This window comes from Mesorhizobium sp. M0522, from assembly GCF_040321085.1.
GTDB lineage: Bacteria > Pseudomonadota > Alphaproteobacteria > Rhizobiales > Rhizobiaceae > Mesorhizobium.
In genome coordinates this window covers 57,672-150,303 of record NZ_JAMYQW010000013.1, presented here as the reverse complement: position 1 = coordinate 150,303, position 92,632 = coordinate 57,672, and the positions used below count along the sequence as shown (strand labels likewise).

The 92,632-nt window shown below is 62.2% G+C and carries 76 protein-coding genes, 1 tRNA gene and 1 pseudogene (1 of these 78 running past the window's edge); 31 read left to right on the top strand and 47 right to left on the bottom strand.

The features are described from left to right. Positions 1-191 precede the first annotated feature (191 nt). A complete protein-coding gene (locus NKI58_RS16750; protein ID WP_352454298.1) occupies positions 192-1,724 on the bottom strand; it encodes a helicase HerA-like C-terminal domain-containing protein in 1,533 nt (510 codons plus the stop codon). Between the two features lie 275 nt (positions 1,725-1,999). On the opposite strand from NKI58_RS16750, the gene NKI58_RS16745 reads away from it, so the two are divergent. The 4 genes from NKI58_RS16745 (at position 2,000) to NKI58_RS16730 (ending at position 6,243) form a co-directional block, all read left to right on the top strand. Then, positions 2,000-3,442 (top strand): methylmalonyl-CoA mutase subunit beta, encoded by a 1,443-nt coding sequence (locus NKI58_RS16745; protein WP_352454297.1) that lies wholly within the window; start codon positions 2,000-2,002, stop codon positions 3,440-3,442. Further along, on the top strand, positions 3,439-5,562 hold the full coding sequence (gene scpA, locus NKI58_RS16740) for a methylmalonyl-CoA mutase (RefSeq protein ID WP_352454296.1): 2,124 nt from the start codon (positions 3,439-3,441) through the stop codon (positions 5,560-5,562). The genes NKI58_RS16745 and scpA overlap by 4 nt, the downstream gene beginning before the upstream one ends. A 73-nt stretch (positions 5,563-5,635) precedes the next feature. Continuing rightward, a complete protein-coding gene (locus NKI58_RS16735; RefSeq protein WP_352782374.1) occupies positions 5,636-5,857 on the top strand; it encodes an AbrB/MazE/SpoVT family DNA-binding domain-containing protein in 222 nt (73 codons plus the stop codon). Continuing rightward, complete coding sequence (locus tag NKI58_RS16730) at positions 5,854-6,243, top strand: type II toxin-antitoxin system death-on-curing family toxin (protein WP_352826677.1); 390 nt, start codon at positions 5,854-5,856, stop codon at positions 6,241-6,243. Before NKI58_RS16735 ends, NKI58_RS16730 begins: the two co-directional genes overlap by 4 nt. Here NKI58_RS16730 and NKI58_RS16725 read toward each other — a convergent pair. Both NKI58_RS16725 and NKI58_RS16720 read right to left on the bottom strand, forming a co-directional pair. Further along, on the bottom strand, positions 6,240-6,713 hold the full coding sequence (locus NKI58_RS16725; protein WP_352449075.1) for a GreA/GreB family elongation factor: 474 nt from the start codon (positions 6,711-6,713) through the stop codon (positions 6,240-6,242). The genes NKI58_RS16730 and NKI58_RS16725 overlap by 4 nt on opposite strands. Positions 6,714-6,787: 74 nt before the next feature. Next, complete coding sequence (locus tag NKI58_RS16720) at positions 6,788-7,666, bottom strand: class I SAM-dependent methyltransferase (protein WP_352826679.1); 879 nt, start codon at positions 7,664-7,666, stop codon at positions 6,788-6,790. On the opposite strand from NKI58_RS16720, the gene NKI58_RS16715 reads away from it, so the two are divergent. Both NKI58_RS16715 and NKI58_RS16710 read left to right on the top strand, forming a co-directional pair. Next, the gene (locus NKI58_RS16715) at positions 7,628-8,413 is read left to right on the top strand and encodes a TetR/AcrR family transcriptional regulator (protein ID WP_352826681.1); all 786 of its coding nucleotides are present in this window, start codon (positions 7,628-7,630) and stop codon (positions 8,411-8,413) included. The two genes, NKI58_RS16720 and NKI58_RS16715, sit on opposite strands and share 39 nt — an antisense overlap. A gap of 92 nt (positions 8,414-8,505) precedes the next feature. Continuing rightward, positions 8,506-9,882 (top strand): annotated as a pseudogene (locus tag NKI58_RS16710) (TIGR03808 family TAT-translocated repetitive protein). On the opposite strand, the gene NKI58_RS16705 reads toward NKI58_RS16710, so the two are convergent. Together NKI58_RS16705 and NKI58_RS16700 are read right to left on the bottom strand one after the other, a co-directional pair. Further along, positions 9,875-10,879 (bottom strand): asparaginase, encoded by a 1,005-nt coding sequence (locus NKI58_RS16705; protein WP_352826683.1) that lies wholly within the window; start codon positions 10,877-10,879, stop codon positions 9,875-9,877. The pseudogene NKI58_RS16710 and the gene NKI58_RS16705 overlap by 8 nt on opposite strands. A gap of 25 nt (positions 10,880-10,904) precedes the next feature. Further along, positions 10,905-12,071 (bottom strand): acetyl-CoA acetyltransferase, encoded by a 1,167-nt coding sequence (locus NKI58_RS16700; protein WP_352826685.1) that lies wholly within the window; start codon positions 12,069-12,071, stop codon positions 10,905-10,907. A 224-nt stretch (positions 12,072-12,295) separates the two neighbouring features. Between NKI58_RS16700 and betI the strand changes: the two genes are divergently transcribed. From betI to betB, 5 genes are read left to right on the top strand one after another with little or no spacing between them, the layout of a single operon-like run. Continuing rightward, positions 12,296-12,886 carry a choline-binding transcriptional repressor BetI gene (betI, locus tag NKI58_RS16695; protein ID WP_352449081.1) on the top strand — a complete coding sequence of 197 codons (591 nt, stop codon included), beginning with the start codon at positions 12,296-12,298 and terminating at the stop codon, positions 12,884-12,886. Next, positions 12,883-14,412, top strand: coding sequence for a choline-sulfatase (betC, locus tag NKI58_RS16690; RefSeq protein ID WP_352786235.1), 1,530 nt, complete (start codon positions 12,883-12,885; stop codon positions 14,410-14,412). The genes betI and betC overlap by 4 nt, the downstream gene beginning before the upstream one ends. Then, a complete protein-coding gene (locus NKI58_RS16685) occupies positions 14,412-15,419 on the top strand; it encodes a threonine/serine dehydratase family protein (protein WP_502896959.1) in 1,008 nt (335 codons plus the stop codon). Before betC ends, NKI58_RS16685 begins: the two co-directional genes overlap by 1 nt. Positions 15,420-15,422: 3 nt before the next feature. Next, the gene (betA, locus tag NKI58_RS16680; RefSeq protein ID WP_352679685.1) at positions 15,423-17,075 is read left to right on the top strand and encodes a choline dehydrogenase; all 1,653 of its coding nucleotides are present in this window, start codon (positions 15,423-15,425) and stop codon (positions 17,073-17,075) included. A gap of 59 nt (positions 17,076-17,134) precedes the next feature. After that, complete coding sequence (gene betB, locus NKI58_RS16675) at positions 17,135-18,598, top strand: betaine-aldehyde dehydrogenase (RefSeq protein WP_352786232.1); 1,464 nt, start codon at positions 17,135-17,137, stop codon at positions 18,596-18,598. On the opposite strand, the gene NKI58_RS16670 is transcribed toward betB, so the two are convergent. After that, complete coding sequence (locus tag NKI58_RS16670) at positions 18,562-20,832, bottom strand: AGE family epimerase/isomerase (RefSeq protein ID WP_352783059.1); 2,271 nt, start codon at positions 20,830-20,832, stop codon at positions 18,562-18,564. The two genes, betB and NKI58_RS16670, sit on opposite strands and share 37 nt — an antisense overlap. Positions 20,833-20,849: 17 nt before the next feature. Beyond that, positions 20,850-22,364: a phosphomannomutase/phosphoglucomutase gene (locus NKI58_RS16665; protein ID WP_502896958.1), complete on the bottom strand. Its 1,515-nt coding sequence runs from the start codon at positions 22,362-22,364 to the stop codon at positions 20,850-20,852. A 205-nt stretch (positions 22,365-22,569) separates the two neighbouring features. Here NKI58_RS16665 and NKI58_RS16660 point away from each other — a divergent pair. Together NKI58_RS16660 and NKI58_RS16655 are read left to right on the top strand one after the other, a co-directional pair. Next, positions 22,570-22,646 (top strand) — tRNA-Pro (locus NKI58_RS16660). A gap of 706 nt (positions 22,647-23,352) precedes the next feature. Then, positions 23,353-24,171, top strand: a complete 819-nt coding sequence (locus tag NKI58_RS16655; protein ID WP_352826689.1) for a site-specific integrase — start codon at positions 23,353-23,355, stop codon at positions 24,169-24,171. Here NKI58_RS16655 and NKI58_RS16650 read toward each other — a convergent pair. From NKI58_RS16650 to NKI58_RS16635, 4 genes are all read right to left on the bottom strand, one after another. Then, positions 24,146-25,765: an ABC transporter ATP-binding protein gene (locus tag NKI58_RS16650; RefSeq protein ID WP_352591562.1), complete on the bottom strand. Its 1,620-nt coding sequence runs from the start codon at positions 25,763-25,765 to the stop codon at positions 24,146-24,148. The two genes, NKI58_RS16655 and NKI58_RS16650, sit on opposite strands and share 26 nt — an antisense overlap. Position 25,766: 1 nt before the next feature. Then, complete coding sequence (locus NKI58_RS16645; protein ID WP_352591559.1) at positions 25,767-26,885, bottom strand: ABC transporter permease; 1,119 nt, start codon at positions 26,883-26,885, stop codon at positions 25,767-25,769. Continuing rightward, positions 26,878-27,801 (bottom strand): ABC transporter permease subunit, encoded by a 924-nt coding sequence (locus NKI58_RS16640; protein WP_352591556.1) that lies wholly within the window; start codon positions 27,799-27,801, stop codon positions 26,878-26,880. The genes NKI58_RS16645 and NKI58_RS16640 overlap by 8 nt, the downstream gene beginning before the upstream one ends. 166 nt (positions 27,802-27,967) lie before the next feature. Then, a complete protein-coding gene (locus tag NKI58_RS16635) occupies positions 27,968-29,560 on the bottom strand; it encodes a peptide ABC transporter substrate-binding protein (protein WP_352591553.1) in 1,593 nt (530 codons plus the stop codon). 425 nt (positions 29,561-29,985) lie between these two features. Between NKI58_RS16635 and NKI58_RS16630 the strand changes: the two genes are divergently transcribed. Then, entirely contained in the window at positions 29,986-30,420 is a 435-nt protein-coding gene (locus tag NKI58_RS16630; RefSeq protein WP_352591659.1) for a TadE/TadG family type IV pilus assembly protein, read from the top strand. A gap of 1 nt (position 30,421) precedes the next feature. After that, positions 30,422-32,206, top strand: a complete 1,785-nt coding sequence (locus NKI58_RS16625) for a pilus assembly protein TadG-related protein (protein WP_352826691.1) — start codon at positions 30,422-30,424, stop codon at positions 32,204-32,206. Between the two features lie 16 nt (positions 32,207-32,222). Here the strand turns inward: NKI58_RS16625 and bglA are convergent, their stop codons facing one another. The 10 genes from bglA to NKI58_RS16575 form a co-directional block, all read right to left on the bottom strand. Beyond that, the gene (gene bglA, locus NKI58_RS16620; RefSeq protein ID WP_352624584.1) at positions 32,223-33,848 is read right to left on the bottom strand and encodes a beta-galactosidase BglA; all 1,626 of its coding nucleotides are present in this window, start codon (positions 33,846-33,848) and stop codon (positions 32,223-32,225) included. After that, complete coding sequence (glgX, locus tag NKI58_RS16615) at positions 33,841-35,874, bottom strand: glycogen debranching protein GlgX (protein ID WP_352591544.1); 2,034 nt, start codon at positions 35,872-35,874, stop codon at positions 33,841-33,843. Before glgX ends, bglA begins: the two co-directional genes overlap by 8 nt. Then, positions 35,874-37,502: an alpha-D-glucose phosphate-specific phosphoglucomutase gene (locus NKI58_RS16610; protein WP_352591541.1), complete on the bottom strand. Its 1,629-nt coding sequence runs from the start codon at positions 37,500-37,502 to the stop codon at positions 35,874-35,876. The genes glgX and NKI58_RS16610 overlap by 1 nt, the downstream gene beginning before the upstream one ends. Before the next feature lie 3 nt (positions 37,503-37,505). Further along, the gene (gene glgA, locus NKI58_RS16605; RefSeq protein WP_352591538.1) at positions 37,506-38,951 is read right to left on the bottom strand and encodes a glycogen synthase GlgA; all 1,446 of its coding nucleotides are present in this window, start codon (positions 38,949-38,951) and stop codon (positions 37,506-37,508) included. Positions 38,952-38,954: 3 nt separating this feature from the next. Then, positions 38,955-40,220 carry a glucose-1-phosphate adenylyltransferase gene (gene glgC, locus NKI58_RS16600; protein WP_352490794.1) on the bottom strand — a complete coding sequence of 422 codons (1,266 nt, stop codon included), beginning with the start codon at positions 40,218-40,220 and terminating at the stop codon, positions 38,955-38,957. Between the two features lie 35 nt (positions 40,221-40,255). After that, entirely contained in the window at positions 40,256-42,469 is a 2,214-nt protein-coding gene (gene glgB / locus NKI58_RS16595; protein WP_352591535.1) for a 1,4-alpha-glucan branching protein GlgB, read from the bottom strand. A gap of 146 nt (positions 42,470-42,615) precedes the next feature. After that, the gene (locus tag NKI58_RS16590) at positions 42,616-45,084 is read right to left on the bottom strand and encodes a glycogen/starch/alpha-glucan phosphorylase (RefSeq protein WP_352591532.1); all 2,469 of its coding nucleotides are present in this window, start codon (positions 45,082-45,084) and stop codon (positions 42,616-42,618) included. A 174-nt stretch (positions 45,085-45,258) separates the two neighbouring features. Continuing rightward, positions 45,259-46,041, bottom strand: coding sequence for an ATP-binding cassette domain-containing protein (locus tag NKI58_RS16585; RefSeq protein ID WP_352470952.1), 783 nt, complete (start codon positions 46,039-46,041; stop codon positions 45,259-45,261). Between the two features lie 2 nt (positions 46,042-46,043). Next, positions 46,044-47,105 (bottom strand): ABC transporter permease, encoded by a 1,062-nt coding sequence (locus NKI58_RS16580; protein WP_292653631.1) that lies wholly within the window; start codon positions 47,103-47,105, stop codon positions 46,044-46,046. Between the two features lie 154 nt (positions 47,106-47,259). Beyond that, positions 47,260-48,237, bottom strand: a complete 978-nt coding sequence (locus NKI58_RS16575; protein ID WP_502896960.1) for a sugar ABC transporter substrate-binding protein — start codon at positions 48,235-48,237, stop codon at positions 47,260-47,262. A 267-nt stretch (positions 48,238-48,504) separates the two neighbouring features. On the opposite strand from NKI58_RS16575, the gene NKI58_RS16570 reads away from it, so the two are divergent. The 6 genes from NKI58_RS16570 (at position 48,505) to NKI58_RS16545 (ending at position 53,898) form a co-directional block, all read left to right on the top strand. Next, entirely contained in the window at positions 48,505-49,734 is a 1,230-nt protein-coding gene (locus NKI58_RS16570) for an ROK family transcriptional regulator (protein WP_352591528.1), read from the top strand. Positions 49,735-49,736: 2 nt separating this feature from the next. Continuing rightward, positions 49,737-50,183 (top strand): RbsD/FucU family protein, encoded by a 447-nt coding sequence (locus tag NKI58_RS16565; protein ID WP_352591525.1) that lies wholly within the window; start codon positions 49,737-49,739, stop codon positions 50,181-50,183. Beyond that, entirely contained in the window at positions 50,180-51,103 is a 924-nt protein-coding gene (locus tag NKI58_RS16560; protein ID WP_352591522.1) for a carbohydrate kinase family protein, read from the top strand. The genes NKI58_RS16565 and NKI58_RS16560 overlap by 4 nt, the downstream gene beginning before the upstream one ends. Positions 51,104-51,356: 253 nt before the next feature. Further along, on the top strand, positions 51,357-52,499 hold the full coding sequence (locus NKI58_RS16555) for a DegT/DnrJ/EryC1/StrS family aminotransferase (RefSeq protein WP_352826693.1): 1,143 nt from the start codon (positions 51,357-51,359) through the stop codon (positions 52,497-52,499). A gap of 18 nt (positions 52,500-52,517) precedes the next feature. Beyond that, positions 52,518-52,724, top strand: coding sequence for a hypothetical protein (locus NKI58_RS16550; protein WP_352591516.1), 207 nt, complete (start codon positions 52,518-52,520; stop codon positions 52,722-52,724). Positions 52,725-52,878: 154 nt separating this feature from the next. Continuing rightward, positions 52,879-53,898 carry an LLM class flavin-dependent oxidoreductase gene (locus NKI58_RS16545; protein WP_352591513.1) on the top strand — a complete coding sequence of 340 codons (1,020 nt, stop codon included), beginning with the start codon at positions 52,879-52,881 and terminating at the stop codon, positions 53,896-53,898. Positions 53,899-53,957: 59 nt separating this feature from the next. Here NKI58_RS16545 and NKI58_RS16540 read toward each other — a convergent pair whose 3' ends face one another. Continuing rightward, on the bottom strand, positions 53,958-54,584 hold the full coding sequence (locus NKI58_RS16540) for a CDP-alcohol phosphatidyltransferase family protein (protein WP_352591510.1): 627 nt from the start codon (positions 54,582-54,584) through the stop codon (positions 53,958-53,960). 273 nt (positions 54,585-54,857) lie between these two features. On the opposite strand from NKI58_RS16540, the gene NKI58_RS16535 reads away from it, so the two are divergent. Continuing rightward, positions 54,858-55,331 (top strand): phosphatidylglycerophosphatase A family protein, encoded by a 474-nt coding sequence (locus NKI58_RS16535; RefSeq protein WP_352591507.1) that lies wholly within the window; start codon positions 54,858-54,860, stop codon positions 55,329-55,331. A gap of 232 nt (positions 55,332-55,563) precedes the next feature. Here NKI58_RS16535 and NKI58_RS16530 read toward each other — a convergent pair whose 3' ends face one another. Then, the gene (locus NKI58_RS16530; RefSeq protein ID WP_352591504.1) at positions 55,564-57,165 is read right to left on the bottom strand and encodes an FAD-dependent monooxygenase; all 1,602 of its coding nucleotides are present in this window, start codon (positions 57,163-57,165) and stop codon (positions 55,564-55,566) included. A 97-nt stretch (positions 57,166-57,262) separates the two neighbouring features. Here NKI58_RS16530 and NKI58_RS16525 point away from each other — a divergent pair, with 97 nt between their 5' ends. Then, positions 57,263-57,706 (top strand): MarR family winged helix-turn-helix transcriptional regulator, encoded by a 444-nt coding sequence (locus NKI58_RS16525; RefSeq protein ID WP_352591501.1) that lies wholly within the window; start codon positions 57,263-57,265, stop codon positions 57,704-57,706. 287 nt (positions 57,707-57,993) lie between these two features. Here NKI58_RS16525 and NKI58_RS16520 read toward each other — a convergent pair whose 3' ends face one another. From NKI58_RS16520 to NKI58_RS16495, 6 genes are all read right to left on the bottom strand, one after another. After that, entirely contained in the window at positions 57,994-59,301 is a 1,308-nt protein-coding gene (locus NKI58_RS16520) for a type II toxin-antitoxin system HipA family toxin (protein WP_352591498.1), read from the bottom strand. Next, positions 59,301-59,453: a helix-turn-helix domain-containing protein gene (locus tag NKI58_RS35565; RefSeq protein ID WP_502896956.1), complete on the bottom strand. Its 153-nt coding sequence runs from the start codon at positions 59,451-59,453 to the stop codon at positions 59,301-59,303. The genes NKI58_RS16520 and NKI58_RS35565 overlap by 1 nt, the downstream gene beginning before the upstream one ends. Positions 59,454-59,821: 368 nt before the next feature. Further along, positions 59,822-61,000, bottom strand: coding sequence for a hypothetical protein (locus tag NKI58_RS16510; RefSeq protein ID WP_352826697.1), 1,179 nt, complete (start codon positions 60,998-61,000; stop codon positions 59,822-59,824). A gap of 55 nt (positions 61,001-61,055) precedes the next feature. Then, positions 61,056-62,063: a succinylglutamate desuccinylase/aspartoacylase family protein gene (locus tag NKI58_RS16505; RefSeq protein WP_352576835.1), complete on the bottom strand. Its 1,008-nt coding sequence runs from the start codon at positions 62,061-62,063 to the stop codon at positions 61,056-61,058. A gap of 9 nt (positions 62,064-62,072) precedes the next feature. Continuing rightward, entirely contained in the window at positions 62,073-62,417 is a 345-nt protein-coding gene (locus tag NKI58_RS16500) for a RidA family protein (protein WP_352591491.1), read from the bottom strand. A gap of 49 nt (positions 62,418-62,466) precedes the next feature. Then, on the bottom strand, positions 62,467-63,786 hold the full coding sequence (locus NKI58_RS16495; RefSeq protein ID WP_352826699.1) for an alanine racemase: 1,320 nt from the start codon (positions 63,784-63,786) through the stop codon (positions 62,467-62,469). A gap of 77 nt (positions 63,787-63,863) precedes the next feature. Between NKI58_RS16495 and NKI58_RS16490 the strand changes: the two genes are divergently transcribed. Continuing rightward, a complete protein-coding gene (locus NKI58_RS16490; RefSeq protein ID WP_352591485.1) occupies positions 63,864-64,805 on the top strand; it encodes an amidohydrolase family protein in 942 nt (313 codons plus the stop codon). Here NKI58_RS16490 and NKI58_RS16485 read toward each other — a convergent pair. Genes NKI58_RS16485 through NKI58_RS16470 form a run of 4 tightly spaced genes read right to left on the bottom strand, consistent with a single transcriptional unit; the run spans position 64,779 to position 69,288 of the window. Continuing rightward, the gene (locus NKI58_RS16485) at positions 64,779-65,750 is read right to left on the bottom strand and encodes an ABC transporter permease (protein ID WP_352449116.1); all 972 of its coding nucleotides are present in this window, start codon (positions 65,748-65,750) and stop codon (positions 64,779-64,781) included. The two genes, NKI58_RS16490 and NKI58_RS16485, sit on opposite strands and share 27 nt — an antisense overlap. After that, positions 65,747-66,712 (bottom strand): ABC transporter permease, encoded by a 966-nt coding sequence (locus NKI58_RS16480; RefSeq protein ID WP_352591481.1) that lies wholly within the window; start codon positions 66,710-66,712, stop codon positions 65,747-65,749. The genes NKI58_RS16485 and NKI58_RS16480 overlap by 4 nt, the downstream gene beginning before the upstream one ends. Continuing rightward, the gene (locus NKI58_RS16475) at positions 66,709-68,217 is read right to left on the bottom strand and encodes a sugar ABC transporter ATP-binding protein (protein WP_352591478.1); all 1,509 of its coding nucleotides are present in this window, start codon (positions 68,215-68,217) and stop codon (positions 66,709-66,711) included. The genes NKI58_RS16480 and NKI58_RS16475 overlap by 4 nt, the downstream gene beginning before the upstream one ends. A gap of 18 nt (positions 68,218-68,235) precedes the next feature. Continuing rightward, positions 68,236-69,288: an ABC transporter substrate-binding protein gene (locus NKI58_RS16470; protein ID WP_352470927.1), complete on the bottom strand. Its 1,053-nt coding sequence runs from the start codon at positions 69,286-69,288 to the stop codon at positions 68,236-68,238. 239 nt (positions 69,289-69,527) lie between these two features. Between NKI58_RS16470 and NKI58_RS16465 the strand changes: the two genes are divergently transcribed. Next, positions 69,528-70,328, top strand: coding sequence for an IclR family transcriptional regulator (locus tag NKI58_RS16465; protein ID WP_352591475.1), 801 nt, complete (start codon positions 69,528-69,530; stop codon positions 70,326-70,328). A 300-nt stretch (positions 70,329-70,628) separates the two neighbouring features. Here NKI58_RS16465 and NKI58_RS16460 read toward each other — a convergent pair whose 3' ends face one another. The 12 genes from NKI58_RS16460 to NKI58_RS16405 form a co-directional block, all read right to left on the bottom strand. After that, complete coding sequence (locus tag NKI58_RS16460; RefSeq protein WP_352591472.1) at positions 70,629-71,471, bottom strand: D-glutamate cyclase family protein; 843 nt, start codon at positions 71,469-71,471, stop codon at positions 70,629-70,631. 161 nt (positions 71,472-71,632) lie between these two features. Next, a complete protein-coding gene (sctT, locus tag NKI58_RS16455; protein ID WP_352591469.1) occupies positions 71,633-72,448 on the bottom strand; it encodes a type III secretion system export apparatus subunit SctT in 816 nt (271 codons plus the stop codon). Between the two features lie 9 nt (positions 72,449-72,457). Continuing rightward, complete coding sequence (locus NKI58_RS16450; protein WP_352454247.1) at positions 72,458-72,727, bottom strand: EscS/YscS/HrcS family type III secretion system export apparatus protein; 270 nt, start codon at positions 72,725-72,727, stop codon at positions 72,458-72,460. A 17-nt stretch (positions 72,728-72,744) separates the two neighbouring features. Then, positions 72,745-73,398 carry a type III secretion system export apparatus subunit SctR gene (sctR, locus tag NKI58_RS16445; RefSeq protein ID WP_352454246.1) on the bottom strand — a complete coding sequence of 218 codons (654 nt, stop codon included), beginning with the start codon at positions 73,396-73,398 and terminating at the stop codon, positions 72,745-72,747. Next, positions 73,391-74,512, bottom strand: a complete 1,122-nt coding sequence (gene sctQ / locus NKI58_RS16440) for a type III secretion system cytoplasmic ring protein SctQ (RefSeq protein WP_352591466.1) — start codon at positions 74,510-74,512, stop codon at positions 73,391-73,393. The genes sctR and sctQ overlap by 8 nt, the downstream gene beginning before the upstream one ends. Positions 74,513-74,532: 20 nt before the next feature. After that, positions 74,533-75,015, bottom strand: a complete 483-nt coding sequence (locus NKI58_RS16435) for a hypothetical protein (RefSeq protein ID WP_352591463.1) — start codon at positions 75,013-75,015, stop codon at positions 74,533-74,535. Next, positions 75,002-76,360 carry a FliI/YscN family ATPase gene (locus tag NKI58_RS16430; RefSeq protein ID WP_352591460.1) on the bottom strand — a complete coding sequence of 453 codons (1,359 nt, stop codon included), beginning with the start codon at positions 76,358-76,360 and terminating at the stop codon, positions 75,002-75,004. Before NKI58_RS16430 ends, NKI58_RS16435 begins: the two co-directional genes overlap by 14 nt. Beyond that, complete coding sequence (sctL, locus tag NKI58_RS16425; protein WP_352591457.1) at positions 76,357-76,971, bottom strand: type III secretion system stator protein SctL; 615 nt, start codon at positions 76,969-76,971, stop codon at positions 76,357-76,359. The genes NKI58_RS16430 and sctL overlap by 4 nt, the downstream gene beginning before the upstream one ends. A gap of 5 nt (positions 76,972-76,976) precedes the next feature. Continuing rightward, positions 76,977-77,597, bottom strand: coding sequence for a SctK family type III secretion system sorting platform protein (locus NKI58_RS16420; protein ID WP_352591455.1), 621 nt, complete (start codon positions 77,595-77,597; stop codon positions 76,977-76,979). After that, positions 77,594-78,421, bottom strand: coding sequence for a type III secretion system inner membrane ring lipoprotein SctJ (gene sctJ / locus NKI58_RS16415; protein WP_352853561.1), 828 nt, complete (start codon positions 78,419-78,421; stop codon positions 77,594-77,596). The genes NKI58_RS16420 and sctJ overlap by 4 nt, the downstream gene beginning before the upstream one ends. Before the next feature lie 22 nt (positions 78,422-78,443). Then, positions 78,444-79,073 (bottom strand): hypothetical protein, encoded by a 630-nt coding sequence (locus NKI58_RS16410; RefSeq protein ID WP_352591450.1) that lies wholly within the window; start codon positions 79,071-79,073, stop codon positions 78,444-78,446. Between the two features lie 18 nt (positions 79,074-79,091). Beyond that, positions 79,092-79,568, bottom strand: coding sequence for a type III secretion protein (locus NKI58_RS16405; RefSeq protein ID WP_352591447.1), 477 nt, complete (start codon positions 79,566-79,568; stop codon positions 79,092-79,094). A 399-nt stretch (positions 79,569-79,967) separates the two neighbouring features. Between NKI58_RS16405 and NKI58_RS16400 the strand changes: the two genes are divergently transcribed. Then, the gene (locus tag NKI58_RS16400) at positions 79,968-80,690 is read left to right on the top strand and encodes a L,D-transpeptidase (RefSeq protein WP_352591444.1); all 723 of its coding nucleotides are present in this window, start codon (positions 79,968-79,970) and stop codon (positions 80,688-80,690) included. Positions 80,691-80,693: 3 nt separating this feature from the next. Beyond that, positions 80,694-81,659, top strand: a complete 966-nt coding sequence (locus NKI58_RS16395; RefSeq protein ID WP_352591441.1) for a LysR family transcriptional regulator — start codon at positions 80,694-80,696, stop codon at positions 81,657-81,659. Here the strand turns inward: NKI58_RS16395 and NKI58_RS16390 are convergent. Beyond that, positions 81,643-89,559 (bottom strand): LysM peptidoglycan-binding domain-containing protein, encoded by a 7,917-nt coding sequence (locus NKI58_RS16390; protein WP_352826702.1) that lies wholly within the window; start codon positions 89,557-89,559, stop codon positions 81,643-81,645. The two genes, NKI58_RS16395 and NKI58_RS16390, sit on opposite strands and share 17 nt — an antisense overlap. A 76-nt stretch (positions 89,560-89,635) precedes the next feature. Then, complete coding sequence (locus NKI58_RS16385) at positions 89,636-90,526, bottom strand: MurR/RpiR family transcriptional regulator (RefSeq protein ID WP_352826704.1); 891 nt, start codon at positions 90,524-90,526, stop codon at positions 89,636-89,638. Between the two features lie 184 nt (positions 90,527-90,710). Here NKI58_RS16385 and NKI58_RS16380 point away from each other — a divergent pair, with 184 nt between their 5' ends. The 4 genes from NKI58_RS16380 to NKI58_RS16365 form a co-directional block, all read left to right on the top strand. Beyond that, positions 90,711-90,893, top strand: coding sequence for a hypothetical protein (locus NKI58_RS16380; protein WP_126092905.1), 183 nt, complete (start codon positions 90,711-90,713; stop codon positions 90,891-90,893). Positions 90,894-91,016: 123 nt separating this feature from the next. Further along, entirely contained in the window at positions 91,017-92,021 is a 1,005-nt protein-coding gene (locus NKI58_RS16375; protein ID WP_352591432.1) for a SctD/MshK family protein, read from the top strand. Further along, positions 92,018-92,449: a hypothetical protein gene (locus tag NKI58_RS16370; RefSeq protein WP_352591429.1), complete on the top strand. Its 432-nt coding sequence runs from the start codon at positions 92,018-92,020 to the stop codon at positions 92,447-92,449. Before NKI58_RS16375 ends, NKI58_RS16370 begins: the two co-directional genes overlap by 4 nt. Beyond that, a protein-coding gene (locus NKI58_RS16365) for a tetratricopeptide repeat protein (RefSeq protein ID WP_352591426.1) crosses the window boundary here: on the top strand, positions 92,400-92,632 show its 5' portion. 154 nt of this gene lie beyond the right edge of the window; only the first 233 of its 387 coding nucleotides appear in the window; its start codon is at positions 92,400-92,402; its stop codon lies off the right edge, out of view. The genes NKI58_RS16370 and NKI58_RS16365 overlap by 50 nt, the downstream gene beginning before the upstream one ends.

Below are 92,632 nucleotides of genomic sequence, written 5' to 3'. Positions count from 1 at the left end.
ACCCCTGATCGATTAAAGCCTCACCGACGCTGCCAACGAAGCTCACGCCTCAAACCCCGCGCCCCTCCCGCGAGCGGGTTCGTTCCCTGGCGCATAGCCGCCGTCCGCTGTCCTCCAGATCTGGCTACTGGCGCTTGATGTGTAAGACAGAATTACCAACACCGACGCCCGCCTTCGGGTCCGATGCCCCCTCACCTGCCCCTGGACAAGCTCCCCAAAATCCCGCGGACGATCGCCCGTCCGACCGACGACCCGACCGAGCGCACGACTGATTTGATCGCCGCCTCCGCCACCGTCTGGCGGTTGGAGGGGCGCGGCGCGCGGCGGCCGCCGGTCGGCTGGGGATCGTCATTGCCGAAGCCGGGAATAGTCCAGCGCGAACGGCCTGCGTCCTGTTGCTGCGCCTGTGCCTCCTGGGCGTCCTTAGCCTTTTTCTGCAGGATCTCGAAAGCCGATTCGCGATCGACGGTCTGGTCGTACTGTCCCGCAACCGGGCTCTCATTGATCAGCTTGCGGCGCTCTTCGGGCGTGATCGGGCCAAGCCGCGAGGACGGCGGGCGGATCAGCGTTCGCTGCACCATGGAGGGCACGCCCTTGGCTTCCAGCGTCGAGACCAGCGCCTCGCCGGTGCCGAGCTGCGTGATCACGGTCGCGCAGTCGAAATCGGGATTGGGCCTGAACGTCTCGGCCGCCGTCCTGACGGCCTTCTGTTCGCGCGGCGTATAGGCACGGAGTGCGTGCTGCACCCGGTTGCCGAGCTGGGCCAGCACCGTTTCAGGTATATCCAGCGGATTTTGCGTGACGAAATAAACGCCGACGCCCTTCGAACGGATCAGCCGGACCACCTGTTCGACGCGGTCGACCAGCACCTTCGGGGCGTCGTCGAACAGAAGGTGTGCCTCGTCGAAGAAAAAGACCAGCTTCGGCTTGTCCGGGTCGCCGACTTCCGGCAGTTCCTCGAACAGTTCCGACATCAGCCACAGAAGGAACGTCGCATAGAGCCTGGGATTCATCATCAGCTTGTCGGCGGCGAGCACGCTGATGGCGCCGCGTCCATCGCGCGTGGTGCGCATGATGTCGGATATCCGCAATGCCGGCTCGCCGAAGAAATTGGCAGCGCCCTGCTGCTCCAGGACCAGCAGCGTGCGCTGGATCGCGCCGACCGAAGGCTTCGTCACATTGCCGTAGCGGGCGCCGATCTCTTCGGCGCGGTCGGCGATATTGGCCAGCAGTGACTGCAGGTCCTTCAAATCGAGCAGCAGAAGGCCTTCCTCGTCGGCGATGCGGAAGGCGATGTTCATGATGCCTTCCTGTGCCTCGGAAAGGTTCATCAGCCGCGACAGAAGCAGCGGCCCCATCTCCGAGATGGTGGCGCGGATCGGGTGGCCCTGCTCGCCGAACAGATCCCAGAAGATGACCGGGAATTCCTGGAATTCATAGGGATCGAGCTTGACCTGCTCGGCCCGCTTGACCAGGAAATCCTGCGCTGTGCCCATCATGGCGATACCCGACAGGTCGCCCTTGATGTCGGCGCAGAAAGCCGGCACGCCGGCATTGGAGAAACCCTCGGCCAATATCTGCAGGGTCACCGTCTTGCCGGTGCCGGTCGCGCCGGTGACCAGGCCGTGACGATTGCCATACTGCAGCAAAAGCTGTTCGGGCCGCTGATAGCTGTCGTCCGGCTTGCGGCTGGCCCCTATGAAGATACTGGTATCGTCGGCCATGTGTCCGGTCTCCGCAAACCTATAGGGTTGAATGCCCTGATCCCTTGAAGAAAAGGGAGCCCCGCCGCAGGTATAGTGAGGCCATTGCGCAGCGACAATGGGCGTTGTCGAAAATGGCTTTTGGAGCTTGCGGAACCTGCCCATGTTTGGCAATCGGTTGACGGTCACCATCACGGAAGGCGTGTTGCACGGCATGTGTGCTGCATTGTGATATCGGGCCGGGGACCGTAGACTGACATAGTCGGCCGCTGCGGCCGCTAGAACGAGGAGAACCGATGGGCGCCGGTGCCTTGACCCAGGATGCCGAACTTCCGAACGTCGACCGGCAACGATGGCTGGCGCTGGCGGAGAAGGCGCTGGCCGGCGGGTCCTTCGAGGAAAAGCTCGTCTCGCATACGGACGACGCCATCCGCATCGAGCCGCTCTACGAGCGTTCGGTAACCGCCGAGCCTGTCGTGCGCGCCAACCCGGGATCACCGTGGATCGTCAGCCAGCGCATCGACGATCCGGACATAGGCCGCGCCAGTGCGCAGGCGCTGGAAGACGTCGCGCAGGGTGCCACCGGACTGTCGCTTGTCTTCGAGGGTGCGCCGAACGCCTTCGGCTATGGCTTGCCGAGGACGGCGGAGGCGCTGGAGACCGTTCTCGACGGCGTGCCGCTCAACCGCATCCAGATCCGCATCGACGCCCATCCCTGGAGCCGCGCCGTGGCCGATTGGCTGGTGGCGTTTTTGACCAAGCGCCGTTCCGACCCGGCAAAGCTCAACCTCTCCTTCGGCATCGATCCGGCGGCGATCTTTGCCGGGACCGGCAGGCTGCGCATGTCGATCGAGGCTTTGCAGGCTTCGATGCCGCAGTCGCTGGCGCATTTCTTTTCGATGGGTGTGCCCGGCGTGCTGCTGGAGGCCGACGGGCGGGTATTCCACAATGCCGGCGCCAGCGAGGCGCAGGAGCTTGGCACCATGCTCGCCTCGGCCGTCTCCTATCTGAGGCTGTTCGAGAAGGCGCGCCAGCCGCTCGTCTACGCGGCGCCGCATATCGGTTTTGCGCTGAGCGTCGACCAGGACCAGTTCGTTTCGACGGCCAAGGTCAGGGCGTTGCGCAGGCTGTGGGCGCGTGTCCAGGAGGCCTGCTCGATACCGCCCTCCACCGCCAGCATCCATGCCGAAACATCCTTCCGGATGATGACGGCGGCCGATCCGGAAACCAACATCCTGCGCACCACCATTGCCGCTTTTGCCGCTGCCGCCGGCGGCGCGGATTCGATCGCCATCCTGCCGCACACGATCGCGCACGGCCTGCCCGCGGGCTTTGCCCGCCGCGTTGCCCGCAACGCGCAGCTGATCATGGCCAATGAAAGCCATATCGACCACGTCGCCGATCCGGTTTGCGGTTCGGGCGCCGTCGAAGCGCTGACTGCGGAGCTCTGCGCCGCGGCCTGGCAAGAGTTCCAGCAGATCGAGGCGGAAGGCGGCGTGCTGACCAGCCTTGAGCAAGGCCACATCCAGAGGCGCGTCCAAGCAGCTTCCGCCCGCCGCAACGCAGCCTACCAGGCGGGCGAACGCGCGATCGTCGGCACGACGCTGCACCCGTCGAAGACCGAGCGTCCGGTCGAGACGCTGGCGGCGGAGCGGCGGCCTGCCTTCACCGAAGGCGTTGCAGTATGCGAGCCGCTATTTCCGATCCGCATCGATCAGTCGATCGGAGCCGTGCCATGATCCCGGATTTCAGCCAGATCGCCTGGTCGCCGCCCCGGCGGGCGCCGGTCGAGATCAAAGGCCAGCGGATGACGCCGGAAGGCATCGCCGTCAAGCATCTCTACAACCAGGGCGATCTCAAGGGCTTGCCACATCTCGATACCTATCCAGGCCTCACGCCTTTCGTGCGCGGCCCCTATCCGACGATGTATGTCCAGCAACCCTGGACGATCCGGCAATATGCCGGCTTCTCGACGGCCGAAGAGTCCAACGCCTTCTACCGTCGCAACCTTGCCGCCGGCCAGAAGGGCCTGTCGGTCGCCTTCGATCTCGCCACGCACCGCGGCTACGACAGCGACCATCCGCGCGTCGCCGGCGATGTCGGCATGGCCGGCGTCGCCATCGATTCCATTCTCGACATGCGCCAGCTGTTCGACGGCATCCCGCTTAACGAGATGACGGTATCGATGACGATGAACGGCGCGGTGCTGCCGATCATGGCGCTCTATATCGTCGCGGCGGAGGAACAGGGCGTCGCGCAGAAGGACCTCACCGGGACCATTCAGAACGACATCCTGAAAGAGTTCATGGTGCGCAACACCTACATCTATCCGCCAAAACCTTCGATGCGGATCGTGTCGGACATTTTTTCCTACACGTCGAAGCACATGCCGAAGTTCAATTCGATCTCGATCTCCGGCTATCACATGCAGGAGGCGGGAGCGACGGCGGATCTCGAGCTCGCCTACACGATTGCAGACGGCATCGAATATGCCCGCGCCGGCGTCGCGGCCGGCCTCGACATCGACCGTTTCGCGCCGCGCCTTTCCTTCTTCTGGGCGATCGGCATGAATTTCTTCATGGAAGTCGCCAAGCTGAGAGCAGCGCGCCTTTTGTGGGCCAGCCTGATGCTGAAGAACTTTTCGCCGAAGGACGAGCGCTCGCTGTCGCTGCGCACCCATTGCCAGACTTCGGGCTGGTCGCTGACGGCGCAGGATCCCTACAACAACATCATCCGCACCATGATCGAGGCGATGGCCGCCACTCAAGGCCATACGCAGTCGCTGCACACCAATTCCTTCGACGAGGCAATGGCGCTGCCGACCGACCATTCGGCCCGCATCGCCCGCAACACACAGCTCATCCTGCAGAAGGAATCCGGCACGACGCGCATCATCGACCCGTGGGGCGGCTCCGCCTATGTCGAACGGCTGACGCATGATCTGGCGGCGCGTGCGCTTGCGCATATCGAGGAGGTCGAGAGCCTCGGCGGCATGGCCGCGGCGATCGAAAAGGGCCTACCGAAGCTGCGCATCGAAGAGGCTGCCGCGCGCACCCAGGCGCGCATCGATTCCGGCGAACAGATCGTGGTCGGTGTCAATGCTCACCGTCCCGGCACGGACATCGAAGTCGACGTGCTGAAGATCGACAATGCCGAAGTCAGGGCGCGGCAATTGTCGAAGCTGCAGCGGCTGAAAGGCACGCGTGACGTCGCCGCCGTCGAGAGCGCGCTCGATGCGCTTACCCGTGCTGCCGGGAGTAACGCAAACCTGCTGGAATTCGCCATCCGGGCCGCACGCGCCAACGCCACGGTCGGCGAGATTTCGCTGGCGCTGGAAAAGGTTTTCGGCCGCCATGTCGCCTCGGTGCAGACGATCTCCGGCGTCTATCGCAACGCGCTCGGCGACAATCCGGTGGTCGACCGGCTGCAGGACAAGATCGTCGCGTTCGAGGAGAAGTCCGGCGGCAAGCCGCGCATTCTGGTCGCCAAGATGGGGCAAGACGGCCATGATCGCGGCCAGAAAGTGATCGCCACCGCCTTTGCCGACCTAGGCTTCGACGTCACCGTCGGGCCGATGTTCCAGACTCCGGACGAGATCGCCAGGCTGGCGGTCGAGCATGACGCGCACATCGTCGGCGCCTCGTCGCTGGCAGCAGGCCATTTGACGCTGATTCCCGAACTCAGGCTTGCACTGAAGAAGTTGGGCCGCGACGACATGCTGATCGTCGCCGGCGGCGTTATTCCACCGCAGGATTACGACGCAGTCCGGCAGGCAGGCGCCACTGAAATCTTCCCGCCCGGCACGGTCATCCCGGAAGCGGCGGACCGGCTGATGGACCGGCTGCTGCAGGCCGGCTGACGCTTTGTTATAATGTCTGTTGTAACGAGAAACACGCTGAGTTATAATCAGCGTTGCAACAGGATGCCTCACCATGAACACGACCATTCGCAAGATCGGCAATTCCGAAGGCGTGATCCTGCCGAGGGAGCTTCTCGATCGTCTGAACCTGAAGGCCGGCGACCAGCTTCAAATCATTGAAACAGGTGACGGTCTTGCGCTGAAGCCGGTGGACGACAGCTTCGAGCGGCAAATGAAAGCTGCCCGCGAGGTCATGGATAAATACAAGGTCGCGCTTCAGAAGCTCGCCGAATGAGCTGGGAGTTTCTGACGCGGCGTGCAATCGAAGCGATGCACGCGGAGCAGTTGCGCCGACACGGCGGAGCACAAGGCGTGAGGGATGAAAATGCCCTCGAATCGGCGCTCGCTCGCGCCGAAAACAAGGCCAACTACGGAGACCCGTCGGTTGAGGAACTCGCAGCCGCCTATGTCTTCGGCATTGCCAGAAATCATGCCTTTGTCGACGGCAACAAACGCACGGCCATTGTCGCTGCCGGCGCATTTCTGATTGTGAATGGTTATGCCCTGACGGCCAATGACGGCATGCTTTACGAATTCGTCATGGGCGTCGCCGCCGGCGAAATCGACGAAGCTGGTGCCGCGGCGTTCTTCCGCGATCATGTCGTCAAGCTCGAAGACTAACTGTCGGAGAGCTTGACGATCTCCCATTCCTTGCCGTTGACCACGGCAATTTCGCCGATCTTCTTGCCGAACAGCGCCATCGCCATCGGCGACATATGGGAAATTGTCCCTTTGCCCGGATTGGCTTCGTCCTCGCCGACGATCTTCCAGTGCACCTTCTTTCCGTCGTCGCTTTCCAGTGTGACGCCCATGCCGAAGCGAACCAGGTCGCTGCCCGGTTCCGGCACGGAAAGCTCGGCGCTTTCCCGCCGCGCCGTCCAATAGCGGAGATCGCGCGAGACCAGCGCGATGCGCTCGCGGTCGGCCCTCTTTTCGGCTCTGCCCAGTTCGTCGCGCAGGGCGGCCACCTCCGCATCGATCAGCGCCATGCCGCGTTCCGTGACCAGATTGCGGTGATGGCTGATCGGCCGCTCGCCGATGCCGGCAATGGCGTTTTCGCTGTCTTCCTCGCGGGTGAAGGCCCTGCTCATCCGACGAACTTAGGCCCGGCGCGACGACTCCACAAGCCATTGCTGAAGAAGAGGATGGTGACGGAAATCTGGGTTCAATACCCGACGTTTAACAGCCGCTTGGGGTCCGGCTGCGCAATTAGATAGCGGAGCCCCTTGGTTCCGACGTCGCCTTGCTCAACGATATTGAAGCCGTGCCGGCCGAGATCCGCTGCAACTTTGTCCAAATCGACGTAACCATGCCGGTGGAGCCGAAAGGTGCTCTTCCGGCGCGGCGGTTTTGCAAAATCGACGATAAGCACACGACCGCCCGGCCTCAGGACGCGGAAGGCCTCTCTGCCGAATTCCTCGCGGCCCTTCTTTGGAAGATGGTGGAACATCAGCGTGCTGAGGACGACATCAAATTCCCCATCCTTGAAAGGCAGTTCCTGAGCGGTGGCGGTCGAGAACCCGACTTGTAGCCCGGCTCGCCGGGCCTTTGCCGTCGCGCGCGCAACCATTTCGGCGGAGGCGTCGACGCCGTGCACGCGCCCCTCCGGCGCCACTTTTTGTCTGGCAAGGAGCGCGGTGGTGCCGGTGCCGCACCCGACATCCAGGACCACTTCTCCCGGTTTCAGCTCCGCAAAGCTTAATATCCTTTCGCGAAAAGCACGTTCGCGACCGAAGGTCAGAAGCCACGCCAGCATATCGTACAGGGCGGCGGAATGAAGCGTGATGCCGACATGCAGCGCCTTCTCCTCGCCGGCGGCCGGTCTGCGGTCCTTGGCGGACAGCCGCCCGTGAGCGCTTTGCCATATCAATAAGCTCGCGACTACGACGAGTGCACCAGCATGAAGCAGGAGGACGGGAACTCCCAAGGAAAAGACCGCATTTGCCTGTCCCAACGAGAAAAATGCCGCGAGCACCACGGCCACTTTGACGAGCGCGACTAACGCATGCCCTCTGACTATTGTTCCGAAAAGATGTTGGTGCATTGCTTTATCTCCGGCCAGCCGGGCATCGCGCTGGGCCTTCCGCAAGAGCATAGGATACTGGACAGTGTGTCCAGTATCAGTTTTACTGGCCACATCGCACCGACGCGCCCAATACTGGACGATTTGGTGTCCTTTGGCCGGAAAAGGATGTTGCCGATGCCAGCCGGACCGATCGACCGTCGGGTCGCCAGGACCCGCAGCCGACTGCAGCAGGCGCTTTTCAGATTGACCGCCGAGAAGGGATATACGGCGATCACGGTCGAGGACATCTGCAGGGAAGCCGATGTCGGCCGCTCGACTTTCTACACGCACTATCCCGACAAGGACTACTTGAGGAAAGCAACGATCGACGAGCATATGAAGGGCTTGCAGGCACGTGGTGCCGAACGCCATTCGCAGAGAAATGCCAAGGGCTTTTCCTTCAGCGGTCCGGTGTTCGAGCATGCTCTTGCCACGCGGGAGATGCACCGTGCGCTGATGGGCGGGAAAAAGCGCGAAATGCCAGAAGAGATCCGCGGCTGGATAAGCAGGCAGGTTCGCCATGAGTTGGCGAATATCCAAGGTGATGAAGGCGGAGTCAGACTTGAGATCGCCACACGCTTCATCGTTGGCGCGTTCTTTGAAGTGATGCACTGGTGGCTTGAGAGGGATACGAAGCTGTCTCCCGCGGAGATCGACCAGACATTCCTGCAACTTGCCTTCAACGGGGTAAATGCGGTGATCGCTGAGCCAACGAGGATCGAATAGGGGCCAAGCGTCAGATTTTCACCACGAGTTCGACCGGGCTAGTCTGGCACGAATCCTGCGGCGTGGCCGTTGAACGCAAGGGATCTGTGCCGATGTTGAACAGAAGAACGCTGCTTGCGCAGACCGCCGGCTTTGCCGTCATGCGGCTTTCGCTCGGCAAGGCAGCGGCGAAAAACCTTCCCGGCATCGAGAAAGCCGCAATGCGTGGCGCGATCAACGCGACCGAGCGCGGCGTCCGGCCCGGCGCGCTAGACGATCAGAGCAAGGCTTTCGCCAAGCTGCTGCGCGATGCGCACGACCGCGACATGCCGGTGTTCCTGCCGCCGGGGACCTATATCGTTTCCAACCTGTCGCTGCCCGGACGGGTGCGCCTGTCCGGCGTGCCGGGCGCATCGCGGATCGTCTATGGCGGCAATGGCCATCTCATCATGGCCGAACGGGCCGAGCATATCGAACTCAGCGGGCTGGTGTTCGATGGCAGCAACCGCTGGATGGGCGACTACACGCAAGGCCTGCTCGATCTGCGCCGCATCGCCCATCTGGTCGTCGACAACTGACAGATGACCGGCAGCGGCAAGAACGGTCTGGCGCTCGAACACGCCTCGGGCCGCATCCAGCGCTCGGAGATATCCGGTGCGGCCGATGCCGGCATCTATTCGGTCGAGGCCGATGGCCTGGAAATATCAGGCAATAGCGTCTCCGACTGCGCCAATGGCGGCATCCTCGTGCACCGCTGGCGGGCAGCGGAAGACGGCACCATCGTCAGCGGCAACCGGATCGAACGCATCCAGGCGCGCGGCGGCGGAACCGGCCAGAACGGCAACGGCATCAATGCCTTCCGCGCCGGCAACGTCATTATCTCCGGCAATATTGTCTCGGATTGCGCGTTCTCGGCGGTCCGCGCCAACAGTGCCAGCAATTTGCAGATCACCGGCAACACCTGCTCGCGTTCGGGCGAGACGGCCGTGTATTCCGAATTCTCGTTCGAAGGGGCGATCATCGGCAACAACATCGTCGATGGTGCTGCGAACGGTATTTCGATCGTCAATTTCAACGAAGGTGGGCGCATGGGCGTCTGCTCCGGCAACGTCGTCCGCAACCTGCCGACCAGCGGCCCCTACCCTGCCGACGCGCCCGGCTTCGGCGTCGGCATCAGCGTCGAGGCAGACACCACAGTTTCCGGCAATGTCGTCGAGAATGCACCGCTCTACGGCATGCAGATCGGCTGGGGACCGTTCATGCGCAATGTGGTCGCCACGGGAAACGTCATCCGCAAGGCGGGGACCGGCATCGTCGTGACCGTGGTCGAAGGTGCCGGGACGGCAATCATCTCCGACAATGTCATCGACGGAGTCCAGAACGGCGCGATCGTCGGCCAACGCTGGGCCGAGCCGGTGACCGGCGACCTCGCCGCATCAGGCAATGCCGGCTACGCGCATTTGACCGTCGAGCGCAACCACGTCAGTTGAGGGTGGCCGTCGGCCGGAGCGCGCCGACTTTGGCACCGATCCGGCTTTCGATGGGCGGATTTGCCTGTTCGATCAATTTCGCAGCGAGCGCCTGGTCGGCGTGCAGCAGCTTTGCCAGCACGGCCGCGACCATCACTTCAGCGGCGCGGCCGGCGCCATCGTCGCATTTCAGCGCAATGCCAAGGCCGAGCTCCGGAAGGGCGGCGCAAAAAACACCTTCGGCGCCTCCCTTGACGAAAATCCCGCCCGGCGCGGCCTCCATCATCGCTACATCGGGCCTGCCCGTGCCGGCGACGAAAAACGGCTCGGCCATGCAGGCAGAAAGCAGCCGCTTCGCCGCCCGGGCGCGCACCGGCTCGAAGCCGGCACCTGTCGCCATGCGAGCAAAGCCAAGCGCAAAGCTGCGCAACGGCACGGCATAGGTCGGAATCGAGCAGCCGTCGGTGCCGCGGTGATCGGCGTCATGGGCAGCACCGGTCACCGCCTGCATCGCTTCGCGCACCATCTCCTGCGAAGCATGGCCAGCCTTGACGTAACCACGATGGGCGATGCCGCTGTGAACGCAGGTGCATAGGAAGCCTGAGTGCTTGCCGGAACAATTGTTGTGCAAGGTGTTCGGCGCACGGCCGGCGCGCGCGAGCGCCAGCGTCGCCCCGTGGCTCGACGGCCAGTGCGCGCCGCATTCGAGTGCCGTCTCGTCGAGGCCGGCTTTCGCCAGCATGGCGCGCGCCAGCTCGACATGCGGCGGCTCGCCGGAATGGGAGGCGCAGGCCAGCGCCAGCTCCCGGTCACCGAAGCCGTAGGCATCGGCAGCGCCGCTCTCGACCAGCGGCAACGCCTGGATCGCCTTGACCGCCGAGCGCGGGAACACCGGCTGTGCCGTGTCGCCGATCTCCCAGACAGGCTTGCCGTCGGCGTCGAAGACGGCAACAGCGCCGCGATGGGCACTCTCGACGATTGCGCCGCGCAAGACTTCGACCAGAACCGGATTTGCCATGTCACCTCCCGCAATGCGGGCGGGTTTATCTGATCCGGTCGAGAATGGAAACGTAGTTGGCGACCGCGGCACCACCCATGTTGAAGATGCCGCCGAGTTTTGCTCCCGGCACCTGGATGCCGCCCGCCTCGCCGACAAGCTGCATGGCGCTCAGCACATGCATCGATACGCCGGTGGCACCGATCGGGTGGCCCTTGGCCTTCAGCCCGCCCGACGGATTGACCGGCAGCCTTCCATCTTTCGCCGTCTCGCCGTCCAGGGCCAGCTTGGCGCCTTCGCCCGGCTTGGCCAGGCCCATCGCCTCATACTCGATCAGTTCGGCGATGGTGAAACAGTCATGCGTCTCGACGAAGGACAGGTCGCCGAGCGTCACGCCCGCCTGCTTCAGCGCCTGGTTCCACGCCTGCTCGCAGCCTTCGAAGGCGAGAATGTCGCGCTTCGACATCGGCAGGAAATCCTGCACATGCTCATTGGCGCGGAAGGCGACGGCGCGGCGCATCTTCAGCGCCGTGGCCGTGTCGGCAAGGACAAGCGCGGCGGCACCGTCCGACACCAGCGAGCAGTCTGTGCGCTTCAGCGGACCGGCGACGAAGGGGTTTTTTTCGCTTTCCTGCCTGCAGAACTCGTAGCCGAAATCCTTGCGCATCTGCGCGTAGGGATTGTCGACGCCGTTCTTGTGGTTCTTGGCGGCAATCATCGCCAGCGCATCCGACTGGTCGCCGTAGCGCTGGAAATAGGCTTGGGCGATCTTGCCGAAGACGCCAGCGAAGCCTGCCGGCGTGTCACCGTCCTCCGGCAGATACGAGGCCTTGAGGAGGTTCTTGCCGATCTCGGGACCGGGCGTCGTCGTCATCTGCTCGGCGCCGACCACCAGCACGATACGGGCGGCATTGGCGTCGATGGCGCGGATGCCTTGCCTGACCGCCGCCGAGCCGGTGGCGCAGGCGTTCTCGACGCGGGTCGCCGGCTTGAAGCGCAGCCGGTCGTCGGCCTGAAGGACCAGGCTCGCGGTGAAATCCTGGCCGGAAAACCCGGCGTTGAAGTGGCCGAGCACGATCTCGTCGACGTCATCCGGACCGATGCCGGCATGATCGAGCGCCTCGACTGCCACCTTGGTGATCAGGCCCTCCAGCGTCTCGCCTTCGAGCTTGCCGAAGCGCGAATGCGCCCAACCGACGATGCATGCTGTCATGGCGATCTCCATCCTGTGGACCGAGGCTACGCGATACTGCGCGCGCATCAGCATTGTTCAAGCATGAACCGTTTCGCCGGCCTCGTGAAGGGGCCAGAACCGCACAATCGCTTGATCTTGATCATCTGGTCATAGTGCCTGGCTTTTGCCAGCAAATCAGGCCGGATTTTTGTTGATTGATGCGTCAATAAAAAATAATCTTGTCGCAACAGGCCGGAGCAGGAATGCCGAAACTCGGAATGGAGCCGTTGCGCCGCAGGGCGCTCATCGACGCAACGATCTCGGCGATCGGCGAGCGCGGTTCGCTTGATGTGACGATGTCGGAAATCGCCGGCCGCGCCGGCGTGTCCTCGGCGCTTGCCCACCATTATTTCGGCGCCAAGGACGAATTGCTGTTGGCGACGATGCGGCACATCCTGAGCGAGCTCACCGCCGATACGCGCCGTGCACTTCGCGCGGCCGGCACGGCGCGCCAGCGCGTCTCGGCGGTGGTCGCGGTCAACTTCTCCGACATCCAGTTCCAGCCCGAAACGATCGCCGCCTGGCTCGCCTTCTATGTCGAGGCGCAGAAATCGGCAGCACTCCGCCGGCTGCTCAAGGTCTATGCGCGCCGGCTGCATTCCAATCTGCTCAGCGGGCTGGCCGGCATCCTGCCGAGAAGCGAGGCCGACCGGGTCGCCGAAGCGACCGCGGCGCTGATCGACGGGCTCTATATCAGGCGCGCCCTGAAGGACGGTGTTCCCGATGCCGCGACCGCGATTGCACTGGTCGAGGACTATCTCGAAACGAAGCTCAGCGGACGGCAGAAGCAGTGACATCCAAGCGACCCAACATCCTGATCGTCATGGTCGATCAGCTCAACGGAACGCTGTTTCCGGACGGGCCGGCGGACTTCCTGCACGCGCCGCATCTAAAGGCGCTCGCCGCGCGTTCGGCGCGTTTTTGCAACAATTACACCGCGTCACCGCTCTGCGCGCCAGGCCGGGCCGCATTCATGAGCGGCCAATTGCCGTCACGCACCGGGGTCTATGACAATGCCGCCGAATTCACCTCGTCGATCCCGACCTTTGCTCATCATCTGCGTGCCGCCGGCTATCACACCTGCCTTTCCGGCAAGATGCATTTCGTCGGTCCGGACCAGTTGCACGGCTTCGAAGAGCGGCTGACCACCGACATCTATCCGGCCGATTTCGGCTGGACACCCGACTATCGCAAACCCGGCGAGCGCATCGACTGGTGGTATCACAATCTCGGCTCCGTCAGCGGCGCCGGTACTGCCGAGATCACCAACCAGCTGGAATATGACGACGAGGTCGCCTTCCATGCGGTGCAGAAGCTCTATGATTTTGCCCGCGTCTCCGACGATGCCGCACATCGGCCCTGGTGCTTGACGGTTTCCTTCACCCATCCGCACGATCCTTACGTCGCACGGCGGCAATACTGGGACCTCTACGAGGATTGCCCGGCGCTCGAGCCCGAGGTCGGCTTCATTCCTTACGACAGGCAGGACCCGCATTCGCAGCGGCTCTACCGCGCCAGCGACTATGACAGGTTCGACATCACCGCTGAGCAGATACGCCGCGCACGGCGCGGCTATTTCGCCAACATCTCCTATCTCGACGACAAGCTCGGCGAATTGATGTCGGTGCTCGAGCACACACACATGCTCGACGACACGGTCATCCTGTTCTGCTCGGATCACGGCGACATGCTCGGCGAGCGCGGCCTGTGGTTCAAGATGTGCTTCTTCGAAGGTTCGGCGCGGGTGCCGCTGATGGTCGCCGGCAAGGGCATCGCCGCCGGCCTGATCGACACGCCGGTCTCCAATCTCGACGTGACGCCGACGCTTTGCGACCTCGCCGGCATCGACATCAGCGCGATTGCGCCGTGGACTGACGGCCAGTCGCTGCTGCTGTTGCTGAACGGAAAGAAACGCTCCGCGCCGGTGCTGATGGAATATGCCGCCGAAGGCTCCAACGCGCCGATGGTGGCGATGCGCGAGGGCCGCTACAAATTCATCCATTGCGAGATCGATCCGCCGCAACTGTTTGATCTTGAATCGGATTCGCAAGAATTGACCAATCTCGCCGCCGATCCGGCCAATGCGGCATTGGTGGCCGCTTTCACCGACAAGGTGCGGGCGCGCTGGGACATGGCGGCCTTCGACGCGGCGGTGCGTGCCAGCCAGGCACGCCGCTGGGTGGTCTACCCGGCGCTGCGCAACGGCACCCATTATCCCTGGGAATTCCAGCCGCTGCAGAAGGCATCGGAGCGCTACATGCGCAACCACATGAACCTCGACCTGCTCGAAGAGCAGAAGCGCTTTCCGCGAGGCGAATGATGGCAGATAGTCTCGTCCCCTCGCTCGACCATCTCAGGCACGCCTATGCCGTCACCTCCAAGGCGACGCAGGTCACGCCGCTGCTGGAATCGGCGGCACTCGCGCGCGAGACCGGCGCCGCCCGCGTCTTCGTCAAGGCCGAATCGCTGCAATGGGCAGGATCGTTCAAGGTGCGCGGCGCCTACTGGCGGCTGAAGAAGCTCTCGCCTGACGAAGCCAAAAAGGGCGTCGTCGCCTACTCCTCCGGCAATTTTGCGCAGGGGCTAGCGGCGGCTGGCCAAGCGCTTGGCATTCCCGTCACCATCGTCATGCCGATCGACGCGCCGGCCGCCAAGCGCGACGCCACATTGGGTTACGGCGCGCGCGTGGTGCTGACTGACCATGGCGAGCGCGCGCGTGAGGAAGTCGCCGCCGCCAAGGCGCGCGAGATCGCTGCGAGCGAAGGCCTGGCGCTGCTGCACCCGTTCGACGATCCGGAGATCGTCGCCGGCCAGGCCGGTGCCGGGCTGGAGGCACTCGACCAGATCGCCGCCAGGCAAGCGGAGGCCGATCTCTTGTTCTGCTCGGTCGGCGGCGGCGGCCTGATCGGCGGTGTTTCACTGGCCTTTCACTACCTGTCGCCAGCCACGAAGATCATCGGCGTCGAGCCGGAAGGTTTTGACGGCATGGGCTCGTCGCTGGCGCATGGCGCCATCGAAACCATGCCGATCGGGCCGAAATCGATCTGCGACGGGCTGATGTCGCGGCGGCCCGGCGACGCGCCGTTCGCAGCGGTGAAGGCCGCCGGCGTTCGCGGCGTCACCGTCGACGATGCTTCGGTGCGGCGCGCCATGCGCCTCGCCTTCGAGCGGCTGAAGCTGGTGCTCGAGCCATCCGGCGCTGCTTCGCTGGCGGCGTTGCTCGGCGGCAAGGTCGACGTCACCGGCAAGACCGTTCTCGTAATGGCAACCGGCGGCAACGTCTCGCTGGCCGATTTCATTGCGCATATGAACCACGGGCGCGCATGAACCATGCTTGAAGCGGATTTCGTCATCATCGGCTCCGGCTCGGCCGGTTCGGCCATGGCCTACCGGCTCTCGGAGGACGGCAAGCATTCGGTGATCGTCATCGAATATGGCGGCAGCGATATCGGCCCGCTGATCCAGATGCCGTCGGCACTGTCGATCCCGCTCAATATGAGCCTCTACGACTGGGGCTTTGCCAGCGAGCCGGAGCCGCACCTCGGCGGCCGCGTGCTGGCGACGCCGCGCGGCAAGGTCATCGGCGGCTCGTCGTCGATCAACGGCATGGTCTATGTGCGCGGCCATGCCCGCGACTTCGACCATTGGGCCGAACAGGGCGCGACCGGCTGGGGCTTTGCCGATGTGCTCCCGTACTTCAAGCGCATGGAGGACAGCAATGGCGGCGAGAATGGCTGGCGCGGCCATGGCGGGCCGCTGACTGTGCAGCGCGGCTCGAGGACGAACCCACTCTACGGCGCCTTCGTCGAGGCAGGCCGTCAGGCCGGTTTCGAGCTGACCGACGACTATAATGGCGCGAAGCAGGAAGGCTTTGGGCCGATGGAGCAGACCATTCGCGGCGGCCGTCGCTGGTCCGCGGCGAGCGCCTATCTGAGGCCGGCGCTGAGGCGGAAAAATGTCAGCCTGGTCAAAGGTTTCGCCCGGCGGGTAATCGTCGAGAATCAACGCGCCACCGGCGTCGAGATCGAAGTGCGCAAACGGATTCAGGTGGTCAGAGCGCGGCGCGAGGTGATCGTTGCCGCGTCCTCGATCAACTCGCCCAAGATCCTGATGCTGTCCGGCATCGGCCCCGGCCAGCACCTTAGGGAGAACGGCATCCCGGTGATCGCCGACCGGCCCGGAGTCGGCCGCAATCTGCAGGACCATATGGAACTTTACATCCAGCAGGAATCGACAAAGCCGATCACGCTGAACTCCGTCTTGAACCCGTTCTCGAAGGCGCTGATCGGGGCACAATGGCTGTTCTTCAAGTCCGGCCTCGGCGCCACCAATCATTTCGAGGCGGCCGCCTTCGTACGCTCGCGCGCCGGCGTCGACTATCCGGATATCCAGTATCACTTCATCCCGGCCGCGGTCCGCTATGACGGCAAGGCGGCGGCCAAGGCGCATGGTTTCCAGGCGCATGTCGGGCCGATGCGGTCGAAGTCGCGCGGTTCGGTCACGCTGCGCTCGCCCGATCCCAAATCGAAGCCGGTGATCCGCTTCAACTACATGTCGCATCCGGACGACTGGACGGAGTTCCGCCACTGCATCCGGCTGACCCGCGAGATCTTCGGGCAAGCGGCCTTCGATCCGTACCGAGGCAAGGAACTGTCGCCGGGCTCGCATGTACAATCGGATGAAGAGCTCGACGCCTTCATTCGCGACCACGCCGAAAGCGCCTACCACCCTTGCGGCACCTGCAAGTTGGGCCGTGCCGATGATGCGATGAGCGTCGTCGATCCGGAATGCCGCGTCATTGGCGTCGAAGGGCTTCGGGTCGCCGATTCCTCGATCTTTCCACGCGTCACCAACGGCAATCTCAACGCGCCGTCGATCATGACCGGCGAGAAGGCCGCCGACCACATTCTCGGGCGTACGCCGCTGCCACCGTCCAACCAGGAACCATGGATCAATCCGCGCTGGCAGGTGTCGGACAGATAGGCCATGATCCGGCGGACGCATATTCCGCATGCCGCGACAAGACGATTTGGAGAACAGTCATGCGCGCCCAGCCAACGGCATCGCATTATGTCAACGGCCGCTATATCGACGACGAGCGCGGCGCAGCGCTGCCGGTTATCTATCCGGCAACCGGCGAGACCATCGCCATGCTGCGCTCGGCGACGCCGAACGTGCTGGAACTCGCGATCGAGGCCGCGCGTGCGGCACAGCCGGCCTGGGCTCGGCTGAAGCCGGTCGAGCGCGGCCGCATCCTGCGCCGTGCCGCCGACATTTTGCGCGCGCGCAATGCCGATCTGGCGCGCATCGAGACGCTGGATACCGGTAAGCCGATCCAGGAGACGCTGGTTGCGGACGCCCCGTCGGCGGCCGACTGCCTCGAATATTTCGGCGGTGCCGTCACCACCTTTAATGGCGAGGCCGTCGATCTCGGCGGACCCTTTGCCTATACCAGGCGCGAGGCGCTCGGCGTGTGCGTCGGCATCGGCGCCTGGAACTATCCGATCCAGATCGCCGGCTGGAAATCCGCACCCGCCCTCGCCATGGGCAATGCGATGGTTTTCAAACCATCGGAAAACACGCCGCTTTCAGCGCTGGCGCTCGCCGAAATCTACACCGAGGCCGGGCTGCCCGACGGGCTGTTCAACGTCGTGCAGGGTTTTGGCGATGTCGGCGCCGGCCTTGTCGGCCATGATGTTGTCGCAAAGGTCTCGGTGACCGGCTCGGTGCCGACAGGCCGCAAAGTGCTGTCGCTCGCCGGCTCGAAGATGAAGCACGCAACGATGGAGCTCGGCGGCAAGTCGCCGCTGATCGTCTTCGAAGACGCCAACCTCGAAAATGCCATCGGCGGCGCGATGCTCGGCAATTTCTATTCGACCGGCCAGATCTGCTCCAACGGCACGCGGGTCTTCGTGCAGAGCGGCATCCATGACCATTTCGTCGAGAGGCTGACCGAACGGACGAAGAAAATCCGCATCGGCGATCCACTCGATCCGGACACGCAGATGGGGCCGCTGGTCTCGAAGGCGCAGCACGACAAGGTGGTCTCTTACATCGAGGCCGGCAAGCAGGATGGCGCGGTGCTCGCCTGCGGCGGCAACGTGCCTTCGCTGCAGGGTTTTCAGGGCGGCTTCTTCGTCGAGCCGACGGTGTTCACCGGTGTCGTCGACACGATGCGCATCGCCCGCGAGGAGATTTTCGGGCCGGTCATGAGCGTGCTGAAATTCGACAGCGAGGACGAGGTGATCGAGCGCGCCAACGACACCGAATTCGGCCTCGCCGCCGGCGTGTTCACGCGCGACCTGGCGCGCGCCCATCGTGTCATCGCCGAACTGCAGGCCGGCATCTGCTGGATCAACGCCTACAATCTGACGCCGGTCGAAATCCCCTTCGGCGGCTTCAAGCAGTCCGGCATCGGCCGCGAGAATTCGCTCGCGGCACTGGCGCTCTATTCGCAGCTGAAGTCGGTCTATGTCGAGACCGGGGATGTCGCCAGCCCGTACTGATCCTTTGGCGCCGTGCCGTCCAGATACTGCGTCAGCGCGCAGACGAGATGATAGAAGATGCTGGCCGGCACCTCGCTCGCCAAGGAGCGACCACGCTCGTCGATGCGGTCGATCCACAGGCCGAGCGGTGCCGGATTGATGTGCCAGCGGAACAGCCGGCCGACCCGTGCTTCGATCTCCGGCTTCAGGTCGGGACCGCCCGAACCGTCCAGCGCGATCGCCGCCTTGATCGCTTCGGCCTGCGGCCAGCTGCGCGAGACGCGGTCGAGCGGCAGGCCTTGCCGCGAGACGGCGCCGTAGGCGAGGCCCGTGGCGCGGTTCAGGCCATTGGCGATCGCCGACGCGTAGAGCTTCCGGGCAAGGCCGGTCAAGCCACTCTGGCCGCTGCGGCCGGCGAAGTCGACCAGCAGCGAGGCCCATTCGAAATGATGGCCGGGTTCGGTCCACGTGCCCTTCTCACCAGGGGTCGGCCGCCATTCATGGTCGAAATACTCACCCAGCGTCCAGCTTTCCGGGTCGAAGAAATGGCTGCGAAACAGATCGACGATGCGCGCGGCGCGACGAAGATGGGCGCGCTCGCCGGTCGCCTGATGCCAGGCCAGGAATGCCTCGAGCAGATGCATGTGCGGGTTGGAGCGGCGCTCGCCCTCGCCGCTCGAGGTCTCGCGGAAGCCGGTCAGGCGTTCGTCCTCGAGATGCGCGTCGATGAACGCAAAGGTCTCCTGGCCAAGCCGCAACGCATCGGGATTGCCGCACATATGGGCATGCGCCAGCGCCAGGAGCACGCAGGAATGGTCATAGGCATCCTCGGCGGCGTCGGCGACACTGCCGTCGACGTTGAGCGTACGTACCCAGCCGCCATTGTCGGTACGTCCGTGCCTGGCCATGAATTCGAGGCCGTGGCTGATCAGCCGATCGGCCGGGCCGTTCCAGCCGCGCGCCTTGGCGACGGCGAAGGCGTAGATCTGCCTGGCCTGCGTGCGCATGCGCTTGGGTTTCATCAGCGGGGCGGCATCGAAGCCGAGCGCCTCGTGGAAACCGCCGTGGCGCTCATCGACGCCGACCGTCGACCACAACGGCACCGTCTCCTCGAACAGCCAATGGTGCACGCGGCGCTGCCAGGCGCCGCTTTCGATGACACGGTCGTCGGCGGGCGTGAACCTGGTCTCAAGGCGGCCGCTTTTTTCGAGCTGCTCGACGATCTTCTTGACGTTCTGGCTGTGGCTGACCGGGGCGACGAAAGTGGCGTCGGCGGTCGACACGATGGCGACGTCCTTCAGGCCTATGGCCGACAGCAGGCGGCCGTCGCTGCGGATATAGGAGTTCTCGCAATCGATGGCGACGACGTCGCCGACGATGACATTGCCCTGCGTGTCGGAGGGGCCGACGTCGAGCAGCGATTGCCAGGAGCCGAGATCGTTCCAGCGAAAGCCGGCCGGCACCATGGCGATGCCGCTGGCGCGCTCCATGATCGCATAGTCGATCGATGTCGATGGGATGGCGGCATAGAGATCTAGAGGCATGTAGAGGCCGGAAAGATCCGATGTCGCAGCCTGGTAGGCAGCCTCCGTGGCGCTCCAGATGTCGGGCTGGAAGGCCATGAACGCGTCGCGCATGGCACTGGCGCGAAACAGGAAGATGCCGGTGTTCCAGTAGAAATTGCCGGCCTCGAGATAGCTCTGCGCCGTGGCGAGATCGGGTTTTTCGACGAAACGCGAGACATCGCAGATGCCATCGCGCTCGCCGGCCACCTCAATGTAGCCGTAACCGGTCTCGGGTTGGGCGGGCTTGATGCCGAACACCACCAGCCTGCCCTGGCGCGCGGCCGCCGTGCCGGCCTCGATGCTCCGCCAGAATTGCTGTGGCGTCGCGATCTCATGATCGGACGGCACCACCAGCACCAGGCTGTCGCCGAATTCCGACAGCGTGCGCAGGCTTGCCAAGGCGACGGCCGCGGCGGTGTTGCGTCCGGTCGGCTCGAACAGCGGGCCGCCGCCGGAAAGCTCGTGACCGGCAATGTCGGCATGAACGCGGTCGGCATGCCTTTCCGAGGCAATCAGGAAAACCGGCGTTTCGCCTTCCGGCCGCGCGGTCAGCCGGCGCAGCGTCTTGGCCAGCATTGAGCCGTCGCCGGAGAAATCATGGAACTGCTTGGGATTGTCCTCGCGCGACAACGGCCACAGCCGCGAGCCGACGCCGCCGCTCATCACAAAACTGACGATCCGTTCGGTCATGAAAACAAGCCCCGCGTTCAAAAGGTCTGATTGTAGGCGCCGACTTCGGGGCTGCGGCGCAGCACCGCATCGACGGCTTCGAACATCTGCCGGCGCCGCTCGGACGATACCGGGCTCTCCACCACCACCACAAGCTCCGGCTTGTTCGATGATGCCCGCACTAACCCCCATGTAGCATCCTCCGCCACGACCCTGACGCCGTTGACGGTGATCAGTTCAGCGATCTTCTGGCCGGCGAAGACCGTGCCCTCGTCCTTCATCTTGCGAAAGTCGCCTACGACGCGCTCGACGACGCCGTATTTGAGCTCGTCGGCGCAGTGTGGCGACATGGTCGGCGTGCCGAAGGTCAGCGGCAGATCGCGATAGAGGTCGGCCATGCTGCTTTGTGGGCTGCGATCCAGCATCTGGCAGATGGCGATAGCCGTGACCAGGCCATCGTCATAGCCGCGGCCGATCGGAGGATTGAAGAAGAAATGGCCCGATTTCTCAAAACCGGCAACGGCGCCGAGTTCGGCCACCCGCCGCTTGATATAGGAGTGACCGGTCTTCCAATAGTCGGTGACCGCGCCATTCTCCTGCAGCACCTTGTCAGTCATGAACAAGCCGGTCGACTTGACGTCGACGACGAAAGTCGAGCCGGGATAGAGGTGCGAAATGTCGCGCGCCAGCATGACGCCGACCTTGTCGGCGAAGATCTCGTTGCCTTCATTGTCGACCACGCCGCAACGGTCGCCGTCGCCGTCGAAGCCGAGCCCGACATCGGCGCCCGTTTCCAGCACCTTGTCGCGAATGGCGTGCAGCATCTGCATGTCTTCGGGGTTGGGGTTGTAATTGGGAAACGTATGATCGAGCTCGACGTCGAGCGGGATGACCTCGCAGCCGATCCTTTCCAGTGCCTCGGGAGCGAAAGCCCCGGCGGTGCCGTTGCCGCAGGCGGCCACCACCTTGAGCTTCCTGGAGATACGCTTTCCCGCTGTCAGATCGTCAAGGTAGGTTTTGTGGAAATCCGCAACGAAGGCGTAGGAGCCACCACCGACAAGGTCGAAATCGCCTGACAGCACGATCGCCTTCAGGGCGCTCATCTCCTCCGGACCGAAGGTCAGCGGACGCGCCGCGCCCATCTTGACGCCGGTCCAGCCATTCTCGTTGTGCGAGGCAGTGACCATGGCGACGGACGGCGTGTCGAGCGCGAACTGGGCGAAATAAGCCATCGGCGACAGGGCCAGCCCGACGTCCTTGACCCGTGCGCCGGCCGCCATCAGCCCGGAAACCAGCGCCAGCTTTATGGCAAGCGAATAGGAGCGGAAATCGTGACCGGTGACGATGTCGGGCCCGGCACCCAGGCGACGGATCAGCGTGCCGAGGCCCATGCCGAGCGCCTGGACGCCGATCAGATTGAGTTCCGGCGTTTCGTTCGAGCCGGGATGGCCGAACCACCAGCGCGCATCATATTCGCGAAACCCGGACGGCTTGATCAGCGCCGAGGTTTCAAACTCAAAAGTGTTTGGTCTGACATCGCTAACGATCTTCATCGACAAGGCTGCAAACTCCAGGCGGCTGAATCAGGTGCTTCGAGGCAAGTGGACGGTTACCCAGATGCCCTTTAAGCCGTGTTCGTGCGACAGGAAACTGAAACCTGTATGACGTGGCGGCTAAAGCGAAAGAAATGCGACAGAAGCGCTGCCATTGGCGCTTGCAGTAACCAAACTCGGCGGCTATAAGCCCGCGGTCTGGTCACGGAGTGTAGCGCAGCCTGGTAGCGCACATCGTTCGGGACGATGGGGTCGCAGGTTCAAATCCTGCCACTCCGACCAGAAAAAACATTGTCCAACCCGGGAGGCAATGGCTCAGGGCTCGTAGGGGCTCTTCCAAGTTGCGCCTGTACATTCGACAAAAAGAGGTTTGGCCGAGGAGAGGCTACGCGGTGCCCGCAGTGGCATCGGATCGCGGCTATTGCCAACGCATGTTCGTCACCGAAAAAGCGAGATTTCCAAGGCACCGGAAACCTCCCCCGCTTCGAAACGCCAAATCGTCCCGTGAAGGCCGGCGTGAGATTTACACCTCAGTTGCAACCGGAACATGGGATAGCCCGAGCCACCATTTTGATGCGGCTGTCAGCTACCCTCCGGGAATGCACCAAGACTCGTCGTCCGGCGGGAAAGCCAAGCCGGCGCGATTCTGCGCCGCCTTTCGCAAGTCTTTGCATCTCACGGCACTATCGCCCATTTTGCTTGTTGCAAAGCCGGTCTTGTTGCCTCTTCTAGTGATCCCCGTCCGCAGGACGAACAACTTCGGAGCAAAAAAGGGGACCATTGTGACGACCCATCATCATGCCCGCACGGGAGCGGTGTCTAGCGCTTCAGGTATGCTGCGCCCTCAACTCGGGCCTGCCGCCGCCGGCAAATATCAGCCCCCGATCTCCGGGCAGATGCCCGCCGCCTGACTGTCGGTGACATCCTCGCCGCCTATACCGAAGGACGCCAGGCCAAGATTGCCGGTCGCAAGGAATTTCTCGCCAGGATGCGTTTTCTGAACGAATTCTTCGGCACCGAGCCGGTCGCCAACATCAATGGAGATCGCTGCCGCGCCTATGTCGAGCACCGTTCGCGCGAGCGCAATCGGGTAGAGCGTGAGCGAATCGCCAAGCTCAACGCTGCGGCGATGGAGACCCGCCGTGCGTTACTCCCGGCGTGGCGAGACAAGGACTTTACATCAGGCCCGCGTCGCGATCTTGAGGACCTCCGCTCGGCGATCAACTTTTGGGCCAAGGAATACGGTCTCGATCCGAAGCCGTCCGTCACCTTGCCAGACAAACCAGCAGCGCGCGAGCGCTGGCTGACGCGCGAGGAAGCAGCGGGACTGCTGCGCGCGGCATTGCGGCTGCGCCGGAAGCACGGTCAGTACGCTCATCTCTGCCGCTTTATCATTGTGGGGCTCTACACTGGCTGCCGACATCGTTCAATCCTGCAACTCAATTGGGATGGCGAGGCCGCAGAAGCTTGGCCGGACCTAGGCCGCGGCGTGCTCTATTGCAAAGATCAGCACGCGAAAAAAAGCAAGAAATGGCGTCCGCCGGCGCGACTGCCGTCACGGCTGATCGCCCATATGCGCCGCTGGAAGCGTATCGATTGCGACTGCGGGCCGGTCGTCCATGACAGCCTGGGCGAACCGACAAAGCGCATCGAGAAGGCGTTCCGCACCTGCCGCGTGGAAGCCGGGCTCGGCGACGATGTCACCCCGAATGTGCTTCGCTACACCCGCGCCATGTGGCCTGTGCTGTGCGACGTCGACATGTGGCGGATCGCCAGCAAGGCTATGCGCTCAGGCGAAATCGCGTGACATCGATGGCCGCGGCCATCAGTGTCTGTGTGTAGGTTGCCTGCGGGTTGCTGAAGATCGCCTCGGCCGGCCCCTCCTCGACGATCTTGCCCTGTTTCATGACGATGATGTAGTCGGCCATGGCGCGCACAACGGTGAGATCGTGGCTGATGAACAGATAGGACAGTTCGTGGTCGGCCTGCAGCTTGCGCAGCAATTCGACGATCTGCTTCTGCACCGAGCGGTCCAGCGCCGAGGTCGGCTCGTCCAGCACCACCACTTTCGGCTTGAGGATCATGGCGCGCGCAATGGCGATGCGCTGCCGCTGGCCGCCGGAGAATTCGTGCGGATAGCGGTTGCGCGTGTTCGGATCGAGCCCGACTTCGAGCAAGGCATCGACCGCGCGGAGATCGCGCTGCCTGCCCGACAGATTGGGCTCGTGGACCAGAAGCCCCTCGGTGATTATCTGGCCGACGGTCATGCGTGGCGACAGCGAGCCGAATGGATCCTGGAAGACCAGCTGTAATTCGCGCCGCAGCGGCCGCATCGCCTGGCGGTCAGCGTGGGAAATGTCGCGGTCACCAAGCCGGATGATACCGTCGCTGGGCAGGAGCCGCAGCAAGGCGCGGCCGAGCGTCGATTTTCCCGAGCCGGATTCGCCGACGATGCCGATCGTCTGGTTGCGCTTCAGCCGTATCGAAATGCGATCGACGGCGCGCAGCAGCAGCGGCTCGCCGCCAAGAAATCCGCCGCCGATCTTGAAGGTCACCTCGACGTTCCTGCCTTCAAGCAGGACAGGGGCATTCGGAGGCGGCGGCGCCTTGGTGCCGGTCGGTTCGGCGGCAAGTAGCATCTTGGTGTAGCCGTGCTGCGGGTTGGCGAAGATCGCTTCCGCCTCGCCCTCCTCCACCACCTCGCCGTAGCGCATCACATAGACCCGGTCGGCAAAGCGCCGGACGATGCCGAGATCGTGGGTGATGAAGACGATCGCCATGCCGAGCTTGCGCTGCAATTCGGCGAGCAGCATGAGAATCTGCGCCTGGATGGTGACGTCGAGCGCGGTCGTCGGCTCGTCGGCGATCAGTATGTCGGGGTCGTTGGCCAGCGCCATGGCGATCATGACGCGCTGGCGCTGACCGCCCGACAACTCGTGCGGATAGGATTTCATCCGCCGCTCCGGATCGGGAATATGGACCAGCCGCAGCAGCTTGAGCGCCTCCTCGCGCGCCGCGGCGGCGCCAAGTCCGCGATGCTTGCGGATCGGCTCGATCAGCTGGTTGCCGATCGAATAGAGCGGGTCTAGCGACGTCATCGGCTCCTGGAAGATCATGCTGATCTTGCGGCCGCGGATCTTGTTGAGCTCGGGTTTGCTCAAGGTCAAAAGATTGCGGCCGCGATAATCGACTGTGCCGGTGGCTTCGCCGTTCGAGGCGAGCAGGCTCATCGCCGCCATCATCGTCTGGCTCTTGCCGGAACCGGATTCGCCGACGACGGCGACGGTCTCGCCTGATTTGACGTGGATATTGATGCCCTTCACCGCCTCCACCACACCGTCGAGGGTGCGGAAGCGGACCCGAAGGTCCTTGACGCTGAGGATGGTTTCGGAAGCGGCCATCTCAACGATCCTTCGGGTCGAGCGCATCGCGCAGCCCATCGCCGACGAAATTCAGCGCGAACAGCGTGGAGACGAGAAAGAAGGCCGGGAACAGAAGCAGCCAGTTGGCCGAGCCGATGTTCTGGGCGCCGACCGAGATCAGCACGCCCCAGCTGGTCATCGGCTCCTGGACACCGAGCCCGAGGAACGACAAAAAACTCTCCAGGATAATGACCTGCGGCACCAGCAGCGTCATGTAGATCACAACCGGCCCGAGCAAATTGGGGATCACATGGCGCAGCAGAATGCCGCGCTGGCCGACGCCCATCGCCTCCGCCGCCTGGACATATTCCTGCCGGCGGATCGACAGCGCTTGTCCGCGCACGATGCGCGCCATGTCGAGCCACAGCACCGCTCCGACCGCCAGGAACATCAGCACGAAGTTCCTGCCGAAGAACACCACCAGCATGATAACGAAGAAGATGAACGGCAAAGAATAAAGCACGTCGACGACACGCATCATCACCTCGTCGACCCTGCCGCCGGCAAGGCCGGCGGTGGCGCCGTAGAGCACGCCGATGAGCACGGCCACAATGCCGGCAAGCAGGCCGATGGCTAGCGATATGCGCCCGGCCATCAGCGTTCTGGACAGGAGATCGCGGCCGGTATTGTCGGTGCCGAACAGGAAATATTGCTGCTTGATCGAGGCACTCATCACCATTTCGAGACCGTCCGGCGATTTGCTCTCGATCTTTGTGTCATCAAAAGTATCGGAACGATCAAGGTAGCGAATGTTGCGGTCATCGATCGGCTTGGACGATTTGACGGTAACGAACACACGGCTGTCCTCCTGCCGCCACTCCTTGATGTCGACGCGCATACGCCTGATCGCCTCATCGAGGGCGCCTTCGATCATGTCGGCCTTCGGATAGGCCGAGAAGCTCGGCGGCGTACGGACATAGTCGGCATAGATGGTGGTGTATTGGTGCGGCACGAAATAGGGCCCAAACACGCTGATGACGGCGATGAAGGCAAGATAATAGAGGCTGAACATGGCCGCGCGATTGGCCTTGAGGCGCGCCCAGGCGTCACCCCACAGGGACCGGCCGACGACCGGTGCGGCAACTGCGATATCAGTCATAGCGCACCCTCGGATCGACGACCCCATAGAGGACGTCGACGATCAGGTTGAAAACGATGGTGAAGAGCGCGATGACCACCACCGTCCCCATCACCAGTGTGTAGTCGCGGTTGAGCGCGGCAACGACAAAATGGCGGCCGATGCCCGGGATAGAGAAGATGGTCTCGACGATGATCGAGCCGGTGAGAAGGGCTGCAGCTGCCGGACCGGTGAAGGAGACGATCGGCAGGATGGCGCCGCGCAGTGCATGCTTGACGACGACTGACCAGTCGGACAGGCCGAGAGCGCGCGCGGTGCGGATGTGATGCGAGTGCAGCGATTCGATCATCGAGCCGCGCATCAGGCGGGCAACGATGGCGATCTGCGGCAGAGCGAGCGTCAGCACCGGGCCGACCTTATTGATGAGGGCTCCATCGCCCCAGCCACCGATCGGCAGCAGCTTCCAGGTCAATCCGAATACAAGCTGGATTACTGGGGCGATGACAAAGGTCGGTATGGTGCTGCCGGCGGTCGCCAGCGCGATCACCGAATAGTCGGCAAGCTTGTTCTGGTTGAGCGCGCCAACAGTGCCGAGCACGGTGCCCAGGAGCAGCGCCAGAACGAGCGCCGAAGCGCCGAGTTGGATCGAGATCGGCAGGCCTTCCCTGAACAGCTCGCCGACGGTGAAATCCGGCATGTTGTAGCTGGGACCGAAGTTGCCGCGCAGAAGATTGCCTAGATAATGGAGGTACTGCAGCCAGAGCGGGTCGTTGAGGCCGAACTGGGTTTCGAGATTGGCTCTGATCTCGGGGCTCAGGCCCCGCTCCTGGTTGAACGGTCCGCCCGGTGCGACGCGTATCAGGAAGAACGCCATGGTCACGATGACGAACAGCGTCGGGATGGCGGTCAACAGCCGCCGGAATACGTAACGCAGCATCGATGCCCCGCTTGATCCAGAGCAGCGCGCGTCCGGCTGGACGATTGCGCTCTAGCCTTCAAATCTTCGCACCGACATTGTCGAAAATCGAATCCGGTTCCCGGGCCGATGCGATGGCAAACCAGAGCCGCCGCGCATTGAGTTGCGCCGCGGCCTGGCTAAGGGATCAGTCCTTGCTGATGAAGCGGGACGGATGGATATCCATCACATTGTCGTCGAAGCCATGCAGCTTCGAGGAAACGATGTCGTGGTAGCTATAGTAGAGGATCGGAATGTTGCCGACCTCATCGACGAGGATGCGCTCGGCCTTGGCGAGTTCCTTCATGCGCTCTTCGGGCTTGCCGCCGGCGGCGGCGGCCTTGTCCATGGCCTCTTCGTATTTCGGGCTGTTGTAGTTCGAATAGTTATTGCCACTAGCCTTGCGGGAGATCCCAAGGAAAGTTTCCGGATCCTTGTAATCCGCAATCCAGGCGGCACGCGCGACATCATAGTCGCCCTTCTGCTCGAGGAAAGAGTAGTGAGTCTTGGTATCGGTGTTGAGCAACGTGACCTCGACGCCAAGCGGCTTCAGCTGTTCCTGGATGGCGACAGCGGTGTTCTTGTGGTTTTCCGAGGTGTTGTAGCGGATTTCCATCTTCAACGGATGCTCGGGCGTATAGCCGAGCTTCTCCAGGATTTTCTTGGCTTCATCTTCCCGGTCGATCTGCGGCATGTCGGCGTATTTGGCCAGTGCCGGCGTGTAGCCCTCGATCCCCGGAGGCACCATCGAATAGCCGGGCAGCATCGAATTCTGCCAGACTTTTTCGGCGAGGAAGTCGCGATCGATCGCCATCGAGATGGCGTTGCGCAGTTCGACATTGTCCCACGGCGCCTTATCGGTCTTGATCGCATAATAGTAGGTGCCGAGATATGGCCCGACACGGACCTGGTCGCCGAATTTGGCCTTGAGGTCGCCGAGCTGTTCCGTCGGCAGGTCACCGTAGCTGTCGAGTTCGCCAGCCTCGAAGCGCTTCATCGCCGACGAACGATCCTCGGTCGGGATGTAGTTGACCACGTCGAACTTGACGCTCGCGGCATCCCAGAATTTCGGATTCTTGACCAGCTTCAGATGGTCGTTGGGAACCCACTCTGCCGCTGTAAAGGCCCCGTTGGAGACCAGCTTGCCTGCCTTGATCCAGTCGGCGCCAAGCTTTTCGATCGACGCCTTGTTGACCGGATAGGTCGCCTGATGGGTCAGCATCTCCAGGAAGTAAGGCGTTGGCGCCTTGAGCGTGACTTCCAGGGTATTTGCGTCAATCGCCTTGACCCCCATATCCTCCGGCTTGCCCTTCTTGGTGTTGACTTCCTCGGCACCCTTCACTGGATAGAGCATGGAAGCGTATTCGGCAGCGGTGGCCGGATCTTCCAGCCGACGGAACGAATAAACGAAGTCGTCCGCCGTCACCGGGCTGCCATCCGACCAGAGGCCGTCCTTGCGCAGCTTGAAGGTGTAGACAGTGCCGTCGTCGGACACCGTCCAGCTTTCGGCGGCGCCCGGAATGAGATTCGTCTTCTGGTCATGCATGACGAGGCCCTGGAACAGGTCGCGTATGATATCGGCTTCGTAGACCGTCGAGGTCTTGTGCGGGTCGAGCGTCTCCGCTTCGGCGGCGGCTCCGCGGTTGTAGACGGTCTCGGCGAAAGCCGGCGTGTAGAACGTACCGGCGGCCAAGACCATGGTCGTGGCGAGTACCGTCGCCTTCAGCACATGTTTCAGCATGGAGTTCTCCCTAATGACGTCGCCCTTCGGCCACGTCTCTAAGTGTTGACGCCCCCGAAACCGATTGGTTGGTTCCTTTCGAGCGCGCAGCCGGTTCCCTTTCCGGCAGCTGGTGGCCAAACAGTAACGTGGAGATTTTTTATTTCAACAGACTCTCGGGGTCACGCAAAGTAAGGGGCCGGGACAGTCGCCTTGCGAGCGGCCAATCAATGGTCAAAGCCATGAGTTTGACTGGGTTTCCTGGCCAGAACGCCGATCTGGGAAATAATCTGGCCGATCATTTCAGTTTACCGGAATGTATTAATTGGTTCTTAGCAACCAAGGGTTACAAATTTCAATGGGATCGGCACATCGACCTTGAGTTCCAACGGGCAAGGGCAATGAACAAGATAGACAGTAACACTGTCGCATTAAAGCGTAAAATATTGCGCCAAATACGGGCGAATCTACGCAAAATTGGAGATGAGTCCGGAACTTCCGCGGTCGAATTTGCCCTGCTTTCGCCGATCTTTATCCTGCTCGTGCTCGGAATGGTTGCATATGGTATCTATTTTGGTGCAAGCAACTCCTTGCAGCAAATCGCCGCCGATGCCGCCCGCACCGCAATTGCCGGATTGAATCAAACCGAGCGCCAGGCGCTGGTGGCGAGTTTCGTCAAAAACAATGCCACTGGATACCCGTTCGTCGATTCCGGCAAGCTGACCTACCAGGCGACGGACAGCACGGCCGACGGAAATCAGTTTGTCGTGTCAATCCAGTACGATGCCAGCAACCTGCCGATCTGGAACCTGTTACCAAGCCTTGCGATGCCGCAAACCACGATCTCGCGCAGATCTACCATCAGGATTGGAGGCATTTGAAATGTCGCAGTTCTTGCTGAGGAGCATCGGGCGGATCGCTCGCTCGATGGTTGGCGACAAGAGGGCGAACTTTGCCGTCATGACGGCGCTGACAGCGCCATTCGCGCTGGGGCTGGCGGCCTTCGCTGTCGACGAAGGTTCGATCTACACGGAGCGCAGGGAGGCCCAGGCGATGACCGACCTGGCGGCGATCACCGCGGCGTCGAACATCAAAGATATGGAAGCCGCGGCGGTAACCACGCTCAGTGACAACCGAATGCCCGGCATCATTGTTCAAAAGCCAGGTCAGACAATCGTTCCCACGGTTGGCAAAACCGTCGTGTCGGTGACCGGCGGCCGATACTCAGCGGCGTCCTCCATTGGCGTCGACAAGCGCTTCGAAGCCGGTAAAGCGCCTTACAACGCCGTTCGCGTCACTCTGCAAAAAATCCCCGCCCGGTATTTCGCCAGTTCGCTCATCCCTACTCCGGTTGTCGGCACCGAAGCCATTGCCAGTGTGACCCCGCAAGCGATGTTCTCGGTCGGGTCCAGGCTCCTCAGCGTCAATGGCGGCATCCTCAACGCGCTTCTCAGCAAGTTGCTGGGCGCCAACATTTCGCTCAGCGTCATGGACTACAACGCGCTGATCTCGGCCGATGTAAACGTGCTTTCGTTCGTCGATGCCCTTGCCGTACAGTTGCAACTGACAGGTGTCAGCTATTCCGACGTGCTGGCGTCAAAAGCGACGGTAGGCCAGATCGCGACCGCCATGGCCAATGCGTCCGGGTCGGGCAGCGCCAGCAAACTTGTGCTGCAGACGATCGCGTCGAGGGCCACCAACACAGTCAAGATACCCCTCAGTCATCTTATCGATCTTGGCTCGATCGGTAAGCTCGGCCTCGGACAAAAGTCTCCCGGCTTTTCCGTCGACGCAAGCGCGATGGGCATGCTGGGTGCCGCCGCCTCGCTGGCCAATGGCTCAAACCAGGTCCAGGTCGATCTCGGCGCCACTATTCCGGGACTTACCGCCACCACGCTCGCCATCGCCATCGGTGAGCCAATGCAATATTCACCCTGGCTGGCCGTCGGGGAAAAAGGCACCGTGGTGCGCACCGCGCAGACGCGCATCAAGCTGGTCACCACAGTTGGCATCGGCAATTCCAATCTCGGCGGCGGCATCAGTCTGCTGTCCGTCAACCTGCCTCTGCATGTCGAAGTCGCCTATGCGGAAGCCAAGCTAACCGACATCAGCTGCCCGACGGGCCGGCCGGATAGCATCAAGGTCTCGATCGCCGCGCAGCCTGGCGTGGCCTCGCTGCACCTTGCCACCAGCGACGCCGACAACAACCCATCGGCCTTCGCCGATTTCAGCAATCCGCAATCGTTCTCCGATGCCACGATTGCACAGGTAAGCGTAAAGCTTCTGCTGCTCACCCTCAATCTGCTCGATGTGAAGGGTTCGTCATCACTTGCCATCACCAACAACGATCCGACCGCATTGACGTTCGACAGCACCGATATCGCCAACAAGACGATAAAAACTGTCGCCACAAAAAACCTGACGCAATCACTCACGACATCGCTGGTCAGCGGCCTCTCGCTCTCGGTCAATGCACTGGGCCTCGGGCTGGACGTGACGGCCCTGCTCGGAACGGTTAAGCCGGCGGTGGTAACGGTTCTGAACGGCGTGACGGCGCCGGTCGACGAACTGGTCTATAACGTGCTTGCAGCTGTCGGCGTGCATGTCGGCGAGGCCGATGTGCGGGTTGTCGGCGCGACTTGCGGGCGCTCCGTGCTCGTTCAATGAGATAATGAAATAGAGCTCAGCCGATCCGGCCGAGGAAGCAGCCCAGCGGCGGCAGCGACAGAGTTCTTTCCTGCAAGACGCCGGCAGCACCGCCAAGGTCTATCGGCTCTATCGCTTCCAGATCCGGTGGCAATTGCCAGCCGGCCGGCTCGTCGGCGAAATTGAAGACACAGAGCAGCTTTTCGTCACCGCCTTCGCGAATGAAAGCAAGGACGTCGCCTTCGGCATCGAGGAACCGGATCGAGCCTCGAGCCAGCGCCGGATGCTGCTTGCGCAAGGCCAGCATCGCCCGGTAGCTCGCCAGGACGGAGGTTTGCTCGCCGTCCTGGACGTCGACCGCCTGGGCACGATGGCTTGCCGGGACCGGAAGCCACGGCTTGCCGGTCGAAAAGCCGGCATTGTCGGCGCCAGCCTCCCAGACCATCGGCGTTCGGCACCCATCCCGTCCCTTGATTGCCGGCCAGAAGCGGATGCCGAAGGGATCGCGCAAATCCTCGAACGCCAGTTCGGCCTCCTCCAGCCCGAGTTCTTCGCCCTGGTAGAGGCAGATCGATCCGCGCAGGCAGGAAAGCAGCACGATCGAGAATTTCGCCACCCTGTCCGGATCGCCGCCCGGCCTTGTCCATCGACTGACATGGCGCACGACATCGTGGTTGGAGAACGCCCAGCAAACCCAGCCGTCGAACACCGTACTCTCGAAGGCCTCAACACAGCCACGCACATGCGACGCCGAGAATTGCGGGCCGAGCAGGTCGAACGTGTAGGACATTTGGAGCTTGTCGCCACCGCCGGTATAGGCGGCGAGTGTCTGCAAGGAACGCGTTTCGTCGCCAATCTCGCCGACAGCGGCGCGGCCTTCATATTCGTCAAGCAAGGCCCGGAAGCGCCTGAGGAAAGCAAGGTTTTCCGGCTGGCTCTTGTCGAACAGATGCTCCTGATAGAGATAGGGGCTGGTTGCCGTATTGGTGCCGGCGACGCTTTCCGCCAAAGGCGGGTTGCTGCGCACCCAGCGGTCGTGGACGTAATAGTTGACCGTATCCAGCCGGAAACCGTCGACGCCGCGCTCGAGCCAGAACCGCACCGTTTCCAGCAAGGCGTCCTGCACCTTTGGGTTGTGGAAATTCAGGTCCGGCTGCGAGGCGAGGAAATTGTGCAGGTAATATTGCCTGCGCGTTGCGTCCCATTCCCAGGCCGGGCCGCCGAAAAGCGACAGCCAGTTGTTGGGGGCGGTGCCGTCGGGCTTCGCATCGGCCCAGACGTACCAGTCGGCCTTGGGGTTGTCGTGGCTCGTGCGGCTTTCGACGAACCATTCGTGCCGATCCGACGAATGCGACAAGACCTGATCGATGATCACCTTCAGGCCGAGCCGGTGCGCCTCTGCAATCAGTGCGTCGAAATCCTCTAATGTGCCGAACATCGGATCGACGGCGCAGTAATCCGAAACGTCGTAACCCATATCCGCCATTGGCGACTTGAAGAAAGGCGACAGCCAAACCGCGTCGACACCCAGCGATGCGACATGGGCCAGCCTCGAGGTGACGCCGCTGAGATCGCCGCTGCCGTCGCCTGTCGTGTCCTGGTAGGAGCGCGGGTAGATCTGGTAGATGACGCAGCCGCGCCACCATTCGGCATTGTCAGCCATCGTGGCTCTCCCCTGCGCCCACCCGCGCGGCCCCGCGTTCGATCATGAACATGACCGTTCGCCCAGGCACCGGCCGTGAGATGTCGCCAGTATCCGTTTCGATGGCAGGGCGCCAATGAAAACCCGCCCGTTCCGGCAGCGTGAACATGCAGGCCCGGCGGTCGCCATTGATGACCACCGCAAGGCGACTGTTCTCACCGCTCCCGAGAACCATGACCAGCCGGTGCCGCCTGGCATCGTGCCAGGCGGCCTCGTCGAGCGGCATGCCGGTTTCCGTCAGCCAGGCTACGTCTGGGATTTCCGAGCCCGCAGGCGGTTCTCCGGTCAGGAATGTTGTGTCCAAAAGCGCCGGCACGGCACGACGCATCTTGGCGAGCAGAACCGTGTACAGCTCCAGCGCCCGGTCGCGCCCGGCCCAGTCGAGCCAGGTGATGTCATTGTCCTGCGCGTAGGCGTTGTTGTTGCCGCGCTGCGTGCGGCCGAACTCGTCGCCGGCCGTCAGCATGATCGTGCCGCGCGAGGCAAAGAGCGTCGCCAGCAGCGCGCACTGGTCATCGAAACGGGCCGTAACGATTGACTGGTCGCCGGTCTCGCCCTCGAGGCCATTGTTCCAGGACAGGTTGTCGTCGTGGCCATCGCGGTTCTGTTCGCCATTGGCCTCATTGTGCTTGTGCTCATAGGCAACGATATCGGCCAGCGTCATGCCGTCATGCGCGGCGATGAAGTTGATGCTGCGGCTCGTTGTCTGGCCTGGTTTGGCAAAGACATCGGACGAACCGGCAAGCCGCGTCGCCAAGGCACCGATAATGCCGCCGTCGCCGCGCCAGAAACGGCGGATATCGTCACGGCATTTGTCGTTCCATTCGAGGAAGGGTGGCGGAAAATTGCCGAGCTGATAGCCATCCGGTCCGATATCCCAAGGCTCGGCGATCAGCACCCGGTCGCCAAGAACAGGATCTTTGCGAATGGCGTTCAGCAGCGGCGCATCGGCGTCGAAAACGCCGTCGACGCGGCCGAGGATCGGCGCCAGGTCGAAGCGGAATCCGTCGACACCGGCGCGCTGGACAAAGTGGCGAAGCGTGTCGAGGACCATTTCCCGGACGACCGGATGTTCGCAGGCGAGCGTATTGCCGGTTCCGGTGTCATTGACCAGAGCGCCGTCGGCCTCGTGCCGGTAATAGGCGCGATTGTCGAGCCCGCGCAGCGACAATGTCGGGCCGAGCCGGTCGCTTTCGCCGGTGTGGTTGAACACCAGGTCGAGAATGGTGCCGATGCCGGCCTCGCGCAGCGCGGCGACCGTTCCGCGCAACTCGGCCAGACCGCCGGGCGCCAGTCGCGGATCGAGCGCCATGAAGGTCACGGGATTATAACCCCAGGCGTTGCGCAGACCGAGCGGCGGTAAATGCCGTTCGTCGATCGATGCAGTCACCGGCATCAACTCAATGGCTGCCACGCCGAGTTTTTGCAGATGCTCGACAACGAGGGGGTGAGCGAGCGCTCCAATGGTGCCGCGTTGCTTCTCGGGAATGTCCTTATGCAGCTTTGTGAACGCGCGTACCGGCACTTCGTAGATGAGGCCGCCGGACCGAAACAGAGGCGGCAAGGCAGGCAAGGGTTCCGGCAAGGCGCCAGCAATGGCTTTCGGCATCAGCGGCGCCGTGTCGGCCCCCTCACCCCGGCGCGCGGCTAGCCGGCCGTCATAGGCATAGGGCCTGTCGATCTCGACGGCATAGGGATCGGCCAGCAGCTTGTCGGGATCGAACCAGAAACCGTGTTCCGGCGCGTAGTCGCCATCGGCACGGAACCCGTATCGGGTGCCAGCGGCGAGACCGGCAACAAAAAGTGCGTGGACGCCCTCGCCTTCCGACTGGAGTTCCAGCCGGTCGATTTCGCGGTTGCCGTGTTCGTCGAAAATCGAAACCCAGATGCGCCGAGCCAACGAGGACCATGCGGCGAAGCGGATGCCGCCCTCCCCGGCAAGCCCGCCAAATCGCGGACGATAGCCGGCGGATAGTCCCGACGACATCAGGTGATGACGCTCGGTTTGGCGCGGCCGGTATGGCGGCGAATCCCGGCAATGTCGTCGGCCGCCACGATCAGATCGGCAAGTGCCTCCTGGGTGTCGAGATCGTGGCGGTTCTTGTCCGGCTCGTAGCGCTCGACATAAAGCCGCAGCGTCGCGCCCGAGGTGCCGGTGCCGGACAGGCGGAAGACGACGCGTGAGCCGCCTTCGAACAACACCCTGATGCCCTGGTTCTTGCTGACCGAGCCGTCGACCGGATCGTGATAGGCGAAATCATCGGCGCTGGCGATCGTCATGCCGCGCACGCTGGTGCCAGGCAGCGAGCCGAGCTTGGCGCGCAGCTCGTCGACAAGCGCGTTGGCACGATCAATCTCGACCTCCTCGTAGTCGTGGCGCGAATAATAGTTACGGCCATAGGCCGCCCAATGCTGGGTGACGATCTGCTTGGCGCTTTCGCCGCGCACGGCAAGGATGTTGAGCCATAAAAGCACAGCCCACAGGCCGTCCTTTTCGCGGACATGGTTGGAGCCGGTGCCCGCACTCTCCTCGCCGCAGATCGTTGCCATGCCGGCATCGAGCAGATTGCCGAAAAATTTCCAGCCGGTCGGCGTCTCGTAGATGCCGATGCCGAGCTTTTCGGCGACCCGGTCGGCAGCACCGCTGGTCGGCATCGAGCGGGCGATGCCTTTCAGCCCAGCCTTGTAGCCCGGCGCCAGATGGGCGTTGGCGGCGAGCATCGCCACCGAATCAGACGGGGTGATGAAAATTCCCTTGCCGATAATCAGGTTGCGGTCGCCGTCGCCATCCGAGGCGGCGCCAAAGTCTGGCGCATCCGGCCCCATCATCTCGTCGTAGAGGTGTTTTGCATGCACCAGATTGGGATCGGGATGATGGCCGCCGAAATCCGGCAGCGGAATGAAATTGCGGGCGGTGCCGTTGGGCGCGCCGAGCCGGTTTTCGAGGATCTCCTTGGCGTAGGGGCCGGTCACCGCATGCATGGCGTCGAAGCGCATGCGGAAGCCCGACTTGAACAGCGCCCGCAATGCGTCGAAATCGAACAGGCTTTCCATCAGTTCGGCATAGTCGGCGACAGGATCGATGATTTCGACGGTCATGTCCCCCGTCTTGACCGTGCCGATCGTGTCGATGTCGACCTGCCCGATATCGGCGATCTTGAAGCTTGAAATCGCCTTGGTTTTTTCGAAGATCGCGTCGGTCAGCTTTTCCGGCGCTGGGCCGCCATTGCCGGCATTGTATTTGATGCCGAAATCCTCATGCGGGCCGCCCGGATTGTGGCTGGCCGACAGGATGATGCCGCCAAAGGTCTTGTATTTGCGGATGACATGCGAAGCGGCCGGCGTCGACAAGATGCCGCCCTGCCCGACCATCACCTTGCCGAAGCCGTTTGCCGCGGCCATGGCGATGGCCTTCTGGATGACCTCGCGGTTATAGAAGCGGCCGTCGCCGCCGATCACCAGGGTTTTGCCCTCGAACCCGTCCAGCGCATCGAAGATCGACTGGATGAAGTTCTCGGCATAGTGCTCCTGCTGGAACACGGGGACCTTTTTACGCAGCCCGGAGGTGCCGGGCTTCTGGTCGGGATAGGGTTTGGTGGCGACGGTGCGGATCATCAGTCAGGCAGCCCTTTTCGAAAGCAGCAAGCGATAGTGTTGGACATATTTTTCGGCGCTTTTGTCCCACGAAACGTCGGCCTTCATGCCTTGCCGCTGCATCGACGTCCACACTGCGGGATTGGCATGCGCCTCGACAAGGCGGCGGACGGCGTGCAGCAAGGCGCCGGCATTGGCGGGCGCAAACTGGAAACCGGTCGCAACGCCGGCAGAGATGGCGGCTTCGTTGGCATCGATGATCGTGTCGGCAAGGCCCCCGGTGCGCGCGACCACCGGCACGCAGCCATAGCGCAGGCCGTAAAGCTGTGTCAGCCCGCAAGGTTCGAAGCGCGATGGGATAATGATGGCGTCGCTGCCGCCCTGCATGGTGTGGGAGAGTCCCTCGTCATAGCCGACGACGACGCCGATGCGGCCGCGATGGCGGGCTGCGGCGGCAAGCAATGCGCCTTCGAGCCCGGCATCGCCGGAGCCGAGGATCGCCAGCCGCGCACCTCTTGCAACGATGCCGTCGACGGCCGCCGCCAATATGTCCATGCCCTTTTGCCAGGTCAAACGGCTGATGACGCAGACGATCGGGCTGTCATCGCGATCGAGGCTGAAGCGGTCCTCGACCGCGGCCTTGTTGGGCATCCGTGCCTTGAGCGTCTTTGCGGTGTAGTTGCAAACCAGATGCTTGTCGGTTTCCGGGTTCCATATCTCGGTATCGATGCCGTTGACGATGCCATGGAGATCGACGGAGCGCATGTTGATCAGGCCGTCGAGGCCCATGCCGAATTCGGGCAAGCGGATTTCCTGCGCATAGGTCGGGCTGACCGTGGTGATCGCCCACGCCGCCTGCAGGCCGGCCTTGAGGAAGCCGACGCCGCCGTAATATTCGACGCCGTCGAGCGCCATCGCCGCCGCCGGCAGGCCAAGCTCGCCAAAGATGCCGGCGCCGAACTGACCCTGGAAGGCGAGGTTGTGCACGGTGATCATCGACGGCGTGCCGACCGCCTTGCCGTAGCGCATGTAGGCGAGCGTCATTGCCGACTGCCAGTCATGGGCATGGACGATATCGGGCAGGTAGCCCGAGATTGCGCCGCCGGCAATATCACCGCCTACCTGGCTCAAGGCCGCGAACCGCCGCCAATTGTCCGGCCAGTCGGCGCCGGTCGCGTTGCCGTATGGGCCGCCGGGACGGTCGAAAAGATGCGGCGCGTCAAGCACGAACAGGTCGAGCCCGGCGATCTGGACGGCATGCACCGAGGCCTTGCCGCCCTGCAGCAACGGATATTGCTGAACCGGCTTTTTTTTCCTGAAGGCGCCCATCACCTGAGGATAGCCGGGGACGAGCGTGCGCATGATGACGCCCTTGCCGGCCAATGCCACGGGCAAGGCGCCGGTCACGTCGGCGAGCCCGCCCGTCTTGACCAGCGGAAAGATCTCGGGCGCCACCGACAGAACCTGCATGCACTACGATCCCAGCCTGTTGATCATGTCCTGCGTGACGAGGCAGATGCCTTTTTCCGAAACGCGGAAACGCTTGGCGTCGAGGACGGGATCCTCGCCGACCACCAGACCCTCCGGGATCCTGACGCCGTGATCGATGACCACGCGCTTCAGCCTGGCGTTGCGGCCGACATGGACGTCCGGCAGCATGACGACCTCCTCCAGCGTCGAATAGGAATTGATGCGGGCGCCGGTGAAGATCAGGCTTCGCTTCAGCGAAGCGCCCGAAACGATGCAATCGCCCGACACGAGAGACGACACGGCCGACCCGCGGCGGCCATCCTCGTCATGCACGAATTTTGCCGGCGGCTTCAACTCGGCATAGGTCCAGATCGGCCAATCGCGGTCGTAAAGGTCGAGTTCCGGCGTGATGTCGGTCAGGTCGATATTGGCCTCCCAATAGGCGTCGACCGTGCCGACGTCGCGCCAATAGGCCTCGTTCTCGGCGGTCGAGCGCACGCAGGATTTGGCAAAACGATGGGCGATCGCCTTTCCGTGCTCGACGATGTAGGGGATGATGTCCTTGCCGAAGTCGCGGCTCGAGCCGGGCTCCGCCGCATCGCGACGCAATTGCTCCATCAGGAATTTGGTCTTGAACACATAGATGCCCATCGAGGCGAGCGCGAAATCCGGTTTGTCGGGAATGCCCGGCGGATCGGCGGGCTTTTCGATGAAGGAGATAATGGTGTCCTTGGGATCGACATGCATGACGCCGAAGCCGGTGGCTTCCATGCGTGGCACTTCGAGGCAGCCGACGGTGACGTCGGCGCCGGCCTCGACATGCTGGCGCAGCATCATTTCGTAGTCCATCTTGTAGATGTGGTCGCCGGCCAGGATGACCATGTATTCCGGCCCGTAGGCCTCGATGATGTCGATGTTCTGGTAAACGGCGTCGGCGGTGCCCTCATACCATTGCGTTTCCGATACACGCTGGCTGGCAGGCAGGATGTCGAAACTCTCGTTGCGCTCGGGCCGCAGGAAGTTCCAGCCGCGCTGCAGATGGCGGATCAGCGAATGCGCCTTGTACTGGGTGGCGACGCCGAGGCGGCGGATACCGGAATTGAGCGCATTGGAGAGCGCGAAATCGATGATGCGGGTCTTGCCGCCAAAATAGACCGCCGGCTTGGCGCGGCGGTCGGTCAGTTCCTTGAGCCGGCTGCCACGGCCGCCGGCCAGCACATAAGCCATGGCGTCGCGTGCCAGCGGCTGTGTTCGTTTTATTTCAGCCATTCCTATCCTCCCAGGTTAGATGCTCCAGACATAGCTCAGTCCGGGACGAATTCGAGCATGATCGTCGACAGCGGCGGCAAAAGCATCGTCGCCGAAATGCCTCCTCCTTCCGCCTGAGCCTCGACGCCGCCGCTATTGCCCTTGCCGGAACCGCCATAATCCGTGGCATCGGTGTTGATGATCTCGCGCCATTTTCCGGCGTGCGGCAACGGCACGCGGTAATTGTCGCGCGGCACCGGCGTGAAGTTGGAAATGACCGCGATCGGGTTGCCGCCCGGCGCGCTGCGCAGCCAGGCAAATACTGAGTTCGCGCTGTCGTCGACGATCAGCCAGGAAAAGCCCTCCGGCTCGCAGTCGCGGGCATGCAGCGCGGGGCGCGAGCGGTAGAGATAGTTGAGATCGCGCACCGTCTGCCAGACGCCGCGGTGGAGCCGGAAATCGAGCAGGTTCCAGTCGAGCGCCCGCCCCTCGCTCCACTCGCGGCGCTGTGCGAACTCCTGGCCCATGAACAACAGCTTCTTGCCGGGATAACCCCACATGAACGCGTAATAGGCGCGCAGCGTCGCGAATTTCTGCCAGTCGTCGCCGGCCATCTTGTTGAGCAGCGTGCCCTTGCCGTGCACCACTTCGTCATGGGACAGCGGCAGCACGAAATTCTCGCTGAAGGCGTAGACCAGACCGAAGGTGATGTCGTTGTGGTGATGCTTGCGGAAGATCGGCTCCTTGGAGAAATACTCCAAAGTGTCATGCATGAAGCCCATGTTCCATTTAAAACCGAAGCCCAGTCCGCCTTCATGCACCGGCTGCGAGACTTTCGGCCACGAGGTCGATTCCTCGGCGATGGTCATCACACCTGGATGGTGGCCGTAGACCTCCTTGTTCATACGCTGCAGGAAGCTGACCGCTTCGAGGTTCTCCCGCCCGCCCTTCTCGTTGGGAATCCATTCACCGGCCTTGCGAGAATAATCGAGATAAAGCATCGAGGCGACCGCATCGACGCGCAGTCCGTCGACGTGATATTTCTCGGCCCAGAACAGCGCATTGTTGACCAGGAACGAAATCACTTCGCGGCGCCCAAAATTATAGATCGCGGTGTTCCAGTCGGGATGGAAGCCCTTGCGCGGATCGGCATGTTCGTAGAGCGCGGTACCGTCGAACTTTGCCAGACCGTGTTCGTCAACCGGGAAATGCGCCGGGACCCAGTCGAGGATGACGCCGATGCCTGCACGGTGGGCGCCGTCGACGAAGCGGGCAAAACCGTCCGGATCGCCAAAGCGGGCAGTCGGCGCATAAAGACCCGTCGTCTGGTAGCCCCAGGACGGGTCATAAGGGTGTTCGGAGATCGGCATGAATTCGATGTGGGTAAAACCGCTCTCGACCACGTAAGGGATCAGCCTGTCGGCGAGCTCATCCCACGACAGGAAGCTGCCGTCGTCGTGAAGCCGCCATGACCCGGCATGGACCTCGTAGATCGATACGGCCTCGCGCCTGTGGTCGGCATTGCGCCAGTAGTTCCGGTGCGCCTCGTCACCCCATTCATGCGCCGGCGGCAGTGCCGTCACCGAGGCGGTGGCCGGGCGCAGTTCGGACTTGAAGGCGAACGGATCGGCTTTGAGCGGCAATCTCACGCCATCCGGCCCGATGATTTCATACTTATATGGGCGGCCTGCGCCGATGTCGGGAATGAACAGCTCCCAGATGCCGGTGTCGCGGCGGACGCGCATGGTATGCCTGCGGCCGTCCCACTCGTTGAAGTCGCCGACCACCGAGACGCGCCTTGCATTGGGCGCCCACACCGCAAAATGCACACCCGATGCACCTTCATGGTCGATGAGATGGGCGCCGAGCTTGTCGAACAGCCTGAGATGCGACCCTTCGGCGATGTAATAATCGTCCATCGGGCCGAGCACGGGACCGAAGGAATATGGATCGGTCAGCCACCAGTCACCGCCGGAATTCCTGGCGTGATAGCGCAGCGGCTGGCGTTTGCGCAGCGACAGTTTGCCTTCGAAGAAACCGCGGTCGTCGCGTCTCGACAGCTCGCCGGCCTTCTTGCCGGTCAGCGTATAGGCGGTGACGAACTCGGCATGAGGGACGAAGCAGCGGGCGACAAAGCCCTTTCCCGCCTCATGCACGCCAAGCACGGCAAACGGATCGCCGTGCGTGCCGGCGACAATCGCCGCGACATCGCCGGCTGGCGCCAGTCCGTCCGGCCCGCTTGTCGCAACGGTCGCGCGCGGCTTGCTCATCAGGCAGTGACCCTCCCCGGGCACCAAGTGTATGTTTCTAGTGGAGTTTTGAATTCGACATTCGCATGCCGCCTAACCCTCCAAGGGATGCGAGGGTCAAATCCACTCCACTAGGACCACATTGTTCGTGGCCTCATGCAATCATATCAGGCGGGCACGTGCCATATGTCTTTCGCATATTGGCGGATCGTTCGATCGGACGAGAACCAGCCGACGCGCGCGACATTGCGGATGGCTCTGGCGTACCAGTCCGGGCTGTTGCGCCAGACGGCATCGACGTCGCGCTGTGTGGCGGCGTAGGCATCGAAATCCGCGGCGACCATGAACCAGTCGCTCTGGTAAAGACCGTTGATCAGGTCGCGATAACGATCCGGATCGTCAGGTGAAAAGACTCCGGATGAAACCGCGGCCAGCGCCTGCGCCAATTCAGGCGATCCCTCGATCACAGCGCGCGGATCGTAACCATTGTTGCGTCGTTCGGCGACCTCATCGGTGGTCAGGCCGAAGATGAAGATATTGTCGTCGCCCACGCATTCCTTGATCTCGACATTGGCGCCGTCGAGCGTGCCGATGGTCAGCGCGCCGTTCAGCGCGAACTTCATGTTGCCGGTGCCGGACGCTTCCATGCCGGCGGTCGATATCTGCTCCGAAAGATCGGCGGCCGGCATCATGATCTCGGCAAGGCTGACATTGTAGTTCGGCACGAACACCACTTTCAGCAAGCCGCGCACCGCCGGGTCGCGGTTGATGACCCGGGCGACGTCATTGGCAAGTTTGATGATCAGCTTGGCGTTGTGATAGCTGGGCGCCGCCTTGCCGCCGAAGAATTTGACGCGAGGCATCCAGTCGCGCTCCGGATGCGAGCGGATCTGGTCGTAAAGCGCGACCGCTTCGAGAATGTTCAAGAGCTGGCGCTTGTATTCGTGGATGCGCTTGACCTGGATGTCGAACAGCGCCGATGGGTCGACCTTGATGCCGAGCCGGTCGGCAACGAGCTTGGCAAGCCTCGCCTTGTTCGCCCGTTTGACGGCGGCGAACTTGTCGCGGAAGGCGGCGTCCTCAGCGAAAGGATCAAGCCGCTTTATCTCGTCGATGTCGTCGAGGAAGCCGTCGCCAATCGCCTCTCGGGTGAGTGCAGTGAGGCCGGGATTGCACTGTATCAGCCAGCGCCGCGGTGTGATCCCGTTGGTCTTGTTGTTGATGCGATCCGGGTAGAGCCTGTGGAGGTCGGCAAACACCGTCTCCTTCATCAATTCCGTGTGCAGGGCAGAGACGCCGTTGATCGAGTGCGAGCCGACAAAGGCCAGATTGCCCATGCGCACGCGGCGATCGCCATTTTCCTGGATCAGCGAGATGCGGCTGATCTGCTCGTCCGAGAACTGGTCGGAGGCGCGCGCCTCGAGCAGCACTTCGGCGTTGATGGCGTAAACGATCTGCATGTGGCGCGGCAACAGCCGCTCGAACAGCGGCACCGGCCAGCTTTCCAGCGCTTCGGGAAGCAGCGTGTGGTTGGTGTAGCCGAAGGTGCGCTTGGTGATGCTCCAGGCCTGGTCGAAATCCATGCCGTGGACATCCATCAACAGGCGCATCAGCTCGGCTACGGCGATCGCCGGATGGGTGTCGTTGAGATGGATCGCCGCTTTGTCGGGCAGCGATTGCAGGTCGCCATACTGGCTGAGATGACGCTGGACGATGTCCTGCAGCGAGGCGGTGGAGAAGAAATACTCCTGCCTGAGCCGCAGCTCCTGGCCGGCCTTGTGGGAATCGGCCGGGTAAAGGACGCGCGACAACGCATCGGCCTTGTTGCTTTCGGCGAGCGCGCCGATGTGATCGCCGGCGTTGAATTTGTCGAGCAGGATCGGGTCGACCGGCATGCCGGACCACAGACGCAGCGTGTTGACGCGGTTGGCCCGCCAGCCGACAACCGGCGTATCATAGGCGACTGCCAGAACATGTTCGGTCGGCTTCCAGACGTGGCGCTCGAGCCGGCCGTCGTTCGACGTGACCGATTCCACCGAGCCGCCGAAGCCGACCTCGAAGGAGCGTTCGCGGCGCTCGAACTCCCAGGGATTGCCGTGATCGAGCCATGTCTCGGGCAGCTCCACCTGCCAGCCGTCATGGATCTCCTGCCGAAACATGCCGTTGGCGTAGCGGATGCCGTAGCCATGCGCGGGGATATTGACGGTCGCCATGCTTTCCATGAAGCAGGCGGCGAGCCGGCCCAGACCGCCATTGCCAAGGGCAGCGTCCGGTTCGAGCGTAGCAATGATGTCGAGGTCGACGCCAAGCGACGACAGCGCCTCGCGCATATTGTCCATCAGGCCGAGATTGGAGAAGGCATCGCGCATCAGGCGGCCGATGAGGAATTCCAGTGACAGGTAGTAGACGCGCTTTTCCTGCTGGGCGTAGGCCTCTTGGGTCGCCTGCATCCAGTGATCGACTATGCGGTCGCGTACAACCTTGATTGAGGCGGTGAGCCAATCGTACTGGGTTGCAACGTTGGTGCCCTTGCCGACCCTGTATTTGAGGGCTTGCAAGACTTCCTCGGCGAGCGTCTTGGGATCCGGGTTTTTGAGCGTGGGCAGAGGAGCTTCGGTTGTCATCGCGCGCGTCATGCTGCCTCTCGTGACGTTGCCAGGATCATGCGGCTTTCACCATCTCTGCCAATGCTAGTGCATCCCACCGGATGTTCAATCGATTCGGGTGATCGCAAGCCGGGTTGCCCTGCGGCAATTTGGCATTTGGAAACAGCGCGTTTGGGCCCTCGGCGATGGGCCTCAAGTTCTTGCTCAAGCCGCCAGCGCCGCTTCCGGCGGCACCTTGGCGCCGGTCATGAAGGCGACCGCGTCGGACATCGTATACTGCTTCGGATCGATGACGCACAGGCGACGGCCGAGCCGGTGAATGTGGATGCGGTCCGCCACCTCGAAAACATGCGGCATGTTGTGTGAAATCAGCACGATCGGCAGGCCTCGCTTCTTCACGTCGAGGATCAGTTCGAGGACGCGGCGGCTCTCCTTGACGCCGAGCGCGGCCGTCGGCTCATCCATGATCACCACCCGGCTGCCAAAGGCGGCGGCGCGCGCCACCGCCACGCCCTGACGCTGGCCGCCGGAAAGCGTTTCCACGGCCTGGCTGATGTTCTGGATGGTCATCAGGCCAAGCTCCGTGAGCTTGTCGCGGGCGCGCTTTTCCATCGCCGGGCGGTCGAGCATGCGCAGCCATTCGCCGAGGAACCCCGGCTTGCGGATCTCCCGGCCGAGGAACATGTTGTCGGCGATAGACAGCGCCGGCGACAGAGCCAGGTTCTGATAGACCGTCTCGATGCCGGCCTCCCGGGCCTCCATCGGCGACTTGAACGCAACGGGCTTGCCTTCAAGTCGTATCTCACCTTCGTCGGGCACGACCGCGCCGGAAATCGCCTTGATAAGCGACGACTTGCCGGCGCCGTTGTCGCCAATGACGGCAAGGATTTCGCCCGGATAGAGGTCGAAATCGGCGTTGTCGAGGGCGGTGACGCGGCCATAGCGCTTGACCAGACCGCGCGCGATGAGGATGGGTTCCTGGGTCATGGCTATGCCGAAACCTTTCTGATCCATTGATCGATCGCCACGGCGCCGATGATCAGCACGCCGGTGAGCAGCACCTTCCACTGCGGGTCGGCGCCCAGCATGTTGAGGCCCATCGAGACGACGCCGACGATCATGGCGCCGAACAGCGTGCCGAGGATCGAGCCGCGCCCGCCGAACAGAGAAATACCGCCGATCACCGTCGCGGTGATGGCCTGAAGATTGTAGTCGGTGACCGCGGCGGAAGGAGAGATCGAGCCATTGCGGCCGATGGAGACCCAGGCTGCGAAGGCGGCGATCAGCCCGGCAAGGGCATAGACGGTCATCAGCACCTTCTTCGTCTGGATGCCCGACAGTTTCGCAGCCTCCTGATCGTCGCCGACCGCGTAGACATGGCGGCCCCACGCGGTGTGGTTGAGCACGTACCAGAGGACCAACACGAGAACGACCATGGCAATGACGCCAAGCGTCAACACGGCCGTGCCGACCTTAAAGCTGAGGGCAAACAGGTGCAGCAGAGGCGCCTGGACGTCGACGTCGGTGTCGCGGATCGTCTCATTGGCCGAATAGATGAAATTGGTGGCCATGACGATGTTCCAGGTGCCGAGCGTCACGATGAAGGGCGGCAGCTTCATGTAGGCGACCAGCACACCGTTGAGCAGGCCGCATGCGCCACCGGCGAGAAGCCCGATCGCCACCGCGAGCACGGCCGGCATACCGTAGCTGACCGCGCAATTGCCCATGATCACAGCCGAAATCACCATGATCACGCCAATCGACAGGTCGATGCCGGCGGTCAGGATCACCAGCGTCTGCGCGGCGCCCAGAATGCCGACAATCGCGATCTGCTGAAGGATCAGCGTCAGCGTATAGGATGAAAAAAAACGCCCGCCGATGGTGATGCCAAAAATAATGATCGCCAGAACCAGCACGATGAGCGGCACCGCTGCCGGCGTGGAATGCAGGAAATGCTGGGCACGCTTGACGGCCGATTTATGCTCGTCGAACGCGGCGACGCTTGTGTCGCTGCTCGATAGAACTTTTTCGAATTCTTGTGCTTGAGCCATGTTTCCTCCCCTGGGCTTCGGCCAACCGCCGACGCCATCCACGCCTTCCGGTCTGCCGCCGGCACTATTTGCGTTTAGATCGGCACATCGTCCACCCGGAGCGGCCGGGGATCAAGCCCCGGCCGACCGCGATCTGTTGCCGGTCAGGCCAGGCTCAGCCCCAGCACTTGGCGAGGCCTTCCTTGGTGTCGATGGACTTCACACCGTTGGCGGGCTTGTCGGTGACTAGGTTGACGCCGGTATCGAAGAAGTTCTTGCCTTCGGTCGGCTTCGGCTTCGTCCCGTCCTTGGCGAAAGTGGCGATCGCCTCGATGCCGAGCGCCGCCATTTGGAGCGGATATTGCTGCGAGGTAGCGCCGATCACGCCTTCGGCCACCGATTTCACGCCGGGGCAGCCACCGTCGACCGAGACGATCAGCACCTGGCTTTCGAGACCGACGGCCTTGAGCGCCTGGTAGGCGCCGACAGCTGCGGGCTCGTTGATGGTGTGGATGACGTTGATGGTGTTATCCTTCTGCAGAAGGTTCTCCATCGCCTTGCGACCACCCTCTTCATTGCCGTTCGTCACGTCGTGGCCAACGATGCGCGGATCGTCCTCGTCGCCGATCTTGTTGGGGTCCTTCACGTCTATGCCGTAGCCCGTCATGAAACCCTGGTCGCGCAGCACATCCACCGTGGGCTGCGACGGCGTCAGGTCGAGGAAGCCGATCTTGGCATCCTTGGCCTTGTCGCCAAGCGTCGCGGCGGCCCATGCGCCGATCAGCTTGCCGGCTTCCAGATTGTCGGTCGCGAAGGTCGCGTCAGCCGCATCGATCGGATCAAGCGGGGTGTCGAGCGCGATCACCAACAGCCCGGCGTCCCGCGCTTTCTTCACGGTCGGCACGATGCCCTTGGTGTCGGACGCGGTGATGAGGATACCCTTGGCGCCGTCGGCGATACAGCTCTCGATTGCAGCCACCTGGCTCTCGCTGTCGCCGTCGATCTTGCCCGCGTAAGTCTTGAGATCGACGCCAAGCTCCTTGGCCTTGGCCGTCGCACCTTCCTTCATCTTGACGAAGAAGGGATTGGTGTCGGTCTTGGTGATCAAGCAGGCGCCGACCCCGGCGGCCGATGCCGTCGACGCAAAGGCCATCAGGCTCAGTCCGGCCGCGGCAAACACGGTGGATTTCAACAGTTTTGACGTGGTCACGATTTTCCTCCCATGGAACCATTTAGGATGCCGGCCAACCGGCATCTGCAGCGCGTCCGACGAAATCTCCCAGTGTCGACGCCGATCGCAAGAGACACCAGTCCGCCAGCACTGTCAATAATTAAATCACTCTTATTTATTATTGACAACGCAGGATTGTTCACTCACTCTAGACCAAAAGCATTGAGGGGAACCGACGGGAGGAACAGGGTGGAGACCGGCATTACGAGGCACGGCTCGCCCGATGCGGCCGAAAGCCGTCTGCACCGCGGCACCAATCAAAGCGGCATGCGGGACCACAATGAGCGGCTGGTGCTGTCGCTGGTGCGTCAGCACGGCAGCCTGGCCAAATCCGACATTGCGCGCATGACGGGCCTTTCGGCGCAGACGGTCTCGGTCATAATGCGCGAGCTGGAGGAGGACGACCTGCTCGTCCGCCAGGCGCCGTTGCGCGGCAAGATCGGCCAGCCTTCCATACCCATGGCGCTCAATCCCGACGGCGCCTATTTCATCGGCCTGAAGATCGGCCGCCGCAGCGCCGAACTGGTGCTGATCGATTTCCTCGGCAACGTACGCTCGATGCTGCAGCATTCCTACCGCTATCCGGCGCCGCGCGAGACGGTGGAATTCGTCACGAGCGGCATGAAGAAGATGCGCGGCGAACTCACCCCGGCGCAGGACAAACGCATCGCCGGGCTTGGCATCGCCATGCCGTTCGAACTGTGGAACTGGGCCGACACCGCCGGCGCGCCGCTCGAAATAATGGACGAATGGCGCCATCGCGATATTCGCGCCGACATCCAGGCGCAATGCGAATTTCCAGTCTATCTGCAGAACGATGCCACCTCGGCCTGCGGCGCGGAGCTCGTGTTTGGCCAGGCGGCGGGTGCGGCGCGCGATTTCGTCTATTTCTACATCGGCGCCTTTGCCGGCGGCGGCATCGTGCTGAACGGCCGGCTTTTTGGCGGCCCAACCGGCAATGCCGGCGCGCTGGGCTCGATGCCGGTGCCCGGGCCGGACGGCAAGCCGACGCAATTGATCGACGTGGCCTCGATCGCCACGCTGGAAAAGGCGCTCAACGCGCGTGGCGTCGAGGCGTCGCATCTGTGGACCTCGCCACAGGACTGGGGCGAGATCGGCGCCGAGCTCGACGACTGGATCGCAAGCGCCTCGCAGGCGCTCGCCTATGCCATTGTTGCGGCGTCCTCCGTCATCGATTTCGAAGCCGCGGTGATCGACGGATGGATGCCGCTTGCCGTGCGCAGGCGGCTTGTTGATGCGGTCATCCAGGCAATCGGCAGGATCGACGGCGAAGGCCTGCGGCTTCCGACCGTTCGCGAGGGAACGGTCGGCATCCATGCGCGGGCGCTGGGTGGTGCCAGCCTGCCGCTATCGGAGCGCTTCCTCATCGGCTCGACCACGATTTCCCGGAGCTTCTGAGCATGCTGATCGGCATCCCGGCGCTGCTCGGCCCGGAGCTTCTGGCGATATTGCGCGCAATGGGCCATGGCGACGAGATCGCGCTGGTCGACGGCAACTACCCGGCCGAGCAACAGGCACAACGGTTGATCCGCGCCGACGGTCATCATCTCGTCCCCGTGCTCGATGCGGTATTGAGCGTATTGCCGGTCGACGACGCCGTGCCGCACGCGCTGTTTCGCGCCTCGGCCAAAGGCGATCCCCTGCTAGCCGATCCGGTTCACCATGAGATGGAAGCGATCTGCGCCAGGCGTGCGCCGGGCCGCACGGTGGTTGCGCTTGCCGGCGCCGACTTCTATGCACGGGTCAAGGCCGCGCATGCGATCGTCGCGACAAGCGAGCCGCGGCTTTATGCCAACATCATCATTCGCAAGGGCGTGATCTATCCGCCGGAAAGCAAAACTTCATGATTCTCTGCTGCGGCGAAGCCCTGATCGACATGCTGCCGCGCACCACGACGGAGGGCGAGCCGGCCTTTGCGCCCTATGTCGGCGGTGCCGTCTTCAACTCGGCCATTGCGCTCGGCCGGCTCGGAGCGCCGGCCGGCTTCTTCTCCGGCCTGTCGTCCGATCTGTTCGGCGGGCAGTTCAGGGAGGCGCTGGGGGCCAGCAAGGTCAGTTCCACCTATGCGCACACCTCGCCGCGTCCGACTACTCTCGCCTTCGTGCGGCTCAACAACGGCCAGGCGACCTACACCTTCTACGACGAGAACACCGCCGGGCGCATGCTGACCATCGAGGACTTGCCGGAACTCGGCAGCGAGATCGAGGCCATGCTGTTCGGCGCCATCAGCCTGATCTCGGAGCCGGCCGGGTCGGCCTATGAAGAGTTCATGCGACGCGAGCATGAGCGCCGCGTGATGATGCTCGACCCCAACATCCGGCCAAACTTCATTCCCGACAAGGCCAAGCACCTCAGGCGCATCCGCAACATGATGGCGATGGCCGACATCGTGAAACTGTCGGACGAGGATCTGAACTGGTTCGGCGAAGCCGGCTCGCATGAGGACGTAGTCCGCAACTGGCTGGACCGCGGTCCGAAGCTGATCGTCGTCACCCACGGCAGCGAGGGCGCGGTCGGTTACAGCAGCCAGCACCGGGTCACCGTCGTGCCGGACAAGATCGAGGTGGTCGATACGGTCGGCGCCGGCGACACATTCAATGCCGGCATTCTTGCCTCCTTGCACGAACAGGGTCTGCTCTCGAAGACGGCAATCTCCAGTTTGCCGGAAGGCGCCATCCAAAAGGCGCTGACGCTCGGCGCCAAGGCCGCGGCGGTGACGGTATCGCGGGCCGGCGCCAATCCGCCATGGCGGCATGAACTCGCTTGACCGGCTGGTGCGCAGCCCATGGACTGCTCACCGGCGATCACTTTATGTTTCGTCCAGCCTGGCGGGCGGGATGCGAAGCCCGTATCAGGCCGGCCGAAGCCCGGATTTCCCCGCGTTTAAGAGGGCAGATCGGAAATCAGAGGTAACAGGCTGCGACACTTGAGCAATTCAGGGTTTTGCCCTGCGGCTTTCTCGGCCGTGCCAAGTCTGCTACCAGCGGCCGGTTATCTGGCTAAAACCGTTTGAGGCCGACATGCAGTTTATCGATCTTGGCGCGCAGCGCGAACGCATCCGCGACAGGCTGAAAGCCGCAATCGACCGGGTTGTCGACGAAGGCCGCTATATTCTCGGACCTCAGGTCACCGAACTCGAAAACAAGCTCGCCGCCTATATCGGCACCAAGCATGTGGTCGCTTGCGCCAACGGCACCGATGCGCTGCTGCTGCCGCTGTTTGCCGCCGGCATCGGCCCGGGCGACGCGGTGTTCGTGCCGAGCTTCACCTTCGCCGCCACGGCCGAAGTGGTGGCGCTGACCAAGGCCGAACCGGTGTTCGTCGATGTCGATGCCGACAGCTACAATATCGACATCGCCAGCCTCGAGGCGGCAATCGCCATGATCAAGGCGGAGGGCCGGCTGAGGCCGAAGGCAATCATTCCCGTCGACCTGTTCGGCCTCGCCGCCGATTACGAGGCGATCATGGCCATCGCCGATCGCGAAGGCCTGATGGTCATCGAGGATGCGGCGCAGGCGACCGGCGGCTCGGCTCACGGCAAGATGTGCGGCTCGTTCGGCACCGTCGGCTCGACCAGCTTCTATCCGGCAAAGCCGCTCGGCTGCTATGGCGACGGCGGTGCGATGTTCACCAATGACGATGCGCTGGCCGAACAGCTGCGCTCGTTCGCCTTTCACGGAAAGGGCGAAACGCAATACGACAATGTCCGCGTCGGCATCAATTCACGGCTCGACACGCTGCAGGCGGCGATCCTGATAGAGAAGCTGGCCATTCTCGAAGACGAGATGGTGGTGCGGCAAGCGGTCGCCAATCGCTATGCCGAAGGTCTCGGCGATATCGTCAAGGCAGCGCGCAATCTGGGCGGCGGCCGCTCGGCCTGGGCGCAATACGCCATCGAAACGCCGAAACGCGACGGGCTCAAGGCACATCTCGGTGAAAAGGGCATTCCGTCGGTCATCTACTATGTGAAACCGCTGCACAGCCAGACTGCCTATCGCGATTATCCGCGCACGCCGACCGGCCTTGCCGTTTCGGAAGAGCTGCCGAAGCGCATCCTGTGCCTGCCGATGCATCCCTATCTGAGCGAGGCTGACCAGGACCGGATCATCGAAACAATCCGTAACTATATCGGCTCGAATTCGGCGCATGTAGCGGCGGCATAAATTCGAAAGTTTCGAAGCGTGGTCGCGGAATACATCGACGAGTTCATCATGTTCTGCGCCGGGTTGTGGATGGCTGGCGTCGGCTTCGGATTTTTCTCGGACCCCTCTCAAGCTCGCCCGGGCCAACAGCAGGCATGGTGGACCAACTTTGGAACCCATTTTAAATGGATGGGGCCGCTGTTGATCCTCATCGCGATAGTGCTCGCGTTCGCGGCACCTTCCTAGATGCGGCGCCGGCAACAGGCTCGCCATTGACGGCATCGCTGATCAACAACGGACCGTTCACCTCAAACTGGGGCGGTCGGTTCCGATTTCGGGATGCTTTGCTCTGCGCCGAAGCATAGTCTGCACCTGTTTTCCCTCTAGGCTGGCTATTTTCATGAAGAAGATTGGTTTCCTCTCGTTCGGGCATTGGACGCCCTCGCCGCAATCGCAGACGCGGACGGCAGCCGACGCGCTTTTGCAGTCCGTCGAGCTGGCCGTCGCGGCCGAGGAATTGGGTGCGGACGGCGCGTATTTCCGCGTGCATCACTTCGCGCGCCAGCTCGCCTCGCCCTTCCCGCTGCTGGCAGCGGTTGGGGCGAAGACCAGCCGAATCGAGATCGGCACGGCGGTGATCGACATGCGCTATGAGAACCCGCTCTACATGGCCGAGGACGCCGGCGCCGCCGACCTAATCGCCGGAGGGCGTCTGCAGCTGGGCATCAGCCGCGGCTCGCCGGAGCAGGTGATCGAGGGATGGCGCTACTTCGGCTACGCCCCGCAAGAGGGCGAGAGCGATGCCGACATGGCCCGCAGACACACCGGAGTGCTGCTCGAAGTGTTGCTGGGCAAAGGCTTTGCGCAGCCCAACCCGCGGCCGATGTTTCCCAACCCGCCTGGCCTGCTTCGCGTCGAGCCGCACTCGGAGGGCCTGCGCGAGCGCATCTGGTGGGGCGCCGCCACAAACGCCACCGCCGAATGGGCGGCGAAGCTGGGGATGAACCTGCAGAGTTCCACGCTCAAATTCGACGAAGGCGGAAAGCCGTTTCACATCCAGCAGGCCGAACAGATCAGGGCTTTTCGTGAGGCCTGGAAGGCGGCCGGACACACGCGCGAGCCGCGGGTGTCGGTGAGCCGGAGCATTTTTGCGCTGGTCGACGATCGCGACCGGGCCTATTTCGGCGGCAACCAGAGCGGAGATCATTTCGGTTACATCGAGGCAGACAGACGCGCGGTGTTCGGCCGCTCCTATGCCGCCGAACCGGACGTCCTGATCGAGCAGCTAAAGGGCGACGAAGCCATCGCCGAGGCCGATACGCTGCTGCTTACCGTCCCCAACCAGCTCGGCGTCGACTACAATGCCCATGTCATCGAGGCGATCCTGACCCATGTCGCCCCTGGCTTGGGCTGGCGCTGACGCGCGACTTTGTTGGAAAAACCCACGGCGGTCGATACGATGCTCGCGTTCTAGCGGTCTCACGGCTGCTTCCCGTCGGCTCGTTTCAGCATCGCAAATGCGCGACTGATCCGTTGCAGCGCTGTGGCGTTGGCCAGCACTGCGTACAGCGCGAACCCACCCGCCAGAATCCAGGGCGAAGCCGCGCCCATGGCGGTCGCGACTCCGTCCGTGGCGAGCAGCACGCAAATGAAAACCAGTCGTTCCATCCGCTCGAAGAAATCCGGCCAACCGTGGTTTTCCACAGGGATTTCCAGCGCCGTCCGCGCCTTGGCGTAACTGGTCAGGATCCCGCCGGCGAACGCGAACATTGCGATCGCCCACAGATCGGCGACCCAGCCGATTGCCGCAAAGACGGCCAATTCCTGATAACGGTCGACGACGGCATCGAAATAGCCACCGGCCTTGGTGCTCATATTTGTCCGGCGGGCTACCGCACCGTCCAGCGCATCGAAGGTGAAGGCAAACGCCAGGCAAAGGCCAAAGGCAAGACTTGAATGGTGATAGACATAGGCGGCCGAGGACAAAGCGACGAGCACGAGCCCGCTAGCCGTAACCTGGTTCGGCGTCATGCCGATCCCGATCAGCGGAGAGGCGGCCTGCTCCCATAGCGGGTCGATGCGACTTTTCATGAGACCGGCGATCATGGCGGCTCCTCTGATGATGTCGTTTCACCGAGCTTTACCAGCAATTTGCGGGTTTGTTCCACCGTCGCTAACGTTCCAATTGGTCAAAGCGGGCCGAGACCGGGCTCAGCAACATTCTCAACTCGCCGCAACAGCGATTTCTTTCGACGAATGCGGCCGGCGGAATAAGGCGCTCGCCAAGCTGACGGAGCAAATCGGCCGGCGGTCTGGCGGCCGCACCCGAACGATGTGACTATGATTGCTTGCCATCCGTCGGAAGCCGGCCGAAACTCGATGCATAAATTTTCACCCAAGTTTGCCTACCTGCTCGCGACCTCTCTTGGCGCGGGATTATCTCCAATATGGCCGGGCACGGTCGGCGCAATGGTTGGAGTGGCGGTTGCTGCAGCTCTGATACCTGCATCGCCTTGGCTGACCGTGCTTGCCTATGCGGCACTGTTCGCCGTTGGCGTATGGGCGTCATCGCATGTTATCTCCCGTACCGGGACGGAGGATCCGCAGATCGTCGTCATCGATGAGACCTTCGGCGCCGCCGCCACACTTTCCATGCTTCCGATCGACCCACTCTGGTGGGCAGCAGGCTTCCTTGCTTTCCGGTTTTTCGACGTCCTCAAGCCTTGGCCCATCCGTATCATGCATGACAAGGTAAGGGGTGGGGCCGGCATTATGCTGGACGACGCGGCCGCGGCTGTCGCCGCTGGGGCGTTGCTGCTCCTGCTGAACGGTTTGATTAACCATTTGCGGTAACGGCGACATTCGGTCTGCCAAGGCCACGGTGGTCCATCGGAGTTTAGCGCCACAAGGGAAGACCGGACCGATGCGAAGCCACAGGATCGCGGCCATTCCAGGCGATGGGATCGGCAAGGGAGTCGTAGCGGCCGGGCTTCGTGCGCTGGCCGTCTGCGCCCTGGCATCGCCCGCATTCCCGGCGACGACATCGGCGTGCCAGAACGCAGGAGGCATCCGCACTCGCCGCCGCTCACCGATGGTGTTCGTGTGCCTGAGTACGGAAACCAAACCCATCAAGTGTTTCGATCAGCACCTGTACGCGATCAGGCACACCGTGCATTGACCGCCACGCGACAAAGCCGTCCGGCCTGACCAAGGCGGCACCGCCGCTTTCAACCCCGAGCGCGGAAGGCCACCGATGGTCCAAGTCAATCAGATCCCCATTGGCACCCAAGGCGTGGCAGGTCAGCGGCATACGGAGGCGTTGGCTTACGGCGTCAGCGGCCTGACACCATGCTTCGTCGGCGCAGAGGAGAAGAAGATCGCGATCGCACAAATCGAGACTCGAAATCCGCTGGCCGGCGCGCCCGACCGCGAAATGCGGTAAACGCGTGCCAGGGCGACCCGACAGCTCGACGGATTTTTGGAACGGGTGATCGTCCGGTGTGGATTCCCGAGCCACGATGCCTGCAGTGTAGCGTTGGCCAAATACCACGTCGTAATCCTCGACGATCGCAACAGGAGGAGGCAACCGCTTCGACGGATCGTCGAACCATTTCTGTAGGCGGGCGAGCGCTTGCGCCAACGTAGCCTCGATGACCGGCCGGCGCTCCATGTCATAGCTATCCAGCAACGAGGGATCGGCATGCCCGCGTGCTACCATCGCAAGCTTCCAGGCAAGGTTATGGGCGTCGTGGATACCTGAATTGCCACCGAAAGCGCCTGTTGGGGGCATCACATGTGCGGCATCCCCCACAAGAAACGCGCGGCCTCGGCGGAATTGGCGCGCTGTGAGGGCGGCCACTTCCCAGGAGCGCGCATCGACAAGCCTCGTCGTGATGTCCGACCGGCCCGCACCTCGTATGATCAGTTCCCTGCACTTGGCTTCATCAAAATCCTGTGGTTTCTCGCCCTTTTCGGGAAAGTACTGGAGCGCCAGAAGCCATCGTCCACCCTCCCTGGGCGTGAAGGTCCCGTTGAGGTCCGTCACGAAGCACGACGTGAAGCGCTTGCCGCCTATCGTCGGAGGCATGTCCATGTCAAAGACTACATTCATCCAGTTCTGAAGGCCGCCTGCCCCGCTGCGGCTGATCTCCAGCCTCTCTCGCAGGGAACCGTTCGCACCGTCCGCGACGATCAGATAGTCGGCCGAGATGACCTCCTTTGCGTAAGTCGCGATATCGCGAATTTCCGCGCGGACGACGGTCTCGTCCTCATCGAAAGTCACCAGCTCCGTGCTAAAACGCACGTCTGCACCGTTCCGCTCGGCGTAGCGGCGCAGAATCGGTTCCAGGACGTGCTGATCACACGTCGCCGGTTGCGTGGGGCTGAGGGCACTTGCATCCGGCCACGCCGGTCCGCCCCATTGAATCTCCGGATCGGCGAGATTCCTGGCGCGCGCAATAGCGCCTGCCTGCTGGTCCCCCGTCCGATTTGTACGAATCTCCTCCTCGAGGCCGAGGCTTCGGAAAATCTCCATGCTGCGCGGGGAGATGCCGGCAAACTTGTACTGGATTGACGTGTCGGGATGACGCTCGACGAGGACACACGCAATGTCGTTGTGAGCCAATAGGGCGGCCGCCGTCAGACCGTTCAGGCCGCCTCCGACGACGAGAACCGTGGTATTGGTCATCTCGGATCTCCTCTCATTGCTTTGACCACAAAAACATTTTGATTGATCAAATCATATGATTGGTCCAAGTATGTGTCAAGACTCGAAGGAGCGTGGAATGAGACCGAGCCAAGATCGCTTGCAGCACGCCACCGAGGCATGGCGCCTGATGTTTGATTTCCTGATCCGGTCCGCGCCGGACCGGTTGGAGATCCAGCGGAAATTGGGCCTGACGCCCAACGACTCCCGCGCCCTCTTCACCCTCGACAAAGACGCGGGCAAGCCGATCGGCGCATTGGCTGCTCAATGGCAGTGCGATCCATCGACGGCGACCTGGCTGGTCGACCGGCTTGAGCAGGCGGGGCTCGCCGCACGTGTTCCGTCGCCAAGCGATCGCCGTGTCAAACTTGTCAAGCTTACGGCCAAGGGTGCTGCAACCATTGAGGAATTGACAAGGGAATATCACAAGCCCCCGCCCGAGATACTTGCGCTTCCACGCGCTGATCTGGATCAGTTGATCGGCCTCGTAAGAAAGTTACAGGCTGGCAAATCCGTGAGTTGATCCTATCCCAGAAAGGCACTGGCTAGGATCGGGTAGCGCCGCGTCACACTTTCCATGCTGCCGCTCGAGCCGCTCTGGTAATCGGCAGGTTCCTTGCTTTCCGGTTTTTTTGACGTGGTCAACCTTGGCCCATCCTATCGCGCATGAGAAGGTAAGGGGTGGGTTCGGCATCATGCTGGACGACGCAGCGGCGGCCGTGGCCGCCGGGATGCTGCTGCTGCTGAAGAAGACCATTTGAACGTTGTCGCAATGGCGACATCAGTCTGGTTGCGTCTCGACTTTCAGCATCACGCCTCTTCCAGTCTGCGTACACGAGCCCTGACCCCATTGCCGATGGCATCAGCGACTTCCGCAGGAAAATCCTTTGGGAGCGATGCAGAAACCAGTTCGACCGCCGCTAGCGCCTGTTGGCGCAGCTCATCAAAGATCGCCTTGACGGGTTTCGGACCGATCCCTGCTTTGGCGGCGGTCTGGATAAAATGGCGTGGCATGACGCTGTCGACGAGGTAGTGGCGTGTGTCACCAATGGCCATCGCCAGTTTCATTTTGTTGTGCTTGATCTGTCCCGCATCAAGGCTGGGCTGCGCTGAAATCACATCATAGAGCGGCGTTATGCGGAACCGGCCGCCGGGAGAAAGAAAGACGCTAAAATTCTTGGCGTGCCCATCTGTGGCGCCGAGAAGCCAAAAGGCAACCACGGCTTTTAAAACCGCAGCTTGATCTACCTCCGGTTGGTCGCTTCCCTTCATCAAATTGAGGATAGCCGGAACGCCAGGCCCGCCGTCGGATTCGTATTTCAGTGACGGCGGCACAGAAAGGGCCTGGCAGCAGTCTTCCTGGGGCAAACGCAGGAGACGATTGTCACTGGTCCATCGGCGATCGAACCGCTCGACCGCGAGCACGCGATTGCCTTCGAACTCCTCGATTGCGACGACGGCGCTCGGGAGCCCTAGGGCGGTTGTCAGCTTGAGGCAGAAAAATTCGTTCTCGACACTGAAGGAAAGGTCGATGCCATTTGGCAACCGTCCAATCTGTGGTTTGAGGATGTGCGTCGTGGCAGTCGTCGCCAGCGGCTTGTACCAACGTCCTTTCCAGAACAAGAGCGCAGTCTTTTCCTGAGCGCCAGCGATCGAGATCCGGAAGTCCTCGTCCTCGCCAAGCCCAAGGGGAGCCGATGCCAGATCGCGGAGAAGATGGGCAATCTCGGTATCGTCAACGGGTTTGCCGTTGACAATACCAGCGGGGCCTGGCTCGACACCATCCGGCAGGAATTGCAATGCGCCGACACAATCGCGTCCGACAGCGGCAAGCAGGTCGTAGGCGTCTATTCCTTGAGCATGAACACGCTCCGCCATACGGCGGCGAATGGGGATGTTGTCGGGCAGGAGATTGTCGAAGACGGCGATGACGGGCGCACCGATATAACGATCTTCACGCAGAGGCAGTGATAGCGAGACGGGCAGCGCGTGCTCCCAAGCAAGCCAAGACGGATCGTACTGAAAATCGATCGCGCCGCTGGATTGTCTATTCAGCCGCCCGACGAGACGGCTGTTCAAGAAGATATTTAGCGGGATGTGCCGCCGCGGACGAGCCATCAGAAGATGTCCTCGATCTCGGCCGGCTTTGCCTTGGTCCGAGGGCGGACGACGAATTCGAGGTCGAGCGCTGCGAGAATGTCGCAAAGCGTTCCGAGCTGGGTCCCAGGCGCGCCACTCTCGACGGCCGAGATGGTCGCCTGACGCAGCATCGTTTGGTCCCCGACATTGGTCTGGTTCAGGCGGAGCTTGCGACGCTGCCGGCGGACGGCATCTCCAATCTGCTTGGGTGTTCGGGCGATTTGGTCCACAGCGTACCTCTCTGGCCATGGTATTATACGCTCGCGCAGATAAATTTCAATATACGCTCTTCCGTATCAAACTCTGTATACTCGGAAGCGTATATGCAGCAAATATGGTCGGGCGTATGATCTTCGATCCGCATGGACCGTCATGGCCATGCTTTCAGCTTGTCCGGCCGCCGCCGGCCAATGTGACCGAAGCGAATAGTCGGCATGCTCATAAAGCTCCAAGGCAAAGTGAGGTCAGTCCTAGCAGACTGCGGCAACGGATCGGTTTTTCAAACGGATGTTGCGGCACTCACCCAATCGAGTCGTGCGGCAGGGACAAGGCCATAATTGTAAAAATTGATGCCGTCGACATCCGGCGCCATCGCAGCTTTCACCTTGGCGGTGAGGATGTCGGGGCCTGCCATTTCCGGATAGAACAGCCGGTAGCCGGCGCCGAGGAACTTTTCCACGCCAAGGGCTGCGCGTCCGGCCGCCATCAGGCTGGCGACATCGCCTGGCTGCATGTCGTAGGCACACAGGATTGCCCCGTCACAGACCTTGCCGAGCGCCGCGAGATCGCAGCCGCCAAGCCAACCGTCTTTCAAATCGATGATGACAACGCGGGTCGCCGGATTGGCCACCTCGCGCAGTTCGGCGACCAGGCTGGTCACCGGTTCGAACCGCCACAGCAGGTAGCCATGGAGTTCCGGCCATGGCAAAAAAGTGTCGAGGCCGCTCCCCGGAAAGTCTGGAAAGCGCCGTTCGGGCACGGCGCGCTCGCAGGTCTCGACGATCCATTGCCCGACGAGCTTGCGCGCTACTTCGCCGTCGACGCCGGCCTCGGCCGCGCGCGCAAGGCAAGACGGACAGAAACAGATCGACAACAGAAAATCGTCTTCCGGCGTCAGCCCGACACCATCTTTCTCATGATGGTATTCGTGGGCGAAGCCCATGAAGGACGGGCTTTCAAGCTCGATCCGGTCCGGCCTGTAGCTGTGCGAGATATCGGCGATCAGCGCGCGGACATAAGCGCGTGCTTCCGGATGTGATGGGCAGAGATTGTAGTAGTTGGCATCGCCGAAGGCGTTGCGGGTTACGGCCTGCGGATGAAGCATGCCGAGCCGGGTGTTGTGCAAGCAGACCGTCCAGCACGAAACGCCGAGCCCGCCCACCTCGCGCCGGCGCACAAGGTCGCCAAGCACATCGCCGCCTTCCATGATCACGTCCGCCACCTTGGGCTGGATGGCAAGGTCGGCCCAGTGTGCCGCATCTGGCTTAAAATAGATGGTTCCGTCTTCCGGAAAATAGGCTTTCCGGCGCGGGCTGCGCGGCTGCAGGAACCGGCCAGCGTGATAGGAAGTCGCCAGACTGATCATGTTGAGCCCGGCACGCTCGACAAGATCGCGCTCGACCGTCTCCAAGCCCAGATCCTGGACATCCCAAGGATAGGTCCACATGGACAGTTGCATCCGGTTATCCTCAGTCTTGATCCCGATATTGGCGTATGGTCGGGAGGGCTTCTTATCAGTCGACCGGCTCGGCGACCTGCATGAGGCAGTCTCCCGCCTCGCACATCGTGTGCAGCCGCCGCGAAAGCACAATGCCGCTTTCGACAAAGTGCAGGGCTTGCTCGGCGAGGTCGAGCCGTTCGAGGTCGTGGTACCAGCCCGCCAGTTGGCCTGAAGTCACGCTGTCGCCCAGCCTGACTGCCGGCTCGAACCAACCACGGCTTGTGGCATAAAGGCCCTGACTGTGCCGAGACAACGAAAGAAGCCGCGTCGGCGCCGAAGGCCCGGTTGCGGGTGCAAGAACCGGCGCCTCAACCACTCCCAAGGCGGCCATCAGGGCGTCGAGTGCGCGGGCTGTAATCTCCATCGTATCGACCGTGACCGTGCCACCGCCGCCGAACTCTCCGCTGACGCCGATGGCGCCGGCCCGGCGCGCCGCACCCATGGAGGTCGGTGAGGCCTGGCCGTTGTCGGCCACGAACCCATATGGCATGCTGAGCGTCCGCATTAGCTCTACACCGCGCCGGTGCCGGTCGGGATCGGTATTGTGCTCGACAAGCGCGGTCGGCAGATGCTCCATCGAGGTGCCGCCAGAATGAATGTCGAAGATGACGTCGTGGCGGGGAAACAGTTCCATCTCCAGGAAATTGGCAAGCCGGCTTGTTGGCGTGCCTGACGGGTCGCCCGGAAAGGCGCGGTTGAGATTGCCGCCGTCGAGTGGCGAGCAGCGCTTTGCGGCGATCACCGCCGGCACGTTCGCCATCGGCAGGATGGTGACGCGACCCTTGATCCGCTTGGGATCGAGCCGGCGCACCAGCTTTGCGAGCGACAGCTCGCCTTCGTATTCGTCGCCGTGATTGCCGGCCATCAGAAGCACCGACGGGCCCTCGCCGTTGCGGACAAGGCAGATCGGGACCTTGACCTGGAAATAGGGCGAACGGTCGATCGAAAACGGAATGCTGAGATGGCCGAGTGTCTTGCCGTCCCGGTCGAAGTCGAGCGTATGGCTGAGGCCGGTGTGCATGGCGGCGGCTCAGACAGCTGCGATCGCAGTGACCTCTATGCGGAGGTCGGGATCGGCGAGACGCGCCTCGACACAGGCGCGCGCCGGCAGGCGCGCAGGATCCACCCAGGCATCGTAGATGCTGTTCATGGCATCGAAGTCGGCGATCTGCGGCAGGAAGATGTTGATCGCCACTAGCCTCGACTTGCTGCTGCCGGCCTCGACGAGGAGCGCCTCGACCTTGGAGAGTACGTCGCGCGTCTGACCCTCGATGCCGGCCTTGCGGTCGTCTGCCACCTGGCCTGCGATGTGCACGAGGCCGCCATAGACGACCGCCTGGGACATGCGGGAGCCGGACTGGAAGTACTTGATCATATCAGATCCTTTCGAGGTTCTCTTTTTTGGAAGTGGCCGCGATATCTGGTCAGCCGAAATAGGTGGGAAAGGCGTGGCGGACATACCCGTCCGCGTCGGCGCCGAAAATCACGCGATAGCGATCGAGACAGGTGCAGGGGTGCGAGATGCCGAATTCAACGACGTCACCAACGGCAATATCGTCGCCCGACGCAATTGTAAGGAAGGCGTGCTGGTCGTTGAGCTTGAAGACCTCGGCACGCGCTTTCGGCAGCTGCTTGCCGGCACGAAAGATGGTCACGACCTTCGGAAAGCCCTGGTCGAACGACACGTCGCGCATGCCCATACCGCAGATAGCAAGGCTGGGCTCCGGCCGCGACAGTACCTCGGCCCACAGGCGCAAAGCCGGTTGGAAGGAATTTCGTGCGGAAGCACTGACGCCGCCGATCGCAAAACCGTCGCGGGCATCGAGTGCGCCGAGCGACCTGTCGTAGACGCCATGGTCGTGAAAGAAGATGGCGCCGCTGCGCAGCACCAACGTGGCATTGCCGTCCCTGGAGACGAGGGGCGAAAGCGCTGCGACCACCTTGTCGAAGTACACCGAGCCGCCGGCGGTGACGATCAGCGGGGTGTCGCCGCCGACGCGGGCGCGGAGCCGCAGGAACATATCGGCTGTTATTGCCAACAGGGCGGATATCGCCTCATCGGTGCGGCCAGGATCGGCTTGCGCCGCGGCACCTTCGTAGGCTGCGACGCCGGCGATCAGCAGCCGCCCTCCGGCTGCTACAACCGCGTCGGCGATCGCCTCGGCTTCGCCGGTGGTCCGGGCGCCTGCCCTCCCCACACCAAGTTCGACGAGCACGCGCAATGGCGGCAGCGTCGCATTGGCGCGCCAAGCTTCAGCAAGCGCATTCACTGCGTCGAAAGAGTCGGCAAAAACGTAGAACTCGGCGCTTGGCCAGGCGCCGACAAGGACAGCAAGTCGGTTCGCACCACCTGGTCCGCCGACCTCATTGGCGATGATCAGCCGAGAGAGCCCGGCTCTGAGCATCACTGTGGCCTGCCTTATGTCGGCGACGGTCGTGCCCCATGCTCCGGCCTCGATCAGCGACCGGGCAAGGTCAGGCGCCATCGGGGTCTTGGCATGCGGGGCGATCACGGCGCCCTGTTCTCGCGCATACCCCAGGAACAGGTCACGATTGGCGATGAAGGCCTCCTCGTCGAGGGTCAACACCGGCAACGACATACGTCCATGCGCTGGATGCCAGCGCTCAGATGCGACAAAGCTGCTGTCCAGCCCGAGGGTGCCAGGCGGCACGCCGCGGATACGATCGTCGAGCAGGAAATTTTCACGGGTCGCGAGCGACAGTACGGGTGAGTTTTCGGTCATCCGATGCTAGTCCTTTCGCTTTCGCAGGATGAAGTCCGGATCGATTTCCGATGCCGGCCACACCATGAGAGAGATACGTGCCAAAGCGTTACTGCGGACCGATCATCGATGCCCACCATCACCTTTGGGATCTCGGCCTCGGCCGCCATCCCTGGCTCACGCCCACGGCTGGCGAACGCGGCGGTCTGGGCGAGCTTGGCCCCTTGCGGCGAAACTACCTTCCTGAAGATTATTTGCGCGACGCCGGCCAGCACAGTGTCGTCGCCACCGTCCATGTTGAAGCCGGTTGGGCCGGGGATGACTGCGTCGGTGAAACGCGGTGGCTTGAAACCCTCGACAAGTCGCGCGGCGTGGCCGCCCGTTACGTCGTTCACGTACCTCTGGCGAACCGCCAAGCGCCGGCGCTGGTCCAGGCGCAGGCGGCATTCGACCGTGTCGTCGGCGTACGCGACATATTGAGCTGGGATCCGAATCCCGCCCGTCGTTTTGCCGCCCGCGACGGCATCATGGACGATCCGGCCTGGCGTGCCGGCCTGTCCCTGCTTGGGCGCCGCCGGCTGGTTTTCGACCTGATGGTGTTTCCGCGCCAGCTCACCGGCGCGGCGCGCCTCGCAGCGGCCTTTCCGGACCAGCTCTTTGTTCTCAACCATTGCGGCAGCCCGGTCGATCGCGATGCGGACGGGATGCGGGTGTGGCGCGAAGGGCTGCGGCTTTTGTCGGAGCGCGAGAACGTCGCTATCAAGATATCGGATCTGGTCGCCTACGATCATGATTGGACGCTCGACAGCCTAAGGTCGGTTGTCATGCATTGCATCGACTGTTTCGGTACGCGGCGCGCGATGTTCGGCAGCGACTTTCCAGTCGCCGGCCTGCATGCATCGTTCGATGCGGTGTATGACAGCTTCAAGGCCATTGCAGGAGAGCTTTCCGCGGACGAGCAGACGGCACTGTTCTACGGCAATGCACGGCGCATTTATCGGCTGGAGGATATGTCATCGGCGGGCCTGCTCTCTGCCTGAGAGAAGCAGCAGCCCCAGGATCAGCGACCCGAACAGGATACTGCGCCAGCCGGGCGATGCGTTGACCACGGTGATCAGCGCCGTGATCGTAACCAGCAGGATGGCGCCGGGGATGGTGCCGGCATAGGTGCCGAGCCCGCCGAGGATCGAGGTGCCGCCAAGCACCACGGCGGCAATCGAGGCGAGCAGATAAGGATCGCCGATACCGACATAGCCTTGTCCGTTCATGCCGAGGACCAACACACCGGCAAGTCCCGCACAGAAGCCGCTGATGCCGTAGACCGCCAGCGTGGTCGAGGCGACGGGAACCCCGGACAGCGCCGCGGCGAGCGGATTGGCGCCCATCGCGAATATCCGGGCGCCAAGGGATGTCGCATGCATCGTGGTCAGAACGATCACTGAAATGACCACCCACAAAAGCACGCCTGCCGGAATACCGACCGGCCGCGCATTGCCGAGCCAGCGGACCAGCGGGTTCTCGGCGGTCACGGCACTGCCGCCGGCGATGATGATCAGCAGACCTTGCAGGAATGTCGCCATCGCCAGTGTCATGATCATTGGATGAACGCGCAACAGCGCCACGCCCAGCCCGTTCACCAGACCGATTGCGCTCGTCAACGTGAGAACTGCAAGAACGGCGGTGAGCCCTGTCGGATCCGCCTGCCACGAAAGCAGCGGCAGGCTGACAGCGCTAACCGTGACGATCGCCGCGACGGAAAGGTCGATGCCGCCGGCAATCACCACGAAAGTTTGGCCCGCCGCGACCAGGCCGATCACCGCGCCCAATTCAACCAAATAGCGCAAATGCCCATAAGCGCCGAAGCCAGGTGAAGCGAAGCTCGCCGCGATCCATACCGCCGCAACTATAGCGATCGTAAGGAAGGGCCGGCTGCGCAGAATCGTCACGGCGCGCCTGCCGCTCACGCTGTCTTTCCGTGCTGTCATTGCTGCACCTTGCGGAATTGCGGGATGGCGACCGCCCCGATGATGATGAGGCCCTGGGCGACATATTGGGCGACCGGCGTGAAGCCGAGGAAGAACATGACACTGATCATCAGGCTGAGCAGCAGGCTGCCCGCAAGAGCGCCGCGCATGGTACCCTGGCCGCCGAGGAAACCGATGCCGCCGAGCACTGCGGCGGCAATGGAATTCAGCGTGAACGCCGTGCCGATGACTGGATCGCCCGAACCCGTTTGCGCGGCGATGAACAGGCCGGCGCCTGTGCAAAGCAGTCCGCTAATCGCGTAGGCGGCGATCCGGGCACCGTCGACCGGCACGCTGGAGCGGTAGGCGCCGACGGGATTTTCGCCTGCAGCATAGATGCTCAAACCAAGCGGCGTGGCGAGATAGAGTTTCCACAAAAGCACGATGAGTACCAGCAGCACGAATGCCGCCGGCGTGTTGCCGGCAAGCAGGTCCGACAGCCACTCGGGTATGGCGCCGCCCGGCCTCGGCAGGATGAGCAGGGCAGCGCCGCCGATAATGAAGGAGCCAGCGAGCGTCACCACGATTGCCGGCAACCGAAGTTTCACGACGATGAACCCGATCGCGGCACCGATGCCGAGACCGGTCAGCGCCACCGCAGCGGCACCCCCGGCTACGCCCAGCGGCCCAGTCATCGTCGTCGCAGCGATCACCGCGCCCAGGCTGACCATGGCACCGATGGCCAGGCTTATGCCGCCGGTGAGCATGAGGATCGCCTGGGCCATGGCGACCAGCGCCAGCGGAAACCAGCTCTGGGTGAATTTGGCGAAACCGGACGCTGTCAAGAGGCCGGGAAACAGGGAACCGTAGGCAATGACGAACGCCAGGACCACAGCGAACAGGCTGCGCACGCCGACATTGCGGCGCAGCTGAACCGGCCAGTAGAGCGCGCCGGCTTGGCTTGAGGATGCAACCGCGCTCATGCCGCAACTTTCTGCTGTTCGGCACCCATTGCGGCGGAAACGATGGCTTCCTCGCTCAGTGCCTCGCGCTCGAGCATGGCCACGATGCGGCCTTCGCGGACCACGCCGACGCGGTCGCAAAGGTGCACCAGTTCGGGTGTGTCGGAACTGAGCAGCACGATCGCCTTGCCGGCGGCGGCGAGTTTGCGAAGCATCATGTAGATCTCACGCTTGGTCTCGACATCGACGCCGCGCGTCGGGTCGTTGAGGAGAAGTACAAGCGGCTCGTGTGGCATCCATTTCGCCAGCGCGACCTTCTGCTGGTTGCCACCTGAGAGTGCCTGCGCCGGGCGGTCGAGGTCGCCCTTGATGGCAAGCTGGGCGGCGAGACCCTTTGCCATATCGCGCTCGGCACGCCGGCTGCGCAGCTTCAGCGCCGGCAGCCTTGCGAAGGCGGGCAGCATCATATTGGTGATGATGGGATGGATCAGGTGCAAGCCTTCGCGCTTGCGGTCAGCCGGGACATAAGCGAGGCCGAGCGCATTGGCGTTCGGCACGCCGCGGGGCAAACCCGAAACACCGTTAACCGTCGCGGATACCGTCCTGGCGGGGATCGCGCCGTAGAGGCCAAGCAGCAGATCTTCCTGCCCCTGCCCGACCAGGCCGCCAATGCCAAGCACCTCGCCCGTCCTGATGTCGAGATCGACGTCGCGCATCAGGCCGGCCGAAAATTTACGAACCGAGATGGCGTCGGCCGGCGATGGCGAAGGCCGCCATCGTGGAAAGAGATCGCCGGGGTCGCGGCCGACCATCAGCCGTACCAGCCCGGCGGCATCGGTTCCTTCCAGCGAGCAGTCCGCCGTGCAGGTCCCGTCCTTGAGCACGGTGACATGCTGGCACAGCGTCATCACCTCGTTCAGTCGGTGTGAGATGTAGAGAATAGCGATGCCCTCGCCCCGAAGCCTCTCCAGCAGGTCGGTGAGGATTTTTGTCTCAGTTGCCGATAGCGATGAGGTGGGTTCGTCGAGAATGAGCACGCGCGGCCGGCGGTAAAGCGCCTTGGCGATCTCCACCATCTGCCGGCGGCCGAGGGACAGGTGCCCCACCGGCGTAGACAGCGGTTCGTAAAGCCCGACAAGATCGCATGCGGCTTTGGCCCGGACGGCAAGCTCGTTGTAGTCGATCAAGCCGAACCGTTTGGGATAGGCACCGAGCCCGATGTTTTCGGCAATGGACAAGCTGGCCGTCAGGCTCAGTTCCTGCTGGACAACAGCGATCCCGGCCTGTCGCGCATTAGCGGGGGTCATGCGCGAGACCGGGCGCCCATCGACCTCGATCGCCCCGCCGTCCGGGCGCAAGGCGCCGGACAAAAGGTTGATCAGTGTCGACTTACCTGCGCCGTTCTCGCCCAGCAGCGCATGCACGCGGCCCGGCTGGAGAGCGATGGAAACGTTGCGCAGAACGGGGTTGCCGAAGAAGGACTTCGACACCCCCCGCGCGGCGAGAAGCGGAGCCGTGGTTGTCAATGCTACAACCCTTCAGGCTTATTTCTGGGCCAGCAGCTTCTTAAATAGATCCTCATCATACGGCGAATAGATATACCCGTCAGCCGGGAAATCCTTCGCCCGGGCGAGGTATTCGTCGATGTTGGAATTGTCGATCACCGGCAACGGGATCTTGACGAAAGCCGGCACATCCTCGCCTTCCAGTGCCTGGACGGCGGTGTAGGTGGCGAAGGCGCCGAGCCAGTTCGGCTGCATCGTCGCCCAGCTCTTCAGGCCCTTTTCCTTCCACAGTTCGAGGAACTGGCGCGCATTCTCGCCGGTGATCGGCACCTGGTCGCGGCCCTGCTTGTCGAGCGCGAGCACGGCGCCCGCCGACAACGCGCCGCCCAGCGACAGGATGCCATCGATTTCGGGGTTGGCGAAAAGCAGGCTGGTGACGGCCTCCTGGGCGGGCGCGACATTGTAGGGCGTGTTCGTCTCGGCAAGCACCTTCACATCGGGATGGGCCTTAAGCTCGGCATCGGCGCCTTTGCGCCGGTCGTCGCTGACCGAAACGCCGGCTGGGCCATTGAGGATGAGGATCTTGCCCTTGCCGCCGATGGCGTCGATCAAGAACTTGGCCGCCTGATCGCCCCACTGTGAGGAATCGGTGTTGACCTTGGCGGTCACCTGGTCGGTATCGACGAGGCTGTCGAAGTTGATGATGGCGATGCCCTTGGCGCAGGCGTCCGCCAGCACGCGCGCCGGCGCGGTCGACGAACCAGCGATCAGGATGATGGCATCGACATCGGAATCGATCATCGACTGGATCTGCTGAATCTGGACGTTGGCGTCGCCCTGGGCATCGGTCACGACGAGCTTGTCGACCAAGCCTTGCTTCTTCAAAGTCTCGACTTCGGCTTCTATCGTGCCCTGTGTCTGCTTCATCCAGGTCGGCACTGAATAGATATTGGCCCAGCCGATCGTATATGGTGCTTTGCGATCGCCCTTGATGCATTTAGCGGCGGCGTTGGCTTGCGAACCGGCGCCGAGGCTGAGGAGAAGGCCGAGGCAAAGGGCACTGGCGGATGCGAAAAACGATGATTTCGTCATGATTGTTCCCTTCTGAAGTTATGCTTGGACGTGCGGGGTCGGGACGAGAAAACCCGCCGGTTGCCGCATCGGAAACCGCCCGTTTTTCTCGTCAGGACTTACTGCGCTTGGCTCGTTATTGTCCGATATTTCAGACAACAGGCCTATATATCGGACAAATGGGATGCTAGACTGAGCCTTGACATCTTTCAAGCGTCTTGAGACGAGGGCCGAATGATTTTTGCGCGGGTGCGGCCTACATGAGCGATGGCGTCACTGGTCTAATTGAAACGGAAGCCGGCGCCGAGCCGCGCAATGGCGAACGGCGTCGCGGGATCGACCGCGTCATCATGCTACTCGAGGCCCTTCTGCGGCACCGCGCGCCGATGCGCGTCGGCGACATCGCCAAGATGATCGGCGCGCCGCGTTCAACCACTTATGAAATCGTCAACAGCCTGCTGGAAGCCGAAATGCTCGAGAACGTCGGAACGGAAGGCTATGTCTATTTCGGAAAGGCGATGCATCTGTTCGGCTGGGCCTACTCACATCATAATGCCCATTACCGGCGCATCATCGAAACCCTGGACAGACTAGGCGCGGAGACGGGCGAGACCGTCCAACTGTGCGGCCTGCGCGGGACCAAATATGTCGTCCTTGATTGCCGGGACTCGCCTGGCCCGTTCCGGATTTCAAGCGATGTCGGAGTCGAGGTGCCGATACCGTGGACGGCGTCCGGAAGGCTGCTGCTCGGCCATATGAGCGAACAGGAAATACGGGACTTCATTCCGCCTGGCGACTACACGCTTCCCGACGGCCGCGTCATTGCGCCAGCCGAGTTCTTCGGCGATGTCGCTCTGGCGCGCCAGCAAGGTTTCAGCGAGACGGCTGCTCTGGCCGACCGCTTCACGTGGTGCATGGCCGCGCCCATCCGCGACGGCAACGGGGCCATCAACAAGACGCTTTGCTTCGTGTTGCCCGTCGACACACCGGAAGCGCGGCGCAGCGAATTGCTTGCCCTGCTATGCGAGCGCGCCCGTGGGTTGTCGTTGGCGGGAAGCTAGTAAAAAATCGGCACGCGAAGATCCGGGATTAGGCTCCGTTCGTTCAGCCGCAGCAGCGAAGCCGGAACTGGTACTCCGGTGAGTATGGCAAAGGCGGCAGCGCGCTCCTGCTACCAGATCTTCTAATTTAGTACGGGTCGCCCGACAACATTGACCTCCTAATGAGTATCTTCAGTCGGGCGAGGTCGCGACGGATGCGAGGTCCAGAATCCGGCGGCAAAGGGTAGCTATCCTCGCGTCCGCCCTGCAGTCGAAGTGATTCGGAGCCGTTGGATCAGGCAAGCTCCGACTTGAGCACGATCATTGCAAGCTCGCGCCAATTTCGAAATTAATCCAAGACAGCGCTCGTGCATCCACGTCCGTGATCAGCATATGGCCCGGCGAGACTGTGATGGAGATCGCGAGTTCGGCACGAGCAAGAGCGTCTTGGGCGGTCAGGCTGCTCGCCCAGAATACAGGGATCTCCCCGTCCAAGACTTCGACAGCATCACCCCAGTCGGGAGCCATCAAATTTCGGATGCCGACCGTCGTGGGCTCTCCGACATGGATGGGAGACCCGTGCGCATGCGGAAAGCGCGCGGTGAGCACGCGAACCTTGTCGACTTCGCTATGCCGTATCGGACGCATGGAGACGACCATTTCGCCACCGAACGGTCCGACTTGGGACGTCTCGATCTTGGTGCGGAACTTGGGGGCGGTTTTTCCACGGCCGATACGCCGGAGTTTCACGCCTCGTTCGACAAGTGCGGCCTCGACGGTGAGCGAACTGCCGAGCGCGAAGGCCGCAAAGTCATCTCGCCACAGGTCGATGATGTCTGTGGTGTGGCGGATCATCTCGCCGAAGTGATAGATGCTGTACTGTGGTGCATCGGTCCGGATATCGATATCGCCCAGCGCAGGCAGAAATGGGCTGCCCGCACGGCTCACACCGACCAAAGGGCAGGGTTTCGGATTGCGGACACAAAACTGATAGAAATCGGCGGCAAAGCTGCGCGGCACAATCACGACGTTGGCCTGGAGCTTGCCGCGCGCAAGCCCTCCTGTATGCCCTTCATAGGCACCCATCCTGACGAGTCTGCGCAATCTGCCTGCATCGACCATTCGCAAATCCTCGTAGATCGGTAAAGTGATCGGGCGAGCCATGGCTTCCAACGGATGCGCGTTTCAACGACACGTCGAGAGCGCGTAAGATCATCGGCAGGTCTGCCGCTTGTCAAATCATCAGAATCTTTCCTCATTGATAAATCGTATTTATTGGCCGGCGAAGGATGGCGCTTTTTATTAGCTTTTGCTCATATTTATTCTCATTGACACTCGCGGCAGCCGATCGCTTCTATCTGTCGGCTTGCCTCATGCAGGAAACCAAGATCGCGGTTCATGTAGAAGAGCAGGAAAGCCGCATAGAGTACAAAGACGAGACTGAACACCAGCGTCTTCACGATCAGCGACAGTGCAAAAACATTCAGGTGCGGAGACGCCCGCGCCAGGAAAGCCAGCACAATGTCGGACAGGAGCATGCTGATGATGAGCGGGAAAACGAGGGTCAGCGCCATCGCCATGATGCGATTCAGCAGACGCAGAAATATTCCCGCAGCATCCTTGCTGAATACAGGCAGAAGACTGTCGATCGGCCACAGGCCGTAGCTCTCGTAGAGACTGGTCAGGGAAAGCTGCAGGCCGCCGGCAGCCAGGTAGATTGTGACCATGATGACCGCGAGCAAGGTGCCGGTAGCACTCGTCTCGTGCGTCATCATAGGGTCGATCAGCGTCCCCATCGTAGAGCCCCGCTGCAGGTCGAGGATGTCACCGGCAGCCTCTGCTGCCCAGAACGGTATCCCCATACACAGCCCGAGCGTTACACCGACCACAACCTCCTTGAGAATGTAGGCTGCGATCATCGTGGTCGTGATGTCGCTGTTCGTCAGCTTGCTCACGACCATTGGAAAGATTGGAACTGCCAGCGCCAATGCCACGCCATTGCGCAGAAGCCCTGATAGCGGCACACGCGAAAACAGCGGCATCAGAAGCATGAAACCACCCACGCGTGCGAGCGCGAAAGCGCCTGCCAAGAGATAGACCTGAAGGTCTTTGACAGACGCGAAGAGTGGTTCGACCGGCACCTGCGTGCCTCAACGTGTGACGACGGGGAATTCGTCCAGAGCCGTCGATGCCTGCTGCGCGATCTGCTGGCCAAGCACAGGACCTAAGACGATGATGACCAGCAGGATCACGACAAGCTTGATCGTCTGCGGCAGCGACTGGTCCTGAATCTGTGTCAGCGCCTGGGCAAGGCCGACGAGGATGCCGACCGCCAGTGCCGCAATGATCGCTGGGCTGGACGCGAACAGCACCGTCAAAAGCGCGCTTTGGACCTTCGCCAGGATGAAGTCATTGTTCATGCGCACCCGCCATGTCGTCAGCCGTAACTCAGGATCAGGCCATGCATCAGGCGCGACCAGCCATCTATGGCGACGAAAAGGAACAGTTTCAGGGGAATCGAAATAAGGACCGGCGAGACCATGATCATGCCGAGCGTCATCAGGATATTGGCGACAACGATGTCGATGATGAGGAAAGGAAGGTAAAGCAGGAAACCGATCTCGAAGGCTCGGGTAAGCTCGGACGCAACAAAGGCCGGAACAAGGATCGAGAGATCGTCGTCCTTCAGGTTCTGCCGCGCCTGTTCCGGCCAAAGGCGGCTCGTTCCATCGAGAAAAAACTGCCGCTCCTGCGGCTGAGTGAATTTCATAAGGTGTCGCTGCAGTGGTTCCCTGACCAGTTGCGCTGCCCTGGCGAGGTCATCGGTCGTCTGGAACTGAACTTGCCCTTCTTGAAGTCGGCCAGACATCTCGCTCAGCAACGGTGTCGTGACATAGACGGTGAGCACAAGCGCTATGCCGTACAGCACCAGATTGGGTGGCATCTGCTGGACGCCGAGTGCATTGCGGATGAGAAACAGCACGACCGAAATCTTCAAGAACCCCGTCATCGTGACCACCGCCAGAGGCAGCAACCCGACGAAGCCGACGGCGATCAGAATACCAAGGAGATTGGGCGAATTCTCAAGCATTATCGAACATACGAAGGATCCGCACGCCCAGGCTTTCCCCAATCCGCACGATCTCGCCACTGCCAACACGTTTACCGCTGGCGATGATGTCGACAATCGCCTCCGTTACATCGGCGAGCGGAACGATGGCGCCGGGCGCAAGCTGCCTCACCTCTCCGAGAGGCATTGCCGTGCGGCCGATTTCGAAAGCGAGTACAACCGGCAACTCGTCCAGAGTTGACTCTTCCAAGGTCTGGCCAACTGACGGCGGCGAGTTCTGATTCATGGTCCACTCCCAATTGGATCCGGCGACGGGGGTCGGCGCGGCAAGCAATTGCGGCCCGGCGGCAGTCAGGGCCACCGATGCATAAAGGTGCTCGGCAATGATGAGTGCCGCGTTGCGTTCTTCCGCCTCATTCCTGAAAAGCACCACGTCGCCAGCCTGGAGGCTTTTCAGCTCGCCAAGGGTTACTTTGAGTGCGCCACGCCGAAGGCAGATCGGCAAAGGAAATTCGGCCGGGATCGGCGGTCTGGCCTTAGCGATCTCGTCAAAAAGACGGCCGATCCGAACCGCCAGGCTGGCGTCACTCGTGTTCAAGACGCAGTTAATCGTCTCCTGGCTGTCGGTCAGGACAAAAGCCAACGGGGTCTCGCCCGAAACCGAAACTGCTTCTGTTTGTGTGACCGAGGTGAGCGCGATAGTGTCGCCCAGCTTGGCCTCAATCCATTCGAGATCCTCTTCAAACGCGGATTCCAGCAGCAGTGCGGCGTGGGCGGGGGCCAGCCGCTTCATGTCGACCAGTTCGTCTGCCCTGGCGAAGCCTCTTTCGACCACGGAAAGCGGCAGGCGCAATTTGCCCATCGTGTCTCCGACGGAGAACGCAATGGTGTACCACCGCTGGCCCGCAGGGTTCGGCGCCGGCCAGACGGCGGCAATCGGCACCGCCCTGCCCGCGATCGTGATTTCCGCGTGCGCGCGCCGGCGGTAGAAGGCGTTCAATGCCTCAACGTCGACAGACGCAACAGAGTTCAGCACCAGCCGCTCGCCAACGCTCGACCGTGAGGCCTTGCATTTTGCCGGCTTTACCTGCGCTCTCGTTTTTCCCGACGCAAAGGCTTGGGGCATCACATCCATATTCACGATCACAAAATGGGCTATGTGGGCAGGCGCGTTGGACCGCGCTCTCCTTCCTCGGAAAGCTCGGCAAGCGCCAGGCAACGTCGAGCGGTGCGGTTGATCAGATGCTCCAATACCCCGTCCAGCTTCGTCAGAGCTTTCATGGCCTCACGATGATCATTGCGAGCTGCCGACAGTTCCGCTTGCCGTTGCTGCTCGGCGACGCCGGCCATCTTCTCGTTTTCACGCAATTGCTCGGTTTTTCTGGCGGCGATTTCAAACCGGCCCTGTAGCTGGTGAAGGCTGGCAGCTTTTATCGGATGCCCAATAAGCGAGCCGAACGCTGCATCTTCGGCATCGACCGTGCGCTGCAGGTGCTCCGTGACCGCACTGGCCGCCTGCCGACCCTCCCTCGCGGCCCGGTCCAAAGCGGCGTGCCGTTTGATCACCTCTTCCCTTGCACGGTCCTCACGGCGGCGTCTGAGCTCGCGTAATCGAGTGATCATCTCACGATCTTTCACCGACGATCTCCCGCATGAGTTGGCGTGTCCTCTCCAGGCTCTCATGAGTGGCGGACGCCTGACGCAGAAAGGCGTTGATGACATCGATCTTCGCCATTGCCTCGTCCGCCACGGGATCGCTGCCTTTTTCGTATTCACCGACGCGCAGGAGAAGCTCGATGTCAGCGTAGCGGGCAAGCAGTTCACGCAGGTGGCCGGCGTCGGACCGATGTTCCGGCGCCACAACCGCATCCATGAGGCGGCTTCGGCTGCGCAGGACATCAATGGCCGGGAAATGGTTGCGCTGCGCAAGCTCGCTCGACAAGAAGACGTGGCCATCAAGGAGGGCCTGAACTTCCTCGGCGACAGGGTCCAGCGTACCGTCGCCTTCAAGAAGAACGCTGTAGAGGCTGGTGATGGATCCGACGCGACCCGTGCCTGACCGCTCGAGCAGACGGGGCAAGACCGCAAACAGCGAAGACGGAAAGCCGCGACGCGTCGGCGGCTCGCCCGCGGCCAGGCCAATCTCTCGGTGCGCACGGGCAAACCGGGTTAGGTTGTCCATTGCAAGCAACACATGTTTGCCCTGGTCGCGAAAATATTCGGCAATGCTGGTCGCCACATAGGCAGCCTTGACACGCTCAATGGCGGGACGGTCGGAGGTCGCAACAACGACAATGGCCCTCGCCCTGCCCTCGGGCCCGAGCTGTTGTTCGAGGAATTCGCGTACCTCACGTCCGCGCTCTCCAACAAGGGCGACCACCGCGACATCGGCATCGGTGCCGCTGACGATATCGGAAAGCAAGATCGACTTTCCCACGCCCGGTCCGCCAAAGATTCCGACGCGCTGGCCGCGCGCGCAGGTGAGCAGCGCATCGAGTGCGCGTATTCCGAGTTGGATCGGCTGGGAAATCAAGCCGCGCTCCAGCGGAGATGGCGGATAGGCATTGACCGGATAGCTGCCGGCGATGCCGTCCGGCGAAAGCGGCTTGCCGTCCAATGGCTCGCCAAGCGCGCTGATCACGCGACCAAGAAGGCTGGGGCCGACGAGCACCTGCTGGTCTTTTCCGGTCGCCACGACCTCAGTCAGGTTTGAAAGACCGGCCAAATCGCCCAGCGGAACAAGGATCGCCATTTCGTCCATGAGGCCGACGACTTCCGCCTTGGTCACCCTTCCGGTCCTAGGGTCGACGAGTTCGCATATCTCGCCGATACGGGCCTCCTCCACGGTCGCATGAATGACGGTGCCGGCGACACGCCGTACACGCCCTTTCCTGGGCCGGCCGGTATCGTCGCGCAGGCCCGAACGCAAATTCGGAATGATGGTGGCCAGACGGCTTTCGATATCAGCGGCGGGCGCGGTCATCGGACCTCCGTCTTCGGCGCAATCGCGGCAGCTATGGCTTTGAGCTGCGCGTCGATGCTCGCGTCGACGACGGCAAAGTCGGTCGAAACGATACAGGCGTCCGGAGCCAGCGCGTCATCCGCGTCGATCTCAACCGTCATCGCCAGATCACTCTGGCGCAAGACTGCGTCCAGCTCATCACGAACCCTTTCGATGGACGCGGAATGAACTCGGAGTTTCAGGTACTTGGCGCGGCGGATTTCAGTCACCGCCTGTCTTGCGGCTTTGGCGACAAGCGCGCCGACGTCGAATTCTCCCAGAATTCGCCTGACGATATCGACGGCAAGGCCAATGACTTCGGATTCCAGCCCACCAAAATAGCGATCCACCTTGACCGCCGTCTCGCTGACTAGCCGCGTGGCCTCAGCATCGCCTTGCGTTTTGCCGTCGTCATAGCCCTGCGCATATTCGGCCGCATAGGCTCGCCGAGCGGCGTCGCGCAACTGCTGCGCATCACGCCTTGCTTCATCGAGAAACGCATGCCCATCCTGGAGAGCGCGCACCTCGGCGGCCCGCAGGATCCGAGCGTAGGGACGCCTCAGAGCTTCCGACGCTTTGCCCGATTCGATCATCTCGTCTAGCTCATCGCTCGTCGAACAATCGCGGGGCCGACCTCGGCAAATTGTTCGGCTGACGGCTGGTGGATGAGCTCTTGCGGCACCAGCTTGAGACGCACCCGCATGCTCGTATCGCCCGGCATGATCTGACACCAGGCGCCAAGGCAGCTCAGGCCGTCGCCGTAGACGCGACCGGAAATGTCTTCCAGCGGCCCCAATCGATCAATCGGGCCGGCCAGATCGCGGTTGGCGAGGGCGAAAGCGCACAGATCAGCCCCAAGCGCCGCCTGCAATGCGGCCGCTTCGCGCCCAACAATGACAGCGGCCAGACTCCCAGCCCAGTAGATCGCGCCCGAGCGAAGTGCAAGTTCCTCCAGCTCTTCGCCAGACGACAAGGCGATCGCTCGATCCACCTCGTCGGCCGGCTCTTCGACCACTGGAGAGAGCCTATGCCGATCGAGCAGAAGCTTCGACAGTCGCTCCTGCAAGCGTTGCGAGCGCAGCATGCGCTCGCAGGCAGCCTCGCCGACCGCGCCGTCAAAGCACTCCGCGAGCCAAGCCGCATCCACATAGGACGCGGGTTTGGAGATGAATGCCTGCCATTCCGGGCTGGCAGTTTGCTCCGAGCCGGGCTGGGTCATGTTTTCTTCGCCGGCATTGCGGAAGCATCGAGCGCATAGATGCCGGGCCGTCGATACCACTGCATGTAGGCCAACCGACCAGCCAGCACGAATATGGCCGCCGCCATGCCATAAAACAGTGACATCGCGGCGGCGACGCTGTCGGGATGTAGCCACAGGCCGAGGAAGCTGGTGAACCCGGCCTCGCCGGTTTCCTGCTCGGGGGCTGTCGCTGCAACCGGAATGAGGGTGACGGAAACATTGTCATAGGTCAGCCCGGCGATGCCCTTGGCCACCAGCATCTTGACCTGCGGGATGAGCTCATTCATCGGAACGAATGCGCGATGCCGGATGAACACGGAGGCGGAGGACGGTACCAGTTGCTGCCTCAGCGGATCGTTTTCGGGCAGGACGAGATGAACGCGCGCCGAAAGTACGCCGTCGATGTCCGAAATCGTCTGCGACAGCTCCTGACTCAGGCCATAGATCATCGTTGCCCGCTCTTCCACCGGCGAGGACACAAGCCCATCCCTCTTGAACACCTCGCCGAGCGTCTGGAATTCCTGTTTGGGCAAGCCGCTCTCGTCGAGAATGGCCATAGCTTCGGCGAAGCGGCCCTTCTGTACGGAAACCGTCATCTTGCCGTCCTTGCCGACCTCGCGTTGGGCCGGGATCCCGTGACGCATGAGCGTGGCCACGATCTCGTTGGCCTGCCGCTGGTTGAGGTTGGAATACAACTCCACCGAACACGCCTGGAGCACAAGCATACCCATGACAACGAGCGCAACGCGAAACCTGGCGCCGCATCGATCCAATCGCGTTAAACGCCGCTGCGAGGTTGGCATGGGCGCGAACACTCCGCGGCGCTTACTGTTGCTTGATCAGCGTGCTGGTGGACGACGTGACGGCCGTCACGCTGCTCGTAACCACCTCGAGATTGGCGGCTGCCCACATCACCGAAATCGATCGTTCCAGGAGTTGCTCTGCGTTCTTGGCTGGGGAGTCTTCGCCTTCCTTGCCGGACGGGGCCGTCTTGTCGGCGCGATCCGGCGTGGCGGCCGTTTCAGCACTTGAGGAAGCGTTAGCCTGGCCAAGAGCCTTCTGGACCTGCTGCATGGTTCCTTCGAGCGACTTAACGGCAGAACCGAAAAGGGCCGATGGTTCCGTGAACACCCCACCTGCGGCTTTTTCCGTCTCGGCCATGTAGTCGAAGAGTTTGTGTTCGACGATCGGCTCGGTCTTCTCCGGTTTGGAAGTCTGTCCGCCTATTGCCGGATTGGCGCCGGGCGTCTGCGCCACCTGCTGACCAGCCGGCGTCGCGACATCACTGCGCTCAGGCATATTGACCTTCGCGGCATCGTGCTTTTCTTGCTTGGCGCCCACCATTCGGTTACCGGGCTGCGCTGCCGCGCCGGCGGTGATTTGCTGTTGCGAACTTATGCTGGTGGTCAAGTTTGCAAGCGTAGCCTCTAGGGCTCCAATCGGCGCGATTTGCATGAATGTGCCCTCCAGTTTTTAGTTCGGTTTGGCGGAGGGGACAGTCTGCGCCTCCGCCTGCTTTCCGCGGAAAACGCGGACCGACACAGCTTTGCCGGCTTCCTGCTTCGTGCTCGGCGTGGCAGGAACCCCGAGCGTTTTCCTGACGAGTTCGATGTAGGATGGCGGCCCCGATACCGAGATGACATCGTCTTGCTTGGAAACCTTTATTGGAAACTTCGGGTCGCTGACGCCCAGCCGTGAAAGCCTGTCTTCGGCGCCAGCAGCCATGTTGGCATCAAGCGGGATCATTTCCGTCTGGACTTCCGCTTCCGTCGCGACGTTCATGACGATACCGTCGAAATGCCAGACCAGCCCGTATCGATTGCATATCTCTTCGAGGAACTCGCGAGCCGTTCCAACCGGCATGCCGGCGCTCAGGCGCCCCTTTACCAGCTTGCTGAGACGCATGGGCACCCGCATGTTGCGGCCGAGCTCAACCAGCGCGTCTGTCACGGACTGATCGATCGTGATGTATTTGTACGGGCCAGGGGGCCAGCGCGGTTCGGCAGCAAACGCAGGCTGGGAGCCAAAGCCGAGCGCCAGGACGACGGCAAGCCGGCAGGCCACTAGGGCAGCTCTGCCTCCAGATAACCGATCACCATGGCTGATGCTGGGTCCCGTCACATTGGTCCTATCGAAAGCGACCCACGAGTAATGCCCCGCCTCGCTTGCTTCATAGCTTGTCCGCCGATGTCATTCTATCGTGGACACTCGAAAATGGGAAGTCCAATTGGATTGCATACCAACGTCCTGTGCCAAATGTTGCGAAGGAACCGCAAGACGATACAGTGCGGGTAGGAATCGGTTACCACCGGGTTCGGGGTCATTGGTATGTGGAAAGGAGTGGTCTCGGTGACGGCAACCAACAGCCTGCTCGCGAAGCTGGACGTGCCCGCAGGCGTTGCTCGAGGCAAGAGGTTTGCGGCAACGCGTCTCATCGAGGCATTGAGTGCATCGGTTCTGGTCGCGGTGGCGTCGATTGCCGCAATCGCGTCGGCGCAGGCCCAATCGAACAGCGGTTATGACCCTAGAAGTTGGACATACGATCGGGGAAGAAATGTACTGGTCTCGCCTAGCGCTTCCGGCCTGACGGCGGACGGAGAATTCACGCCCGAGGAGTCAGGGATTCCCAGGCAGGTCGTGACATTCAGCGAGGCTCAGCCGAAGGGGTCGATTGTGATCAACACCACGGAGCGGCGTCTCTATTACGTGCTGGGGGGCGGCAAAGCGCTACGATACGCGGTGGGGGTCGGCAAGGAGGGGCTGGAGTGGTCCGGTCGCGACACGATTTCGAAAAAGAAGGACTGGCCAGATTGGCGGCCACCGGCCGAAATGCGATCCAGAGAAGCATCAAAAGGCCGTATCTTGCCTGCGCACGTGGCCGGAGGCCCGAACAACCCTTTGGGCGCACGGGCACTGTATATCGGAAACACGCTTTATCGCGTCCACGGCACCAATCAGCCGTGGACCGTCGGACAAGCCAACTCCTCTGGTTGCATTCGCATGACCAATGAAGACGTCATTGACCTGTTTGACCGCGTAAAGGTCGGCGCTCAGATTATTGTCCGGCATTGAATTGTGATCCCTTTCAACATCAAGCAGCTCGAAACCTTTCTACTGGTGGCGACTTTCGGAAGCTTTCGAAAGGCTGCCGAACGACTCAACACCACGCAGCCCGCAGTATCCAACCGAATTGCCGGGCTGGAAGAAGCGCTAGGTGCCAAGCTGTTCGAGCGGCAGAGCGGCAATGTCAGGCTGACAGCCCAGGGACAACGGCTTCTGCCGTCTGCTCAACGGGTCCTGCGGGTAGCGGAACGGCTGCAACTGACGGCCAGCTCGCTTTCAGAGACGGCAGGGGTGCTTAGGCTCGGGGTTGCCGAAACGATCGTTCACACCTGGCTACCGGATTTCCTCCGGGAGCTGCAAGCAAACTATCCGCTTATCGATACCGATATCGTCGTTGATGCGACGACCACCCTTCGCAACGAACTCATGTCGCACCGACTCGATCTTGCGGTGCTGATGGGCCCAATTCTGGAACACAGCATCGAGAACATCGAGATGCCGTCCTTTCCGCTCGTGTGGGTCTGCTCGCCGCACCTGAACCTGCCTCCGCGGCGCAAGCTGACGCTGACTGATCTGATGCAATTCCCAATCATCAGCTATGCGCGGACCACCAGACCCTACAGCGAACTTTACCGCAAGCTGACCGGCGAACTGGAAGAGACGCCGCGTATCTTTCCCGCTAATTCGCTGGCCGCTTCCATCAAAATGACACTCAATGGTATCGGCATCGCCTCTCTCCCTGAGGAAGTCGTCCAGGACTATACCGCAAGCGGTAAACTGCGCATTGTCGACTGCGAATGGCATCCGTCAGATCTGCAGTTTACCGCCTCCTACTCCTCCGAACCGTCCAATCCGGCAGCTGAGCGGGCGGCAAAACTCGCCGCCAGTGTCGCAAACGCGTATGCCGCGAGAACCGACAAGGCGCAGGAGTCAATGGACGATAGGCTCGGCCCGCGGTTTCTCAGCCGATCGAGGTGATCGGCAGATAGACGCGGTCGCCTGAGAAGATCACGTCCGGGCTCAGAATATGATCCATGTTGAGCACAACCGTGTCCGCCACATCCGCAGAATGGGTCTTGGCTATCAGGCGAATGCTGTCGCCATCCCTGACCTCGACCCACCGATAACCGTCTTTCTCCAGCGTTGGGTTCGTGCGGCCCTCAGGATTGCTGCTGCCCTCGGCATGAGCCTCGACATAGTCGCCGGAAACCCAGCCGCTATGCATTTCGCCGTCCGGTCCGAAACCTTCGACAGGTATCCAGGTCTCCCCTGACGGATCGGTCGATGGCTTCGCGGTCTGTTCGACGAATGTGCCGGGTTGCAGAACCGTTCCCACAGTCGAATCCCCGTCAGACTGGGTCCGCAAATTCAGGCCGTCATCGGCGACCACGACAAGTTGCGGGAAATCCTCCCCCGGGATCTGCGGGCCACCTGGAACATCCGAAGGATCATCGGGTTGCTGGGACGAGGCATCGCCATCCGGTTTTTTCGGATCGGGTGGAGGGGGGGTCTTCGCGCCCTCCCAAGGCTCCGCGAGCAGGGCGTCCAGCGAGAAGAGAAGCATTCCAACGCCGAAGGTGATGCCCAGAGTCCACCGATCCCATGCAGCCCATCTCTTGTCGGACTTTTCCGCCGCCGCGATATCAGCATCGGTTCGCGGCACTGAACGGCGATTCATCCGGTCCGTCCTTATGGCCGACGCCCAGAATTCCGCGCAACCGAAGGTGAACATGGTGCCGGCGACTGTGGCGATCGGCGCCGGCCAGGAGTGCAGCGTATAGACGGCGCAGCCAAGCACATAGCCGGGTCCAGCCAGATGTTCGGCCAGGTTTCGGATCACCGGTCTGCCGGTGAACGACTGCAGCATCGACTTCGTGCCATAGACGATGTTGCCGAGCGTGAACGTGCTGTTGACGACAAGATCCTTACCCTGGATCATCCCGGTCGCGGCACCTGGCGCTGCGGCAATGAATGTGGCTCCGCCGAGCGCGTTGAGGAATCGCCCGAACGGCTTGTGACCTGCGGTTGCGTTGGGGAAGAGCGCCTGGGCGCCGAAAACCATGCCTCGCACGCCAAATGCCACCGATCCGGCGGTGGCGGTCCAGGTTGGCGGCAATGAACTCCACAACATGTAGGAGGTGGTCGACATGCCGCCAAAGGTGGCGAGCGCCTGAGCGTTTTCCCGCATCCTGGCATAGCTGAGGGCCAGATCGACGCTGGTGGCCTGATCCGGCGTCATCGCCTTTTTATGCGTTGCCCGATAGGTCGTCAGTTGCAGCACGGAGAGGGCGTTTGTTTGCTCCGTCGACATCCAGGCAAACTGCTTAGGCGTGAACTTGCGCAACTGGCCTGGGCTCAACTCGGCAAGCTGCTTCGGCGTCAGCGCCGCTATCTGTTGCTTCGTCAGCGCCTCGATCTGATGAATGGTCAGAGCGCCAAGCTGCTCCCGCGTAAGCGCCGAGATGTGGTCCGGCGACAGCTTTGCCGTTGCCACCGGATCGCGTGCTGCGACGAGATCAGGGTTCAACGCCGCGAACTGGGTCGCATCGAGATGGCCGAATTGGGCAGGTCTCATGGCGGCGACTTGTTCCGACGTAAGGGCATTGCGCTGCTCATCACTGAGCTTGGCGATCTGGTCGGGTGTCAGCTTGCGCACTTGCTCAATGGTCAAGGCAGCGAGCTGCTCGGGTAAAAAGGCAGCGACCTGATCCGGTCGTAAGCCGGTGATACGGCCAGGGGCAACGGCCTGCAATCTGCTTGGCCTGATCGCCTGGAGCTGTTCGGCACTCAGCGCCCGCAACTGCTTCGGCCGAAGCGCCGCAAGTTGATCAAACGTCAGCTGCCCGATCTGCTCGGGGCTCAGTGCAGCAACCTGCTCAGGCGCCAGCTTGGCGATATGCTCTGGCTTGATGGCGTGCAATTGCGTGCCTGTCAGTTCGGAAATCTGATCGGCTGAAAGCGCCCTGACCTCCGGCCCGGTCGGCGCCCGCACCGGTTCCGCATATCCTGGTTCCGCGGCGGAGCTCACCGGAAGCTCAAGGCTGACGATCTTTCCGCGGTCAGGGTCAAAAACCGCCCTGCCCCGGTCGGGCGCCGGCGGCCATGTAGCGGCTGTCGGCGTTTCGGCAGCAATATTCACCGCTTGTGGCGTTTCGCCAGTCACAGCTGGGGCTTCGTTGCTGACCACCTCGGCCACTGGGGGCGGCGGCGCTTCGGTCTGTGCTGGCGTATTGACATCCCAGAACTCGTCGGCCGGCCGCAAGATGACCTGTGGGCGTTTTTGCGTCGATGTGCCGGGCGCGACGGCATCCTCATTGCGCGTGAACTCACCGACGAAATTCCCGTCCGGATCCATCATCCGCCAGCCATAGACCTCGCTCCATGGTATTCTGCCGTCGACTGCGGTCTCGTCGACGCGGGCCATCCTGTCGCTGACGGGTCGGCCCATTGCCTCGAATTCAGTCGGGACGTGGAGGCGCGGTCTGCTTGGATTGAGCGTGTAGAGATAGGTGTAACCTTGCTGCCGAGCGGCTCGTGACTCTTCCGAAACGAAAGCCTTGGCTCCCGAGATCGACTGGCTCGTGCCGACGAAACGGCCATGGGTATTGCCCATGACATAGTTGCTCAGGGCAATGCCTTGCGGATTGTCCACCCAGATTCCTGTCGGGGGCGGTGGCGAGAAGCCTCCCGCGTCCCTGATCTCGGTTGGCGAGCGGGTATCGGCCCGGAACACAAACGGGCCGACATTGCCACGCAAGGGTCTTGTAGGATCGCCCGCGCCTTCGACAGGCTGATTGCCCTCCTCGGGATACCCAAGATTCCCCGGCACATGGTCGTCGGAAGCACCACGTATCCAGGGTAGCACCACGGGTTCGCCCGTATCGGGGTCGTATACCAGTATGTGCGTCTTGTCCGCGACCTCCGGCGCATCGGCCGGCGCGCGCGGTCCGTCGGAAGGCGGCACATACACCTGTTCCGGGCTCCTGGGCTCCGTGCCCAACATCGCCGCGACGATCACCTCGCCGTTCTTGTCTTGGAGCCGCAGGGTTCTGCCCGGAGACGTGTGCCCGCTTGTGTCGGGTTCCGGCATGCCGGTGAAGCTGCGCGTCTCCGGATCCCAGACGAGGCGCATCGAGTCGTCTTTTCCTGCCGGCTTGTTCGGCACAATGATGGGATCGCTATCAGCGGGAGGCGGTGAATTGCGCCCAGTCGACCCATGCGGATCGCGGCCCGGCTGCATCGTCGGACCGTCACCGCTGGCGTCACTGGTGTTGACCACTTCTCCAGGTATCACAGGATGACTAGGATCTTGAAATCCCTGTTCCCCGGTCGGCCTGTAAACGCTTGCCTGCGTGCCCGTTCCAGGTCGCAGTGCCCGCAGTCCGTGAATGCCGAGGCCCGTGCCGGCAATGCCGGTGCCAAGACCCGTAAGCGCGTTGGCAAGCTGGAGACCGTTCATCTGCTCCCCGTTGACAGCGAGATCGTAGGCCGATGTCGCCAGCAAAGGTGCACCGACAATCACGGAGCCGACATCCATTCCCCAGGCCGCCTTGTTCAAACCAGCGGTCGACTGCATGTAGGTTCGGGTTTCGAGCGCCAGGGGCGAGCTGGACCGTGTTGCGCCTATGCTGCCACGGAAGGCCTGCAGGGCCGTCATTTCCTTTCCCGCCAATCCGGCGGCCGTCATTTCCCTTCCTGCTGATCCAATGGTGCGCAGACCGCTGGAAGCCATCGGCAGAACCGTGGTTGCCACGCTGGCGACATTCATCAGCGACTCGGTATCGTCCCACTCGCCGCCATGTTCCAGATGGTTGACCTGGTTTATGACCGCTCGGGTGCCGAGATAGGCAGCGCCCGTATAGGCCAAGGGTGCTGCAATCGGCGCGGCCGGCGTGAACGACAGAATGGTGGCTATACCCGTCCCGATGCCAACCAGCGGATCGACGACCTTGTCCCAAGCAGAAACATTGCGCGACTTGACGACTTCCAGTTCGATCCTGCCGTCATCGCCGGCCTTCATCTCCAGACCCTTGGGGACGACGAGCTTGCCATCTTCGCCGAACTGGTTGTTGTTGTCCTGGAAATCTCCGAGGTCGTCGAACTTTTTGCCGGTCACATCGACATAGCGAGTGTTGCCGTCTCCGTCACGCACAGCAAACAGCGCGACCTGCTGTGTCCCGACCTCATCGTCAACATAGAAAATCGGCACGCTGCGCACATAAGGATTGTCGCCGCCGATATCGCGAATCTCTTCCGTCACATTCTCGATCGCCTCGAGACCTTCCTCGGTCGAACGATCTATGCCGAGCGTTCTGGCGACCGTCTCCTCAAGGGCCGTGCCGCGCTTTTCACGGAACTCGTTGTCGTAGCCGCTGTCGAGCAGTTGCTGGAACTTCGGCTGATAGATGCCGTCAAGCGTCTGCTGCTCATGCTCGTCTAGATAGGTCTTGTCCACCGTGCTGTTGCGGTCAACCAGCAACGAGGGATCGCTGGACCGAAGCTCATGATAGTCGCTGAAGCCTTGCACCAGCCCGCGCAGCTCCTCGGCCTGCGTTATCTGAAGCCTTGTCGCGTCCAGCTTGAGTTTGGCGACCGCTAGTTCGGGATCAACCCAGCGTCCACTGGCATCGTCATCTTTTGTATCCAGGTCGATCCAGACTGCCTTCCCGCTCTGGGTCAACGCATCGATCCCTATCTCGTTGTATGTCTGGGCAACCTCCGGCGCCACCTTGATTGTCTGTCCGCCGACGTTGATCTCGACAGGCTGCACGCCATTGGGCAGGGTGCCTTCAGGAGCATCGACTGTTCCTGGCCCGTGCTCCGTCAACGCATTGTTGAAGTTGGTCTGCAGCGTTGACAGCTCGGAGTTCAGGTCTTCAATGCTGTCGCCGAGCTGCCGATCCAGGACATCGTTGAGATTCTGCGCCGCCTGCGCCTCGCTGGCCCTCACCGCTTCCAGGCCATTTGCCGTGCACACCGGCCCGGTGGAACTGCTGCCGCCCAAAAGCTGCTGCCAGTCCTTGTTGGGTTGCCGATCGCGGTACTCATCCCTGACGTTCGTTTCGCTCAGATTGTAGGTGAGCTGCTGCTCGGTCGTGCCCTCTTCGAACTGGTTGACCACCCACAGCTGGCCGTCGCGGACCTCAAGTTTTTGCGATTGGAAGAGACCCAGATAATCGCCACTGACCCTTTGATGTTTCTTTCCCTGTTCGAACAGAAACTGGTGCTCGCTATTGTATTCGGCGAGCAGTCTCTGCTCGAGGTCCGTCTGCTGCGCACCTACTTGCGTGGCATCGGCATGGGCGTTGAAGTAGCTTTGATAGGCTTCCGCCAATTCGAGCTGATTGCCTGCTGTCGTCTGCAGCGCCTTGAGGTCCTGATATTCCTTCGAGTCGGTCGGAACGCCGTCAAGCTCGGCTTGCCCCACCAGGAAGTCGATGGTGAGCTTGTCGCCCTTGCTCAGATGCAGGCCGACTTCGGAGAACAGCTGATCGACAGCCGCATGATCCGCGAGGCCTTGCGCGTACTGCGTTTGCCGATTGGGACCTGGCTGCCCTTGCGCGGATGCAACGTCTGCATTGGGATCAATCAGCGGCGCAAGTTCGCTCTGCTGGGTGATGGCGTCGGCGAGAATGCGCCCAGCAGTCTCATATTCGCCACGGGCATCCTGCGCGTTCTGCAGCAAGGTGTTGGCCTTGGTAAGCCGCTCCTGCGCATCGGCAACCGTGCCTTCCGGTTTCTGCGGGGTCCATTGCAGACCATGGGGTGCCAACGCCTCGTTTATAACTGTCTGCGCCCCATCAACAGCATCCTTGTAGGCGGAGTCGAGCATATAGACGTTGAACTGTTCCTGCCGCTGACCGGCCAGAGCTCGCGTCTCTGTAATTTGGGACAGCGCGATGTTCTCAGCTATGATGGCCTGGGCCACCTCGGGATCGACCCAGGTCCAGACGCCATCGATCTTCATCAGCGTCCACTTTCCGCCGGAGGGTGCATTACCCTGCGGCGGATCGCCGAATGGATTGACAACCCTGTTCTCACCGTCCAGCTCGGGCGTGGCGACGGTACCTAGACCATATCTCTCGATCAGGTCCTGTTTGTTTTGTCCGGCTTCTTCTGCCGCGTCGATGAGACTGGGCAAGGCTTCACCCGCCAGCAGCCCTTCGACGAAGGTCTTTACGACCTCGCCCTCTTTTGCCTCCGTGGCATCACTGCTGTTGGGGTTCACCGCCAACAGCGTCCTGGCCAACGCCTCCTGCGTACTTCCTGCTTCGATCTTCAGGTCGGTCCCGGTGGTGTTGTTGTGCAGCGTCATGCTGCCATCAGGGCTCGTGGTCAGCGTATAACCGTTGAAGGTGACTTCCACGGTCGTGCGGGTACCGTTTTCGATGGTAACCTTTTCGCCCGGGTGAATGATGTCGGGGTCACGAGGGGAATTGAAGAGCTCGGGGTTCGTTCTCCTCAGATCGTCCAGCGACACGCCATATTGCTGCGCTATCAGGGTCAGGTTGTCGCCTGGCTTGACCTCGTACTCGACGGGCTCGCCGCCATTGATCTCCTCCGTAGTCGTTGTCGTCACCCGACCGTCCTTGTCGGTGACGATCGTGGTTTCGGTTCCGGCCTTCGGATCAACGATTGTGGTTGTGGTCTCGCCCGTTTCGGTGTTGCGAACGCTGTTGCGCGTCCTGCCGTTCCCGTCCTCCGACCCCGTCGTTTCCTTGCCGTCAGACGTCGTCACGACGGTGCGCTCATCATGCTGGTAATCGTGATAGTAGACGGTCTTGACGCCGGTGTGCGGATCGACGACTTCAACCGACTGCACGTCACCATTGTCGCTCGTCGGTTCGCGCGTCGTGACCTGATAGCCCGCGGCCTGCAGCTCGGCGATGACCTGCTCGTTGGTCAGACCCCTTTCCTGCGCGATTTGCTCGATGCTCTTGCCGTCCGCGAGATCATCCTTGATGCCCTGGGTGGTTGCCCCGCCCGGATCCTGAGATGCAGCGAGGACAGTCTTGCGACCATCTGGACCGTTGACGGTGGTGACCGGCAAGGCCGGCCCGTTCCCGGGTGTAACGGTTTCCACCGAAGCGCCGTTCGGCAAGGTGGTCCGCTCGGTGACGGTTCCGGTGCGCAGATCGTCTTCGTAACGCGTCGTGATGGCACCGGTGTCGGGATTATAGCTGCTGGTTTCCTTGCGCCCGAGCCCATCCCGGATCGGCGTAGTGGTTGCCGTGCCGTTGGGTTGCTCCACGCTCGTGTAGTAGCTGTCGTGCTGGTAGTCGTAATATTGCGTGATGGTGCGGCCGCTGGCATCCGTGATCTTCGTCGTCAGCACGTCGCCATTGCCGCTCGGGTGAGCGGTTGAAACGGTCATCCCGCCGGACCTGAGCGCGGCGATAACCTGTTCGCGCGTCACGCCCCGGGCAGATGCAATCTGGTCGATGCTTTTGCCGCCGGTAACGTCGCTGACAATGTTGCGCGCAGCCGTCGCTTCCGCGCCGTTGTCTTCGGGCGTGCTGCCATCCAGTTTCACCGGTGTCGCCGCCAGTGCCGCGACATTGGTCTGCGTGTAGAGAGCCGGCGTCACCGTCCTGCCATTGACGGATGTGCCGTTGCTGGCGTTGACGACGTTGACCCTCGGCGCTGCCGAAGCCGCAACCGGCGGCGACTGAAGCGAATCCAGTTGCGTGCTCACATGGGCCAGTTCCTGGCGGGCCTGTGCCGCCCAATCACGCTCGCCCATCCTGTTGGCAAGCCTGATCTGCTCCCGCAGCTTGGCAGCCTGGGCCTCCAGCCGCGCTATCTGCGCGGCGTTTGCCTTGGCATTGACCTTTTGCGGCTGGACCGGCGGCTTGGTGGGCGTTATCGGGCGAACCATGAGGACGACCTCCGGAAATTAACGTTGCCGGCAGCCTGGCTGCCGTCACGCCCGCCCGATCGCAACCTTTCGGATGTTATCGAGGGGGCTTCCAATAAATGCCGAAAGCAGCAAGCTGCTCTTCCGACTGTTTTACCCGTTCTGCGGCGTTCGTTTCAGACTGCGCTGCCGCCAGCGCCGCCAGAATCTCGACGGCGGCGAACGCCGGCGCCATGCTTCGGAAGAACGACTGCGAATTTGACGTAACGATAATTGTTTCCCGCGCGATCTGTGTCAGCGGCGACACGCTGCTGTCTGTGATCGCCACCACGCCGATGCCCTGCCGAGCCGACTGGCGCGCAACGTCGATCGTCGTGCGCTCGTAGGGCGATATGCCCACCGCAAGAAGCACCGCGCCACGTCCCGCGTGCTGGAGGGCATCCAGGCCCGGTCCGGCCATCTCGCCGACAAGCGTCACCTTGCAGTCGGTGCCAGCCAGCAACGACATGATGTGAACGAAGTGGCTCGCGACCGGATAGGCGGCGCGCGAGCCGACAGCGAACAGATCGCGTGACCGGGCGAGCAGACCGGCTGCCGCAATGAACTGCATGGCGTTGCGGTATTCGCCAAGGCTTGAGATCTGGGCGGCGAGCGTGTCGGCAACGACGCCGGCAGTCGAATATCCCGGATCGCCATGCTGTCCGATGCCCTGTCGCGCCGGCTCGCCCGCGCTGGTCTCGCGCAGCGCGCGCGCATAAAGGCTGCGCATATCTTCGTAGCCTTCAAGGCCAATCCATCGCGCCAGCCGCATCATCGTGCTGTGCGAAACGCCGGCCTGGTGCGCCTGCTCGCGCATCGACATCAGTGCGACATCCTTGGGATGATCCAGCACGAAACGTGCGGCGACCCGCAACTGCGGTGGCATAGTCTCGAACCGGTCGACCAAAAGCTCGGCCAAAGGACCTTTTTCCATTCTGAAATACCCCATTCACCCACCTGCCAAGGTACTCCTTGAACCCAGGCGACGCAACAGTTGGAACCGAAGTGTCTCAAATATTCCAACTGGACTTTCATTTTCGGCCATGCTGCCTTAAGCTGCCTTCGCAACCCTCCGGACTGCAGCGATGTGAGTCCGGAGTTTGCAACTTGAATAGTCCCTCAAGGAGACAATGATGGCTGCTACCCCTCCCATTACCTCCGGCTCTGCAGGGTCGCCGGAACAGAACCTGGACAAGATGATCAAGCACCAGGAGCGCATGTTTGGCCTGGAGATCACGAAAGAGATCGCGAAATCCCAGCATGACATGCTGATGAGCACCGCCAGGACGCTCGGCCAGTCGGCTGAAAAGGCCTAAGGCGGCGGATTCCCGAACCATGCGCCGCCGCAACCACCCGGCGGCGTACCTTGCACGGCGCAATTTTTTCAGCGCCGTCATCAGGCTGCATTTGAAATGGTCATCGGCGGGAGATGAAGTGGCATGACCGCTCGTCCTATCAGCAAACATCTGGAACCAGCAGCGCCGGCGCGCCAACTCCGATCGATCATCGCCCCCTCCCCGGACACCGGACATTCCATTGCGCTGAGCGTGACCCACGGATTTCACGCCGGCGCCGAAGTCAGTCTGGTCGAGCCACAATATACGATCGGCTCCAGCAATGAGTCGGACATTGTCCTGCGCGATGCCGGCATCGCACCGATTCACGCAAGGCTGCGGCGCAAGGGCAGCCAAGTTGAAATCGAAGCCGTCGGCGGCGATGTCACGTTGGCCACGGGCGAGACCATCCATGAGGGACATGGCAGCCGCTGCAGGCTGCCGCTCACCATAAGTGTTGGCGAGGCGCGCATCAAGCTGGTCAGCCTGCAACGCGTACCCAATCGATGGTCCTTTGCCAATCGCCCGCTGCTGGTCGCGAGCAGCGTTCTCTGTGCGGTTCTCGCAATTTCCATCGCCGCGAACGGGTTTTCTTTCGCCAAGCAAGAGATTGGCGCAAAGGCGTCCTCTCAAGACGGGCAACCAGTCAGAGTGGCTTTCGCCGGCCAGGCAGGGGAAAAAATCCTGGACGATTCATCGCCAGCGCAAATCCACACTGCCGCCGAAGCGGAAAGCCAGCTCAAGCTGCGCCTCGAGCAATTCGGCATAAGCACATTAACGGTTCTGCAATCAGAGGGACGCCTCGTGGTCTCGGGTATGATCCCGAATGACAAGAGTGATGTCTGGGCACAAACGCAATCCTGGTTCGATCAGTCGTTCGGCGCTCACCTTCCCCTCATCTCAAACGTCATGGTTGGCAATGCGCAGCAGGCCCCGCGCCTGAGGCTGCAGGCGATCTGGTATGGCGAGCGGCCCTACGTCATCGCAGCCGATGGCACGCGCTATCACGAAGGTGCGTTCACCGACGACGGCTGGGCCGTCAAACACATCGGCGAAACCGAACTTCTCCTGACCAAGGGCGGCGCCACGGTCGCGCTGAAATATCCGTGAACCGGCGGCTTGAAGCGGCACGATTCGACACGGCACGGGTTGACACGTCGGGCCGCGAGGGGCGGCAGGCGGAAGGTGTGCGGGGCCAGGCCATCAGCCGGCGACGGATGAATGGAGTCGACAAAGCAGCAAACCGTGCTCAGGGGACGAAATCAGCCGCCGGTGCAGAAAGGCCGGAAACGGCGGAATTCCAGGCTTCTCAAGGTGCGGCCGGCGAGTCGCTCGACGAGATACTCGCCAATTTCGTCATGCCCAATATTCCCGAACCGGCTATCCTGCGGCGCTCCGTGCCCATTCTCCAGCACCTCGTAATGCACCTGGTCCCAACCCTTGAGGGTGGGGAGCAACTCAAGACGCTCGCCAAAACGCTGATGGAAGATGAAATCGAGCGTCATCGCGATCTGCTTGGTCGCATGCAGGAAGGATAGAACTCTGACCGACCCGCGTGACACCGTGCATCTTTTGCATGTCCTGGGCTATCTCTACGGGTGCCACGGGCAGGCAAAGCGGGGCGCGGCCTACCTGCTTATTGCTGCACAGCTCTCGCCGGCAAATGCCGGCGTCCTCAGAACGTTGGCGCACCTTCTCATACTCGATGGCGAGGCGGAAAA

Bases quoted from the DNA above. Each gene is read 5' to 3' on its own strand.
- NKI58_RS16750 (WP_352454298.1), bottom strand. From the start codon at position 1,724: ATGGCCGACGATACCAGTATCTTCATAGGGGCCAGCCGCAAGCCGGAC.
- NKI58_RS16745 (WP_352454297.1), top strand. From the start codon at position 2,000: ATGGGCGCCGGTGCCTTGACCCAGGATGCCGAACTTCCGAACGTCGAC.
- scpA (WP_352454296.1), top strand. From the start codon at position 3,439: ATGATCCCGGATTTCAGCCAGATCGCCTGGTCGCCGCCCCGGCGGGCG.
- NKI58_RS16735 (WP_352782374.1), top strand. From the start codon at position 5,636: ATGAACACGACCATTCGCAAGATCGGCAATTCCGAAGGCGTGATCCTG.
- NKI58_RS16730 (WP_352826677.1), top strand. From the start codon at position 5,854: ATGAGCTGGGAGTTTCTGACGCGGCGTGCAATCGAAGCGATGCACGCG.
- NKI58_RS16725 (WP_352449075.1), bottom strand. From the start codon at position 6,713: ATGAGCAGGGCCTTCACCCGCGAGGAAGACAGCGAAAACGCCATTGCC.
- NKI58_RS16715 (WP_352826681.1), top strand. From the start codon at position 7,628: ATGCCCTCTGACTATTGTTCCGAAAAGATGTTGGTGCATTGCTTTATC.
- NKI58_RS16720 (WP_352826679.1), bottom strand. From the start codon at position 7,666: ATGCACCAACATCTTTTCGGAACAATAGTCAGAGGGCATGCGTTAGTC.
- NKI58_RS16705 (WP_352826683.1), bottom strand. From the start codon at position 10,879: ATGGCAAATCCGGTTCTGGTCGAAGTCTTGCGCGGCGCAATCGTCGAG.
- NKI58_RS16700 (WP_352826685.1), bottom strand. From the start codon at position 12,071: ATGACAGCATGCATCGTCGGTTGGGCGCATTCGCGCTTCGGCAAGCTC.
- betI (WP_352449081.1), top strand. From the start codon at position 12,296: ATGCCGAAACTCGGAATGGAGCCGTTGCGCCGCAGGGCGCTCATCGAC.
- NKI58_RS16685 (WP_502896959.1), top strand. From the start codon at position 14,412: ATGGCAGATAGTCTCGTCCCCTCGCTCGACCATCTCAGGCACGCCTAT.
- betA (WP_352679685.1), top strand. From the start codon at position 15,423: ATGCTTGAAGCGGATTTCGTCATCATCGGCTCCGGCTCGGCCGGTTCG.
- betB (WP_352786232.1), top strand. From the start codon at position 17,135: ATGCGCGCCCAGCCAACGGCATCGCATTATGTCAACGGCCGCTATATC.
- NKI58_RS16670 (WP_352783059.1), bottom strand. From the start codon at position 20,832: ATGACCGAACGGATCGTCAGTTTTGTGATGAGCGGCGGCGTCGGCTCG.
- NKI58_RS16665 (WP_502896958.1), bottom strand. From the start codon at position 22,364: ATGAAGATCGTTAGCGATGTCAGACCAAACACTTTTGAGTTTGAAACC.
- NKI58_RS16655 (WP_352826689.1), top strand. From the start codon at position 23,353: ATGCGTTTTCTGAACGAATTCTTCGGCACCGAGCCGGTCGCCAACATC.
- NKI58_RS16650 (WP_352591562.1), bottom strand. From the start codon at position 25,765: ATGGCCGCTTCCGAAACCATCCTCAGCGTCAAGGACCTTCGGGTCCGC.
- NKI58_RS16645 (WP_352591559.1), bottom strand. From the start codon at position 26,885: ATGACTGATATCGCAGTTGCCGCACCGGTCGTCGGCCGGTCCCTGTGG.
- NKI58_RS16640 (WP_352591556.1), bottom strand. From the start codon at position 27,801: ATGCTGCGTTACGTATTCCGGCGGCTGTTGACCGCCATCCCGACGCTG.
- NKI58_RS16635 (WP_352591553.1), bottom strand. From the start codon at position 29,560: ATGCTGAAACATGTGCTGAAGGCGACGGTACTCGCCACGACCATGGTC.
- NKI58_RS16625 (WP_352826691.1), top strand. From the start codon at position 30,422: ATGTCGCAGTTCTTGCTGAGGAGCATCGGGCGGATCGCTCGCTCGATG.
- bglA (WP_352624584.1), bottom strand. From the start codon at position 33,848: ATGGCTGACAATGCCGAATGGTGGCGCGGCTGCGTCATCTACCAGATC.
- glgX (WP_352591544.1), bottom strand. From the start codon at position 35,874: ATGTCGTCGGGACTATCCGCCGGCTATCGTCCGCGATTTGGCGGGCTT.
- NKI58_RS16610 (WP_352591541.1), bottom strand. From the start codon at position 37,502: ATGATCCGCACCGTCGCCACCAAACCCTATCCCGACCAGAAGCCCGGC.
- glgA (WP_352591538.1), bottom strand. From the start codon at position 38,951: ATGCAGGTTCTGTCGGTGGCGCCCGAGATCTTTCCGCTGGTCAAGACG.
- glgC (WP_352490794.1), bottom strand. From the start codon at position 40,220: ATGGCTGAAATAAAACGAACACAGCCGCTGGCACGCGACGCCATGGCT.
- glgB (WP_352591535.1), bottom strand. From the start codon at position 42,469: ATGAGCAAGCCGCGCGCGACCGTTGCGACAAGCGGGCCGGACGGACTG.
- NKI58_RS16590 (WP_352591532.1), bottom strand. From the start codon at position 45,084: ATGACGCGCGCGATGACAACCGAAGCTCCTCTGCCCACGCTCAAAAAC.
- NKI58_RS16585 (WP_352470952.1), bottom strand. From the start codon at position 46,041: ATGACCCAGGAACCCATCCTCATCGCGCGCGGTCTGGTCAAGCGCTAT.
- NKI58_RS16580 (WP_292653631.1), bottom strand. From the start codon at position 47,105: ATGGCTCAAGCACAAGAATTCGAAAAAGTTCTATCGAGCAGCGACACA.
- NKI58_RS16575 (WP_502896960.1), bottom strand. From the start codon at position 48,237: ATGGCCTTTGCGTCGACGGCATCGGCCGCCGGGGTCGGCGCCTGCTTG.
- NKI58_RS16565 (WP_352591525.1), top strand. From the start codon at position 49,737: ATGCTGATCGGCATCCCGGCGCTGCTCGGCCCGGAGCTTCTGGCGATA.
- NKI58_RS16560 (WP_352591522.1), top strand. From the start codon at position 50,180: ATGATTCTCTGCTGCGGCGAAGCCCTGATCGACATGCTGCCGCGCACC.
- NKI58_RS16555 (WP_352826693.1), top strand. From the start codon at position 51,357: ATGCAGTTTATCGATCTTGGCGCGCAGCGCGAACGCATCCGCGACAGG.
- NKI58_RS16545 (WP_352591513.1), top strand. From the start codon at position 52,879: ATGAAGAAGATTGGTTTCCTCTCGTTCGGGCATTGGACGCCCTCGCCG.
- NKI58_RS16540 (WP_352591510.1), bottom strand. From the start codon at position 54,584: ATGATCGCCGGTCTCATGAAAAGTCGCATCGACCCGCTATGGGAGCAG.
- NKI58_RS16535 (WP_352591507.1), top strand. From the start codon at position 54,858: ATGCATAAATTTTCACCCAAGTTTGCCTACCTGCTCGCGACCTCTCTT.
- NKI58_RS16530 (WP_352591504.1), bottom strand. From the start codon at position 57,165: ATGACCAATACCACGGTTCTCGTCGTCGGAGGCGGCCTGAACGGTCTG.
- NKI58_RS16525 (WP_352591501.1), top strand. From the start codon at position 57,263: ATGAGACCGAGCCAAGATCGCTTGCAGCACGCCACCGAGGCATGGCGC.
- NKI58_RS16520 (WP_352591498.1), bottom strand. From the start codon at position 59,301: ATGGCTCGTCCGCGGCGGCACATCCCGCTAAATATCTTCTTGAACAGC.
- NKI58_RS35565 (WP_502896956.1), bottom strand. From the start codon at position 59,453: ATGCTGCGTCAGGCGACCATCTCGGCCGTCGAGAGTGGCGCGCCTGGG.
- NKI58_RS16510 (WP_352826697.1), bottom strand. From the start codon at position 61,000: ATGCAACTGTCCATGTGGACCTATCCTTGGGATGTCCAGGATCTGGGC.
- NKI58_RS16505 (WP_352576835.1), bottom strand. From the start codon at position 62,063: ATGCACACCGGCCTCAGCCATACGCTCGACTTCGACCGGGACGGCAAG.
- NKI58_RS16500 (WP_352591491.1), bottom strand. From the start codon at position 62,417: ATGATCAAGTACTTCCAGTCCGGCTCCCGCATGTCCCAGGCGGTCGTC.
- NKI58_RS16495 (WP_352826699.1), bottom strand. From the start codon at position 63,786: ATGACCGAAAACTCACCCGTACTGTCGCTCGCGACCCGTGAAAATTTC.
- NKI58_RS16485 (WP_352449116.1), bottom strand. From the start codon at position 65,750: ATGACAGCACGGAAAGACAGCGTGAGCGGCAGGCGCGCCGTGACGATT.
- NKI58_RS16480 (WP_352591481.1), bottom strand. From the start codon at position 66,712: ATGAGCGCGGTTGCATCCTCAAGCCAAGCCGGCGCGCTCTACTGGCCG.
- NKI58_RS16470 (WP_352470927.1), bottom strand. From the start codon at position 69,288: ATGACGAAATCATCGTTTTTCGCATCCGCCAGTGCCCTTTGCCTCGGC.
- NKI58_RS16465 (WP_352591475.1), top strand. From the start codon at position 69,528: ATGAGCGATGGCGTCACTGGTCTAATTGAAACGGAAGCCGGCGCCGAG.
- NKI58_RS16460 (WP_352591472.1), bottom strand. From the start codon at position 71,471: ATGGCTCGCCCGATCACTTTACCGATCTACGAGGATTTGCGAATGGTC.
- NKI58_RS16450 (WP_352454247.1), bottom strand. From the start codon at position 72,727: ATGAACAATGACTTCATCCTGGCGAAGGTCCAAAGCGCGCTTTTGACG.
- sctR (WP_352454246.1), bottom strand. From the start codon at position 73,398: ATGCTTGAGAATTCGCCCAATCTCCTTGGTATTCTGATCGCCGTCGGC.
- sctQ (WP_352591466.1), bottom strand. From the start codon at position 74,512: ATGGATGTGATGCCCCAAGCCTTTGCGTCGGGAAAAACGAGAGCGCAG.
- NKI58_RS16430 (WP_352591460.1), bottom strand. From the start codon at position 76,360: ATGACCGCGCCCGCCGCTGATATCGAAAGCCGTCTGGCCACCATCATT.
- sctL (WP_352591457.1), bottom strand. From the start codon at position 76,971: ATGATCGAATCGGGCAAAGCGTCGGAAGCTCTGAGGCGTCCCTACGCT.
- NKI58_RS16420 (WP_352591455.1), bottom strand. From the start codon at position 77,597: ATGACCCAGCCCGGCTCGGAGCAAACTGCCAGCCCGGAATGGCAGGCA.
- sctJ (WP_352853561.1), bottom strand. From the start codon at position 78,421: ATGCCAACCTCGCAGCGGCGTTTAACGCGATTGGATCGATGCGGCGCC.
- NKI58_RS16410 (WP_352591450.1), bottom strand. From the start codon at position 79,073: ATGCAAATCGCGCCGATTGGAGCCCTAGAGGCTACGCTTGCAAACTTG.
- NKI58_RS16390 (WP_352826702.1), bottom strand. From the start codon at position 89,559: ATGGTTCGCCCGATAACGCCCACCAAGCCGCCGGTCCAGCCGCAAAAG.
- NKI58_RS16385 (WP_352826704.1), bottom strand. From the start codon at position 90,526: ATGGGGTATTTCAGAATGGAAAAAGGTCCTTTGGCCGAGCTTTTGGTC.
- NKI58_RS16380 (WP_126092905.1), top strand. From the start codon at position 90,711: ATGGCTGCTACCCCTCCCATTACCTCCGGCTCTGCAGGGTCGCCGGAA.
- NKI58_RS16375 (WP_352591432.1), top strand. From the start codon at position 91,017: ATGACCGCTCGTCCTATCAGCAAACATCTGGAACCAGCAGCGCCGGCG.